We start from the raw sequence: 111,766 nt of genomic DNA, 5'->3' as shown, positions 1-111,766 counted from the left end.
TCGGCCTCCTTGCGGTCGCCCAGCTGCGAGTTCGCGGTCGGCGACGGGTCGTCGATCGGGTGGTGCGCCATCACGACGACGTTGCGGATCGCCGGGTTCTTCGCCGCGTCGTCGAGCTGCTTGCGCAGGTCGAGGATCTGCGCGAAGCCACCGGCCCGCAGCGACCCGAGCGAGGAGTCCCGCAGCACGAACCGGGTGCCCTTGTGGTCGAAGGTGCTGCTCGGCGCGCCGAAGACCTTGCTCCACTCGGACAGGTCACCCGGCCCGTAGCTCTCGTGGTTGCCCGGCACGTAGTGCACCGGGACCTTGCCGGCCACCTCCTCGTCGATGATCCGCTGCGCCAGCGCGATGTCGTGCGCGAAGCCCCGGTCGACGAAGTCGCCGTTGATCACCAGGAACTCGGGCCGCTGGGCCAGCGCCTCGCGGATCGTCCGGCGGGCCTGCTTGACCAGGTCCGACTCCGGCGCATCCGCGGTGAACTGCGCGTCGGACAGCACGGCGAACTTCCAGCGCCGACCGTCGAGCTTGCCGTCGGCAACAACCATCGGGTCGACCACCTTGGCCGCCGGCGCGACCGTCACCGGCGGGGCGCCGCGCACGGTCAGGTCGTCGACGACGATCCGGCCGGAGTACTGCCTGCTCGGCACGGTCTCGACCACGTAGATCCGCCAGAACCGCAGCGGCATCGTGAGCCCCGGCGGGATGTCCGCCTCGACGTACTTCCAGCCGGTCCAGTCGACCGCCGCCGCGAGGTTGAGCGTCTGCGCGGAACCGCCGGCCCCGTCGTAGGCGTTGGCGCGCAGCCAGGCGCCCTTGCCGTCGCCGTGGATCCAGGCGCCCAGCTTCTGCGGCTGGCCGGGCAGGGTCTGCTGCGGCGTCGCCGCCAGGTAGGCCGCGCGGGTGGCGGTGCTGCCGGTGAGCGAGTAGTCGAGCGCGATCGCCTGACCGCCGTCGTGCCCCGCGGCGACCGACCGGGACGCCGTCGCGGCACCGGCCGGTACGGCGTTCGCCTGCCAGCGGGTGAGCTCGTCGACCTCGTCGACCACCACGCTGCTCAGCCCGGCGGTGACACTGAGCTGGGTGGTGAGGGCACCCACCTTCGCGGTGATCACGGTGGAGACCGCGTCGGTGCCGAGCGCGTTCACCTCGAACCCATTGCCCTTGGCAACGACCGCGACCAGCGTCTTGTCGTAGCTCAGCTGGACGTCGCGCGGCTCGACCCAGGTGGAGAACCCGTCGGCGTCGTAGCCGTTGACACCGAACAACCCCTTGCTCCCGGCGTTCGGCAGCGAGACCTGCTTGGTCGTCGGCGCGAGCCGGACCGGCGCTCCGAGCACCGTCAGCGGGAACCGGCCGTACGCCGCCCCCTGCGCTGCGGTGACCACGACGTCCCCGGCGCGGCGGCCGGTGACGATGCCCTCGTTGCTGATCCGGGCCTTGCCACCGACCGACCAGTGCGGCGTACCGGCGACGGGCGCGAAGGTCTCGTCGTGGCCGCGGGCGGTGAGCACGCGGCTCAGACCGGTCAGCACCCGGGCGCTGCGGGTGAGATCGGCGTCGGCCGGCTCGTTCGCCGTACCGGCGGCCTCGACCCGGAAGCCCTTCAACCGGCCGGTGCCCTTGACCGGAAGCAGGCCGAGGCCGTTCGGGGTGAGCCGCTCGGCGCCGTCGGACGGCTTGTTCACCACCTCGGGCGTGGCCTCGCCGGGCGAGCGCTTGAGCATCGTCGAGGAGCCGCCGCCGTCCAGGTTGAGCACGTCGTCGGAGCCCAGGTCCAGCATCAGCCGGGCCAGCTCCTTCTCGGTCAGGCCGCGGGAGTCGACCATCCGGCCGTCGACGGTGAGCAGCACCATCCGGCGGCCGTCGGCGGAGAAGCCGATCGAGGTCCGCGGGTGCAGGGCGGTGTCGTCGACGGTCAGGATCTGGCCGTCGCGGGCGAGCTGCTTGTTGCCGCTGAGCGCGACCGCGGCGTCGGCGGCGTCGGCCCGCGGGCCGTACTTCACCTCGACCTTGTCGCCGGGCTCGAAGGCGCCGAGCGCGGTGGCGCCGGCCTCCCGGCCGATCAGGGCCTGCTCGTTCGCGGCGAGCGGGGTGGTCGCGGGCGTGGCCGACGAGGAGACCACGACGCCGTCGCGCAGGATCACCTCGCGGACCATCGGCAGGCCGTCGACCGTGCGGGTACGAGCCGCCTCACCCCACTGCGGGGTGTAGAGGCCGATGCCGCCGGCGTTGACCGACGGGGAGTTGAGGTTGGTCAGCTCGACCTTGCTCGCGTCGTCGTCGGTCGCCGAGCCCGCCAGGAAGACCTGGGCGATCCGGCCGAGGCCGTCGGTGCCGATCACGGCCGTCTCGTTGTGGCCGGCGGCCGGTCCGTTGACGAACCGGCCCGCGCCGCCGTCGGCGTCCCGCTCGATGCCGACGCCCAGCGGGGCGCCGGTGTCGTTGATGTCGAAGAAGTCGCCGTTCACGCCGGCGATCGCCCCCTTGCGGGCGGCCTGCTGGCTGAGCACCTCCCGGCCGGAGACGGTGCCCGGGTTGAGGTAGTCGACGGTCACGCCGCCGGCGTCCAGGTCGGCGACCAGGATGTCGCCCCGCAGCCAGCCACGCGCGTCGAGACGGTCGAAGCTGGTGTAGGTGACACCCGGCGCGACCGGGCTGTCGGACCGCCGGGTGACGATGCCCTCGCCGGGCGGCGCGAGCGCGACGTCCGGGACGTCGGAGACCGCGGAGGAGCCGCGGTGCGCCTCGACCGGCTGCTGCAGGGTGGTCAGGTCGGGCGACGGCTGAGCGGCCGCCGGCTGGACGGTCGCCACCAGCAGACCGCCGACCGCCAAACCGGCGGCGAGCACCCCGGCGCGGTACGGGAGGCGGGCTGGTTCTCGGGTGGGTTCGGGACCGGGCGGGGCTGGCGTGGACACGGGGCCTCCTGGGCGTGGACGGACGCGGCCATCCGACGCCGTGAGCCCTACCGCCGTGTGAGGCGCAGGTGTACGCCGATCGACCGACCGGTGACAAAGTAACGTCTCCGTCGGCCTACCGGAAGATTTCTGCCTACTTTGGCCGGCTCCGGCCCGGTGTCAGTCCGTCGTGACCGGGCGACCGAACGCCTGCCAGGCGTGCATGCCGCCGTCGAGGTTGATCGCTTCCCGGCCCTCGGAGACCAGGTACTGGGTGGCCACGCCGGAGCGCCCGCCGACCGCGCACACGCAGAGCACCTTCTGTCCCAGCGGGACCTCGCCGACCCGCTCCTGCAGCTGCCCGAGCGGGATGTGGGTGGCGCCCGCGATGTGACCGCTCGCCCACTCGTCGGGCTCGCGCACGTCGAGCACGAAGGCCTCGGCCAGCAGGTCGTCGTCCACGTCGTTGACGACGACGGAGGGGACGGACGGGAGCATCGGGTTCTGCGTCATGCTCCGATCATGGCAGCTTCCCGGTCACGGCCCGGACCCGCCTCGGCGAACAGCCGGCGCTTTTCGCCCGGGGTTACTTGAGCAGCTTGGACAGCCGGCGGTCGGCCAGCGGCTTGCCGCCGGTCTGGCAGGTCGCGCAGTACTGCAGGGAGGAGTCGGCGAAGCTGACCTCGCGGACCACGTCACCGCAGACCGGGCACTTCTCGCCCTTGCGGCCGTGCACCCGCAGGCCGCTCTTCTTCTCCGACTTCAGGTCCTGCGCGGCCAGACCCTTCGAGCGGTCCACCGCGTCGCGCAGGGTCTCCTGCATCGCGGTGTACAACACGTGCAGCTCGTCGTCGGACAGGTTCGACGCCGGTTTGAACGGGCTCATCCTCGCCACGTGCAGGATCTCGTCGGAGTAGGCGTTGCCGATCCCGGCGATCACCGACTGGTTGCGCAGCACACCCTTCAGCTGGACCCGGCCGGCCTCGTGCAGGATCGCGCCGAAGTCCTCGGCCGACAGCGTGAACGGGTCGGGGCCGAGCCGCGCGATGCCGGGCACCTCGGCGACGTCGCGAACGACGTACACGGCGAGCTTCTTCTGGGTGCCGGCCTCGGTCAGGTCGAAGCCGGACTCGTCGTCCAGCACCACCCGGCAGGCGATCGGTCCCTTGCCCGGCCGGACCGGCGTGGTGGACTGCTGCTCGCGCCAGCGCAACCAGCCCGCGCGGGCCAGGTGGATCACCAGGTGCACACCCTGCGCCTCGATGTCGAGGAACTTGCCGTGCCGGCGAACGTCGTCGATCAGCAGGCCCACCAGCGCGGAGATCGGCGGGTCGTAGGTCTTCAGCGCGCTGATCGCGGTGATGTCCGCGCGCACGACCGCCCGCCCGACGGCACGCTCCCGCAGGAACCCCGCCAGCGATTCCACTTCCGGCAATTCGGGCACCCCCACAGTGTGCCGCACCCGGCCGGCAGATCCCATCCACTTCCGGGCACCGACACGCGGTGACGGTTTTGAGGGACGCGTGGCGGGAAACCAGGGGCAGGTCAGAGGGTTCCCCAGGGGGAATTCTTGGTTCCAGCCGCTACCTTCGAAGGAAGTAGAGAAGGAGGCCCCCGATGGGTTTCGTGAAGTCACTGTTCAAGGGCGCCGTGGTCGCCAAGCTGGCGCAGGTGGCCCAGCGCGAGCTGAGCAAGCCGGAGAACCAGCGCAAGGCCAAAGAGATGTTCCAGAAGGTCCAGCAGCGCCGTAACTCCCGCTGACCCAAGACTCCCGCCCGGCCCGGCGCGCTGAGCGTCGCCGGGCCTGCGGCGTGCGGTCAGCTCTTCAGCGCTTCAGCGCCTGCAGGGTGTAGCTGCAGGCGAGCCGTTCCGGGCGGTCGGTCAGACGCCACTCGCCGAAGTCCTCGTCCTGGGTCATCTGCCCGGGCAGTGCAGGCCACGGAACGCTGTCGTGCTCCTCCAGCGCGGTGAGCTCCAGACCGTGCGAGAGCAACGCGGTCACGATCTCGCCGAGGCCGTGGTTCCACTCGTGCGTGACGTTGTGCTGGAACTCGACCTCGGTCTGCACGTACGTTCCGCCCTCGTCCCAGACCATCGGTTCCTCGGTCTCGAAGTACGGGTGGTCGACCGTGAGCAGGTCGGGCCCGCGGTCGCCGGAGACCGCCCAGAGCATCGGGTGACCCTCCCGGAGGAACAACCGCCCACCGGGCTTGAGCAGGCCGGACACCGTCCGGGCCCACCGGTCGATGCTGGGCAGCCAGCCGAGCGCCCCGATCCCGGTGAAGACCAGGTCGTACGCCGCCGCGCCGAGCACCTCGACCGCGTCGTACACGTCGGCCTGGTGGAAGTCGATCTCGAGGCCGAGGGTGTCCGCGAAGGACCGCGCCTGGGCGATCGCCGGGCCGGAGAAGTCGAGCCCGCTCATCCGCGCCCCGAGCCGGGCCAGTGACACCGTGTCGGTGCCGATGTGGCACTGCAGGTGCACCCCGCGCAGCCCGCTGACGTCGCCGAGCCGCGGGACGTCGAACCGGACCACGTCCGAGATGAACGCCGGATCCCGCTCGAACCACTCCAGCTTGTAGTCCGGGGACGCCGCGTGGGCCGGTACCCGCTCGTCCCAGCTCCTGCGGTTCAGCTCGCGGTAGTCGCTCATGCGAGCGACTGTGGCACAACCGCCGTCGCCACCGCGCCGGAATTTCCGTTCGCGGTGGCAGGGACGATCAGGCGGCGGGCCGGCTCTGCGGGGTGTGCAGGCGGGCGCGGCGCAGGTGAACGACGCTGTCGGTGGTGCTGACGGGCTTGTGGGTGAAGGGTTCGGCCGTGCCGCCGAGGGCGAGCAGGTCGAGCTTGGACCTGGCCAGGTCGCGGTCGCCGGCGGCCGACGAGCCGTTCGGGCCGGGCCGGAGGCCGGTGGAGTGGCGCCGGTGGCTGCTTTCCAGCACCGCGACGACGGCCAGCACGAGAACTGCGAGAACAACGATTCCGGTCATGGCAGTAATCATTCTACCGTTGAGATACCGCCACAATTGGCACTACTGACCACCTTGCACAAATTCCTGCCATACTCGGGGACATGGTCCGCAAGGTCGCCGTGGTGCTGATGGAGGACGTCGCCGTCTTCGAGTTCGGGGTGCTGTCGGAGGTGTTCGGCATCGACCGCACCGACGACGGCGTGCCCGCGTTCGACTTCAAGGTCTGCTCGACCCGGCCGGGCGAGCCACTGCGGACCAGCAGTCACTCCGCCGTCATCGCGCCGTACGGGCTGGAGGAGCTGGCCGACGCCGACCTGGTGGCACTGCCGGCGACCACCTGGCGCGACGAGTACGACGAGCGCGTCCTGACCGCGCTGCGCCAGGCGGCCGACCGCGGGGCGATCCTGCTGACGGTCTGCTCCGGCGCCTTCGTGCTCGCTGCGGCCGGACTGCTCGACGGCCGCAACTGCGCGACCCACTGGCGCTACGCCGACCTCTTCCGCAAGCGCTACCCGGACGCCAAGCTCGATCCGGACGTGCTGTTCGTCGACGACGGCAACATCATCACCAGCGCCGGCACCGCCGCCGGGATCGACGCCTGCCTGCACCTGGTCCGTCGTGAGCTCGGCAGCGCCGTCGCCACCCGGATCGCCCGCCGGATGGTCGTCCCGCCCCAGCGCGACGGCGGCCAGCGCCAGTACGTCGAGGTGCCGGTGCCCGAGTCGTCCGGGGAGAGCCTGCAGCCGGTGCTCGACTGGATGGTCGACAACCTCACCGTCGAGCACACCGTGCCGGACCTGGCCCGGCGAGCCCGGATGTCGGACCGCACCTTCGCCCGCCGCTTCGTCGCCGAGACCGGGACGACCCCGCTCAAGTGGCTCACCACCCAGCGCGTGCTGCACGCCCGCACCCTGCTGGAGCAGACCTCGCTGGGCATCGAGCAGATCGCCGCCGAGTCCGGCTTCGGCACCGCGGCCCTGCTCCGCCACCACTTCCGGCGCGTGGTCGGCATCCCGCCGCAGAACTACCGCCGTACCTTCCAGACCACGGCCTGACCGGCCGCGGGCTCGCTGACGGCACCGCGGCATCAGATCGGCGCGCAGCCCCGGGCGCGGCAGGGGTCGGCGCGGTAGAGGCCGGCGTTGACGACCACGGAGGACACCGCGCCGAAGCGGCTGGGGACGCCCACCGCCAGGACGGCCTGCGCGTCGTCCGGCCAACTCTCCGGTACCTGCAACTGGGTCAAGGTCGCGTGTGCGGTGCACGCGATCGCCTGCTGGGCGACCGGCGCGGCGGAGCGCGACTCCCGGTGCACCGCCAGCGTGATCTCGGCGGGTGCGCCGGAGCAGGCGGCGAGCAGCCAGATCGAGTCCTTCGCCATCGCGGGCCCGATCGTCGTCCAGCGTTGCTGCGCCGGGTTGTCGCCGAAGCGGACGTTCATCGAGGTGCGGTCCACCTGGTACCGCAAGGCCGTCCGGGACGGGAGCTCGGTCAGGCCCGGGCTCACCCCGTCCGGGCAGCATTCGACCGGACCGGCGGCGACCGTGCCGCCGCCGGTCGCGAGCCGGCTCGTGGGCAGTGGCCAGCTGCCGGGCCGGTTCGAGGTGAGCAGCGCGGTCGAGGCGATGGTGAGGACCAGGGCGCAGGTGGTCGCCGTCGCGCGCCGGCGCACGATGCCGTCGGCGCGGTGCTGGATCGCGGGCGCGGGGTCGCCTTCTCCGGAGACCGACGCTGCCGCCTGGTGCAGGCGGCGCCGCAGCTCGTCCGGGTTCATCGCCAGTCCTCCTTGGTCAGCGCGGGATCGAGCCGCAGCTTGGCGAGCGCGCGGCTGGTCTGGCTCTTCACGGTGCCGACCGAGCAGCCCATCACGGCCGCGGTGTCCGCCTCGGACAGGTCCTCGAGGTAGCGCAGCACCACCACGACGCACATCTTGCGCGGCAGCCGGGCGAGCGCGGCCAGCAGCACGGTGTTCTCGTGCAGCACGTCGTACCCGCCGTCGGCGGCGTCCGCCGGTACGGCGTCGGTCGGGATCTCCAGCTTGGTGCGTTTCACCCGCCACCACGCCCGGTGGGCGTTGACCAGCGCCCGCCGGACGTAGTGGTGCGGGTTGTCGGCCTTGATCTTCGGCCACGACAGCCAGCACCGCGCCAGCGTCGTCTGCAGCAGATCCTCGGCCAGCCCGCGATCCTGGGTCAGCAGGTACGACATCCGCAGCAGGCCGTCGTACCGGGTCGCGACGTACTCGCTGAACTCGGCGGCGGCGTCAGCCCGGCGTACGGGCGCGACCGCCCACCCCGGCTGCCCCTCCGAGACCTCTGCCTGCATACCGAACAAGAGTCCGGCCGGGCCCCGGAGGTTGCATGCTCAGGCCAGGTCCTGGTTCGCGGCGTACCAGGGCTTGATGACGTCGTCGATGATGGCGAGGCGTTCGTCGAAGGGCAGGAAGGCGGACTTCATCGCGTTGATCGCGAACCAGCGGAAGTCGGTCAGGTCGTAGCCGAAGGCGTCCGCGAGCAGGGCCAGTTCGCGGCTCATCGAGGTGCCGCTCATCAGCCGGTTGTCGGTGTTCACCGTGACCCGGAAGCGCAGCTTGGCGAGCAGGCCGATCGGGTGCTCGGCGATCGAGCTGGCCGCGCCGGTCTGCAGGTTGCTGCTCGGGCACATCTCCAGCGGGATCCGGTTGTCCCGCACGTACGCCGCCAGCCGGCCGAGCTCGACCTTGCCGTCCGGTCCGTCGGTGCTGATGTCGTCGATGATGCGCACGCCGTGCCCGAGCCGGTCCGCGCCGCACCACTGGATCGCCTGCCAGATCGACGGCAGCCCGAACGCCTCGCCGGCGTGAATGGTGAAGTGCGCGTTCTCCCGCTGCAGGTACTCGAACGCGTCCAGGTGCCGGGTGGGCGGGTAGCCCGCCTCGGCCCCGGCGATGTCGAAGCCGACCACCCCGGCGTCGCGGTAGGCGACGGCCAGCTCGGCGATCTCCATCGACCGGGCCTGGTGCCGCATCGCGGTCAGCAACTGGCGGGCGACGATCGGCCGCTCGGCGTGCGCCATCCCGTGCTCGAACCCGGCCCCGACCGCGTCGACCACCTGCTCCAGGCTGAGCCCTGCGGTCAGGTGCTGCTCCGGCGCGTACCGGATCTCGGCGTACACCACGCCGTCGGCGGCCAGGTCCTGCACGCACTCGCTCGCGACCCGGGTGATCGCCTCGGCGTGCTGCATCACCGCGACCGTGTGGTCGAACGTCTCCAGGTACCGCTCCAGCGATCCCGAGTCCGCCGACTCCACGAACCACTCGCCCAGCTCGGCCGGATCGGTCCGCGGCAGCCGGTGCCCGATCTCCTGGGCCAGCTCGACGATCGTCGCGGGTCGCAGCCCGCCGTCCAGGTGATCGTGCAGCAGCACCTTCGGCGCCGCGGTCAACTGCTCGGGACTGATCATGCCGCCATCTTGGCACTCGGTTCGCGGTCGGCGGTCACGGCGTAGGTCCGTCGCTGATCCGGCCAGGACTGTAGCTGAGCGACGGACGGATCACGCCGGGGTGAGGCGGAAGACCGGGACGCCGGGGGCGACCTCGAGCAGGCGCTCGGTCGGGGAGTCCTTGCGCACGTCCTTGTCGAAGAACGCGCCGACCTCCCAGGCCCACTTCTTCAGGTAGAGCCGCAGGATCTCGGGCTTGTCGGCGTCGGCCAGCTCGACGGCGTGAAAGGTCTCGGTCGTCCGGCCGAGACGGAGCCGGGCCTCGGGGTGCGCGCGCAGGTTGCGGACCCACTGGGTGTGGCCGCGCGGCGCGACCAGGTAGGTCTGGCCGTCCAGCGTGAGCAGGTTGACCGGCGTACTGCGCCACTCGCCGGACTTGCGGCCGCGGACCGACAGGACCCGGCTGCCCATCAAGCTGATGCCGCGCTTGGTGAGGCCCGCCACGATCTTGTTGAACACCAGCATGCTGCGGCTTCCGGCGGTGATCAGGCGGTTCGAGTCGTAGTTCTGCATGGCGGCCTCCCTGTCCGAGAGCGGCGCTCTCTGTTGTGATCAGTGAACAGGGCAAGCCGATCCTTGTCAAGAGCACTGCTCTCGCTTCAGTGCGGTGTTCATGGCAGACTGCTGGACATGAACGCCGGCCGCACCGCACGTGACAGGGCCCGGGCCGAGCTGACCCGGGAGATCAAGGACGCTGCCCGCCGCCAGCTCGCCGCCGAGGGGGCCGAGCGGCTGTCGCTGCGCGCGGTCTCCCGCGAGCTCGGCATGGTCTCGTCCGCCCTGTACCGGTACTTCCCCAGCCGCGACGACCTGCTGACCGCGCTGATCATCGACGCGTACGACGCGCTCGGCGCCGCGGCCGAGGACGCCGCCCGGGCCGAGCAGGACCCGCGCGCGGCCTGGCTCGCGATCTCCCGCGCGGTGCGGTCCTGGGCGAAGGCGAACCCGCACGAGTACGCGCTGATCTACGGCTCACCCGTGCCCGGCTACACCGCGCCGCAGACGACGATCCAGCCCGCGACCCGGGTGGCGGCTGCCCTGCTCGGGGTGCTCTCCCGCGCTCAGGAGGCCGGCGTCCTGGTGGTACCGGCGGACGCGGTGGAGCCCCACGACGTACTGGTGGAGCAGCTGGCCCAGCTGATCGAGGTGGCGCCCGGCGTACCGGAGAGCCTGCTGCTGCGGATGGCCATGGTGTGGACGCAGCTTTTCGGGCTGATCAGCTTCGAGCTCTTCGGTCAGCTGGTCGGCACGTTCGACCCGGCCGACACCTTCTTCGAACTCGCGATCGCCGAGCACGCCGCCTTTGTCGGGTTAGGCGAAGGCGTCGGGTAAAGGCAGTTCCAGGGCGCGCTGGACGCGGCGGACGTACTGGTCGCGGGGGATGGAGACCGCGCCCAGGGTGGCCAGGTGGTCGGTGACCCACTGGATGTCGAACACCCGCTCGGCGGCGTACTTGTCGTCGAGCAGTTCGACCAGACCGGCGACGGCCGCCTTCGAGCCGTCGGTCTTGTGGTGGAACATCGACTCGCCGGCGAACAGGCCGCCGATCGCCACGCCGTACAGGCCGCCGGCCAGCTCGTCGCCGTCCCACGCCTCGACCGAGTGCACCCAGCCCATCCGGTGCAGCCGGGTGTAGGACTCGATGATGTCGCGATCGATCCACGACCCGGGCCGGCGCGGGTCGGCGCAGGCGCGGATGACCTGGTCGAACGCGGTGTTGACGCGAATCTCGTACCGGTTCCGCGCGCGGCGCAGCGAGCGGGACGGGGCGAAACCGGCCACCTCGATCACCCCCCGCTCCAGCGGCGACCACCACAGCAACGGGCCGTGGCTGTCCGGCATCGGGAACAGCCCCCGCCGGTACGCCGCCAGCACGGTCCCCGGCTCCAGATCCGCACCGGCCGCCACCACGTCCCCGGCCCCGGCCACGGCGACCGGCGGGAACTCCCAGACGGAGGCGGGTGGTTCGACAGGCACGCCACCATCCTTCACCCCTCGTCCCGGCAGCCGCACGCCGGGCAGGGTGTCAGAGCGCGACGCGCAGCCCCGGGGTGGCCAGGATCACCGGGCACCCGGCGAGCTGGGCCGCCTCGTCGAGCAGCCGCAGGTGGTCCTGCCAGGCGCGGAGATGGGTCAGCACCAGCAGTCTGGCCCCGGCCCGAGCCGCCAACCGCCCGGCGTCCCCGGCCGTCAGATGCCCGCGCAGCGGCCCGTCCGCGTCGAACCCCGACGCTTCCGCCAGCAGTACGCCGCAGCCGTCCGCGAGCTCGTCCAGCGCGGCGCACGGCTCGGTGTCGGCGGTGTAGCAGAGCACGTCGTCGACCCTGCTCGCCCAGCACTCCAGGTCACCGTGGCGGACCTGGGCCAGCCGGACCTGGAGCGGTCCCAGCTCGAGGTCACCCGCCTGGACGAAGGTGCTGGTGAAGTCGTCGGGATTGCTGGTCAGGACCTCGTTCATGGTCGAGGGCCCGTAGATCCGCAGCGGGCCGCACGCCGAACCCTCCCGGACTGCCTTGGACCGGTAGTACGACAGCTGCGTGACATCGGCCCAGTGGTCGGAGTGCGCGTGAGACAGGATTACCGCGTCGATGTCCTCCGCGGTGGCGTAGCGCTGCAGCGGGCCGGCCGATCCCGCGCCGAGGTCGAGCAGCAGCCGAAAGCCGTCCTTGTCCACCAGGTAGCTGGACGCGCCCGAGTCCGGTCCGGGAGCGGATCCCGCGCAGCCGACCACTGTCATCCTCATCCCGCCAACCTAGCGGCTGCATGGAGCGTGGTGGGGTGCTCAGGGCGCGGTCGGGGTTCGTCCCGGGTGGCGTGGCCGGGGGCGGCACGTAGAGTTGGCAGTGCGCCGCCCGCGAGGCCGGGTGGACGCGCCCCACCGAAGCCTCGAGGAGCACCGTGGCCGGAGTAGCAAGGTTCGTCGCCAGCAGTCTCGCGCCTGCCGCCCAGCGATTCGCGCCGCAGGCCGCCGCGGGCATCCTGCGCCAGGTGCTCGAGATCGCGATCGACGGGTACCAGCGGTTTCCCGGCGCGGAGAAGCTGGCCGAGCAGAAGCTGGCCAAGGCCGACGGCGACGTCGCGGTCGCGATCGAGGCGGTGATCGACCAGCACATCCGGCTGGCCGGCGTCCAGGGCTTCGTGACCAGCGTCGGCGGGCTGGTCACCCTGCCGGTGTCGCTGCCCGCGAACCTCACCGGCCTGGCCGTTGTGCAGGCCCGGATGGTCGCCGCGATCGCGCACCTGCGCGGCTACGACCTCGGCGACCCGCGCGTCCGGACCGCCGTGATCACCTGCCTGCTCGGCGAGGACGGCGTCACCGACCGGCTGAAGAAGGCCAGCCTGCCGACGTCGCCGCTGGCGATCGCCACCGCGCCGGTGTTCGACCCGGAGCTGGACCGGCTGGTCGCGGGCGAGGTGGTCGGCGAGCTGATCGCCCGGGTCAGCGGCAAGCGGATGGCGTTGACGGTGACCCGGCGGGTGCCCCTGCTGGGTGGCGCGGTCGGCGCCGGGGTGGACGGCTGGTCGACGTACCGGATCGGCGAGTACGCCGACAAGAGCCTGGTCCGGCGGATCCCGCGGCCGATCGAGCAGTAGGTGGCCGTGGTCGCGCCGTTGTGGGGACCGACGCTGGACTGCCCGGAACCGCTGGAGCTGGCGACGTTCTACCAGCGGATCTGCGGTGGTTCGATCGCCGCGGCCGACGAGACCTTCGTCGAGTTGCGCCTCGACGGCGTCAGCCTCGGCTTCCAGCGGGACCTGAACCACCGCGCCCCGACCTGGCCCGATCCGCGGGTTCCGCAGCAGTGCCACCTGGACTTCAAGACCGCCGACCTGGACGCGACGGAGGCCGAGGTCATCGCGGCCGGTGCCACCAAGACCGTGCTGCAACCGTCGCCCGCGGTCTTCCGGGTCTACCTCGACCCGGCCGGGCACGCGTTCTGCCTGACCACCTGGGGCACGCCCGCCGGCCCGCCGGAATCCCGGTGACACTGCCGGACGGAGCGTCGGCGTGACCTTGTCCACCTGCGACGGTGCAGCTGGTCAGACGGCGATCAGCAAGGTCAATCTCGCGACGTTGGCGAGGCTCGTGCAGAGCTCGGCCTCCTTCGGCTTCTTCGCCGCGAAACAGCCGAGAGTCCTCATCGTGCGGTAGGTCTTCTGGAACAGCCGCAGATTGCTTGCGGCATCCTGGTACGGCTTCGTCGCCGGCATGCCCTTCAACGCAGCTTCGACCGTTCCCACCACCTTGGACGTCGCCGCGTACACCCGTCCACACTCCACCCGCAGACCATCCGCCGGCACACACAACGAGGTCGGCCCCAGCAAAGTCCGCAGGAGCTGCTTGTCCGCAGCACTCATCTCCGTGACCGACGACGGCGTGACCTTGCTCGGCGTGATCTCGCTCGGCGTGGCCTTGCTGAGCGTGGTCGAGGGCGAGGTGGACGAGGGCGCGGCTGAAGCTGCGACATCGCTCCGGGGCTCAGCACTGGAACCGCATCCGCTCGACACCACACCCACCGCCACGGCGGCGTACGCCACCACCCTGAAGCCAGACGAAGAAGCTCGCATCCCCCGAAGCTATTGGCCTCCCATCGCCCGCTGACCCCGCTGTCACCTTGCGGCCACTGTCCGCCACCCGTCGTCGTCCATTGGACCGGCGACACGGCAGCACGGGTGCGAGGCCACGGCCCAGCGGGTTCGCGCGGGGTCGGTCTAGCCGGCGAGGGCCTGGACTACTCGGCTGGGGGAGGGTTTGCCGAGGTGGGTGGACATCCAGGTGCTGGTGGTGACCAGCTTTTCCAGGTCGACGCCGGTGCGGATGCCGAGGCCGTCGAGCTGCCAGACCAGGTCCTCGGTGGCGAGGTTGCCGGTGGCGGATTCGGCGTACGGGCAGCCGCCGAGGCCGCCGGCTGAGCTGTCGACGGTGGTGACGCCTTCGCGCAGGGCGGTGAGGGTGTTGGCGAGGGCCTGGCCGTAGGTGTCGTGGAAGTGCACGGCGAGCCGGTCGACGCCGACACCGGCCTGGCCGAGCGCGCCGATCAGGTCGATCACCTGGCCCGGGGTCGCCACGCCGATGGTGTCGCCGAGCGAGAGCTCGTGGCAGCCGAGCTCGGCCAGTCGCGCGGTGACCTGGACGACCTGCTCGACCGGTACGTCGCCCTCCCACGGATCGCCGTAACACATCGAGACGTAGCCGCGGACCGCCAGCCCGGCGTCCAGCGCCCGCTCGACCGTCGGCGTGAACATCGCGAACTGCTCGTCCAGGGTGGAGTTCAGGTTCTTCCGCGCGAACGTCTCGGTGGCGCTGGCGAAGATCGCGATCTCCCGCACCCCGGCGGCCAGCGCGCGGTCCAGCCCTCGCTCGTTCGGTACCAGCACCGGCGCCCGTACGCCGCTCGGCAGGTCGAGCGCGGTGAGCAGCTCGGCCGCGTCGGCGAGCTGGGGGACCCACTTCGGGTGCACGAAGCTGGTCGTCTCGATCGTCGTCAGCCCCGCGTCGACGAGCCGCCGGACGAACTCCGCCTTGACCGCGACGTCGACGATCGCGTCCTCGTTCTGCAGCCCGTCCCGGGCGCCGACCTCGTAGATCGTGACCCGCTCCGGCAGTCCCTCGGCTCTGGTCAGCTGCGGTTTCCGCACCCTGTCTCCGTCCCGGCCCGCCGGTCGGCAGGCCTGCTCGGCACCCCGTGCACGCCGGTCCGGTCGTTCGGCGTCGTCGCGGTGGCACCACTGGCAGGACCCGCCGGGAAGCCGGTCCTGGGTCCGGGCCGTGGCGGGGTCTCCACCAGAATGGCCCGTGATGACAACTCTGGCGGACATTCTGCGCGGGATCGAACGCGGCGTCTTCCCGGCCGCCGACCTGACCACCTCGCTGGTGCCGGCGCCGTCGGCCCGCGACACCTGCGTGCTCGGCCTGACCGGCCATCTGGTCGTCGCCGCGGACGTCGCCGGAGAGTGGTTCGCGCAGCACCTCGACGCCGACGACCTGGCCGCGCCGCTCAACCCGCCGTTCCTGTACGCGCTCGAGCAGCTCACCGGCCGCGAGGTCAACGGCATCGACGCGCTGCTGCTCGCGCCGGCCATCACCGATCCCGCCGAACGCGCGCCCCTGACCGCCGACCTCGAACCCTTCACCGACGAGAGCCACCCGCGGATCCGCCGCGCCCGCCGCTACCGCGACCAGGTCCGCGCCTTCACCGACCCGCGCGGCGGCCTCGTGCTCACCGGCCTCGGCGTCGCCGGCCGCCAGGAAGTCGCCATCGAGATCCCCGAGTCCTCCCGCGGCCGGGGTCTCGGACGCCACCTGGCCCGTACCGCCCGCGCCCTCGTCCCACCCGGCACCCACCTCTGGGCCCAGGTCACCCCCGGCAACGCCGCCTCCCTGCGAACCTTCCTGGCCGCCGGCTACACCCCCGTCGGCTCCGAGGCCCTGCTGGTCCGCTGAGCACAGCGTTCCGACCACGAAACGCTTGCGGCTGACAACTCACGGCAGGGCACGAACCGCCGATCAGCTCGGCCGTCGTAGGACCAGGTAGCCACCGTCGTCGGTGGCGGCCACACGGACCAGTTCGGAATCCGCCGCGTGGCCTTCTGCGTCATCTTCTCGGCGGTCCGACCGAACGGTACGGCTCCACCGTGGTGAATCAGCGGTGTATGGCGTAGCCAGGGTCGCTTGACGACGGCTCAGGTCGCTTTCCTGCATGAACAGCAGTCCGCCCGCCGGGCGTGAGCGCGCGTCGGATCACCACCAGCGTCTGCCTATAGGTCGCTTCGGGGAAGAACAGCTGAGCCACGGAGGCGCAGCCGAACGCGTCGGTCTCCTTCAGGTCGCGGACGTTGCAGGAAGCTGTAGACCCCTGAATTCCCGCCAGGGAACGGACCCCGCCCACTTGTACGGTGCGGCGCATGCGGACGTTGATGGCGGGGCCCGCGGGTGTTGCCTATGGGCAGATCTACGTGGTGAGTTCTGCTGAACATTCGGACCTGCCCGAAAGCTTCGCCGGCCAGCAGAACGGATTGTGCGGCGCCGTGCAGGCGGGGGTGTTGTTCCTGAGGACCGGATTGCACACCGGTGAGGTCGACTTCACCGTCGAGCTCCACGACGAGGCGCCGCCGATCGACGAGACCTGGGAGGAGATCGTCGAGGCGTCGTACCGGCCCAGCGGGGAGGCCGCCCTGACAAGCTGGGGCGGCGGAGGCCGCTGGCCGTTGGCGCTGGACGAGGTCGACTACCGCGTCCGCTACTGCGGCTGGGGCATGGACGCCGGTCACCAAGCAGGGCCACCGATGGATGGCGAGCCTCTGGTCGACCGGTACCTCCTCCAGTTCTGGCCTGCACCACCGCAGCCGGACCGGGTCGTGAAACAGACCAGCGCGCAGGCGGCGTACTGGCATGGCGTGGCTCGCGAGACCCCGCCGCCGCCGACTCCGGAGCAGCGTGCGGAGATGGAGCGCGAGCGGGAACGAAAGGCGGCCGAGGAGAGAGCCGCCGAGAAGCTTCGCGGGTGGGGAGGGACGCCGCCCAGTGAGCGCCTCGAGGGAATCTGGAAGGCCTACCACCTGGCGCTCGACTACCGCCCGATCATGGATGCCGCGGAGCGTGCCGATCCGCAGACGCAGTGGGCGGTGACCAAGTGGCTCGTCCACCGGATGTGCGTCGAGGCCGATCTGATCCAGTTCGCGTGGATCACCGACGCGTTGGAGCGAGTGGACCACGAAGAGCACGCCTGGCAAGCACTCCGGATCCCGGTCGACGCCTATGACCCGCCGCTGCCCGCAGGCGGCAGCCTGTTCGCCCTCGCCGGCTGGAACCACAACCTCGACGTTCCGTCGAAGGCGATGACGATCTTCGGGCCGTTCATGTACGACGACCGGCTGGAAGCGGTGGTCGACGCGCTGTGGATTGCCCGCGACGTGTTCGGACGAGACCGGGCGCGGGCTTTTGTGCCGGACCTCTGGGACTCGTTTCCCCCCTTGCGCGCCGCCCAGGGCTGATCGTCCGTCACCCCGAGTGGGACGCGCAGCACCTCGACGCCTACGACCTGGCGCGCCGCTCAACCCGCCGTTCCTGTGCGCGCTGGAGCAGTTCACCGACGAGAGCCACTCCCGGATCCGCCGCGCCGCCGCTACCGCGACGAGGTCCGCGACTTCACCGACCCGTGCGGCCGCTGGGGCCGGCTCGGTGCTGGTGCTCAGGACCCCGCGGCCGGGACGGACCGGCGGTGGTACGTCGGGGCGGTGCCGGCGTAGAGGTCGCCGCGGTAGATGCCGTGGATGATCTCGGACTGGTAGCCGTTGAGCTCGGGCATGCCGAGGGTGCGAGCGATCTCGAGCTCGGCGGGGGCGTCGTACGGGACGCGGACGAACTGGATCGAGAAGGGCGCCTCGTCGAGGGTGTCGGGCACGCCTTCGAGAATGACGTAGACGGGGGTGGGGTCGCCCATGCTGTTGCCGACGCTGCCGGCGTTGAACACGGTGCGGCGGTCGAGGTCGACCTCGTAGAAGGGGTCGTGGGTGTCGCCGTAGCCGACGACGGTGGGCACCGGGCCGTCGCCGGTGGCAGGGGTGTTCTCGAACAGGCCGAGGAACTCCTGCTCGTCGTGGTCGAAGCGGACCCGCCGGTGCACGCTGGTCGCGGAGGCGTGGAACAGGCGGATCCGGCGGCCGCTGAGCACGAAGTCGTGGCAGAACGGCAGGCTGCGCAGCCACTTCCACTGGTCCTCGCGCAGCTCGTTCTTCCACCAGCGCAGGCCCTCGCTGTCGTAGCCGCGGTCGGGGTCGGGCAGGAAGTCGTCCCAGTTGCCGAGGATGTTCACCTCGCACACCTCCTGGCACCGGTCGACGACGGCCTGACCGCGCGGTCCCTTGCCGACGTAGTCGCCGAGGTTGAAGATGCGCCGGATCCCCCGGGACTCGATGTCGGCGAGCACAGCCTCCAGCGCGCTCAGATTGCCGTGCACGTCGGAGATCAGGGCGATACGTTGCAAAGGCATGCGCCTATCCTCCGCCGTCCCGTACGCACCCCGCGCGACCGCCCCCGAGCGGGGATCCGCTCGGCGGCGCGGTCGGGCGGTGCGCCGGAGGCGGCCGGGGGCAGGGTGTGGGGCGCGGGCGGGGAGCAGGGCGGTGGCCCGGAGGCGCGGCAAGGGCGGCGGGGCGCCGGAGGCGCGGGTGGGCCGGAGGCGCGGGTGGGTCGGGCGGTGTACTGCGAGCGGGTGGCAGGGTCAGCGGCTGCCGGTGGGGCCGGTGGGTTGTTCGGTTGGCTGGGCGGCGGTCTTGGTGGTGCGGGGTGGGCGGCGGGAGGTCCAGCCTTGACTCCCGCCGCCCGTGCTGGAAGAACCGCCTCCGCCGGGCTCGCCGGCCGAGTGCGCGGCGGCGCCCGCCAGCGCGCCGCCCGCCTTCTTGGTGGCGTTGAGGGCGGCGCCCGCCGCGGCTGAGCCTGCTGTCACGGCGCCGGCCGCCGCTGAGCCCGCTGTCACGGCGCCGGTCGCGCCGCCTCCTCCGCCTCCGCCTCCGCCACCGGCCCGACCGGCGGAGGCCGAGCCGAACACGGACCGCCCGGTGCTGATGGCGCCGGAAGCGAAGCCACCGGGGTCGGCCAGACCGGCGCCCGAGCCGGCCGCGCCGCCCGCGACGGCCGACGTGACCGGTACGGCGAAGCGGAGCAGGGCGGGCAGGGCGAAGAGCGCGAGCAGCATCATCATCAAGCCGGTGAGGGCACTGACGAGCCGGTTGCCCGGGCCCGGGTTCACCCCGGCGTCCCCCAGTTCCAGTGCGGCGGCGTACACCAGCGCGGCAGCGGGTTTGTAGGCGATGAACGCCAGCGCCCAGGCGCAGTACTTGCGGAACCAGGCGCGGCCGACCTCGGTGTTCGTCGCCGCGGCGGCGAGGGGGAAGGTGCCGGCCAGCAGCACCAGCATCGCGGAGCGGATCAGCAGCAGCACCACCTGGACGACCGACGCCATGAAGACGGCGACCCCGACGAACATCATCGCGATCAGCGGCATCGCGTTCACCGGCGCGGACCCGGCGCCGGCGAGCACGAGCGCGCCGACCGCCTTGTCGAAGGTCTGGCCGGGCTCCAGCGTCCTGTCCATCACGTCCTGCGCGAACCAGTCCGAGACAGAGATCAGCAGCTGCAGGAACGCGGCGCCGGCGCCGGTGACCAGCACCAGCGTCAAGGTTGCCTTGAGCAACTGCCGGAGCGGCTCGGCGCGCTGCTCCCAGGCGAGCCGGACGCCGGTGATCAGCACGGCGATGCAGAAGATCGTGCCGGTCACCCAGAGCACGTTGTCGTGCAGGGTCTGGACCGGTCCGTTGAGCGTCCAGTCCGAGCCCTGCTGGGTCGCCAGCGTCGGGCTGTCGATCCGCACCCAGAACGTGGCGACCGCCTCCAGCCCGGTGGTCGCGGTCTCACCGACCTTGGCGGCGAGGCTCTCGAACTGGTTGGTCACCAAGGTGGCGAAGCCTTCGCGGATGCTGCAGGACAGTTCCATCGGGCCGCACATCAGATCCCCCTCCAGGTGACGAAGTCGTCGAGATCGCGGTGCTGGGCGAACGGGGCGCCGAACGGCCGGCCGGGACGGGGCGGAACCACGCGCCAGTCCCCGCGGTGCCAGACCAGCGTGAGGTTGGCGCTCATGTACTCCGACTGAACCGGCAGCGCGAGCAGGACGGTGACGCGGTCCCGGGTGGCGTCGAGGATGCGGAAGCCGGCCAGTTGGGTGGCTTCGTCGCGGGAGCTGGACGGGCGCTGCTTGCGCAGCTCGCGCAGCAGGCTGTCGGTGTCCGGGCCGGGCAGCATCAGCTTGCCGGCGGTGGGCACGGCCTGCCGCTGGTCGCCGACCGCGGCGACCGCGTTGTACGCCGCGAACAACGCACCGGTCGGCGAGTGCGCGAAGCAGCGGCGGAAGCCGTCTGGATCGACCTCGGCCGGCCCGTGGGCGGCGGAGCGCGGCACGACAACGCGGCGGCTCACCTCCCACCCGTCCACGGCCGGCGCCTCCGTCGGCACCACTTGATCGCCGTCGGCCAGCCCACACGCGCTCCGCCCGGGATCGCCCGCACCGGAAGAATTCGCGGACGCTGGATCGGACGCCGCCGGGTCCGGGCTTGCCGGCCGGGCGGCGTTCACGCCGGTCGAGCCGGGGTCCGCGGTGCCGGAGTCGCCTTGCGCAGCCGGATCATCGGCGCGGCCGTCGGCCGGATCGGCCGGCCAGCCGGTGGCATCGGCCCTCCCGTCGCCAGGCTCGGCGCCGGCCGCGTCGCTTCCCGCAGCCGGCGTACCGGGCGAGGTGGCGAGGTCGGTGACGACGAGGGCGCCGCCGCAGAGCAGGATCGCGCCGAGCACGAGGCAGGCGGCGACGAAGCCTCGGCCGTACGGTGAGGTGGCTTCCGGGCTGGTTTCCTGGTCGGTCATGGGACCCCCGATCGATGCCGGTAGAACGAAGTTCTAGGCTGGCAAAGATCGATCGACCGCCGCGGAAGTTATCCACAGGCGACGGACGCTACGCCGCAGGGTCTCGAAGGTCACGCTCGGTTTTCCATCGATCGTGTCTCGACCTGTAGCCGATAAGTCACCCCGTGTAGCGAAGTGATCGGGTCAGCTAATAGAGTCCGCGCATGACCATCGCGCCTACGCTTAGCTCGCCCCTAGCGCTCGCCGATGCAGAACCCACTCACGTCACCGAACCCTGGGACAACGACGTGATCACCGCGTACGGCCTGCTGCGCGAAGCGGCAGCCGAACTCGATCACCTGATGCGCCATTCCCTGAAGCGCAGTGGTCTGCAAATGGCAATGTTCGAACTGTTGCTGCGGCTTGCCCGCAGCCACGGGGAGAAGCAGCGTCTCACCTCACTCGCCCGGGAGCTGACCGTCACCACCGGCGGCATCACCCGGCTGGTCGACCGTGCCGAGAACCTCGGCCTGGTGCGTCGGGAGCCCTGTCCCGACGACGCCCGCGGGTCGTTCGCGGTTCTCACGGAGGAGGGCAAGCGGCGGCTGCGCGAAGCGCTGCCCGACCACCTCCTGGAGATCGACAGCCTGTGGACGTCCCAGCTGGCCGACGAGCGCGACCTCGTGCTCGGCAAGCTCCGCCGGGTCCGGGACAACGCCCGTCGCTGGCCGAACGGCCGGCCCGGCCTCGGCCCCATCACCTCCGACCGGATCTGACCCTCGTGGCCGGGTCCGCCCGTGGGGTGGGCACCGGCCGCACGACCCGTATTACCCGCTCCTAACGGATGTGGCGCCCGGCTGGTGCCGGGCGCCACCGAGCGGGATGGTTGAGCTGTGAACCAGCCCCACGCCCCGACCGATCGCCCCCTCGACGCCCCGGGCGCAGGTTCCACCGACAGCTCCCCGCGGCGACGGACCGGGCTGGTGCTCCGGGCCGCCCTCGGCGGGGTGCTCGCCGCGCTGGCCGGACTGGCCGCGGGCAGCGTCGCCGCGGCACTTCTCGGCACCCGGCAGACGCCGGTGGTCGCGATCGGCTCCGCCTTCATCGACCGGGTGCCGCCGTGGCTCAAGGACCTGGCGATCTCGCTGTTCGGCGTGCACGACAAGACCGCGCTCCGGGCCGGCATTCTGATCGTGCTGCTCGCGCTCGCCGCGGTCGGCGGCCTGCTCGCCGTCCGCCGCTACTGGGCCGGCGCCGCCGTGGTCGTCGTACTCGCCGGCATCGCCGTCCTTGCGGCCGCGACTCGGCCCGACTCCGGTCAGACCGGCTTCGTACCCTCGCTGGTGGCCGGGCTCGCGGCGCTTCTGCTGCTCCGCCTGTTCTCCCGGCGGCTGGCCGGCCTGCGCACCGATCCCGACGACGGCGTCAGCCGGCGCGGGTTTCTCCAGCTGTCCGCGGGGGTCACCCTCGGCACGATCGCGATAGGTGCCCTCGGCAAGGTTGTCGGTGGCCGCCGGGCCGCCGTCGCCGAGGCCCGCGAGGGCCTGAGCCTGCCGTTGCCGCCGAGCACGGACCCGCCGGCCGGCGTACAGGCTCCGGGTGCGGCGCCGTGGGTGACGCCGAACGACGAGTTCTACCGGATCGACACCGCGCTGTCGGTGCCGTTGATCATGCCGTCGGACTGGCGGTTGCGGATCCACGGCCTGGTCGGCCGCGAGCTCGAGCTGACCTTCGACGACCTGCTCGAGCGGCCGGTCGTGCACCAGTGGGTGACGCTGACCTGCGTGAGCAACGAGGTCGGCGGCGACCTGGTCGGCAACGCGCTCTGGTCCGGCGTGCTGCTCAAGGACCTGCTGGCGGAGGCCCGACCGGCCGGGAACGCCGACGCGATCCTGTCCACCTCGAAGGACGGCTTCACCGCCGGTACGCCGCTGAGCACGCTGCTGGACGACCGGCAGTCGATGCTCGCGTTCGCGATGAACGGCCAGCCGTTGCCGCTGGAGCACGGCTTCCCGGTCCGGATCGTCGTACCGGGTCTGTACGGCTACGTGTCGGCGACGAAGTGGCTGACCGACATCGAGGTCAGCCGGTTCGACCGGTTCGAGGCGTACTGGACGCCGCGCGGCTGGTCCGAGCTCGGACCGATCAAGCTGTCCTCGCGGATCGACGTACCGCGGTCCAAGGCGCCGGCCGGCCAGGTCACGGTCGCCGGCGTCGCCTGGGACCAGCACGTCGGCGTCTCGAGGGTCGAGGTACGGGTGGACGGCGGCGCCTGGCAGGAGGCGACGCTGGCCGCTGACCCGTCGACCGACACCTGGCGGCAGTGGCACTGGAGCTGGAACGCGACCCGCGGCAACCACGTGCTGCAGGTCCGCGCGTTCGATGCTCAGGGCAATCCCCAGGTCGAGGCCCAGGCCCCGCCCGCGCCGAACGGCTCGACCGGCCTGCACAGCGTGGACGTCAACGTCGGCTGATCGCGTCCAGCACCATCGGGAGGAAGGTGTGCTCCAGCGAGCCCGCCGGGACCTCCTCGGGCTCCAGCAGCGTCTGCGCCCGCGCGCCCTCGTGCAACGCCGTCACCAGTCGGACGAACTGCTCGGCCGGCACGCTCAGCCGTAGCCCGCTGGTCCGGCTGATCTCCTCGACCAGCTCGGTCAGCCGCTGACGGAACACCGTCCGCTGCCGCACCAGCGCCTCGGCGGCTGCGGGGTTGCGCAGGGCGTGCAGCGTGAACTCGGTGGAGATCAGGTGCCACTGCCGCTGGTCCGGCGCGGCGTCGTCGAGCAGGCCGAGCACAGCGTCCAGCAGGGTGCCGGGCTGGTTCGCCAGGTCGGGCAGCAGCGCGGCGATCTGCTCCAGCAGGCGGTCGGTGGTCGCCTCGAAGAGTGCCAGTACCAGCTCGTCCTTGGAGCCGAAGTTCGAGTAGAAGGCGCCGCGGGTGAAGCCGGCCCGGTCGCAGATGTCCTCCACCGAGGCACCGTGGAAGCCGCGTTCGGCGAAGACCTCCAGAGCACCTTCCAGCAGACGGGCCCGCGTGGCGGAGCGGCGGCGCTTGGGCAGTGGCATGGCCTTAGGATACAGTTCTGTATTGGATACACAACTGTATTGAGTCCGGAACGCTCCACCTGCGGAACGCTCCAGATCGGAATCGGGGAACTGTCATGCAGCTGAGGGCCTACGCGATCGGCGTGCGCGGTCCGCACGCGCCGCTGCTGGACGCCACGTCGGTCGACGTGCGCGACCACGAACTCGTCCTGCTGACCGGTTATCCCGGCCCGGGCCACGTCGCGGCCTCGCTGGCCCTCTCCGGCCGGCTGATGCCGGACGGAGGTGAGGTGAAGCTCGACGGCAGGAACGACCCCGCCGTACTGCGCCGCCGGGTGGCCGTCGTCGACGCACAGGGCGTCACCGAGCCGGACGACGCGCTGCCCGTGCGGTCGGTGGTCGGCGAGGAGCTGGCGATCGCCGGGCGCAAGGCCGGGGCGAAGGCGGTGCAGGCCTGGCTCGACAAGCACGGCGCCGCCGAGCACGCCGGCAAGCGGTTCGAGCACCTGCCGGTCGACGTACGGACGCGGTTGCTGGCCGAGTTGACGGCCGCGCGGCCGGACGTGGCCGTCGTGATCCTGACGATGCCCGACCGGTTCGGCGGGGATCCGCAGGGCTGGTACGGCGTCGGACGCGAGCTGGCTGCGCGCGGTCACGGCGTGATCGTGACGTGCGCGGAGGCGTCGGCGCGGCTGCTCGGCGTACCGGCGGCGCGGATGGGCGCGGTCGACCAGCCCGAGCCGGTGAAGGTCGAGGCTGCGCCCGCCGACGGCGGCAATGACTCCGAGGAAGCAGAGGACGACGCATGACCTCCATCCGGATGGCGCTGAGCGAGCTGCGCCGGCTGACCTCCGGCCGGTTGCCGAGGCTCGCGGTGGTCGCGCTGCTCTGCGTCCCGATGCTGTACGGCGGGCTCTACCTCTACGCCAACCACGACCCGTACGGGCGGCTCGGCAAGGTGCCGACGGCCGTTGTCGTCGAGGACACCGGCACCACCTTGTCCACCGGCGAGAAGCTGGCGGTCGGGCCGCAGGTCGCCGACGAGTTGGTCAGGTCGAAGAGCTTCGACTGGCACCGGGTCGACCGGGCCGACGCGAACGCGGGAGTGGCCGACGGGCGGTACGAGTTCGCGCTGGTGCTGCCGAAGACGTTCTCGGCGGACCTGGCGTCGAGTGCGGAGTTCGAGCCGCGGCAGGCGACACTCGAGCTGACCACGAACGACGCGAACAACTACCTCGCCCACACGATCGCGAACCAGGTGGTCGCGCAGGTCACCAAGACGGTCGCGGCGCAGGTGAGCGAGACGGCGGCGAGCAAGCTGCTGGCCGGCTTCAGCACGATCCACGGGCAGGTCGCCAAAGCCGCGACCGGCGCCGGGCAGCTCCAGAGCGGGCTGACCTCGGCAAACAAGGGTGTCGGCCAGCTGCAAAGCGGCGCGAACCAGCTCTACACCGCGCAGAAGCAGCTGTCCGCGGGGGCCACGAAGTTGTCGAGCGGCGTGAGCCAGGCCGGCAAGGGGGCCGCTGAGCTCGCGACGGGCGCCGGCCGGCTGAGCAGTGGACTCGGGACCTTGAAGGCGAAGACGGCCGGACTGCCCGCGCAGACCAAGGCGCTCGCGAACGGCGCGGATCAAGTTGCTGACGGCAACGAGAAGATCGCCGGGGTGGGCCAGCAGGTGGCGACCGCGTCCAGCACGCTGCTGACCGACCTGACCAAGCTGGACGCAGGCCTGGCGGACCGGTTGAGGCAGCAGGGCTTCACGCAGGCGCAGATCAACCAGGTGCTCGCCGAGACCGCGAAGCTGCGGACTCCGGTCGTCACCGCCAACACGAAGATCCAGGCGACCTCCAAGCAGCTCAACGAGCTGGCGACGGGGGCGCGCAAGGTGTCCAACGGCGCCGCCGCCCTGTCGAAGGCAACGCCCGCTCTCACGTCCGGGATCAGCACCGCCGCGAACGGCGCTGCGCAGCTGAACACCGGCGCGAAGCAGCTGAAGACCGGGCTGGGCACGCTGCAGACCGGCGCGTCCCAGTTGGCGACCGGCGAGCGGCAGGCCGTCACCGGCCAGGGGCAACTGCTCACCGGGGTGAACAGCCTCGCCGGGGGCGTCGGCAAGTTGAAGACCGGCGCGACCGAGCTGAACACGGCGCTCACCAACGGCGCCAAGCAGATCCCGGACCCGTCGCCGGAGGCCCGCAAGGCCGTCGCGGAGACGCTCGGCGCGCCAGTCGACCTGCAGAACACCTCGCAGGCCACGGCCGACAGCTACGGAGCCGGGCTGGCGCCGTTCTTCCTCAGCCTCTCCTGCTGGATCGGTGCGTACGTGCTGTTCCTGCTGGTCCGGCCGCTGTCCCCGCGCGGTCTGGCGGCGCTGCAGTCGCCGTTCCGGGTGGCTCTCGGTGGCTGGCTGCCGCCGGCGCTCTTCGGCGCGATCCAGGCCGCGCTGGTCTTCACCGTGGTGATCTTCGGCCTCGGCATCGACACCACGCATCCCTGGCTGACGGCCGGTTTCCTGATGCTGACCTCGCTGACCTTCGTCGCGATCCTGCACGCGCTGTCCGCGTGGCTCGGGGCCGTCGGCAAGTTCCTCGGCCTGGTCCTGATGGTGATCCAGCTGGTCAGCGCCGGCGGCACGTTCCCGTGGCAGACGATCCCGGCCCCGCTGTACTTCTTCCACCACGTCCTGCCGATGAGCTACGCCATCGACGGCGTCCGCCACCTGATGTACGGCGGCCCCGGTCTCTCCCTCGGCACGGACCTGCTCGTCCTGCTCAGCTGGCTCGCCGCCGCCCTGCTCGCCTCCACCCTCGCCGCCCGCAACCAACGCGTCTGGCCCGCCAAGAAACTCCAGCCCGAACTGGCCTTGTAGTACTCCGGACTGATTCACGGCAGGCTGACTGGGTACCTCCGGCCATCACAGTGGCGAGGACCAGGAGCTCACCATGGACAGCATCACGTTCGGGGGGACGGCGACGACCTTGATCAGGTTGGGGGCGTTCACCGTGCTGACGGATCCCAACTTTCTGCACAAGGGGCAGCGGGCTTACCTGGGCAAAGGGCTGTGGAGCCGGCGGTTGACCGAGCCGGCGGTGGTGCCGGCCAATCTGCCGGTGCTGGACGCAGTAGTTCTATCGCACCTGCACGGGGACCACTTCGACCGGGTGGCTCGGCGTGAGCTGGATCGAGCGGTGCCGCTGGTGACGACGGAGCCGGCGGCGAAGCGGCTGCGGAAGTACGGGTTCGCGACGACCGGGTTGCCGGTGTGGAGCAGCTTCGAGCTCACCCGGGACGACGAGTCGCTGACGGTCGAGGCGTTGCCGGGCACGCACGCCCGCGGGTTCATGCGCGCGCTGCTGCCGCCGGTGATGGGGTCGATGCTGGTGCACCGGCGGCAGGGCGAGGTCCAGCGGCGGCTGTACATCTCGGGTGACACGCTGAGCGGCGACCACCTGGACGAGATCGGGAGCCGGTACCCGGACATCGACGCGGCGATCGTGCACCTCGGCGGCACCCGGGTGCTGTTCTCCACGGTGACGATGGACGGGCGCGAGGGGCTCGACTGTCTGCGCCGGGTGCGGCCGAAGCTCACCGTACCGGTGCACTACGACGACTACGGGGTGATGAAGTCGCCGCTGTCGGAGTTCCTCGACGAGGTCAACCGGGACACCGAGGACTGGCAGATCGAGGCGCCCGCCCGCGGCGAGACCGTCGAGCTCGGGACCAGGGACGGCCGGGCCGAGGGCGATTCGGTCGCGGGTCGGCTGACCGGCGCGTCCGTCGACGAAGCGGGGCTCGGGCTGACCTGGTGGTTCGGGTGTGAACCGGCGACCGTCTGGGCGGCGCTCAGCCGGCCGGAGCTGCTGGGCGAGTGGTTGGGCCCGACGGTGCTCAGCGACACCGACTTCGGCGTGTTCAGCACCCGCTGCCTGGACGACGACGTGGAGCGGTCCGGCACGGTGGTCACCTGCAACCCGGAGGTCTCGCTGCACGTCGAGTGGTCCGAGCCCGGCGGCCACCCGGACCGGATCGGCGCGAAGCTGGCTCCGGACCAGCGGGGGACCTTGCTCACGCTGACCCTCCAGGACAAGTCGCGTGCCGATGCGGCGGCGTACCGGGCGGTGTGGGAGCAGCGGCTCGAGCGGCTGGGCCGGGTGGTGGGCACAGAGGCCCTTCGCCGGTGACCGGTGGGCGCATAGCGCGTGAGCCACGGGGTACCGATCCCTGCCCGGACGTACGCCGGGTGCTCAGTGCGGGTTGACGATGGCGGTGATCGGATGAACTACGACGAGGCACTCACCAAGGTCCAGCGTGCCACCGGAGTCTCCAGCCGCGAGGAAGCCCAGCAGCTCGCCCTGGCGTTCCTGCGCACGCTGGGCGAACGGCTGTCGGGCGGCGAGACCTTCGACCTCGCCTCCCAGCTACCGCTGCACCTGGCCGAGGCGCTGCCGCCGCTCGGCTCCGGCGAACCGTTCGGCGTGCAGGAGTTCTACCGCCGGCTGGCGCACCGCACCGGCACGGACGAGCAGACCGCCGCGCTGCACACCCGCGCGCTGATGTCGCTGCTCCGCGAGGCGGTCACCGGTACGGCGTACGCGCACGTGCTGGCGCAGCTCCCGCAGGAGTACGCCGATCTGGCGACCGGCCCGGCAGCTCGGGAGTGAGACTGCCGGGCCGCTCCCTCAAGCCCTAAGGGCGGAAGTGCCAGTTCGTGGCGGTGCGGACGCCGGGGCGGATCTCGCCGGTGAGCACGGCCAGACCGTTGGCGTGCGGGACCGCGGGCGTGGTGACCTGGGGCGGGCCGGGGAAGTGGCCGACCACCTTCCAGCGGCCGGCGGTGTACTGGAGGATCTCCGGGTTGAAGCCGGTGTGGTGGTCGTAGGTCCAGGTGATGACGTTGTTGTGCTCGGTCCACGTCGGCGAGCCGGGCGGCGCCGCGTCGCGGAGGGCGGTGTGGTGCTGGATGAGGTTCCAGCGGGCGAGGTCCTTGTCGCCGCCGAGCACCAGGAAGCCGCCCCGGGTGGGGTGGGCCAGTCCCGCGGTGACGCAGAACGGGAGATCGGGCAGGCGGCTCCAGCGTGCGCGGCGCGGGTCGTAGGCGTAGACGTCGGTGTAGAAGCGCCAGGACTTGTCGGGGAGCTGGGCCCGGCCGCTGAGCAGGTGGAACCGGCCGTCGGCCGCGACGCCGACAGCGACGCTGCGGGGCGGACCCGGCCACGGAGGCAGGGCGGTCCAGCCCCGGTCGGGCCGGGCGAGGTCGAGACTGAAGAAATCAGGGCCTTCGGCAACAAAAACGGTGCTGCCGAGCAGCCCGGCGACGGCGTACGACATCGGGCGCGGCAGGTCCGGAAGGGCGCTGCGGGTGCCGTCGGCGCGGAGCAGGAAGACGTCGGCGAACTTCTGCGCCGGGGCGAGTCCGGTGCCACTCGGGCCGCCGCGGAATCCCTCGCCGCCGATCACCAGCACCCCGTACGGCGTACTCACGCACGCCGGGTACGCGATCGCGTCGGGCAGCCGGATCGGGTCGGACCAGCGGGTGGCGCCGGGGCGGAGGACGAAGAGCTCGTTCCAGTACACCTTGCCCAGCGTGGTCGGGCGGTTCGACGTGAGCGCCGGCTCGGGGAAGTTGGCGCCGCCGCCGACCAGCAGGTGCCCGCGGTGCGAGCCGGCGATCGGGCCGGCCAGCCCGAGCTGAGTCCAGTAGGACTTGCCGACGGGCGCGGCCGGATGCCAGTCGACCCGGTTCGGCGGAAGGTCGGGCAGCCGGCTCCAGGTGCCGGCTGCGCCGGCCGGCGAGGGACGGCCGGCCGGTCCAGCCGCCTCCGCGGTTGAGTGGCCGACGACGAACGGTGCCGCGCTGACGGCGATGCCGCCGGCCAGCAGTCCCCGGCGCCCGGGCGTCGGCGCGGACGGCCGGCGGGCGGCAGCCGATGCGCTCACCGGGCCGCTCATCGGACGACGTCCTTCAGGGGGATCCGGCGGAAGGTGATGGTCTCGTTGGCGCTGAAGTCGCCGGTTTCGTAGAGCAGACCGAGCGTGGAGCGGTCGACGGAGACCAGGTCGGAGTACGCGGCGGGAAGGCCGGAGACGGCCAGGGCCGGTTGCCACGTGACGCCCTGGTCGGTGCTGGTCCGTAGCGTCATCGCTGCGCGGGCCGCGGGATCGGCCGGGCCGGAGTAGACCAGCGTGGACCCGACGGACAGCACGCTCGCCTGGACGACCGGGCCGATCAGCGTCGCCTGCGGGCGGAAGGGCTTGACCAGCGTCTCGCCGCCGTCCGCGGAGTAGGCGTCGGCGCGGGTACCCGGCGCGGTGCCGTTGTGCTCGCGGGTGTTGAAGTAGACGCGCCCGTCCGGCAACTGCGCCGCAGTCGTCTCGTTCACGTTGAGGTAGCCGTTGGGGTTGTCGTCGACGTAGCCGATCTGCCAGCTGCGGCCGCCGTCGTCGGAGTACAGGCTGTGGCCGCCGTAGTACTTCGCCTCGGCGCCGGTGTCGGCCGATCCGGCCGGCGGCGCGATCGAGTGGTTCGCGGGCACCAGCAGCCGGCCGGAGCGCAGCGCGATCGCGTGCCCCGGCGTCGTGGCGTACCAGCGCCAGTTCGGCAGCTTCGTCGCCGCGGTGATCTCGGTCGGCGCGGAGAACGTCCGCCCGTCGTCAGTACTGCGCTGGACGAACACCCGGCGGGTGTCCTCCGCGCTCGCCTCGCCGCGCAGGATCTGGGTTTCGGTCACCGGGCCGTTGCGCACGCTGAGCAGGACCAGGTCGCCGGAGGCGGGATCGACCACCGGAGCCGGGTTGCCGATGGTGTTCGGGCCCTGGTCGGTGACCACTTGCTGCGGGCTCCAGGTGCAGCCGCCGTCACCGGAGCGGCGCAGCACGATGTCGATGTCGCCGGTGTCGGACGAACCGCCGCGCCGGCCCTCGGCGAAGGCGAGCAGCGCGCCGTCGGCGGCCTTCACCACCGCTGGGATCCGGTACGACGCGTAGCCGTCGGTGCCGGACCGGAACGGCACGGACTCGACGCACTTGCCCTTCGCGGAATCGGGCGGGCCGGAGGCGCCGGCGGTCACGGTACCGGCGACGCTCAGCGTCAGGGCGAGGGTGAGCAGGGTGCGGGTCAGCTGCATGATCAGCTCCTTCGAAGGGCGGTTGGACAGGAGTTCAGATATCTGACCTCTCCAGCGGTCCAGCCGGCAGCGTTGAGCCGGCCGAGGAGAGGGGAAAGCCTGGATCAGGTCTCGCGCAGCATCGCGGCGCGCACGCGGACGTCGTCGAAGTGCTCCTGCATCCGCTGCACGGCGTCCAGTGCCTCACCGGACTGCAGTGCCTCGACGATGCGGAGGTGGACTGCTCCGCGGCCACCTTCGACCGGCGCCGGGATCGCGTCGCCGAGCCGGACGAAGATCTCCCAGAACAGCTCGATCAGGTTGTCGACCAGCGGGTTGCCCAGACCCTTGTAGAGCAGCAGGTGGAACGCCCGGTCGACCGCGGTGATCTGCTCACCGGCCGCCTCGAGCTCGGTCATCCGGTGGGCCAGCCGGGCGCACTCGGCCAGCTCGTCGCTGCCCGCGCGGCGGGCGACGGCCGGCATCAGGCCGACCTCCATCGCCTCGCGCGCGGTCAGGATCTCCTCCAGCGCCATGCCCGGCGCGGCCAGCCCGTACGGCAGCTGCTCGATCAGCGGCCGGAAGGAGAAGGTGGAGACGAACAGGCCGTTGCCGTGCTGGGCCTCGATCACGCCCAGCGTCTGCAGACTTCTCGTTGCCTCACGCAACGACAAGCGGCTGACCCCGAGCTCCGCGGCGAGCACCGCCTCGGCCGGGAGCCGGTCGCCGGGGCCCAGACCGCGGGCCTTGATGAAGTCCCGTAGCTTCACCTGGGCCTCGCGGTAGATCGGGCTCCTGCTCACGGCTCATCCCTCCGGGGTCACGGCTCGCCAGGAGGCGGCGAGCCGCTCAATCGTGTCATGCGCGGCCGTGGGCAGCGGCCCCCACGGGGTCCGGGCGACGCCGGTGTCCGGACCGCAGGCGTTCAGCCACTCCTTCACGAACCCGACCCCGCCGTACCGGCCGGCCTCGACGGCGACCTGCCGGAACGGCTCGTGCAGCACCAGCGCGTCGGCCAGCCGGCCGGTCGCCATCGCCGCCGCGATCTGGTGGGCCTGCGGAGTGAGCGCGTTGTACAGACTGCCGATCACCGCGTCCGCGCCGAAGGCCAGCGCCGCCGGCAGCAGCTCGTCGCGGCCGAAGTACACCCGGATCCGGTCCGACACCGCGCGGGTCCGGTCGAACTCGAGCAGGTCCTCGTGGGTGAACTTCACCCCGGCGAAGTTCGGGATCCGCTCGACCGCCGCCGCGACCAGCTCGCTCGGCCGGTACGGCGAACCGGTCATCGCCGGGAAGTGGTAGTACAGGAACGGCACCGACGGCGCCTCGGCGGCGACCGCGGCCAGGTAGTCGACGGCCGTGTCCACGGTGTTCGCGACGCCGAAGTACGGCGTGACCGAGGCGATCAGGTCGACCCCCGCGGCGGCCGCGTGCGCGGCGAGGGCCTTGGCCTCGGCGAGCGTGCTGTGGCCGACGTGCGTGCCGAGCGCGAGCCCGGCCGGCTTGGTCCGCGCCCACTCGTCGACCAGCGCCTTGCGTTCGGCGGTGGTCAGGGCGGGGAACTCCCCGGAGGTGCCGCCGACGAAGGCGCCGTGCGCGCCGTGCGCCAGCAGGTGCTTGCCCTGGTCGGCGACCACCGGCAGGTTCAGCTCGCCGTCCGGGCCGAACGGGGTCGGCGTCGCCGCCCAGATCTCCAGTGTGCTGGTCAACTCTTGGTCGCTCCTTCGGTGAGTCCGGCCACGATGTAACGCTGCAGGAAGACGAATGCGGCGATCACCGGCAGCGCGACCACGGCGGAGACCGCCATCAGGTCGTTCCACCGGGTGCCGAAGGCATTGGTGAGACCGGCCAGCACGACGGTGATCGGCTGCAGGTTCTCGTCGCTGGCCAGCGCCAGCCCGAAGACGAACTCGCCCCAGGCGCCGAGAAAGCTGATCACCGCCAGCGTGATCAGGCCGGGCCGGCTGATCGGTACGGCGATCCGCACGAACGCCGTGAACGTGCTGCACCCGTCGACCCGGGCCGCCTCCAGGATCTCTCCGGGCACGGACAGGAAGTACGGCCGCAGCAGCACGATGCCGAGCGGGATCGCGAGCGAGGCGTTCGCCAAAATCAGGCCGGCGTAGCTGTTCACCAGCCCGAGGTCGCTGAAGATCGCGAACATCGGCAGGGCCAGGTTCACCGCCGGCACCATCTGGACCACCAGGAACAGCATCAGCACCACCGAGACGCCGCGCAGCCGCAGCCGGGCCAGCGCGTACGCCGCGGGCACCGCGACCAGGACCGTCACCAGAGTGGTGCCGATCGCGATCACCGCCGAGTTCGCCAGGCCCTTGGCGATCGCCGGGTTGCCGAACGCCGCGTCGGCGTACGAGCGCAGCGTCGGGGCCAGCGGCACGAGCTGCGGCGGGGTGGCGAAGATGTCGGCCGGCTTCTTGAACGACGTGTTGAGCATCCAGTAGACCGGCAGCAGGTAGACGAAGGTGATCAGCACCCCCGCGACAGTTTTCGGCCAGCGGCGCCTCACGCGAGCTCCTCCTTGCGCAGCGAGCGGAAGTAGAACACCGACAGCACCACCGGGACGACCAGCAGCATCGTGGTGGCCACCGCCGCGACGTCGAACTTGTAGAAGCTGAACGCCAGCTTGTACGCGTACACCGGCAGCACCTCGGTCGCGCCGCCCGGACCGCCCTGCGTCATCAGGAAGACGGTGTCGAAGGTCTTGAAGGTGGAGATGAAGCAGAGCAGCACGGTGGTCAGGCTGACCGGCTTCAGCAGCGGCAGCGTGATCCGCCGGAACTGCGCCCACGCCCCGGCGCCGTCGATCCGCGCCGCCTCGTACAAGCTGCCCGAGATGCCTTGCAGCCCGGCCAGCAGCAGGATCATCGCGAACGGCGCGAAGCTCCACGCCGAGGCCAGCACGACCGCGATCATCGCCGTACTCGGTGCGCCGAGCCAGAAGATCTCGGTGCCGAGCACGGTGTTGAGCAGGCCGTAGGTGCCGTCGAGCAGCCAGCGCCAGACGTTCGCGCTGACCACGGTCGGCAGCACCCAGGCCAGCAGGAGGAGCGCGCGCAGCACGTTCCGCCCCGGGAAGTCCCGGTGGAAGAACAGCGCCAGCGCGAGCCCGGCCACGAACGTCACCAGCACCGTGCCGCCGGTGTAGACCAGCGAGATCCCGAACGACTCCCAGAACTCCGGCCGGCCGAACTGGTCGGCGTAGTTGTCCAGCCCGACGTACTTCGCCTGCCCGCTGACGATCTGCGCGATGCCGACGTCCTGGAAGCTCTGCACGACGTTGTAGGCGAGCGGGTAGAGCACGGTGAAGCCGACGAACAGCACGGCCGGCACCAGGAACAGGTACTCCGCGGCGTTGTTGCGCCGGAGCGTGGTCCGCGACGTCAGCAGCCGCTCCTGCGGGACGGTGATCGCCATCACTTGGCCAGCGAGTCGTCGATCGCCTTCTGCGCGGCCTTCAGGGCGTCCTCGGTGCTCGCCGACCCGCTGGCCGACGCCTGCAGCGCGGCCTGCAGGTGCGTCATCACCTCGGAAGCCTTCGGCGCCAGCTTCTCGTCCGGCGCCCACGCCTCCTCCAGTTGCTGGGCGAACACCTTGCGCACCGGGTCGTTCGAGCTGTCCGGTACGTCGTTGCGCGCGGCCAGCTTGTTCCGGACCGGGAGGTAGCTCTGCAGCTCGGCCGGCTGCTGCAGCCAGGTGATCAGGTCCCAGGCGCCGTCCGGGTTGGTGCTGGTGGCGCCGATCGCCAGGTTCTCGGCGGACAGGAAGGTCTGGCCGGTCCGGTCCTTCGGCAGCAGCGCGACGTCCCACTGGAGCTTGGGGTTCTCCTTGCGCAGGATGTTCACGTAGGTCGCGGAGTTGATCATCATCGCGGCCTTGCCGTTGGCGAACTGGTTCTTCGCGTCCTCCTCGTTCCAGGTCAGCGCGCCCTTGGAGATCGAGCCGGCCTTGATCATCCGGGCCAGCTGGTCCAGCCCGGCCCGGCCCTCGGCGCTGTCGACCTTGTCGATCGAGGCGCCGGCGGCGAGCATCCGGATGATCGGCACGGTGGCACCCTCGGGACCCTCGATGCCGCTGATCGCGAGACCGGTCCGGCCCTGGGCGGTCAGCTTCTTCGCCGCGGTCTCCATCTCGGCCCAGGTGGTGGGTGGCTGGACGCCGGCCTGCTGCAGCAACTGCTTGTTGTAGTAGACGGCGTACGCGTCGGCGACGTGCGGGATGCCGTAGGTTTTGCCCTCGACCTGCGTGGTGGCCCAGCTGGTCTTGAAGTACTTGTCCTGCTGGCCCCATTCACCGACCCGCTCGCCGAGGTCCTGGACGATGCCGGCCGAGGCCATCGTGGCGGTGTCGAACGCGCCGATCAGCGCGACATCGGGCAGCTCCTTGGCCGCGGCCGACTGGAGCAGGGTGCGGTTGAAGTCGTCGTACGGGATGAACCGCACGTCGACGGTGACGTCCGGGCGGGCGTCGTCGTACTTCTTGACCAGGTCGTACAGCGGTTTGCCGGTCGGGCTGCTCGGGTCGCCGTAGTACTGCCAGAGGGTGAGCTTGCCGCTCGCCCCCTCGGGCTCGTCGCCACCACCGCAGGCCGCCACGCCTGCCAGCAGTCCGAGCCCGCCGATCGCGGCCACCAGTCGCCTGCGAACACCCATCACGCGCCTCCTCACCAGGGGAATGACCGAGAAATTAGTCAGATATCTGATATCTGTCAACTGTTCGGCTCGCACCGGTCCGGGCAGACGGAAGGGGCGCCGCGGTGTGTGCGGCGCCCCTTCCGGCGGAGTCAGACGGTGATCTGCCGGGTGACCGTGGCCGCCTTGCCCCACCCGTCGGTGGTGGTCAGGCTGACGGTGTAGGTGCCCGCGGCCGGGAACACGTGGGACATGGCCGACGCGGTGCTGGTCGGGGTCCCGTCACCGAAGTCCCACAGATAGGTGAAGGTGTCCCCGGTGTTCGGGTCGGCCGACCCGACGCCGGAGATGTTGCAGCTCAGCCCGGAGCAGGCCGGCTGGTTGATCACCGGCACGGGCGCGGCGTTGCCGGCCGGTTCGGTGATCGTCACCGTCTGCGTGGCGGTCGCTGTCGCGCCCCACTCGTCCTTCGCGGTGAGCACCACCGTGTAGGTGTTGGCGCTGGTGTAGGTCCTGGTCGGCAGCGGGCCGGACCCGGTGCCGTTGCCGAAGTTCCAGGAGTACGTGAGGGTCGTGGGGCTCTCGTCCGTCGAGCCACGAGCGTCGTAGGTGCAGACGTTCTGGTTGCACGAGATCGTGAAGCTCGGCACCGGCGGCAGGTTGCCCGGCGGGTGGACCACGGTGACGTGCCGCTCGGACGGCACCGGCGTGACCTGGTCGTGCTGGTCGATCGCCCGGACCCGCACGGTGTAGGCCCCCGGCGGGATCACCGGGCTGGTGTAGGAGAAGTTCGACCCCGGTGTGCCCGGGCTGGTGAGGAACGCCGTGCGCCAGCTGGCCGTCGTGCTGGTGAAGGCGCCCGACGAGCTCAGGTACTGGCCGGCTGCGTTGACGATGCCGATCTCGACCCGTTGCATCGCCTGGTCGTCCTCGGCCCGGCCGGTCACGAAGATCTTGCCGTCGGTGAACTCGTTGCCCTCGTTCGGGGTCAGCAGCGCCTCGTTCAGCGTGGGCGGGTTGTCGCCGGGATAGATCCGGTACCGCGCGGTCGCGCCGCTGGTCGAGGTGTCCTGCTGGCCCGCCGTGTCGTACGCGAACGCCGTCACCGCCCAGTCCCCCTGCGTGGGCAGGTCGACCGGCAGGGTCCAGGTCGTACTGGTGCCGTTCGGCGTCGCCAAGGTGACCGGCAGCGTCGCGAAGTTGGCCGCCATCGACCCGTTCGGCTGCAGGTAGCGGTTGGTGTCCTGGTCCTCCAGCGACACCCGGATCTCGGCCACGCCGACGTCGTCGGTCGCGGTGCCGGTCAGGTCGAGGTGCAGGACCTGGCCGCCGGTGACCGTGCCGGTGACGGCCAGCCGGCCGTCCGGCGGCGCGTCACCCGGGATCTGCGCGCTCAGGGTCAGCCGGCCCTGGTTCGAGCTCGAGGTGGTCAGGCCGAGCTGGTCGGTGGCACGGACCGAGAAGCTGTACGTTCCCGGCTTGAGGTTGAACGGTGTCGTGTAGGACCAGTTGTAGCCGGCCTGGTTGAGGTTCTGCGGCGCGACCCGGTACCAGCCGGCGATCGCGTCCACGCCCCAGGTCCCGTCGGCGGCCAGGTTCTCGCGGGTGGTGCTGTTGCGGAGCGAGATCTCGACGTTCTGCAGGGCCTGCTCGTCGTTCGCCGAGCCGGCGAAGGTGATCGGCTGTCCCGGCGTGACCACCACGGGCTGCACCGTCGTCGGCGGGACCATCGTCACCGGCGAGCTGATCGAGACCGTCGGCGGTAGCCCGCTCTCCGTCACGATCCAGGTCCGGTCGGCGGTGTCCAGGTCCGACTGCCCGGACGTGTCGGTGGCCCGGGCCTGCGCCTGCCACTCACCCTCGTACGGGACCGTCACCTCGTGCGACCAGGTGGTGCTGGTCGCACCGACGACGTCCGGCGTGATGCGGAACGTGTTGCCGGTCGCCGAGACCGTGCCGTCGTTCTGCAGGTAGCGGTTGTTGCTCAGGTCCCGCAGCGTGAGCCCGACCGAGTTCACGCCGAGGTCGTCGGTGGCCGATCCGGTGATCGTGTAGGTGAACGAGTTGACCACGCTCTGGGCCGGCCCGGTGACGCTGGTGTTCGGCGTCTCGTCCGCGAGCCCGAACGTCTCGAACTTCTTGGTCGCCTTGGTCGGGTCCTGCGTGCTGTTGCCGGCGACCGTCCGGGCCGTCGCGGTCAGCACCCGGTTCTGCGTCATCGTCAGCGGCAGCGACCAGGTGGTCGAGGTCGCGTTCGGCGACGCCAGGGTGGCGTTGATCGTGTTCGGCGTGGTGGTTCCCCAGGTGGTCAGGTCGTCGTTGAGGTACCGGCGGCTGCTGCGGTCCATGATCTCCACCTGCACCCGCTGCACCCCGCTGGCGGCCGAGGCGGTGCCGGAGACCTGGAACTGCTCGTCCACCGGCTTGATCCGGCCCTCGATCGGGTCGGTGATCGCCGTCTCCACCCCGTTCGGTGCCGCGACCGAGGTGAAGTCGAAGAACGCGACCCGGCCGACGTTGTACTCGCCCTTGGTCTGCCCGTCGCCGCCGACGAACAGGCCGCGCGGCGTCAGCTCGAGGTGCTTGTCGCCCTCGAACGAGTTCGAGCCCGGGTTGAACCCGTCGATCGCCGTTCCGTCGGCCGGGTTCAGCGCGCCGAGGTGCTCACGCCGTACGACGGCGTCGCCGAGGCCGTAGCCGGACAGGCCCTGGCCGGTGCCGTAGCCCTGGTCGGTCAGACCCGGCCAGGGTTGCGGTGAGGTCGGGGACTCCTGCCAGGCGAAGTGGCCGCCGACGTAGACGGCCTTCTCGGCGATGGCGATCGAGTAGACGCTGTCGAAGAGCCGGGAGATCCACAGCGGCTGGACGTGGTCGCCGCCCTCCATCGGGTAGGCGACGACGGTGTCGTTGATCGGCGGGCGGTCGCCACCGGAGCCGCTGGTGACCGCGAAGTACGTGCCGTCGGGCGAGATGTCGCCGCCGTAGATCCGCTGGATGCCGCCGACGAACTGCAGGTTGTCGTCCCACAGCCGGGTCCGCCAGGGCAGCAGCTTCTGGGTCCGGGCGTTGATCAGCGCCACGCCGTACCGGTCCTGGCCGTTGATCTGCCGGCCGGTGTGCACGACGAGCAGGCGGCCCAGGTCCGGGCTGAGCTTGAGGCGCTGCACGGTGAAGTCGCCGTTGGCGCCGATGCCGCCACTGACGTCGTTGACGAAGTCGGTCCGGACCGCGCCGGTGGTGCCGTCGAGCGCGGCGAGCGCGCCGCGCGGGGCGCCGTTGATCGCGGTGAACCGGCCGCCGACGTACACGGTGGAGTTGGTCACCGCGAGCTCCTGCGGCTTGGCGTTCGCGTCGGCGACGAAGCCGCTGACCGGCGCGCCGGTGACCGGATCGATGCGCGCGATGCCCTTGCGGGTCAGGCCGTTCACGGTGCCGAAGTTGCCGGCGATGTACAGCTTCGTGCCGTCCGGAGAGGCCTCGACCGCCTCCACGCCGCCGTTGCCGATCACCGGCCGGAAGGTGGTGTCGATCAGGCCGGTGCTCAGGCTGAACGCCGCGAGCTGGGACTGGTTGACGGTGGTGGTGTTGCCGCTGGCGTTGTTGCGCAGCGAGGTGAAGCCGCCCGCGACGTACACGCGGTTGCCGACGACCTCGATGTCCCAGATCTCACCGGTGCTGATCAACGGGAAATTGGTCCGCGGGACGTCCGGCACGATCCGGTCGCCGTGGCCCGGGCCCGGCGGCTGGGCGGCCGCCACCGCGACGCCCGTCTTCTGGGCGCTGTGCGTGCCGTCGCTGACGGTCAGCGTCACCGTGCGGCTGCCGGTGGTGCCGTAGGTGTGGCTCGGGTTGTCGCCGGTGCCCGTTCGGCCGTCGCCGAAGTCCCAGGTGTAGGTCAGCGGGTCGCCGTCGGGATCGAACGAGCGGTTCGCGTCGAACTCGCAGGTCATCGAGGCACACCCGGTGGTGAAGTCCGGGATCGGCGCTTCGTTCGTCGCGCCGGCGTCCGGGCCCGGGTCCAGAACCACCGAGAACATCACCGACCGGGACGCGGCCGAGCTGGTCGTCGCCGTCCTGGCCGTCGCGGTCCCGATCGGGATGCCGGCGCCCGAGTCGGCGACCACGGCACTCACCTTGCCGGTCCCGGTACTGGCGGCGGTCGTCCGGGAGGTCGCCGTGCCGGGCAGCGTCCAGCTCTGCACGACCGAGGACTTCTCGCCCCAGACGTTCACCAGCCAGGAGTTGCCCTTGGCAACTGGTACGGCCGGCGTCGCGTGACTCGACGCGGAGGTGTCGACGCCCCGGACAGCCGACGCCGACACCGCGGCGACGCCGGTACTGCGGTAGGCCGCGACGCTGAGGACCGACTTCGACAGCTCGCTGCCGCTGACGGTCACGTCGCTGCCGGCGTCGGAGGCGGTCGCGGTCTTCGTCCAGGCGCGGCCGCGAACGCCGTTGCCGTCACGGGTCTGGATCAGCGTCCAGCCCGGCACGGCGTCGGTGACGGTGCCGGTGGTCGAGTTCGTCACCAGGAACAGCAGCAGCCGGTCCTGGACGCGCACGCCGGCCGGGACCCGGACCGTGTGCGAGGAGCGGTTGCCGGCGGTGCTGGCCGCACCGACGGCGGAGATCTCGCCCTGGCTGACCGTGCCGACCGGGCTGACCTGGCTGGTCTCGGTGTCGGTCAGCGTGCCGTCGCCGACGGTCAGCGTCACGGTCCGCGGGCCGTCGCCGGCGTAGGTGTGGTTCGGGTTGACCCCGGTGCCGGTCTGGCCGTCGCCGAAGTTCCAGGCGTACGAGAGCGTGTCGCCGTCCGGATCGGTCGACGACGAGGCGTCGAACCCGCAGACCAGCCCGTTGCAGCTGGAGACGAAAGCCGCCACCGGCGGCTGGTTCACCGGTGCCGCGACCTCGCCCGGGCTCAGCACGAGCGAGAACAGCATCGAGCGGGACGTGGCCGCACTGGTGGTCGCCGTCCGGCCCGCCGCGGTACCGGTCGGCACGGCGCCGGCCGAGTCGGCGAGCACCGCGCTGACCTTGCCGGTGCCGATCGCGGCCGCGTTCGAGCGCGCGGTGGAACCGGCCGGCAGCGTCCAGGTCAGGTCGACCGAGGACTTCTCGGACCAGATGTTCACCAGCCAGGAGCCCGCGAGGGCCACCGGTACGGACGGGGTGGTGTGGCTGCTGCCGGAGAGGTCGCTGCCGCCGACCGCCGAGGCGGACACCGCCGCATTGCCCGTACTGCGGTACGCCGCGACGCCGATCACCGACTTCAGCGTGTCACTGGTGCTCACGGCAACGTTCGCGTTGACGTCGGCCGCGGTGGCCGTCTTGGTCCACAACCGGCCCCGGACACCGTTGCCGTCCCGCGACCGCAGCAACGTCCAGCCGGCCAACGAGTCGGTGAGCGTGCCGACGGTCGCGTTGACGGTGAGGTGCAGCACCAGCAGGTCGCCCGCCTGGGCGTTCGCGGGCACCCGGACGACGTGACTGGTCCGGGCACCGCTGGTACTGGTGCCACCGACGAACGAAATCTCCCCCGGTGCCGCGGACGCCGACGGGGCGAGAACCACCGTCGCCCCCAGCGCCGGCACCAGGGCCACCAGCACGACGAGCAGGGCGTGCAGCGCACGGCTCCGGCCGCGGACGTTTCGATCGAAGAGCTCGGACACAGTCACTCACCAACCAGTGTTCGAAGAGACGGACGCGATCCGGCGAAGGCCGGCCCCGCGATGGAGTCCGTGGAGGTGAGGCGTGATGGGATCCCTGCTGCCGCGGACCGCGACAGGCCGAGCCTGTCCCACCCTCCGCGTGACGTTCGTCAACGACGTCGTCGACCACGACAAAGCCCGTCACCCCCCAGTGACCGAGAACCCACCCCACAAGATCCGCCCCCCGGATCCTCAGGCCGACTGTGGCAGTCGACCACGCTCTGTGCAAGGGCTCCGGGCCGGATCCCGCGTATAAACCCCGCGACGACTACGCAGCGTGCCCGGACGCCCCCCGCCTGCTAGCCGCAAGGACCGGTCAGTTGTTTGATTCGTTGCTGAAGACAACCACTCGCCGGCCAGGTCAGCCGGCGGTGGTGCAGAGCAGCTCGCGGGTCGCGTGCACCCGGCTGAGCAACGTGGTCAGGTCCGGGCCGTGCACGCCGACGGCTTCGTCGCGCCACTGGCCGACGATCGGCTCGCCCGTGGTCACGTGCAGGGCGAGCTCGGCCAGGTCGAGCTCGTGGAACTGGGCCGGGTTGCCGGTCATGTCGACAACCGTCTGCAGCAGGTCCGCGGCCTGGCGCTCCCAGAGCGGGTCGTCGACGGCCACGTGATCGGGCCGGATCAGCAGCAGGTCGACGTCGCTGCCCAGATCGCCGTCACCGCGCACCGCCGCGCCGTACAGGCTGGCGTGCACGGGCGGCAGGGTCCAGGTGGAGAGCTCGGCGCGCAGCGCGGCCACGAAGGTCGTGCGCAGGTCGGCGAGCAGCTCGACGGCCTGTGCGGCGAGGTGCTGACGGTTGAGCGTGTACAGCAGCGAGTTGCCCGCCTCGGTCACCTGCACCAGGCCGGTCGACGTCAGTCGCTGCAGCACCAGCCGAACGCCCGCCACGCTGCCGACGCCGGCGAGTCCGTGCACCTGCCGCCCGGACAGCCCGCGGTCGGCGCCGGCGAGGACCTGCAGAACGGCCCCGTCCAGCGACGGCACGACGGTCCCGATCGGCCTCCCGAAATCCATGCCGCTCACGATAGGCAGTCGGGTCACCGATCACCTACTTTCCGTGACCATTCAACTTCCGGCCTGCCTCGGGATCAGGGCTGGGACCGGAGGATCTTGTCCACAGCAACTGTCAGCGCTTCGACCAGCTCCGCACCGATGGAGATCGCATCCCGAACATCGGCCTGGCCGACCGCCTCGGCCCGGTACTCGGCGCCATGCCGGACGAATCGCAGGTCCGCAGCCTCGATGACAACGCGCTGAGCACCAAAGGTGGCGGCGACCGCCGCAGCCGCCTCGAAAGTGATGACATGCGCCGACTGCCCCTTCGGACGAAGACCAGTGGCCATCACCAGCGCCAGGCACGCCTTGCGGCAGGCATCGTAGGCGAGCTGAAAAGCGCCTTCGGGATCATCAGCCTCCAGTCCCGCACCAGCAGTTCGCAGATGGTTTCCTGCTTGACGGAGAAGGTTGCCGACCACGTCTCGATCGACTGGCATCCGCTCGAGCGAGTCCTCGCCGATCAAGGTGGCGAGCGATGCTCTCGCGGCCGCAGCATTCACTGGTCGTCACTCCCCCAGAGTGTTGTCGATGACCGTCAAGTGTGGGCGCGTCCGCACCTCCTGAAGAAATCCAGAGGACTGGCTGTCCCACTCCTCGGACGTGACGACAGTGACTTGCACCGGAGTTCCCAAGCGTTCCTCCAGTCGAGCATTGGCTCGGCGGAGCCGCCTGCGGTCCGGTTCGCCGACCACCACGACGTCGACATCGTTCGGCGGCGGTCCCGGCTCCCCATGGAAGCGTCGCGCCCAGGAGCCTGCGATCACTGCCCGCTCGACGCCGGGGACTTGTTCCAGTTCCTCCGGGACGAGGCTCGCCGGACCGAAGGCCCGGCCGAGAAGCTGCACCAACGGCTCGAAGTACGGGCTGCTCCGATTGGCGGAGACCAGCCGGGTAGGGCCTGCCCGACGCTCTGTGAGCAAGCCGGCGGAAACCAAGCGGTTGACCTCGCGCAGGACGTTCGACTGCGCGACACCCGCAACCGGAACGAGGGTGGCGATCGGCTGCTCGCGCTCAGGGACGAGCAGCAACCAGCTCAGGATCCGGGCCTGCGCATCTGACCGGAAAATCGGCAACAGCGGTGGCGCAGCGCTAACCATATCGTAGATATTTCTATGCGTTAAACAGATAGTCAAGCTCAGGCATGATAAAAACAAGCGCTCTTGATTCTTTTTCGTGCGGATGGGACGCTCGGACGCACTGAGCTGCTGATCGCAGGGAGTCCGCGCGTGCAACTGGACGAAGTACTGGCTGATCTGTGGGCCGAGAGCACTGAGCTGGACATGCTGGTCGGAGGGCTGGCGGCCGACGGGTGGGCGACGCCGACACCGGCCGAGGGCTGGACCGTCGCGCACCAGATCGCCCATCTGGCATGGACCGACGAGGCCGCGTTGCGGGCGGTGACCGATCCGGACGCATTCCAGGCGGTCCTGGACCACGCCGCGGCCGATCCGGCCGGGCACGTCGATCGAGGCGCGGCTGAGGGTGCCGCGTTGCCGGCCGAGGAGTTGCTGCCGTACTGGCGGGAGACCCGGGCCGAGCTGGCCGAGGCGTTGAAGCAGGTGCCGGCCGGGCAGAAGGTGCCGTGGTTCGGGCCGCCGATGAGTCCGGTGTCGATGGCGACCGCCCGGTTGATGGAGACCTGGGCGCACGGTCAGGACGTCGTCGACGGGCTGGGCGTCACACGGCAGCCGTCCACCCGGCTGCGGCACGTCGCGCACTTGGCGGTGCGGGCGCGGGACTTCTCGTACCTGCTGCACGACCGGAAGCCGCCGGCGGCGCCGTTCCACGTGGAACTGACCGGACCGGACGGCCAGATCTGGAGCTACGGCGACGAGAGCGCCGAGCAGCGGGTCACCGGACCGGCGCTCGACTTCTGTCTGCTGGCGACCCAGCGACGGCACCGCGACGACCTGGCCGTCGAGGCGGTCGGCGCCGACGCGGAGGAGTGGCTGGGCATCATCCAGGCGTTCGCGGGCCTGCCGGGCAAGGGGCGGACCGCGGGGCAGTTCGGCTGAGCGGGACGACGGCGCGGCGAAGGGAAGAGCTGCAGTGACGGCACCGGTACGGATCGGGAACGCGTCGGGGTTCTACGGCGACCGGTTCAGCGCGTTCCACGAGATGGTGACCGGCGGTCCGCTCGACTACGTCACCGGCGACTACCTGGCCGAGCTGACCATGCTGATTCTCGGCCGCGACCGCTTGAAGGACTCCTCGCTCGGCTACGCCCGGACCTTTCTCAAGCAGCTGGAGACCGGCCTCGGCGAAGCGCTCGACCGCGGCGTCAAGGTGGTCAGCAACGCCGGCGGCCTCAACCCCGCCGGCCTCGCCGAGGCGATTCAGCAGCTCGCCGGCACCCTCGGGCTGCACCCCCGCATCGCGTACGTCGAAGGCGACGACCTGCTGGATCGCGCCGCGGAGCTCGGTTTCGGCAGCCCACTCACCGCGAACGCCTACCTCGGCGCCTGGGGCATCGCCGAGGCACTGCGCGAAGGCGCCGACGTCGTCGTCACCGGCCGGGTCACCGACGCGTCGGTGATCGTCGGGCCCGCCGCCGCCCACCACGGCTGGCAACGCGACCAGTACGACGAACTGGCGGGCGCGGTCGTCGCCGGTCACGTGATCGAGTGCGGCTGCCAGGCGACCGGCGGCAACTACGCGTTCTTCCGCGAGCTGCGCAACCTCGACCGGCCTGGCTTCCCGATCGCGGAGGTCCACGCCGACGGCTCCAGCGTGATCACCAAGCACGACGGCACCGGCGGCGCGGTCACCGTCGACACCGTCAAGGCGCAATTGCTGTACGAGATCACCGGCGCCCGGTACGCCGGTCCGGACGTGACCACCCGGCTGGACACGGTCGAGCTGGCCGACGACGGCCCGGACCGGGTCCGGATCACCGGCGCACTCGGGGAGCCGCCGCCACCGACGTACAAGGTGTCGCTGAACACCCTCGGCGGTTTCCGGAACGAAGTGCAGTTCGTGCTGACGGGACTGGACCTGGAAGCCAAGGCCGAACTCGTCCAGCGGCAGCTCGAGCACGGGCTGACCAGCAAGCCGGCCGAGCTGAAGTGGTCGCTCACCTGGACCGAGCAGCCGAACGCGGAGACCGAGGAACTGGCGAGCGTGCTGCTCCGGTGCACGGTGAAGGACCCGGACCCCAAGACCGTCGGCCGGGCGTTCTCCAGCGCCGCGGTCGAGCTGGCCCTGGCGAGCTACCCGGGCTTCCACGTGACCAAGCCGCCGGAGGACGCCGCGCCGTACGGGGTGTTCACGGCCGGGTTCGTCGAGGTCGGCGAGGTGGAGCACGCCGTGGTGCTGCCGGACGGGACCCGCCGGGGGATCGACGCCGCGGCCGAGACCCGGCCGCTGGAGCCGGTGGAGGACGCCGACCTGCCGATGCCGTTGCCGCAGCTGGTCGCGGCCGGACGGCCGGCCCGGTCGCTGACGCGGGAGGTGCCGCTCGGCCGGGTCGTCGGGGCCCGGAGCGGCGACAAGGGCGGCGACGCGAACGTCGGTGTCTGGGTGCGTAACGAGACCGCCTGGCGCTGGCTGGCCCACACGCTGACGATCGGGCTGTTCAAGGAGTTGCTGCCGGAGACGGAGGACCTCCGGGTGACGCGGTACGTGCTGCCGAACCTGTGGGCGCTGAATTTCGTGGTGGAAGGCCTGCTGGGCGAGGGCGTGGCGGCGCAGGCGCGGTTCGACCCGCAGGCGAAGGCGGTCGGCGAGTGGCTGCGCTCCCGCTACGTCGACGTGCCGGAGGTGTTGCTGTGACCGACTTCCGGGAGAGCGTCCGGCGGTTCATGGCGACCGAGGTGCTGCCCGAGCTCGCCGACTGGGAGCGCGCCGGGGAGCTGCCGCGGGAGCTGCATCGCAAGGCGGGCAAGGTCGGGCTGCTCGGCGTGGGCTTCCCGGAGTCGGTCGGCGGAGGCGGTGGCTCCCTGGCGGACGCGGTCGCGGTGGTCGAGGAGATGCACTACAGCGGTGGGTCCGGCGGGCTGGTCGCGTCGCTGCTGACCGGCGGCATCGCCGTGCCCCACATTGTTGTCGGAGGCAATGAGCAGCAGCTCGACCGGTGGGTGCGGCCGACGCTCGAAGGTGAGCTGATCGGAGCGCTGGCGATCACCGAGCCGGACGGTGGGTCGGACGTGGCGTCGCTGCGCACGACGGCCCGACGGGACGGCGACCACTTCGTCGTCAACGGTGCGAAGACCTACATCACGTCCGGGTGCCGCGCGGACTTCGTCACGACCGCGGTGCGCACCGGCGGGCCGGGAGCGCACGGGATCTCGCTGCTGGTGATCGAGCGCGGGATGCCCGGCTTCGTGGTGTCGCGCAAGCTCGAGAAGCTGGGCTGGCTGTGCTCGGACACCGCTGAGCTGTCGTTCGCCGAGGTCCGCGTGCCGGTGGAGAACCTGGTCGGCGCCGAGGGCTCGGGCTTCGTGCAACTCGCGCAGAACTTCGTCGCCGAGCGGCTGACGCCGGCGGTTCAGGCGTACGCCGGCGCGCAGCGAGCGCTGGACCTGACCGTCGAGTGGTGCCGGGCTCGGGAGACCTTCGGGCGGCCGCTGATCTCCCGGCAGACCGTGCAGCACACGCTGACCGAGATGGCCCGGCGGATCGACGTCGCCCGGGTCTACGTGCACGACGTCGTACGCCGGGCCGAGGCAGGGGACGACGTGATCGCGGAGGTCTGCTTCGCCAAGAACACCGCGGTGGAAGCCGGCCAGTGGGTCTGCGACCAGGCGCTGCAACTGCACGGCGGTTTCGGCTACCTGCGGGAGGCCGAGGTCGAGCGGCAGTACCGCGACCAGAAGATCCTCGCCCTCGGCGGCGGCACGACGGAGATCCTGACCGGCCTTGCCGCCAAGAGACTGGGGTTCACCGGATGAGCAATCGTGAGGCGATGCTGGAGAAGCTGGCCGCGCTGGACGTCGAGCACGCCAAGGCGCTGGCGGGTGGCGGCGAGAAGTACGTCGCGCGTCACCACCAACGCGGCAAGCTGCTGGCGCGGGAGCGGATCGAGCTGCTGCTCGACCCGGACTCGGCATTCCTCGAGCTGTCGCCGCTGGCCGGCTGGGGCTCCGACTTCACGGTCGGGGCGAGCCTGGTCACCGGGATCGGCGTGGTGGAGGGCGTCGAGTGCCTGATCACCGCGAACGACCCGACCGTCAAGGGCGGCGCGAGCAACCCGTGGACGCTGAAGAAGGCGTTGCGGGCCGACGAGATCGCCCGGGCGAACCGGTTGCCGGTGATCAGCCTGGTCGAGTCCGGCGGCGCCGATCTGCCCACCCAGAAGGAGATCTTCATCCCGGGCGGCGCGATGTTCCGCAACCTGACCCGGTTTTCGGCCGAGGGGATCCCGACGATCGCGCTGGTGTTCGGCAACTCGACCGCCGGGGGCGCGTACATCCCCGGCCTGAGCGACCACGTGGTGATGGTCGACGGCGGCGCGAAGGTGTTTCTGGCCGGCCCGCCGCTGGTGAAGATGGCGACCGGCGAGGACGCCGACGACGAGTCGCTCGGCGGGGCCGGCATGCACGCGCGGGTGTCGGGGCTGGCCGACTACTTCGCCGTCGACGAGCCCGACGCGATCCGGCTCGGCCGGCAGATCGTCTCCCGGCTGAACTGGAAGAAGCTCGGCCCGCCGCCGGCCGCGCGGTACGACGAGCCGCTGTACGACGCGGACGAGTTGCTCGGCATCGTGCCGGCGGACCTGAAGATCCCGTTCGACCCGCGGGACGTGATCGCCCGGGTGGTGGACGGGTCGGTGTTCGACGAGTTCAAGCCGCTGTACGGGTCGTCGCTGGCGACGGGCTGGGCCTCGCTGCACGGCTACCCGGTCGGCATCCTGGCGAACGCGCGGGGCGTGCTGTTCAGCGAGGAGTCGCAGAAGGCCGCGCAGTTCATCCAGCTGGCCAACCAGTCGAGCACGCCGCTGATCTTCCTGCACAACACGACCGGCTACATGGTCGGCCAGGAGTACGAGCAGGGCGGCATCATCAAGCACGGCGCGCAGATGATCAACGCCGTCTCCAACTCCCGGGTGCCGCACCTCTCGATCCTGATGGGTGCCTCCTACGGCGCCGGCCACTACGGCATGTGCGGCCGGGCCTTCGACCCACGCTTCCTGTTCGCCTGGCCGTCGGCGAAGTCCGCGGTGATGGGGCCGCAGCAGCTCGCCGGCGTGCTGTCGATCGTCGCCCGGGCCGCCGCGGCCGCCAAGAACCAGCCGTACGACGAAGACGCCGACGCAGCGATGCAGGCCTACGTGCAAGGCCAGATCGAGGCCGAGTCGCTGCCACTGTTCCTGTCCGGCCGGCTCTACGACGACGGCGTCATCGACCCGCGCGACACCCGCACCGTGCTGGGCCTGTGCCTGTCCGCCATCCACTCGGCCCCGGTCGAGGGAACCCGCTTCGACGGCGCCAACTTCGGCGTCTTCCGGATTTGACGTCCCCTTCAGCGATGAGAAGGTTCCGACACAGCGACCAGGGAGGCCGAATGCCGAGGTTCGCGGTTCACCGGCGGACCTGTCGGTCCGCCTCCCCGCGCAGTCACGACCCGTCCGGCCGCGATGTTCCGTGCAGCGTTGACGTCTGCATTTGCCCGGTGGCCACATCGCCCGCAGAGGAAGACCGCTTGGCTCTTGCGGTTTTCCGAACTGCGGTAGCTGCACACCGAGCAACGCTGCGAAGTGAAAGCAGGATGGACCCGCTCGACCCTGCCCGCTGCCTTGTCCTCCAGGCGGCGGACCAGGAGACCCCAGCCGTTGCTGAGGATCCTTCCGTCGAGACGTGCCTTGCACCGGGATCCGCGCGAAGGATGATCGATCGTCCCGCGAGCAGACCTGACCATGTTTCCGATCCTCAGATCTTCCACCCGAATCAGATCGAAGCGCCGAGCAAGCTCCGTACTCAGCTTCTCGATCCAGTCCCGGCGGCGGTCGACCTCCCGTACGGTGAGCCGACCCAGCGCTCGTTTCGTCCGTTGACGACGGTTCGATCCACGCTCAGCCCGAGCCAGGCGCCGCTGCAACCGGCGCCTGCGCGTGATGTCGGCCGACCTGGGCATCGGGCACCGGTACATCTCGCCGGTGGACAACGTAACGGAGCTGACCACGCCGCGGTCCAGGCCGACAACGGCGCCGTTCCCGGGACCCGGGACCGACGCTGGCACAGTGGCGAACGCTACGTACCACCGGCCGTCGCTCTCCTGCTTGATGCGAAACGACTTGGCAACTCGGACCGGACGGCTCCATCGGAATCGGACGTGGCCCACCTTCGGCACAAAGACACTGCCGAACCTCCGACTCGTCCTCCGGACGTGATCAGGGCGCACAGCAACGATACGGAAGCTTTCGTGCCTGCCTCGCTTGCGCCAGCTCGGACGGCCGCTGCGGCCCGACCGCCACGCTGCTGTACAGACGGCGAAGTCTTTGAGCGCCTGCTGCTGCACGGTGCACGAGCCGGAGGCCAACCAGGCGGACTCCGCTCTGGCTTCAGTGAGCTGCCGACAGTGCTCACCGAAACCTTGCGTGCGGCGTTGCCCTTCTGTCGAACGGCGATGTTGTTCCACCGCAAGATTCCAGACGAAGCGCGCATGCGCGCAGTGCTCCAGCAGCGCGTGCTCTTCTGCGCTCGTCGGATACAGCCGGTACCTCGCCATACCGTTCACGATCCATCACCTCACCGACATTTCTTGAGGGGACGAAGGCCTTGACGAACTCACTCCCCATCAGCTCGGTTCTGGTGGCCAACCGCGGGGAGATCGCGCGGCGGGTGTTCGCGACCGCGCGGGCGCTCGGGGTGTCGACGGTGGCGGTGTACTCGACGGCCGACGCGGGGCTGCCGTACGTCGGGGAGGCGGACGCGGCGGTGGAGCTGCCCGGGGCGGCGCCGGGTGAGACGTACCTGCGCGGCGAGCTGGTGATCGAGGCGGCGCGGCGGGCGGGGGCCGACGCGGTGCATCCGGGGTACGGGTTCCTGTCCGAGAACGCGGGGTTCGCGCAGGCGGTGCTCGACGCGGGGCTGACCTGGATCGGGCCGCCGGTCGCGGCGATCGCGGCGATGGGGTCGAAGATCGAGGCGAAGAAGCTGATGGCGGCGGCCGGCGTACCGGTGCTGGCGGAGCTGACGCCGGAGTCGGTGACGGCCGAGGACCTGCCGGTGCTGGTGAAGGCGTCGGCGGGCGGTGGCGGGCGCGGGATGCGGGTGGTGCACCGGCTGGAGAAGCTGGCCGGGGAGATCGAGGCGGCGTCCGCGGAGGCGGAGTCGGCGTTCGGGGACGGCACGGTGTTCTGCGAGCGGTACCTGGCCACCGGACGACACATCGAGGTGCAGGTGCTGGCCGATCGGCACGGGACGGTGTGGGCGGTCGGGGAGCGCGAGTGCTCGATCCAGCGCCGGCACCAGAAGGTGGTCGAGGAGTCGCCGTCGCCACTGGTCGAGCGGGTGCCGGGGATGCGGGAGTCGCTGTTCACCGCGGCCCGCGCGGCGGCCGAGGCGATCGGGTACGTCGGCGCGGGCACCGTCGAGTTCCTGGCCGACCAGAACGGCAACTTCTTCTTCCTGGAGATGAACACGCGGCTGCAGGTCGAGCATCCGGTGACGGAGTCGGTGACCGGGCTGGATCTGGTCGCGTTGCAGTTCGCCATCGCCGACGGAGCTGCGCTGCCGCCCGAGCCACCCGTTGCCGTCGGCCACTCCATCGAAGTGCGGCTGTACGCCGAGGACCCGGCGCAGGACTGGTTACCCCAGACCGGCCGGCTGCACCGCTTCGCGGTAGGGCGAGTTCGCTCCGAGTTCGCCCCGGGAGGTCCTCGGCAGAATTCGCCGTGGCTGCGGGTGGATTCCGGGGTGGTGGACGGGTCGGAGGTCTCGCCCTTCTACGACGCGATGCTGGCGAAGGTGATCGTGTGGGGGCCGTCTCGCCGAGCGGCCGCCGGGCGGTTGGCGCGGGAGCTGACGGCGGCCCGGATTCACGGGGTGCGGACCAACCGGGACCTGCTGGTGTGGGTGCTGCGGCATCCGGCGTTCCTGGCCGGAGACACCGACACCGGGTTCTTCGAGCGGTACGGCGTGGGTGAGCCGCTGGCGGACAAGCAGGCGCAGGAGTTGTCGGCCCTGGCGGCGGCACTCGGCGACGCGGCGCTGAACCGGCAGCGCGCGAAGGTGCAGGGACGGTTGCCCAGCGGGTGGCGGAACGTGCCGTCCCAGCCGCAGCGCAAGGCGTACCTGGCCGGCGACGCGACGTACGAGGTCGCGTACCGGTTGACCCGCGACGGGCTGGAGACGGACGGCGGCGTACGGCTGGTCTCGGCGAGGACCACCTCCGGGCCAGGCGCCGAGGTCGTGCTCGAGGCCGACGGAGTACGACGGTCCTTCGCGGTCTCGGTCCACCCCGGTCTGGTGTGTGTCGACTCGTCGCTCGGGCCGGTCGCGCTGACCCCGGTGGCGCGCTTCCCGGATCCGTCCCGGCAGGTGGCGGCGGGCTCGTTGCTCGCGCCGATGCCGGGCTCGGTGATCCGGGTCGCCGTCGCGGTCGGCGACGAGGTGAGCCAAGGGCAGCCGCTGCTCTGGCTGGAGGCGATGAAGATGGAGCACACGATCGCCGCTCCGGCCGACGGAGTCGTCGAGAAGCTCGCGGTGGAAGCGGGACAGCAGGTCGAGGTGGGGGCCGTTCTGGCCGTGGTCCGAGCAGGGGAGGATGCATGAGCTTCGTCGAGACCGAGGAACGCCGGGCGTTGCGGGCGGCGGTCAGCGAACTGGGCAGCAAGTACGGCTACGCCTGGTTCACCGAGCGGGCGCGGTCGGGCGGGCAGACCACCGAGCTGTGGCAGGAGGCCGGCAAGCTCGGCTACCTCGGCGTGAACCTGCCCGAGCAGTACGGCGGAGGCGGCGGCGGGATGGCCGACCTGTCGATCGTGCTGGAGGAGCTCGGCGCGGCCGGCTGCCCGTTGCTGATGATGGTCGTCTCGCCGGCCATCTGCGGCACGGTGATCAGCCGGTTCGGTACCGACGAGCAGAAGCGGCGCTGGCTGCCGGGGCTCGCGGACGGCTCGGTCACGATGGCGTTCGCGATCACCGAGCCGGACGCCGGGTCGAACGCGCACAACCTCACCACCACCGCCCGGCGGGCCGGCGACGGCTGGTCGCTGTCCGGCCGCAAGGTCTACATCTCCGGCCTCGACGTGGCCCACGCCGTGCTGGTCGTCGGCCGGACCGAGGACGCCCGCACCGGCCGGCTCCGACCCGCGCTGTTCGTCGTGCCGACCGCCGCGCCCGGGGTCGAGTTCCGGCAGATCGAGATGGATCTGATCAGCCCGGACAAGCAGTTCGCGCTGTTCCTGGACGACGTCACGCTGCCCGACGACGCGCTCGTCGGGTCCGCGGACGCAGGCCTGCTGCAGCTGTTCGCCGGGCTCAACCCCGAGCGCATCATGGCGGCCGCCTTCGCGATCGGGATCGGGCGGCACGCACTCGGCAAGGCCGTCGCCTACGTCCGGGACCGGCAGGTCTGGACGGGCCCGATCGGCGCGCACCAGGGCATCGCGCACCCGCTCGCGCAGGTCAAGATCGAGCTGGAGCTGGCCCGGCTGATGATGCAGAAGGCGGCCGCGCTGTACGACGCCGGCGACGACCTGGCCGCCGGCGAGGCCGCGAACATGGCCAAGTACGCCGCCGGCGAGGCCTGCGTCCGCTCCACCGACCAGGCGGTCCAGTCGCTCGGCGGCAACGGCATGACGGTCGAGTACGGCGTGGCGTCGCTGGTCGCCGCCGCCCGGGCGACCCGGATCGCCCCGGTCAGCCGGGAGATGATATTGAACTTCGTCGCCCAGCACAGCCTCGGTCTACCCAAGTCGTACTGAGTTCGCCACAGTCGTGCTCTCAGCCTTCTGAAAGGACCGCCCATGGTGATGTACAGCGAGTTCCCGCCGGTCGAAGTGCTCGACGTCCCGATCCACGACGCGGTGCTCGGCCGGGCCCAGGAGTACGGCGACCGCCCGGCGATGGTCGACGGTGTGACCGGCAAGGAGATCAGCTACGCCCAGCTCGACGGCATGAGCCGCCGGGTGGCGGCGGGGTTCGCCGAGCTCGGCATCCGCAAGGGCGACGTGATCGCGCTCTACAGCCCGAACACGATCCTCTACCCGGTGGTCTTCTACGGCGCGACCCGGGCCGGCGCGACGGTGACCACGGTCAACGCGCTCTACAACGCCTCCGAGCTGCACAAGCAGCTGCTGGACTCGAAGGCGAAGTTGCTGGTGACGATCTCGCTGTTCCTGCCGGTGGCGACCGAGGCGGCCGCAGGCACCGACGTGCAGGAGATCTTCGTCTGCGACCAGGCCGAGGGGTACCGCTCGGTGCTGGAGCTGGTGGCGTCGACCGGACCGGAGCCGGTGGTCGAGTTCGACCCGGCCGAGGACGTCGCGGTGCTGCCGTACTCCAGCGGCACGACCGGCGCGGCCAAGGGCGTGATGCTGACCCATCGCAACATCGCCACCAACATCGCCCAGGCCGAGGTGACGATCAACGTCGCCGAGAACGAGCGCATCATCGCGATCCTGCCGTTCTTCCACATCTACGGGCTGACCGTGCTGATGAACCTGCCGTTGCGGCTCGGCGCGACCGTGGTGGTGCTGCCGAAGTTCGACCTGGAGCAGTTCCTGACCACGCTGGACCAGCAGCGGATCACCCGGGCGTTCGTCGCGCCGCCGGTGGTGCTGGCGCTGGCCAAGCACCCGGCGGTGGACGGCGTGGACCTGTCCGGGCTGAAGTACGTGACCAGTGCGGCGGCGCCGCTCGACGCGGAACTGGCCGAGGCCTGCGCGAAGCGGCTCGGGCTGCACGCGGTCCTGCAGGCGTACGGGATGACCGAGCTGTCGCCGGGCACGCACGCCGTACCGCAGGACGACCAGGATCCGCCGCCCGGGGCGGTCGGCAAGCTGTTCCCGTCCACCGAGATGCGGCTGGTCGGGGCCGACGGCAACGATGTCGGCGACGGCGAGACCGGTGAGATCTGGATCCGCGGGCCGCAGGTGATGAAGGGCTACCTGGGCCGCCAGGCCGAGACCGACGCGACGATCGACCCGGACGGCTGGCTGCACACCGGCGACATCGGGCGGGTCGACGAGCGCGGCTACCTGTACGTCGTGGACCGGGTGAAGGAGTTGATCAAGTACCACGGGTACCAGGTGCCGCCGGCCGAGCTGGAGGCGGTGCTGCTGACCGACGAGCGGGTCGCCGACGCGGCGGTGATCGGGATCCAGGCCGACGGCAACGAGGTGCCGAAGGCGTTCGTGGTGCCGATGCCGGGGGTGGAGCTGACCGAGCAGGACGTGATGGACTACGTCGCCGCCCGGGTGGCGCCGTACAAGAAGATCCGGCAGGTCGAGTTCATCGAGGCGGTGCCGAAGGCGGCGTCGGGCAAGATCCTGCGCCGCGAACTGCGGGCCCGGGAGGCCGGCGCGTGAGTGAGGCCCGGTGAGAGTTCTCCAGGTGGTGTCACCGTGAGCGAGGCGCTGCGCGGGATCCGGACGGGCGAGCCGCTGCGGGAGCCGCAGCAGGACCGCAGCCGGGTGACGCGGCAGAAGCTGCTCGAGGCCGCGGTGGAGTCGCTGGCGCAGGTCGGGTACGCCGCGACGACGGTCGCCGTCGTCGCGGCCCGGGCCGGGGTGTCGCGGGGCGCGGCGCAGCACCACTTCCCGACCCGGGCGGACCTGTTCGAGGCGGCGGTCGAGTACATGACCGAGGTACGGCTGGCGGAGATCCGGTCGCAGGCCGCGGCGCTGCCGGTCGGGGCGGGCCGGACCGAGGCGATCGTGTCGATGCTCGCCGACGTGTACACCGGGCCGCTGTTCCGGGCCGCGCTGCACCTGTGGGTGGCGGCGTCGACGGAGGAGCCGCTGCGCCGGCAGATCCTCCGGCTGGAGGCGCACGTCGGGCGGCAGGCGCACCGGGCGTTGCTGGAAGTGCTCGAGGTGAGCGAGCGGACGCCCGGGGTGCGGGAGACGGTGCAGGGAGTGCTGGACATGGCGCGCGGTCTGGGGCTGGCGGACCTGCTCAGCGACGACAGCGCGCGGCGCACGGGGATCGTGCGGCAGTGGTCGAAAATCCTCGACCAGGCACTCAGCGCCGGCTGACAGACGGGTCAGCGGGGGCGGCGACGGCTCGCGATGCGGCGCTCGACCTTGGCGGCGAGGGTGTCGGGGTGGCACTCGGCCAGGTGGTCGCGGACCAGCAGGTGGATGAACGCGTACTCGTCGCGGCCGGTCCTGGTCAGCACGTACCGGTCGGCGGCGTACCGGAGGAAGGCGCGACGGCGCCACGGCAGGTAGCCGGTCCAGCGCAGCAGCAGGCCGTGCATCAGCCGGGAGATCGGCCCGGCGAACAGCGGCGGCCGGCGACGCCACGCCTTCGCGGTGACCACCCCGGCCACGATGCCGAGCACCGCCTCCACCCGGCTGCCGACCGGATCCGCGCCGAGCGCCAGCGCGACCAGCACGGCCGCCGCGAGGCCACCGACCACCCACAGGTCCATCCGGTCCCGGGCGCGCGGCTCGTCGTTCACCTGGTGCACCAGGTGGTCCATCGGCAGCGCCTTCACCAGTCGGATGCCCTGAGCAACGATCATGCCGACGGCGGCGCAGGCCAGGAACGTGCTGGGGTGATCGAACAGGGTCAGCACCAGCCAGCTGCCCACGACGACCACGAGCAACCGCAGACCGAGCAGCAGCCGGCGGCGGTGTCCCTCCGACAGGATCAGCTCGACCCCGTACGACGCGGCGACGGTCGCTCCCAGGACGGCAAGCGCGAGCCAGCCCGGCAGCGCGGCGAACACCAGCGCCCCGGCGAGCGCCCAGCCGAAGCCCGCAACGGCGCCCGTCGCCACCATCGCGACGGCGACCAGCAGCCGCGGCTGCCCTGAACCGTCCCGGAAGACCCGCCACGGCCGCGGCCGGATGTGCACCAGCAGCAGGCTCATCGCGCCGACCGCGACGCCCGCCAGTACGCCGTACAGGGCGGCGACGGCGAGCGCGGCTCCACCGACCAGACCGGCGAAGAGTGCCGGCAGGCACACCATGTGGGCCAGGTAGCCGACTGCGGGCAGCGGCAGGCCGTACCAGCCGTTGGGCGTCAGCCAGCGCGGTACGGCGGTGCGGTCGCCGGCGCGGGTACGGGTCCACCAGGCCAGGCACCACAGGGATCGCACGGCGGTGCGCGAGTCGTACTGGCGACTGGCCGGGCGGGGACGCGCCAGCACCTCGGAGAGGTACGTGTCGAACAGGTCGCGGCGGTGGTCGGCGACGGCGCCCGCGGCGATCTCGTCGGCGTCGCGGCCCTGGTAGGCCAGCGCCATCACGTTCAGCATCAGCGGGGACGTGATCAGGTCCCACAGCTCGTCGTCCTGCTCGATCGCCGCCCGGGCGCCGGCCAGCTCGCGGCCGGCGCTGGCGAAGTAGTCGAGCACCTGGGCGCGGCTCAGCGGGCGGATCCGGACCGCGCCGTACAGCTTGAGCGGTTGGGGGAGCAGCTCGTAGTCGTGGATGCGGCAGGTGACCGCCAGTTGGCCGACCAGGTAGCGCTGCTGGAGCTCCTCCAGCACAGGGGTGAGCTTGACCCGGTGGGCGGGGGCGATCTCGTCGACGCCGTCGAGCAGCAGGGCCAGCGAGCCGTTGCGCAGCCATACCCGGCCGACGGGAGGCGGGATCTGGTAGCGGCTGTGGAGGTCGTCCAGCAGCCAGCGCACGAAGCCGGCCAGGAGCGGGCTGTCGCCGGGATCGTCGTCCTCCCGCCGCGTGGCGATGGGGCCGTTCCAGCCGGACAGGTCGAGCAGTAGGGGGATCGGCTGGTCGGCTTGCTGGTGTGCTGTGGCGGCAAGGGCTCGGGCCAGCTCGAGCAGGAGCGTGGTCTTGCCGGCTCCCGGGGCGCCGAGGATCAGCATCGAGTCCTGCAGGTCGTCGAACACCTCGGCGATGTCGGCGTTCTGCCGGACCTCGTGGACTTCACCGTGCAGCGGCTGGACCAGCAGGTCGTACGGCCGGACGACCGCCTCGGGGGACTCCTCGACAGCCAGCGCCAGCCGGGTTCGGGCCGCGAGCGAGCCGGCGACCCGTTCGGCGTAGTACCGGTCGACGCGGGCGAGGGCGTTCGGGCGGTTGCGGGGCTGGTCGGCGGAGCGCGCGGTGAGCGTGACGCCCAGCCGGCGGCTACGCAGCTCCCAGAGACCGGTGACGATCGCGACCAGCCAGAGCACCCCGATCGCCGGCCAGGTCCAGCCGACGTACGGCGCGAGGAAGTCCGGGGCGGTGCCACCGGTGCCGACGTTGATCGCGATCGGCAGCAGCACCAGCGTGAGCGACAGGGTCAGCACCACCAGCGCGACCCTCAGCACCCCGCGCATCCTCACCCACGGAGCGTATCCATCACCCGGTCCCACCGCCCCACCGCCAGCGTTTCCCCGGCCGACTGCGGACGCGGTCCACGGCCCTGGCCGCCCCGCCGGTCCCCGTCGCGGGTTCCCCTTGCTCTTCTCTGCTGTTTCACGGGGTGGTTCGGGGATCGTGGAATGGTTGTGTGTTCAGCTAGGTTGCGATTTGTCATGACTACCGAGCAGACCGACCCCACCGGTGTGGGGCTGCGCTCCGCGCGCGGGCCCATCCTGCTGTCGGTGATGCTGAGTATCGGCCTGGTCGCGATCGACGCCACCATTCTCGCCACGGCGGTGCCGGCCGTGGTCGAGGACCTCGGCGGGTTCACCCAGTTCCCCTGGCTGTTCTCGATCTACCTGCTGGCCCAGGCGATCTCGGTACCGATCTTCGGCAAGCTCGCCGACCTGCGCGGCCGCAAGCCGGTGATGCTGCTCGGCGTCGGCCTGTTCGTGCTCGGCTCGGTCCTGTGCGGGTTCGCCTGGAGCATGCCCGCGCTGATCGCCTTCCGGCTGATCCAGGGCCTCGGCGCCGGCGCGATCCAGCCGATCGGCATGACGATCATCGGCGACATCTACTCGGTCGCCGAGCGGGCCCGGGTGCAGGGCTACATCGCCAGCGTCTGGGGCATCTCGTCGTTCGTCGGCCCGGCGCTCGGCGGGGTGTTCGCCGACTACGTGTCCTGGCGCTGGATCTTCTTCGTGAACATCCCGCTCGGCCTGGCCGCCGCCTGGGTGCTGGTCCGCCGGTTCCAGGAGAACGTCGACCGCGGGACCCGGCACCAGATCGACTACTGGGGCACGATCCTGCTCGCGGTCGGTGGCTCGCTGCTGCTGCTCGGGCTGCTCGAAGGCGGCGTGATCTGGGCCTGGGACTCGGTCGCCAGCGTCACGATCCTGGCCGTCTCCGTCCTGCTGCTGACCGCGTTCGTGCTGGTCGAGCGGCGTGCGCCCGAGCCGGTGCTGCCGCTGTGGGTGCTCGGTCACCGGGTGCTGAACTCGGCGAACTCCTCGGCGCTGCTGGTCGGCGTACTGATGGTCGGCCTGTCCACGTACGTGCCGCTGTACGCCCAGGGCGTGCTGGGCACGAGCGCGCTCGTCGCCGGCTTCGCACTCGCCGCGATGACGCTGGGCTGGCCGATCGCGGCCTCGCTGGCGGGCCGGCTCTACCTGCGGCTCGGCTTCCGTACGACGATGCTGTTCGGCGCCGTGATTGTCGTGATCGGCTCGATCCTGCTGCTCACGGTCAGCGCGGACAGTTCGGTGCTCTCGCTCGCGCTGGCCTGCTTCGTGATCGGCCTCGGACTCGGTTTCTCCGCCTCACCAGGCGTCGTCGCGGCCCAGTCCTCGGTCGACTGGACCAGCCGCGGCGTCGTCACCGGCGCCAACATGTTCGCCCGGTCGGTCGGCAGCGCGGTCGGCGTCGCCGTCTTCGGCGCGGTCGCGAACGCCGTCGTCGCCGCCCGCCTCGGCTCGAACCACGGAGACCTCGAGCACCTGTCCGGCGACGTGCTCGCGGCGGCCATCCACGACGTGTACCTCGGCGCGGCCGCCGCCGCGGTCCTGCTCGTCGCCGCCGTCGTCTTCATGCCGAACCGCGTCGCCGAACAACCCCGCGGCCCGGCCTGATCGAACGCCGCCTCGGCTGCTCAGCCCATGGTCACGCGCCGCGGGACTCGGCGATGCGGCGCAGCCAGTAACGGAACCAGTCGGGACCGTACGGCAGGTAGACGCGGGTGGGGACGCCGCGCGAGCGAAGGTCGTCGAGGACCTCGGGCCGTACGCCGAGCAGCTGCTCGACGGGGACCGGGCCGAGCGCCAGCAGGACCGCTTCCCGGAGGCGGCCGTCGTGGGTGGCCAGGGACCACGGCGTGCCGGCGGCGGCGAGTTGGTGGGCCAGCTGGAGGTAGGCGATGTCGGTGGGTTCGCCGTACGGGTGGACGCCGCGCGGTTCGACGTACGCGCCCTTGACCAGGCGGACGTGCACGCCGGCCTCCGTCAGGGCCTCGACATCGCTGGGGGAGCGCAGCAGATTCGCCTGGATCGTCGCGCCGAGGCGGTCGGCGAGACCGCGGCCGGCGGCGTCGAGCACGCAGGTCAGGATCTCCTCCGCGCGGCGGAGGTCCTCGGCGCCGACCTGGATCCGCCGGCCGGGCGGCAGGGCGCCGGCGATCTGCGCGAGCAGGTCCGCGGTCCGGCGGGGGTCCACGTCGAGCGCGAGGTGTGACAGGTCGACCGAGAGCCAGGCGTCCGCGGGGACGCTACCGGCCTGGTCGCCGGTCGGGGCTTGCGCCGGGGAGTCGGGTGATGCCTGCGCCGGGGAGTCGGTCGATCCCTGCGTCGCGGAGTCGGGTGATGCCTTCGGCAGGGAGTCGGCCAGCGCGAGGTAGTCGTCGGCGACGCGGCGGGCGTCCGTCGTACTGGTGGAGAGCTCACCGAAGAGGTCGAGGCTGACGCCGTGGCCCTGCCCGAGCAGCTCCGTCGCCTTGGCCAGCGCCTCCTCGCGGGTCCGGCCCGCGACGTACCGGGAGGCCGCGCGGTAGGCGTTCGCCTCGCCGCCGGGCAGAGCTTTCACCACGTGCTCGAGTCGCTCGTTGGTCGCCAGCTTGAACAGAATCGCCCGGTCCGCACGCATGCCCGAAGTCTGCCAGTGATTCAGAACACCGGTGCCACCAACGCGGCAGCGAGCCCGGCGCCGATCACAGCCGCGCCCACCACCCCGATGAACCACGCGAACGCGGTCCCACCGCGAGCGCCGAACACCTTCTGCACCACCAGCACTCCCACCACGAGCGCCGCCCCCACCAGCACCACCGACAGAAACCCAGCGGCCCAGCCGAACCCGATCAGCCGCGCCTCCGGGTACGCCGACTCGAACCGCCCCTCCAGATCGCTGCCCCGCCCGGGAATGAGCAGGGCGCCACTGGCCGCCCACACCACCAGCACGGTCGTCACCACCGGCTTCGCCCGCGCCGCGATCCGTCGCTGGGCCAGCAGCGCGACCATCGCCAGCACGAACGGCAGACCACCCCAGCACCAACCGAGACCGCGCAGTACGAGCTCGCGGTGCCCGACGACCCGCGCGATGGTGCCGACGACCTCCTCACCCACGAAGGCGCCACCGAGTCCACAGGTCACGGCGACCAGGAACCCCGTCGCGACGCCCCGGCGTACGTGGGGCGGTGGACGCTGCTCGGTAGCCACAACCCCAACCCTGTCACCTGAGCGGTTCTCCCTCACGTCGCTTGGCGCGGGCGGGTACAGCACGGACTGCAGCGAGCCGCGGCAGGCGTCGCGCGGGTCAGCCTGGGAGCGAGTGGCGCGGCGACGCATCCTTGCCCGAGGCGCAGGCCTCCGGGCCGATGCCGGTGATGGTCAGACCGAGCAGCCGCTCCGCGTCGAGGTGCGTGCAGCCCGGCTGCTCAGCCAGGAGTGCGATCGCGTTGACCAGCGACAGTACGTCGGCCGCGGTGACGTCGGCGCGGATGTCGCCAGTAGCGCGGGCCGCCTCGATCAGGCCCTCCGCAACGTCCGTCAACCTGCTGTGACAGCTCGAGTCCGTCGGAGTGCCCTCGGGAAGAGGCAGGAGAGCGACGGCCAGACCACGGTTCTCGACGGTGACCCGGAGGACGGAGCGCAGCCAGTAGTACAGGGCAGGCCCCGGTGGATTGGTCGTCGCGAGCTGGGTCGCTTCGCCGATGACTGCTTCGGTGCGCTCGTGGAAGACCGCTTCGACCAGTTGCCGCCGGGAGCGGAAGTGACGGTGCAGAGTCGCCGATCCGACGCCGGCGTCCTTGGCGATCGCTTCCAGAGACGCCTCGAATCCGTCCCGGGCGAAGGCCACCTCGGCGGCCCGCAGAATCTGCTCCCGGCTGCGCCGGGCGTCCGCGCGCAGCCGCCTGTCCGGCGTCATCAGCTCTCCCGATTGCTATCTGGGGTGGTCCCCCATATCGTAGCAAGCAGATAACTGGGGGCACCCCCCAGTTACTGGCGATCGGAGCTTCGGATGAGTGACGTAGTGGTGGTGACCGGCGCGACCGGGCAGCAGGGTGGGGCGGTGGCGCGGCGGTTGCTGGCGGCCGGCGTACCGGTACGGGCGTTGGTGCGGCGACCGGAAACCGCGGCGGCGAAGGCGATCGCGCAGGCGGGAGCTGAGCTGGTCACGGCGGACCTGACCGATCCCACGTCGTTGGGATCGGCGCTCCGCGGTGCCCGAGCGGTCTTCTCGGTGCAGACCCCCGACCTCGCCGATCTCGGCTCCGACAGCGAGCGGAGCCAGGGCGAGAACCTGGTCGCGGCCGCGCGGGAAGCCGGCGTCGCGCAGTACGTGCACACGTCGGTGGCAGGTGTCGGTGACTACGTCCGGCAGGCAGCGGTGGGTCGCACGGAAGGGTGGAGCACGCACTACTGGGGCAGCAAGGCGCGGGTCGGGCAGCTTCTCCCGGAGAGTGGGTTCGAGTCGTGGACCGAGCTGCGTCCGGCGTTTTTCATGGAGAACCTGCTCCGGCCGTCGATCTGGTTCGAGGGGATGACCGGTGAGGCGATCGTGACGGTCGTCAGCCCGCAGACCCGGCTGCCAGTGGTCGCGGTTCAGGACATCGGTACGGCGGCGGCCGCGGCGTTCGCGGACCCGGTCCGCTTCAACGGAGTCGCGCTCGATCTCGCCGGCGACATCCGCACGCTGCCGGAGTTGGCGGCGAGGCTGACCGCAGTGGGAGCGCCCGCGCGCGTGGAGGTCGTCGCAGCGGAGGAGGCGAAGGCGCGAGGCATGGTGCCGGAGCTCATCGACAATCAGCAGTGGCTGAACACGTACCAGAATCCCGCGCGCCCGGCGCTCGCCGCGGCCCTCGGCATCCCGACCACGACCTTCGAGACGTGGGCCTCGGAGAAGTTCACCGCGCCGGAGTAGACGAGGCGCAACCCTGAAGCAGCGCGGGCCGGATCAGGTCGGTGGGGACGACTTCGAACAACGCGTCTAGGTTGGCGGGATGCGTGAGGTGGATTGTGTCGGGGCGTTGATCCGGGACGCGCGGCAGCGGGTCTACGTGCACCGGCGTACGGCGGAGCGGCGGTTGCTGCCGGGAATCTGGGACATCGTCGGCGGGCATCTGGAGGCTGGTGAGACGCCGGAGCAGGCGCTGGCGCGGGAGGTGGAGGAGGAGACCGGCTGGACCGTGCGCGAGGTGCTGGCGCCGGTGGCGGACTGGGAGTGGGAGTACGCGGGGCGGGTCCGCCGGGAGCTGGACTTCCTGGTCGCGGTCGACGGGGACCTGGAGCGGCCGCGGCTGGAGCAGGGCAAGCACGACGCCGGGGCCTGGGTCGGGCCGGACGACGTCGAGCTGCTGATGGTCGGGCGGACCGACGGCGACCGGCGGCTGCTGGACATCGTGGCGCACGCGGTGCGGATCCGGCTGACCGAGCGGTTGCGGCTGGAGCCGGTCCGGGGCCCGGGTGAGGTCCTGGCCGGACATGCGGCGGACCTGGAGCGGCTGTTCGCGGATCCCTGGGTCGCCGAGTGGTACGCCGGGACGTGGTCCGCGGAGCAGTCCGTACGGCGCGCAACCGAGATGCAAGCGGCGTGGGAGCGCGACGGGGTGAGCAAGTGGATGGCGTACGAGCGGTCGGGCGGGGCGCTCGTCGGGCGGGGCGGTTTGTCGCGGCTGGGCGCGAACGCCGCCGTGACCGAGCAGCTCGCCGCTCTGGCCGGCCCGGACTGGGTGGCTGACCGGCTGGAACTGGGCTGGGCCTTGGTGGCGTCCGCCCGCGGCCGGGGGTACGCGACGGAGATCGGCGCGGCGGGACTGGACTTCGCGTTCGAGCAGCTGGGAGCCCGTGCGGTCGTCGCGTTCACCGAGCGGCACAACCACGCCTCGCGGGCGGTGATGGAACGGCTCGGCATGACCTACGCGGGCGAGCTCACCGCCGAGGGCCTGGTCGACGGCGCTGCCGGCGTACGCCCGGACGCTCCGTTCGCGGTCTACCAGGCCCGCCGAGGCGGCTGAGGAACGGCGGCCGACGCTCCGGCCGACCTCGACCGCCGACCGGCCGACGCGAACGGACCACCCCGGCCCGACACCAGACCAGAAGCGGACCTGCGCCGCGCTGACCTGCGGTTTCTCCGGCGGAGCACCTCAGGGCCGGACCTCCCCGCCGGCGGGCCGCTGATCGAGCGCGGACACGAAACGGGTCAGCAACGTCGCGAAGGTGGCGCGCTCCACGTCGGACCAGTCGCGCATCGCCGCAGCGAACCGCTGCCGCCGAAAGGCGTGGACCTCGGTCAGCCGGTCCCGCCCCGCCGCGGTCAGGACCAGGTGGGTCCGCCGGCCGTCCTGCTGGTCCGCTTCCCGCCGGACCAGCCCGGCCGACACCACGGCCGCGACCAGCTTGCTCGCCCGTGGCTGGTCCACGCCGAGCGCCTCGGCGATGCCGTTCACGCCGATCGGCGTGCGACCCGCCGCCTCGATCGCGTCGAGGACCTGCTGGCTCGCGTCACCACCGGTCTCCGCCGCGAAGGCCCGCCGGGTCTGCCGCCGGCGCACGGCGACCATCGCGGTCTCCACCGCCGCGGCCGGATCGGCACTGGGCACGCCGCCCCCTCAGGTATATGCTCGTTGACATGTATATGTCGGACGACAACAAGCCTATCGGCTGGTGGCTGAAGGAGCTGGACCGCCTCATCGAGGCGTCCCTCGACTCCGTTCTGGCCACCGAAGGCCTGAGTCGGCGGCAGTGGCAGGCGCTCAACGCCGCCTCCGAGGAGCAGCCGATCGCAGTGGCGCTGGCGCCGTTCCTCGCCGGCGACCCGGCGGAGCTCGCGGCTGTGACCGATCCGCTGGCCGGCCGCGGCTGGCTGGACGGCGAGCAGCTCACGCCGGCGGGCAGGGCGGCACTCGACCGGCTGACCGAGCGGATGACCGCGCAGCGGCGACGGTTGACGGCCGGAATCGACGCGACGGAGTACGCCATGGCGGTGGACGTGCTGCGGCGGATGGCGGTCAACGCGCGCTCGTGAAGCACAAAAGCTCCGTTGTGTGACCGCCCAGGCGCGGCGGTCACACAACGGAGCCGGCCACCTCAGGGGATGGCTCGTGGTGAGGTGTCACGAGCCATCACGTGTCCCGCCGTACGATCCGCCCGATCTCCGGCGTGGGGCACTGACCCCGCCCGGCCCGAGGTGTCGGCCAGGAGGTGGGTTGGAACGGCTGGGCGGCGGCGACACAGGGATCCAGCCGCCAGCCCAGCCGGGCTGTGGGCGGTGTGGTCCGAAGCTGAGGAGTGCTTCGGACCACACCTGGGTGGTGTCCGGGGACTGAGGAGGGTCCCGGACCTTTCCGGATGCTGCTCCTGGACGTGAGGAGACTCCAGGCGCAGCCGCTCGGGTCTGAGGAGGACCCGGGCGAGCTCAGTTGTCCGTGCTGTCCTGCGGCCCGAGGAGGTCGTTGGTGACCCGGAGACCGGCGAACCGCCTCCGCATCGCCTGCTCGTACCGCGCCGCCAGCGGTGCCTCCGCGACGTACTGCGCGATCACGTGCTCGCCGAACCAGACCCGCACCCGGCGGCGGTGCTGCCTCGACGTCATCTCCGCGATAGTCACTACTCGCTCACCCCGTAACTCTCAGGCCTTGCAACCAGTTGGACTTACTGGTTGTCATGGCAGTAATGGTGCACAAGCCGACCGTGACCGCTCTAGGACCTGAGGCGGACCTTTGCCGGACCTCTTCAGGACCTCTGGCGGACATCAGGGGGTCTGCACCTTGTCGTGGGGCACGAGTCGAGACAACGTCTGATCTGACGTGAACGGGAGGAACGATGGCGGGTAGGTATGCGCCGAGAACGGTCCTGGCGCACCTGATCCAGCGCCGGAACCAGACCTACTCCGAAATCGTCGCCGAGTTCGTCGAGCTGGGTGGAACCATCACCGAGCGGCACCTGCGGCGCCTCGCATCGGGCGAGCGCGCAGGGACCACTCCTCAGACCCGGCGCACCCTGCAACGCATGTTCGGCAAGCCGGTCGAGGAGCTCCTCGCCCCGTACGTCCCCGAACAGGCTGCCCAGGTGGTGCCGGTACCTGCCGCGAGTGGACGGATCACGACAGGTAATGAGATGGAGGTACTCGACATGGCTGCCAGCCGTGCGCGGGCATTCGCCCTCGCGGCCCAGACCGGTCTCGGGAGCGAGGCCATGGAACAGGTGTACGACGACGTCAAGCACGTCGCGAAGGCCTACCCGCAGCGCCCGCTGCCGGAGATCCTCGGCCAGCTGGTCGAGACGCAGGACCTGGTCTTCGCACTGCTGGAGAGCCGGCAGCGTCCGGAACACCTGCGGCAGCTGTACTTCCTGGGCGGCGTCACCGGCGGTCTGCTGGCCAAGGCGTCGCACGACCTCGGCAACCCGCACGCCGCGCTGACCCAGGCGCGGACGGCGTTCCTCTGCGCCGACAACGCCGACCACCACGGCCTGCGCGCCTGGGTCCGCGGCCTGCAGTCCCTGGTCTCGTACTGGGCCGGCAACCCGCACGACTCCGTCCGGTACGCCCAGCTGGGCGCCGGCTACGCCGAGCAGGCCAACAGCACCACCAGCGTCTGGCTGCCGGTCAGCGAGGCCCGCGCCTGGGCCGCCCTCGGCAACCCCGACGCCACCCGCGCCGCGCTCGAGCGCGCCGAGAACGCGTGGAACTCGGTCCGCAACGACGAGCTGGACGAGATGGGCGGCCTGTGCACCTTCGGCCGCAACCGGCAGCTGTACTACGCGGCCGACGCGCTCGCCTGGCTGCCCGGTGAGATGGAGACCGCCGAGCGCTACTCCAACCAGGCAGTCGACGCCTACACCGACCAGTCGCACCCCGAGTGGGCCTTCGGTGACGCCGCCGGCAGCCACGCCGCGATGGCGATCACCCGGATCGCCAGCGGCGAGCTGGACGGCGCCGCGGACGCCATCGCCCCGGTTCTGGGCCTGCCGGCCGAGCGCCGGATCAACGGCGTGGTGCACTCGGCCCGCCGGGTCCACCAGGCGCTGCGGCAGTCCGGCCACGCCGACGACGCCCGCGAGCTGCAGGAGGAGATCGAGGCCTTCACCCGGACCCCGATGCAGTCGTTCCCGCACTGATGGACCCACTCACCGGTGAGCGCTGCAGGCTGCGCGAGGTCCGGCTCGACGACCTCGACGACTACCTGGCGATCACCGGTGACAACCGGGTGACCAGCTGGCTGTCCTTCGACAGCCACACCCGGGACGGCGCCCAGCGCTCGCTGCGTGCCGCCGTCGACCGCTCGGCCCGCGCCGACCGGCCCGACTACCTGCTCGCGGTCACCCGCCTGGACGACGACCGGATGATCGGCTTCGCGCGGCTCGGCCCGACCGGCGTCCAGGCCGCCCACCTCGGCTACGCGATCGCCCACCGGTACTGGGGGCACGGCTACGCCACCGACGCCGCCCGGACAATGCTCCGGCTGGCCTTCACCGACCTGACCCTGCACCGGGTCAGCGCCGCGATCGGCCCGGACAACCAGGCCTCGATCGCCGTCGTCGACCGCCTCGGCTTCAGCTACGAGGGCCGCATCCGCCACCACGTCTTCACCAACAACGCCTGGCGCGACTCACTGCTCTACTCGCTGCTCACCGACGAGTGGACGCCGACCGGCCCGCACAGCTGATCCAGCCGCCAGCGCTCCGGCCAGCAAGGCCACCGTCGCGGGCCAGGACGCCATGGACCGCCAGGTCCAGCAGATCACGCGGATCAGCCCGGTAGCGGCCGGCAGCCTCAGCGCTGTCCAGCAGTACGCCGAGGGCCTCCTCGCCGCGGGCCTCCCGCCACCAGCGCGGGTAGCAGAGCAGGGCGGTGCGGTAGTCGCGCTCCAGTTTGCTCACGCCGCGCCACCCGCCGGGCGCAGCCGCAACCGGCGGAACGCCTGTTCCGCGTTCGCCTGCAGCCGTGCCGCCTCGGCGGCCAACGTGTCCGCGCCGGCCGGCGTCATCTCGTAGTACCGGCGGTGCCGGCCGTCGACGACCTCCTCTCCCGCGGCCCGGACCAGGCCCTGCTCGCTCAGTCGGTCGAGCGCGGCGTACAACGTGCCCGGCCGCAGCCGGAGGCGGCCGTCGGACAACGTTTTCACTTCGGCGATCACCGCGTAGCCGTGCTTGCGGCCGTCGGCCAGCGCGGCCAGCACGAAGAACGTCGGCTCACGCATCTCGGAGGAGGACATCGGCGCACCATAGTCATTTCATCGTCATATAACAACGGTCGGCTTATCCAATCGTCGTTCACCTGGTGCACATGTCCGCGTCACCGCGGTCCCTGAGAGTGGCTTGTCAGCACAAGGAGGGTGGCACGGATGACGAGTGGGCAGCAGTTGCCGGAGTGGGCGGATCCGGGAGTGCCTGAGCAGGCACTGGATGCGCAGGGAGTGTCGCGGCGAGGGATGCTGCGGGGCGCGGGGCTGCTGGGAGCCGGATTGGCGGCGGGGGCGGTCGCGGGCGGCACGTCCGAGGCGGCAGCGACCGGTACGGCGTCCTCGGGTGATCCGGAGTTGGTGTGGCTGGTGGGCGACCACCATGTGCACAGCCGCTACAGCCACGACGCGAAGTACGGGTTCGGGCAGTTGGCGCAGCGGGGCGCACAGTTCGGGCTGGACTGGATGGCGTTCACCGAGCACAGCAACGTCGGTCACGCCGACAAGGGAGCCGTGGCCGAGCACGCCGAGGTGGTCAATGCCCGGGCCGAGAACCCGCGGATGCTGATCTTCCAGGGCCTGGAGTGGTACATCCCGGCGGCCGAGCACGGCACGGTGCTGGTCGCGCCAGGCCCCAACGACGTCGCGCTGCTGCAGGCCTTCGAGCGCCAGTACGACGGCAAGCTCACCAACCGCTCCGGCAACACCGCGGAGAACGAGCAGTACGCCGTGCAAGCGCTGCGCTGGCTCGCGGAGCAGAAGCGCAGCGGCTACGTCGACGACGTGCTGGTCCTCGCGAACCACCCACTGCGCCTCGGCATCGACTCGCCGCACGAGCTGCGCGCCTGGCGGGACACCGGGATCTGCATCGGCATGGAAGGCGCTCCCGGTGCGCAGGGCGACGCCGAGCCGGCCTGGGTCGCACACCGCGGCGCCACCAACGCGCAGCGCGGCGAGTACGTGAATGCACCGGGCGCTGGCAGCCATCCGGGCTACCCTGCGGACGCCTACCGCACGTACGGCGGCTTCGACTGGGCCACCGCGACCGTCGGCGGGCTCTGGGACTCCCTGCTCGCCGAGGGCCGGCTGTTCTCGATCACCTCCAACAGCGACAACCACCGGACCATCTGGGACACCTGGAAGGACGGCGAGTTCCCGCCCGGCCAGAACTTCGACTCACTGGGCTGGAAGCCCGCGCCGACCGACAGCGGCGTACCGCAGGCCGGCAGCGACTTCTGGCCGGGTCAGTTCAGCCGTACGCATGTCGGCGTGACGCGCTACTCCTACCTGGACGTGATGGCCGGACTGCGCGCCGGGCGCGTCTGGGTGGACCACGGCCAACTGGTCGACGGCCTGGACGTCCGGCTCACGACGGCCGGATCGCGGCAGCGCGGCGTCACGCTGGGCGGGCGGCTGAAGGTGCGGCGCGGCGAGCGGCTGGAGCTGCGCGTCACCGTCACCAGCGCGACCCGGCCGAACTTCCACGGGATCCTGCCGCGACTGGCCCACCTGGATGTCATCCGCGGCCTGGTGACCGGCCCTGCCGCGGACCGGGACAGCTGGAAGGCTCCGGACACCCGAGTGGTCGAGCAGCTCGACGTACGGCGGAAGACCGGCACCTACACGCTGCGGATTCCGCTCGGCCGGGCGGAGCGGAGCCACTACCTGCGCCTGCGCGGCAGCGACGGCCGGCGCAACGGTCCGGGCTACCTGGGCCGCGCCATCGACCCGGCCGGACCGATCCAGCACCCGGTGAACGACGGCGACCCGTGGCTGGACACCTGGCTCTACACCAACCCGGTTTTCGTGGACGTGCAGCGGTGACGATCATCGAGGGCTTGGAGTGGTGGGGAGACTGGTCGTATGACCGCGATCCCCGCCCAGAACGCGCTGCTGGACCCCGTGAGGGACGGCCTCGCCAAGATGATCATGACCAAGGTGGCCGGTCCGGATCCACGGGCCGAGCGCAACCGGGTCCACAACACGCCTGGGCCTAGGTGGTTTGCCCCGGACCGGCCGATTCGACGGGTGCACGGGGACGCGTCGATGTTCGCCGGCGGGCTGCGCGCGCTGCTGCTGCAGTCGCTGCACCCGCTGGCGATGGCGGCGGTGTCCGCGCACTCGGGCTACCGCGGCGACCCGTGGGGCCGGCTGCAGCGGACGAGCTTCTTCCTCGCCATCACGACGTACGGCGCGGAGGCGGACGCGGAGGCGGCGATCGCCCGGGTGAAGGCGGTGCACGAGCGCGTCCGCGGCACCAGTCCTGACGGCCGGCCGTACCGGGCGGGCGACCCGCACCTGCTCGAGTGGGTGCACTTGGCCGAGGTGGACAGCTTCCTGGTCGCCCACCAGCGGTACGGCGAGACTCCGCTCGACGCGGCCGAGCAGGACGGCTACGTGGAGGACACCGCGCGGGTCGCTCGCGCGCTGGGCGTGCTGGATCCGCCGACGACCGTGGCCGAGCTGCACGAGATGCTGCAGGCGTACCGGCCGGAACTGCGCGGCACCACCGAGGCGCGGCAGGCGGCGCGATTCATCCTGGTGCACCCGCCGGTCCCGTTCGCCGCGCGGCCCGCGTACGGCGTACTGACGGCGGCGGCGGTCGGCCTGCTTCCCTGGTGGACACGCTGGCCGCTCCGGCTGCCCTACCTGCCGCTGGCCGAGGGCACGGTCGTCCGGGCGGCCGGCGAAGGCCTGACCCGGACGATTCGCTGGGCGCTGACCTCGCCGATTCTGGTCGATGTCGACAAATCCACCGGCTGACGCCGGCCACCGCGGTTTTGTGCGCACCTGCCTGCTGCCGGCCCGCTCGATCGGCCGGTATCGCCGGTAGTTTGCTGTCATGCCGCTGCGCCCGAACCGACCGCTGCCGCTGGCGACGCCGGCCGGGGTCGAGGTGCTGACCAGGATCCTCACCCAGGGCCCGATTCCGCGGGTGCAGATCGCCCGGCGGACCGGGCTGTCCCAGGCGGCCGTGACGAAGGCGGTCGCGCCGCTGATCGAGGCCGGATTCGTCACCGACGAGCCGGTCGCGCCGACCGAGGGAAGCGGCGAGAGCCAGCTCGGCATCGGACGGCCGGTCAGCCCGCTGACGGTCCTGGCCGACAGCGTCTCGGTGATCGGGGTGAAGGTGACGCCGACCGGCCTGATCGGCGTGACCACGGACCTCACCGCCGGGATCCGGACCGTTCGGCACAGCCCGCTGCGGGACAGCTCGACCGAGACGGTGATCCCGCGGATCGTGGAGCTGGCTCGGGAGCTGATGGACTTCCTGGACGACCAGGCGAACGGGGCCGGTCCGCTGATCGGGATCGGCGTCGCGGTGTCCGGCGACGTCGACGCCGCGCACGGCGTGGTGCGGGACTCGCCGTTCATGGGGTGGCGGGAGGTGCCGCTGGCCGCGACGCTGACCGAGGAGCTCGGGGCGCCGGTGGTGGTGACGAACGACGTCCGGGCGCTGACGGTGGCCGAGCACTGGTTCGGGGTCGGCGTGGACGCCGACTCGTTCGCGGTGGTGACGATCGGGTCGGGCGTCGGCTGCGGCCTGTACCTGAACGGCGAGGTCGTGTCGGGCGCGTACGGCGTCTCCGGCGAGCTGGGGCATCTGCCGCTGGCGCCCGGCGAGCTGATCTGTACCTGTGGACGACGGGGGTGCGTGGAGACCGTCGCATCGTCGGACGCGATCTTGGCCCGGACCCGGGAGACCACCGGCCGGCCGGAGCTGGACCTGGCCGGGGCGATTGAGCTCGCGCACGCCGGCGACGAGCATGCCCGGGAGGCGTTCGACCAGGCCGGTGAGGTGATCGGGTCGGCGCTGGCCGCGATGGTGAACCTGGTCGGACCGGAGCTGGTCGTCATCGCCGGTGAGGGCGTGGCCGACTACGACCTGTACGAGCAGCGGATGCGGCGGGCCTTCTCCGCCCACGCCTTCGGAGCGGCCGGCGACTGCCGCCTGATGCTGCGCTCGCACACCTTCGACGACTGGGCCCGCGGCGCCGCCGCCACCGTGATCCGCTCGTACGTCCGGGGTGAACCACCGCTGCAGCGCTGACCCGCGAGCCGGCGCCGACCAGGGCCGGCGCCGGCGGGCGAGAATCAGCTGCGGGCGGCCGCGAGGATCTTGCGCCAGACCTTGCGGTAGGCCTCCAGGCCGTCCTCGGCGAGCGGACCGGTGGGGCCGGCGGTGATCGAGACGCGCTCGGGGATCGAACCCCAGACCGGGATGTTCTCGTCGGCGTACTGCTGCATCGTCTCCTGGTAGGAGCGGGTGTAGGTGCGCGCCGAGCAGATCACCAGGCCGACCGGGGTGTCGTCCGGGACCAGGTCGAGCACCGCCTTCACCCGCGGGGTCTCGACGCCGCCGACCCGGGTCGGGATGATCACGATCCGGGCCCGTTCGAGCGCCTTGTTCAGCAGCCGCTCGTGCGACGGTGGCATGTCGACCACGCCGATGCCCTCCGGCGGCACCTTGTCCAGCGCCTTGGTGAGCAACCGCTCGGTCGGCGCCTCGGTGATCTCGATCCGGGCCAGGTGGTCGTCGTCGGACGTCTCGATCCAGTCGGCGGCGCTGCCTTGCGGATCGGCGTCGATCAGGGTGGACGTACGGCGGTTGGACGATGCCAGCGCGGCGAGGTACACCGACGTGGTTGTCTTGCCGACCCCGCCCTTCAGTGCAGCTGTCACGATGATCATGGAACCGACGCTACCCGGTCCTGTCCGATTTCCGGCGTGTCGTCGGCGTTGCCCGGACGCGTCGTGATAGTTGCCGAGGGCGTGTTGATCGATTCCGTGCAGTCGCGAGCAGGTGCCGGGTGCCGCGCAGCGCGCAGGGAATTGATCAACACGCCCCGGGGCCTCGGACGTCGTCCGAGGCCCTGGCGGGACGCTACTTGCCGAGCCAGCCGTCGACCTTGGCGCGGTTGTCGTTGACCCACTTCTCGGCCGCCGCGTCCGGGGACAGCTTGTCCTCGGCGATGTACTTCGCGACCTGGTTCTGGTCGTCGTTGGTCCAGCTGAAGTTCTTCACCAGGTCGTACGCCGGGCTGCCGGAGTCGGCGAACTTCTTCGACACGATCTTGTCCAGCGCGTACGCCGGGTAGTCGCAGGCGACCTTCGCCGGGTCGGCGTCGCAGCCGGGCGTGTGCTTCGGCAGGTCGACCTTGACCAGCTTCAGCTCGTTGAAGAACCACTGCGGCTCGTAGAAGTAGCCGATCACCGGCTTCTTGTTCTTCTCCGCGTCCCGGAACGCCTGGATCAACGCGGTCTCGCTGCCGGCGTAGACCACCTTGAAGTTCAGCTTCAGGTTCTTCACCAGCGCCTCGTCGTTGGTGACGAACGACGGGTCCCCGTCGAGCAGCTGGCCCTTGCCGCCGGACTCCGAGGTCTTGAACAGCGACGCGTACTTGTTCAGGTTCTTCCAGTCCTTGAGCTCCGGGTGCTGCGCGGCCAGCCACGGCGGCAGGTACCAGCCGATCACGCCCTGGTTGCCGGACGGGCCGACCACGACCGCGACCTTCTGCTGCTCGACGTACTTCTTCTTCAGGTCCTCGTGGCCCCAGTTCTCCAGCACGGCGTCCACCTCACCGGTGGCGAAGCCCTGCCAGGAGATCTCCTCCTTGAGGTTCTTCTTGTTCACCGTGCAGCCGAGGTCCTTGGTCGCCACGTACGCCACCACCGCGGCGTTCGCCTCGTACCCGACCCACGGGCTGACGGCCAGGTTGAAGGTGCCGCACTCCTTGCCGCCGGCCGCCGGCTGGTCCGCTTCGCCGACCTTCGCGCCGCCGCAGGCGGTCAGGGCCAGGGCCACAGCGGCCAGCACTCCGGCGGAGCGGAGCTTGTTCGTCACCACAGGTTGTCTCCTCTGACTGTTCCTCGGAACTTCCTCGTACGCCGGGCCGCGGCCTGGGTGATCCGGTCGAGCATCACCCCGAGCAGCACGATCGCCAGCCCGGCTGCCAGGCCCTTGCCGTACAGCTCGCTCTGCGCGAAGCCCGCGGCCACGTCGTAGCCGAGCGCCCCGGCGCCGACCAGACCACCGACGACGACCATCGACAGCACGTAGATCAGGCCCTGGTTCACCGCCAGCGTGATCGCCCGGCGGGCGACCGGCAGCTGGACCTTGCTGATCACCTGCCAGGTGCTGGAGCCGACCGAGTTCGCCGCCTCGACGGTGGCCACCGGGACCGCCCGGATGCCGTCGGCCACGATCTTGGTGGTGACCGGCACGGCGAACACGACGGCCGCCGCGATCGCGGTGAACCGGCTGGTCCCGAACAGCGCCAGGAACGGCACCAGGTACACGAACGGCGGCATCGTCTGGCCGGCGTCCAGCACCGGCCGGACCCACTGGTCGACCCGCCGGTTCCGGCCGGTCCACACCCCGAGCACGATGCCGACGGCAACGACCACGACGGTGGCCAGCAGGGTCGAGGCGAGCGTCACCATCGCGTCGCGCCAGACCCCGGTGCCGACCAGCAGGAGCAGGCAGACGGCGGCGGGCAGGGCGCCCCGCCAGCCGCCGAGCACCGCCCCGAGCGCGACCACGACCGCGGTCACCAGCCACCACGGCGACTCGGTGAGCAACGCCTCCAGCGGGTTGAGCACGCCGACCGTGACCGCGTCGCGGACGCCGTAGGTGAAACCGCCGAACACGTCCTGGACCCAGGTGGTCACGTCGGCCGCGGCGACCGCGATCCGGGAGCCGATGGCCGGCTCGGAGGGGAACTCCGCCGCCCACAGGTAGGTGCGGGAGAACCAGACCGCGACCAGCGCCGCGACGGCTCCCAGGCCGAGCAGCACCTTGCGCCGCCGGCTCGCCGTCCGCCACGGCCGGTCCCCGGCGGCGGTGGTCACCCGGTCGAGCACGATCGCCAGCACGACGATCGCCAGGCCGGCGTTGAACGCGACCCCGACGTCGAGTGTCTGCAGCGCCTTCAGCACGGTCTGGCCGAGGCCGGGCGCGTCGATCAGCGCGGCGACCGTGACCATCGACAGCGCGGCCATGATGGTCTGGTTGATGCCGACCACGACCGTGCTGCGCGACATCGGCAGCAGCACCTTGGTGAGCGTCTGGCCGCGGGTGGAGCCGAGCGACCTGGCCGCTTCGACGCTCTCCGACGGCACCGACCGGATCGCGTGCGCGGTCAGCCGGATCACCGGCGGGGCGGCGTAGACCAGGGTCGCGATCGTGGCCGCGGCCGGGCCGATCGCGAAGAACAGCGTGAGCGGTGCCAGGTAGACGAAGGTCGGCAGCGTCTGCATCAGGTCGAGCACCAGCGTCGCGACCTTGAAGCACCGGTCCGACAGGCCGGCCCAGATCCCGAGCGGGATGCCGGCCAGCAGCGCGAGCAGCACCGCCGCGAGGGTGAGCGAGAGCGTGTCCATGCTCTCCTGCCACAACCCCTGCAGACCGATGAAGGTCAGCCCGGCCGCGGTCAGCAGCGCGACCTTCCAGTTGCCGAAGGCCCAGGCCAGGAACGCCGCCACCGCGACCACGCCGAGCCACCCGACCACCGGCACCGGCCGCCCGTACGACGGCTGGGCGATCACGTTCTGCAGCAGCACGACGAGCTGGTCGACGGTGACCCGAATGGCGTCCGAGATCGCGTTGCCGCTGCCGACCACGCCGGCCTGCTCGGTCAGCCACCGGTGGAACGGCGTGGTCTCCTGGCCGCCCAGCGCCAACGTGTGCACACCGCGGAGCACGAACCAGAGCGCGAGCCAGACGACCAGCAGGCCGCCGACGAGCACGATCCGCCGGGGCTTGCGCACGTTCAGCTCGATCGAGCCGGTGATGGAGGCCATGGCTCAGGCATCCGCGACGACGGCGAGGATTTCCTCGTCGCCGATGACGCCGAGCAGCTGGCCTTCGGCGACGACCTTCACCGGGCGGTCCGACTCGAGCACCAGCCGGGTCGCCTCCCGGACCAGCACGTCGGGGCCGAGCTCCGGCCCGTCCAGCTGCTCGTCGGGCCGGGGCTGCCGGGCGATCCAGCGCAGCGTCAGCACGTCGGCCCGCGGGATGTCCCGGACGAACTCGCGCACGTAGTCGTCGGCCGGTGCCCCGACCAGCTCGTCACCGGTGCCGAGCTGCACGGCGGCGCCGTCGCGCATCAGCAGGATCCGGTCGCCGAGCTTGAGCGCCTCGGACAGGTCGTGGGTGACGAAGACCATCGTCTTGCCGACCTCGCGGTGCAGCCGGACCACCTCGGTCTGCATCTCGCGCCGGATCAGCGGGTCGAGCGCGGAGAACGGCTCGTCGAAGAGCAGCACGTCGGGGTCGTTCGCCAGCGCCCGGGCCAGGCCGACGCGCTGCTGCATGCCGCCGGACAGCTGCTCGGGATACATGTTCTCGTGGCCCTTCAGGCCGACCAGGTCGATCACTTCCTGGGCCCGGCGCCGGCGGCCGGGCTTGCTCTCGCCGCGCACCTCCAGGCCGTACGAGACGTTGTCGATCACCTTGCGGTGCGGCAGCAGGCCGAAGTGCTGGAAGACCATCGAGAACTTGCTCCGGCGCAGCGCGCGCAGCCGCTTCTCGTCGGCGGCGCGCAGGTCCTCGCCCTCGAAGTACAGCCCGCCCGCGGTCGGCTCGACCAGCCGGGTCAAGCAGCGGACCAGGGTGGACTTGCCGGAGCCCGACAGACCCATCACCACGAAGACCTCGCCGGGCGCGACGTCGAAGCTGAGGTCGTGCACCGCCGCGGTGCAGCCGGTGCGGTCGTAGAGGGCGGCGGGGTTGAGCTCCGCCAGCTCGGGGCGGCGGGGAACCCGGGAGGCTTTGGGTCCGAAGACCTTCCACAGCCCCTGAACGGACAGCAGAGCCTCGGACTCCTGCGGATCGGGGTACTCGAGCTGAGCGGTCACAATGGTTCACCCTCGCATCCCCGGCCACCGGGGTTCGTCGTGAACCGTGACTTTATCGAATGGCCGGGCCCGCAGCGGTGGTCCGGGTGTCTGAGCGCTCAAACATTGACCCGATCCTGACCAAAGCAGGGCCCGGCTCACGGCGCCTGCGGTCAGCCCGGCAGGTACGGCGGCGCCTCGCCCCAGCCCCAGCGCGGGACGGGCGCCCGGGGTGGTGGGGTGGCGCCGGGCTGGGAGTTGGCCAGCGCGAGACGGGTGCCCCACTCGACGTACGCGACGAAGGCCGAGCGGAACTCGGGATCGTCCGGCAGCCCGGCCGGGTCGGCGCTGGCGGCGATCAGCGCGGCCCAGCGGGCCCGCTGCGGCTCGGTCAGCCCGAGGTTCACGTGATGGCCGAGCATCGCCGGGTAGCCGCCGAGCTCGTCGGTGTAGCGCGACGGCCCGCCGAAGACCTCACCGAGCCAGAGCGCGACGTGCTCGCGGTGGTGCGGGCTCATTCCGGCGAAGACCGGAGCCAGCAGCTCGTCGGACCGGACCTTGTCGTAGAAGACCTCGGTCAGCCGGCGGAACGCCTCGGCGCCGCCGGCCCACTCGTAGACGGTCGGTGTGCTCATCTCACCCTCCTCGGCTGGAGGTAATCATGTAATCATCCGAGGGTCGGGGACAAGGCCCTGGCGATCGCGAGTTGGTGCCGGTCGATCCGGCGCTCGCCGTCCTCGACGTCCCAGAGCACGTTCTGCAGGATGCGGCCGAGCGTCCAGCCGACCGCGCGGTCGCGGTCGAGGTCCACGACGTCGACCATCAGGTCGAACCGGTACCTGATCGCCCCGGACAGGTCGCCGGTCGCGATCAGGTCGTCCCAGCGGTTGCCGAGCGCCGGCAGCAACTCGAAGGCGGGGTCGCCGGCCAGCGGCTTGGGGTCGATCACCAGCCAGGGCGCCCGCTCGGAGCCCAGCACGTTGTCGTAGTGCAGGTCCCAGTGCAGCAGCCGGTCGCCCGGTTCCGCCAGCAACTCGGTCACCCGCGCGACGCACCGGCGGACCAGGGCTCGCTCGGCCGGGTCGCTCAGTTCGGGGATCAGCTCGGGGGCGTCGGCCACCATCTCCCCGGCGACCTCCGCGAGCGTCCGCACCTGCGCAGGAGCCGGTACGACGCTCAGCCGGGCGAGTAGTTCGGCCAGGATGCGGGTGGCCTCCACGTCGTCCGGGACATCGCTGAGCGACCGCGGCTGGAGCCGCTCGAGCAGGAGCGTGGCGGTGCTGTCGTCAGCGCGCAGGACCTGGACCACGTCGTTGCTGTCCCACGTGCGCAGCCCCAGTGCCTCCGCCGCGTTCTCTTCGTTGAGCGGCTGGAGCTTGAGCATCGCGGGGACGCCGTCGGACCGGCGTACGGGAAGGACCAGCGAGGCGCCGCCGTGCAGGGGAGGCCCGTCGACGGTGAGCTGCCAGCGGTCCAAGTAGCTGTTCGCCGTCTCCGGCAGGGACTTCAGCCACCGCAGCGCGTCCTCGTCCTCGGCGTGGGCGTGCCACAGGGCCGGCGGGATCACGAAGTCGGTCATCGGTCAGCACAGTAGGTCGTCGCGGCGGGATGTGCTTGGGTTTTCCCGTGAGCAGCGAACTGGCACGACGGCATCGCAAGGTCCAACTGGTCGTGGGAACCATCTACCTCGGCATCCCGGTGGTGCTGCTCGGCGTCGGCCTGTGGCTCGGCTCGGGCGCCTGGACGGCCGCCGTACTGCCGGTCGCCCTGCTGGCCGTGGGCGCGTTCCTGCTGCCGCGGCACCGGTACCGGCCGCAGCGCTGGGGCGTGACGGCCGCGGCGTTCGGCGCGGTCGCGGGGTTGTTCGTGGCGCTCTATCCGCTCGCGCAGGGCCACTACTGGCCCGCGTTCCTCTTCCTGCCCGCGCTGTGGGCCGGCGTGGTGCTGTGCGTCGCCCTCGCCCGGTACGCCGAACGCACGCTGCTGGTCCCGGCCGTTCCCGAACTGGCCGACACGCCGTACGAGCTGGCCTTCCGGCTGCGCGGGTTGCGGCTGACGACCCTGGTGCTCGGCAAGGACTCGGTCACCATCCAGAGCATCCCGCTCGGCCGCCGCGGCCCGAAGCCGGCGGACCTGGCGCGGACCTATCCGCTGAGCAAGGTGACCGGCGTCTACGACGTCTCACTCACCGGTGCCGAACGGCTGCGGTTCCCGGTCGCGTTGCCGATTCCCGCTGTCGGGACCGCCGGTCCGGCCGTCATTCTCCAGGCCGCCGGCGACGACTGGGTGCTGCCCACCGATCTGGCTCCGACTCTCGCCCAGCTCCTGACCCATCGCGTCAACAGCACGACCGACCAGGAGCTGGGCGACGAAGCCTGATCAGCCGCGCAGCTCCGCGGGGCGCTCCGGGGAGGCGGCGCTGAGGGCCGCACGCAGCCCGTCGACGTCCAGGTCGGTGCCGTACGCCGGTGTGCCGGGCTGCTGACGCCACGACTCGGCGAGCGGGCCGGCATCGATCGCGTCGAAGCCGAGTTGCTCGATCAATGCGAGCACCTTCGCCTTGCCGGCCTCGTCGTCACCGGCGACCGGCAGCGCGATGCGGCCCGGCGTACCGGCCGGGCGGCCGTTCTGCAGCAGGTGCCGGGCCTGGATGTTGTTGAACGCCTTGACCACCGGTCGGCCGAGCTGCTGCGCGACCCAGCCGCTCTCGGTCAGGCCGTCGTCCTCGATCCCGGCGATCCGGCCGTCGCGCTGTGGGTAGTAGTTGCCTGTGTCAACGACCACGAGCCCGGGGGCCGCGCCGTCGAACACCTGGGCCGGCAGCGCCGGGACCGCCTTCTGCGGGATCGTCACCACCACGAGCTCCGCGTCGTGGGCAACGTCCTTCACCTCGGCCGCGGTCGCGCCGGTCTCCTGCTCGAGCTCCCGCAGGGTCTGCGGGCCGCGCGAGTTGGCGACCTTCACCTCGTGCCCGAGCGCGGTCAGCCGCCGGGTGAGCGTGCCGCCGATGTTGCCTGTTCCGATGATGCCGATCTTCATGGGTGGAATCTCCTCTCCACCGCCACAACAACGGCCCGGTCGCGAATCATCCAGGCCGCAGGGGCGAGGATCAGGCCCCGGCGGCCTCGCGTTCCTTGCGGGCGGTCTCGGCCTTCTCGGCCTGCCAGCCGTCCTCGTTCTTGCCCAGGCGCCAGTAGCCGGACAGGGAGACGCGGTCACGCGGCAGGCCGCGGGTGGCGAACAGGTTGCGGCGGATCCGGAGCACGAAGCCCGCTTCGCCGTGCACGAACGCCTGCACGTCCCCGGCCGGGAACTCGAGTGCCTCGACCGCCTCGACGAGGCGGTCGCCGCGGGCGCGGTCCGCCCCGGCGCGGTGGAACCAGGTCAGGTCCACGTCGCCCGGCCCGTCGAACTTCTGCTGCTCCGACTCGTCCTCGACCTCGAGCAGGACCGTCGCCCGGGCACCGGCGGGCAGCGCCTCGATCGTCGCGCCGATGGCCGGCAGCGCGCTCTCGTCACCGACCAGCAGGTGCCAGTCCGCCGCCTCGTCCGGCGCGTACGCACCGCCCGGCCCGTTGAACCAGAGCTTGTCGCCGGGCTGCGCGTTCGCGGCCCACGGCCCGGCGACGCCCTCGTCCCCGTGGTGCACGAAGTCGATGGTCAGTTCCTGGGCCGCCTCGTCCCAGTTCCGCACGGTGTAGGTCCGCATCGTCGGCCACTGCTCGGACGGGTACTGCTCGCGCACGAGCCCCAGGTCCAGCGGGTCCGGGTACTCGACGCCGGGCTGGGGGAAGAGCAGCTTCACGTACATGTCGGTGTTCCCGTTGCCGGTGAACTCGTCGCAGCTCAGCACCACCCGGATCATGTGCGGCGTGAGACGCTCGGTCCGGCGCACCACGCCCAGTTTGGCGCGGCGGGTACGGGGTGCGGGCTTGCTCACGCGACCACGGGTCCTCTCGAGACGATCAGGCGGAAGCGCCGGTCCGGCGCGGGACGTACGTCGATCACCCGCTACTTAGGCTTACCTAACTCACCATAACCCAGGGCCGCAACCAGCCGGCCGGACGCCGGGCGCGCCGCCGGGTTCAGCGAAGGCTGGATCGCTGTTCACCTGGTGGTCGCCACTGGCACGCTTGGCGGACCGTTCGGGCGCCGAGGCTGCTGCGATGAGCCCGATCTTCGGTACGCCGCGGCGACCGGCGTACACGGTGACCAGGACCGACCCGTCGGGGCAGCCGATCTCGCTGGATCTGCGCGGACCCAGTGGGCACTCGGTGCTGTTCACCGGTGCGCCCGGAATGGGCAAGACCGTGGAGCTCGACCGGGCGCAGCAGCTGGCGCGGCAGAACGGCTGGACCTGTCTGCGGGTCGACGCCTCGCCGCGGGAGCCGCTGGAGAACCGGTTCGTGCGGGCGGCCACCCAGGATCTCGGTGGAATGCGCAAGCGGTACGGGTTTTTCGCGCTGCGCAAGCTGAAGAAGACACTGAAGGACCTGACCCAGCGGTCCCGCAGCCAGCAGAACGGCGCGGAGGTCCGGTTCGGGGTCGCGCCGGTACAGCTGGTCGCCAAGAAGCAGTGGGACGCCCCGGGCAAGGACGGCGTCGGTACGACGCTCGACCAGCTCGCGTCGGACCTGGGCGAGCTGGCCGCCAAGAAGGGGCAGCCGGTGATGCTGATGGTCGACAACCTCGACGTCGCCTCGGACCGGGACCTGGCGGCGCTGACCGAGCTGTCGGCGCACCTGGAGCGCAGCGGCCAGCCGGTCTACCTGATCGGCGCCGGCGGCGAGATGGCGGCGACGCGGCTGATGACCGCCTCCGGCGGGGTGTCCGGCATCGCGACCGGGGTGACGCACCGGTTCGACGTCCGCGAGTGCGGTCCGTTGTCGACCGAGGAGCTCCGGCCGGCCCTCACCGAGCCGTTGCGGCAGGCCGGGGTGCCGTTCCGGTCCGAGGCGGTGGACCAGCTGCTGCACGCGGCCGGCGGAAACCCCGGCCGGTTGCGCGACCTGGCCGACGAAGCGGTACAGCTCGCCCGGCCGCCGGAGGGCATCACCCCCGAGGTCGCGGAGGTGGCGACAGCGCAGGTCAACGCGCGGTCGCGGGTCGTCTACCAGGCCGCGTGGAACACCTGCTCCGACGCCGAGAAGGAGCTGCTGGCCAAGACAGCCGCTCGTGGTGCGCGCGGGTTGTCGATGCCGGCCGAGACGCAGGCGGCCGGCCCCGGCAAGTGGCAGGAGGTCGACAAGGCACGGCAGGGCCTGGTCGCCCGTGGCCTGGTGCGGGAGAGCGCGAGCGGTCAGCGGATCAGCATCGCCGACCCCGGTCTGCGCGACTGGGTCGAGATGCGGATCGGCAAGTCGGCGGCGCACGCGGGCGTCGCGCTCGCGGGCTCTCCGGCGCCGGCGATCACGCCCCAGACACCCGGCCGCCACGCCCAAGGCCCGAGTACGGCGACCCGGCAGGCCGGCAACACGACCTTCACCGTCAACCGGTGACTGTCTAGCAACAGCCGTCGTCGCAGCCGGCCTGGCTGGGGGCGCAGCAGCCCATGCCCTGCCACGCCTCGACGCCTTCGCGAACGGCGACCGCGGCGATCACCAGCGCGGCGACCGGGTCGAGCCAGAACCAGCCGAGCGTGGCGTTCAGCAGCAGGCCGGCGAGCAGCACCGCCGACAGGTAGGTGCAGAGCAGCGTTTGGGTGCCGTCGGCAACTACCGAGCCGGAACCGAGCGCCCGGCCGGTACGCCGCTGCAGGGTGGACAGCACCGGCATCACGATCAGCGACGCGATCGCCAGACCGATGCCGATGCTCGAGTTGTCCGGGCTCGACCGGTCCGTCAGCGCCCGCACGGACTCGAAGGTGACGTACGCGGCGAGCGCGAAGAAGGAGACCGCGATCAGCCGCAACGCCCGCCGTTCCCGGGTCTCGGGCAGCGGGTGGCGGAACTGCCACAGGATGATCAGCCCGCTCGCCACCTCGACGATCGAGTCCAGCCCGAAGCCGATCAGCGCGACCGATCCGGCCACCGCGCCCGCCGAGATCGCCACCACGGCCTCGACCAGGTTGTAGGCGACGCTCGCGCCCGCCAGCCACTGCGCGCGCCGGCCGAGCTTCCGCCGGTCCGGGGCCGGTCCGACCGAGAGCAGGGGCAGCTCGGGCGACGAACTCATCGGCACTCGCCGCTCTGGTCCGGGCGGCAGCACGCCGGATCGACCGCGAGTACGACGTTCAGCAACTCGGTCAGCGCCGTCCCCAGCTGCGGGTCGGCCAGCTCGTACCGCGTCCGGCGGCCCTCCGGCTCGGCGACCACGAGACCGCACCCGCGCAGACAGGCCAGGTGGTTCGACAGCGACTGCCGGCTCACCCCGATCCGCTCGGCCAGGTCGGCCGGGTAGCCCGGGCCGTCCTGCAGGGCGAGCAGCACCCTGGTCCGGGTCGGGTCCGACAGCGCGTGCCCGAACCGGGCCAGCACCTCACTCCGGCTGATGGTGTCCACAGCCGGAACGATACAGCCTCCGATGTATTCACCGGAAGCTGTACTCAGGTCGCGAAGATCTGCGCCTCGTCGGCGAACGCCTTGAACTCCAGCGCGTTGCCGGCCGGATCGTGCAGGAACATCGTCCACTGCTCGCCCGGCTGGCCCTCGAAGCGCAGGTACGGCTCGATCGCGAACGGCGTACCGGCGGCCCGGAAGCGGTCGGCGAGCGCGTGGAAGTCCGCGACCTCGAGGATCAGGCCGAAGTGCGGGACCGGGACGTCGTGGCCGTCGACCGGGTTGTGCATGCCCACCGAGCGCCCGGGCGCGAGGTGGGTGACGAACTGGTGACCACGCAGGTTCCAGTCGATCCAGGTGTCGGACGACCGGCCGCGCTCGCAGCCGACGACGGAGCCGTAGAACTCCGCCGCCGCGGCGAGGTCGTCGACCGGCATGGCGAGATGGAAGCGGGGCAGTGAGGAGGTCATGGTTCGAACCTAACCGTCACGGCCAGATCGCGCCGACCCACTCGGGGTGGTCGATGAACGGGTTGCGGTTGTGCTGCCAGGTGTCGAAGATGACCTGGTTGCGGCGCTTCTCGAAGGCGTCCGGCGGGTCCGCCTGGTTCCAGGCCTTCAGCACCGACAGCCGGCCGTGGTACGGCGCGGAGCCGTTGGTCACCGCGTCGTTCGGTTCCAGGTTCGCGAAGCCGTCGCCGCCCTCGTAGCGGATCGCCAGGTAGAAGATCATCCGGGCGACGTCGCCGCGGACCGCCGCGCGCGGCGCGAACGAGTCGCCGTCGGCCGCGCAGCCCGCGCACTCCGCGACGGCGCCGCCGCCGTTGTCGAAGTCGAGATTGCCGCGGGCCGCGTTCACCGACACGTCCTCCGGCCGCAGGTGGTGCACGTCGGTGCCGGGGCCGGTCGCGGTGCCGAAGTCCCCGTGCGACTTGGCCCAGACGTGCTCGCGGTTCCAGTCGTTCGCGCCGCCGCCGTTACCGGCCTTGCTCTGCGACCGGCCGGAGTACAGCAGGATCACGTTGTTCGGGTTGGCCGGGTCCTGGTCGGTGTCCTTCAGCGCGTTCCAGACCTGGTCGTAGCTCAGCTTGGTCTGGTTCGCGATGATCGAGTGCAGCGCGGACCGCAGCGCCGGGCCGGTCTTGCCGACCGCGGTCGCGTAGTAGTCGCCCGGCGTACCGGGATCGCCCGGGTCCGCGCCGCCGCCGGCGCCGCTGAACGCGGTCGCGTCCTTCAGGCCGGGATGCGTGAAGTACGCCGTCAGCGTGCCGGTGACCGAGATCTTGCGGCCGAGCAGGCCCGGGTTCGACCGCAACCCGTACGACGCCCGGAAGGCGGTCGGGATCTGCACGTAGAGCATGCTCGAGGTGCTGGTCTGGGTGGCCGAGTCGGCGAGCGCCAGCGCGTAGTCGCTCGGGAAGTTGCTGCGGACAACCGTGCTGGTGGCGGTCGGTTGCCCGACCACGTAGCCCTCGACGGTGCCGACGCCGCCGTTCTGCTGCTGCAACGCGGCCGCGACGGTGAGCGGGGCGCTGACCGCCGCCGGCGCCGGCGTGACGCCGAAGCCGAGCAGGGCGAGCAGCACGCCGACGATCAGGACGGGGCGGCCGGCGCGAAGGGCACGGCGAGAACGGGGCACGGTCACGGCGGTCTCCCACGGGGCGGTGTGGACACGTCGAGAGCCAGTCTGCCCCGCCGGCGCTGCGCCCGAACCCGCCGCGGGGCCAACACTGCCCGACATTCGGGCGAACGACACGGCAGGTTCCTGCCTCGGTTCGGCAGCGGGCCCGAAGTTCGGCAGACTGCAGGTTCAGCACCTTGCCCGAAGACCTCTGGGGAGTGGGATGCATGCGTATGACTAGGAGATCGCTCTCGCTGGCGATCGCCGCGGTGTCGGTCGGTGCCGGTGGCCTCGTCGTGGCCGGCCAGCCGTCACTGGCCCAGCCGCTCGGCGAGACCGCCGTCGCGGCACCGGCTGCGGCCGACCCCGCGCTGGCCGCCGCCCGAGCAGACAAGCAACGAGCCGCCGCGACCGCGCCCGACGGGCCGCAGACGGCGCAGGAGAAGAAGTTCGGCCAGGTCGACGACTACGCCACCAAGGCCGGCGGTCTGGGCGTGTACCTCGACAGCACCACCGGCAAGTACGTCGTCCGGATGCCGCGGAACGCGATGGCGTCGAAGGCCGCCCGGTCGGTCCGCATCGCCGGTGCGGAGACCGTGGTCCAGCCGAGCCGCACCACCCAGGCCGAGCTGACCGCGATCCGCTCCACGCTGGAGAGCCGGCAGTGGACGGCCGGCGCGAAGAAGTACAGCTACGGCTTCCACTACGACGCGCAGGGCGACGTGATGTCGGTGACGACGAACGCGCCGGCCGCCGTGATGAAGCCGCTGCTGGCCAAGTACCCGTCGCTGGTGCAGGCGAAGTACGGCGACGTGGGCCGCGCCAGCCGGCGCAGCGACCCGGCTCCGCACCGCGGCGGCGCGTCGATCACCAACGGCACGGGGGTCTGCACCAGCGGATTCACGATCACCTCGACGGCTCGCTACATGGTCACCGCCGGGCACTGCTTCACGATCAACCAGCGGGTCTACTCGACCGGCGGCGGCCAGCTGTGGGGCACCGTCCGGAACCGCCCCCGCTTCCCGTACTACGACTTCGAGGCGGTCGGCGGCGGCAGCTACGGCTCGGTCATCTACGTCGGCAACGCGACCGGCCGGACGATCCTGGTCAGCGGCGCCTCCGACCCCGCCGTCGGCGCGGCGTACTGCCGGAGCGGCCAGACCACCTTCGAGCGGTGCTCGCAGGTGGTGACCAGCCTGCACGCCCAGTTCTGCGACGAGTCCGGCTGCACGGTCGAGCTGATCGCCTACCGGGGTCCGGCCAGTTCCGGCGGCGACTCCGGCGCCCCGCTGTACCAGTACGTGAACGGCACGGTCCAGATCCGCGGCATGCACATCGCGCACGCCGACGACACGATGTACGCCGAGCGGTGGACCACGATCAGGTCCGTCTTCAAGGCGAACATCGCAATCAGGTAGTCCTCACTTCAGCTCGACGGTCCAGGGTCCGCCCTGGGCCTCGAGCACCTCGCCGCCCTCGGTGGGGTTGAACTTCTGGGTCGCGTAGAGCTGGTAGCCACCCGCTGCCAGCCGGCCACCGGTCTGCGTCGTCGCCCCGTCGCAACGGCGCAGACCGACCGTCGACGTGACGGTCTTCTTCTCGCCCGGCAGCAGGGTCAGCTGGACCGCCGCGTCCCGGGCCGGGGCCGGCGTCGCCACCACCTTGCCGCCCTGCGCGACCGTGATCGCCGCGCTGCGGCCGGTCGACAGGTGAAGGGTCTGCTGCGTGGTGTTGGTGACCACCAGGTCGATCGTCGCGTAGTCCGTCGTCCCGCTGACCGGCTTCACGCCCGTCACCGCGCTCATCGTCAGCGGCGCGTCGGCCCGCGGCTCACCGCTGACCGTTTCTCCGCAGCCGCCGATGGCCACTCCGGTCGCCGCCTGGCGGGGGCCGGCGACAGGGGCCTGCTCCGTGCCCAAGTTCGGCACGATCGCGACCGCCGCCGCGGCGATCACCGCGGCCGTGCCCACGCTCGCGGCCGCCACCACCACGCTCTGCCGCCGGCGACGGCTCTTGATCCGGCCGGCCACCTGCTGCTCGTCCACGGCCACGGTCTCGCGGCCCTCGTCCGCCACCGCGCCGAGAAGATCCTTCAGGTCCTTCGACGTCATTGCACACTCTCCTCTGTCACGCCGAGCTGCGCTGCCAACCTGCTTCTCGCATCGGCTAGATGGCGTTTCACGGTGCCTTCGGCGCAGCCGAGCTGGTCCGCGATCTCCGGGACGGTGAGGTCCTCGTAGTACCGCAGCACCACGCAGGCGCGCTGCTTGGGTGACAGGTCGGACAGTGCCTGGCGGACCGCGTTCGTGGTGACGAGGTCCTCACCGGGCGGGTCTGGGTCCACCAGGAGGTGGCGGGTCTCGCGCCACCGCTTCTCCCGCCGCCGGTCGTCGACGTACAGGTTCAGGATGGCGCGCCGGACGTAGCCTTCGAGCTGCTGGACGTCGCTGCCGACGCGGAGCCGGCCGAACACCCGGACCAGCGCCTCCTGGACCAGGTCGGCGGCCGTCGGCGCGTCCCCGGCCAGCAGGTACGCGTAGCCGCGCAGTGCCGGGCCGCGCACCGCGACCAGCTCGTCGAACGCGCTCTTCCAGTCAGCCACCGGCACCGTCCCTCGGTTTTCCCTGTCGCCAAGCTAGACGACCGGGCAGCCGGGACCGTTGGGGCCGGTGCGGAAGAAAGTTGAGTCGGTGGGGCGGGGAGCGCGATGGTCGGATGACCGCGCTGCGCCCGCCCCACCTAGGTGTCCGGGCCCCCATCAAACCCCGGCTGCTACCGGGGTCTGCTCGCCCAGCCACCAGTGAGGCGCTACTGGCGGGCAGCACCTCACCGACCGGTGGAAGGAAGGTCTCCACCTTCCTCGGTGATGGCGTGGTGCGGACGCCGTAACGGACCGTACTCAGTCCGGGACGGAATGTCCATGGGTTCGCGGGGGCCGTCTCACGCTACTGACCGTTAACTGTGTCAGCAGCTGATCGTGTCGGCGTGCGTCCTGCCCGCCGACCGGTACGACGACACCCGGGCGACCGCCGCGGACGGGCTCAGCACCTCGTTCTTCGCGTAGTACACCCAGTCGGCCGACTGGGCCCAGACGCTGGTGCCGCCGGTGTGCCCGGTCAGGTCGATGAACCACTGGTTGTAGTTCAGCGTCATGGCCTGCCGGGGGTAGACCGTGCGGCCCGCGCTGTCGGTGGTGTGGTCGGCGACCAGCGTGCCGTCGACGTAGTACTTCACGTGCCCGCCGCTCACGGTCGCGACGAGCGTGTGCCAGCCGGCGTGGCTCTGGCGCCGCGCGGTGGTCGCCCGCCAGCCGTCGAAGGGGTCGGCCTGGTAGGTGTTCCAGCTGGTGAAGAAGTTGGTCGCGCTCGTCTCGCCCCAGCCGCCGTTCGGCAGGTACTCGGAGATGTCGAGCTCGCTGTAAATCGGGTCCCAGTCGTAGCGCAGCGGCGAGATCGTGTAGAAGGTCTGGTTGATCGTGTCGCCGTCGGCGCCGCTGACCGGGGTGTCGCTGAACTTGAACCGGGTCGCGTAGGTGCCCTCGAAGAACCGCTGCCGGTTCTGCTGAACCTGGGCGTGCGTGGTGCCGGCGGCCGTACCGTTCGTAGTCGCTCGCAGCTGCAGGGACTTCTGGCCGTCCACGACCGGGAAGCTGATGTTGCTCGCCGACCAGGTCGCGCCGCCGACGCCGGGACCGCCGGCCGAGGTCCGGATGCTCCAGTCGCGCGCGGTGAACGCCGGGTCGGTCCGGGAGCTGTAGTTGAAGTCGTCGAAGAACGCGCCGCAGGCGGCCGCCTGCTGCGGGGACCGGTCCGGCGACGGCCGCGCGGACGCCGGGACGCCGGAGCCGGCCGCGGCGCCGACGGCGGCCAGGACGGCAACGGCCGAGGTGAGCCGGAAAACACGGGATCGAGCCATGGTGAACACCTTTCTCGGGGCGGAGAGGGTGTGACCACTGGGTCACTCCTGGCAATCTTGCGGGTTCGAGTGGTTAAGTCAAGACCCTAGCTAAACCGTGGGATCGCTCTCACTGGTCGGACCACTGGTAAAGTCCACCGCATGCGACGGAAGGAAACCCGGGATCGGCTGCTGGCCCTGATCGAGGACAGCGGGCCGGGGCAGGTGCTGCCGTCCGAGCGCAGCCTGAGCGAGACGCTCGGGGTCTCCCGGCCGACGTTGCGAGCGGCGCTGGACGACCTCGCCCGCGACGGGCTGGTGGTTCGCGAGCACGGCCGCGGCACCTTCATCAGTGCCCGGAAGATCCACCAGGAGCTGGAGCCGACCGAGGCCGGCGACTTCGCCGTACCGCCCGCCGAGGGCAGTCCGTGGCACAGCCGGCTGGTCAGCTTCGGCCTGGAGCCGGCCGGCGCCCGGATGGGGCGGCGGCTGGAGGTCTCGCCGGGTACGGAGCTGGTGTCAGTGGTCCGGCTCCGGCTGGTCGACGGCCTGCCGATGTGCATCGAGCGGATCCTGGTCCCGGCCGCCGCGGTGCCCGGCATCACCGGCCGGGACTTCGAGCTCGGCTCGTTCTACGGCCTGCTGCGCGGCCGGTACGGGGTCGCGCCGAAGGACGCCGTCCAGGTCACCGAGCCGACCGTGACCGACGCGCAGGAGTCGGCGCTGCTCGACGTCCCGCTGCACTCGCCGGCGCTGCTGATCGAGCGGACCACCCGCACCGCCGACCGCGCCGTGATCGAGTACACCCGCTCCGTCTACCGCGGAGACCGGTACCGGATCACGACGCGGCTCACGTTCGCCGACTGATCAGCCTTTCACCGCACCCGCGGCCACGCCCGAGGTGACCCGGCCCTGCAGGACCAGGAAGATCAGCAGGACGGGCAGCATGAACAGGGTCGCCGCGGCCATCGTGGCGCCCCAGTCGGTGCCGAAGGTGTTGCTGAACGACGAGAGCCAGACCGGCAGCGTGCGCTGGTCCTGGTTCTTGATGATCAGCAGGTTGGCGAAGGCGAACTCGTTCCACGCGGTGATGAAGCCGAACAGCGAGGTGGACAGCAGCCCGGGCGCCAGCAGCGGGAAGACGATCCGCCGGAACGCCTGGAACTGGTTACAGCCGTCGACCTGCGCCGCCTCCTCCAGCTCGATCGGGATCGCCTTCAGGAACCCGCGCAGCGTCACGATCGTGAACGGCAGCGTGACCATGAAGTAGATCAGTGTCAGCATGGTCAGCTTGTCCAGCATGTCGGTGTCGCGGGCGATCACGTACATCGGGATCAGCAGCGCCTCCCACGGCGTCATCTGGGCGATGAACACCATCAGGATGAACTGCTTGCGGCCGCGCCACTTCATCCGCGCGACCGCGTACGCCGCCAGGCAGGCGACCACCAGCGCGAGCAGCACCGCCGTCACCGCCACCAGCGCGCTGTTGCGCCAGAACAGCCAGAAGCCGTCCGCGTTCACCGCGGTGCCGAAATGCGTGAAGGTGACATTCGTCGGGAGGAACGAGGGCGTCTCGGCCTGGATGTCCTTGGTCGGCTTGAACGCCGTCAGCACCATCCAGTAGACCGGGAACACCGAGCAGGCGACCACGATCAGCGCCAGGACGTTCAGCGAGATCCTGCGTCCGATCCGGGGCCTCACAGCTCACCTTCTTCCTTGAACATCTGCCGGAAGTAGGCCAGCAGCACGACGGCCAGGATCAGCACGGTCACCATCGAGATCGCCGCGCCCAGGTCGTACCGGTTCAGCGACTGGGCCACCTGGTAGGCGTAGACCGGCAGGGTCAGTGTCGCGTTGCCCGGGCCGCCCTGGCTGATCGCCCAGATCTGCACGAAGCACTTGAACACCCAGATGATCTCCAGGCAGAGGATCAGCCCGAACATCGGCCGCAGGATCGGAAAGGTGATCAGCGTGAACGTCCGCACCCCGCCGGCGCCGTCGATCTGGGCCGACTCGTGCAGTTCCCGGGGCACCGTGGTCATCGCGGCGTACAGGGTCAGTGCCGCGAACGGCACCGACTGCCAGACGATCAGCACCACGATGATGGCGAACGTCGAGGTGCCGTTGGCGAACCAGGCGTAGCCCTCGAACCGCTCGAAGCCGAGCGCGACCAGGACCCAGTTCACCACCCCGAGCTGGGACTGGAACAGCCACTGGAACACCGTCGTCGCGGCGATCACCGGGATCGCCCAGGCGACCACCAGGCCGCCCATCACGGCCAGTCGCAGACCCTTGCCCAGAGCACCGATCAGCAGGGCGACCGCGGTGGCCAGGCCCATGATCAGCGCGACGTTGATCGCGGTGAAGACGAAGGTCCGGGCCACCACCGACCAGAACATGCCGTCGGACAGGATCTGCCGGTAGTTGTCCAGCCCGACGAAGTCGGCACCGCCCCGGATCAGCTGGGCGATGCCGAACTTCTGGAACGAGATGACCAGGTTCCGGATCAACGGGTAGACCAGCAGGTACGCCGTACCGAGCACGGTCGGTACGACCAGCAGGTACGGCAGCAGACGCACCGGCAGCGAGCGCCCCCGTCGCCCCGGGGCCGGCGAACCGGTCGGGGCGACGGGGGCCGGTGCCGCCGGGCTCTCGGCGTGCGTTACGGCCACGGTGCTACTTGGCGTTCAGGGCCTGGGTGATGATCTCGTCGGCCGCCTTCGCTGCGGCCACCGGGTCACCACCGGTCAGCACCTTGGTCTGGTACTCCTTGATCGGGTTCTTCGCCTCCACCGCGGCCCAGTTCGGCGAGTTCGGGGTGGCCTTGCCGTTCGCGGCACCGGCCGCCATCGCCGCGACGCCCTCGTCGGAGCCGACCGAGGTCGCCAGCGCCTTGCGGTTCGGCACGTACTTCATCGTCTTGGCCAGGTCGGTCTGCCACTGCTCACCGGCCAGCTCCTTGATGAACGTGTACGCCGCGTCCTGGCCGTCCGAGGCCTCCGGGATGATCAGGTCCGAGCCGCCGGTGAAGACCGCGCCCGGCTTGTCGGCGGTCTTGCCCGGGATCGGGAAGAAGCCCAGCTTGTCCTTCAGCGCCGGGTTGGCCTGGGCGATCAGCTCGGCCGCCCCCGGGACGGCGATCATCTGCGCGACCTTGCCCTGCGCGAACACGTCGGTCTGGGTCGGCTTGGCCTCGTCGGAGTCCTTCGGGCCCTTGCCGAGCGCCTGGATCTGCCGGTAGAACTCCATGCCCTTCAGCGCCTCCGGCGTGGACAGCGCACCCTTCCAGGAGTCGCCCTCCTTGACCGCCAGGTCGCCGCCCTCGTCCCAGATGAAGCCCGACAGCACGTAGAAGTTCTGGCCCGGCAGGTAGATGCCCTGGTTGCCGCCGGTGTTCAGCTTGGCGGACGCGGCCAGCCACTCCGCGCGGGTCTTCGGCGGGGTCACGCCGGCCGCCTGGAACAGGTCCTTGCGGTAGATCACAACCCGGTTCGCGGCGTAGTACGGGATGCCGTACTGCTTGCCCTCGTAGTTGCCGGGTCCGGCCAGGCCCTCGATCCAGTCGTCGCCCTTGAGGTCGGCCTTCTTGTCGGTCAGGTCCTTGACGCCGCCGGAGGCCGAGTACTGCGCCACCTGGGTGTTGCCGACCTCGATCACGTCCGGCGCGTCCTTGCTGGCCAGCGCGCCGATGATCTTCGGGCCGATCCCGTTCCACTCCTGGATCTGGACGTTGGCCTTGATGTCCGGGTGCTTGGCGGCGAAGTCGGCGGTGAACCGCTGGAGGAAGTCGTCGGAGACGCTGCCCTTCATCAGCCAGACGTCGATGGTGGTCGGCCCGGCGGCGGCGTTGCTGTCGCCGTCGGAGGAGCCGCAGGCAGCGAGCGCGGTCAAGGAGAGAGCCGTGACGGCGGCCACGGCAAGGGAACGGAACTTCATCGGATCACCTCTGGCGGAGTAGCCGGACCGGCGGCCGGCTGACTGGTATGAACCTGTCGTTCAGTGGCGTCGACACTGGCCGACCCCGCTACTGGCGTCAATAGTTCAGGAGGTTCCGTTACTAAGTCGTGAGAGCGCACACAGCCGCATCATGGGTCATCACTGCTGGCATTTGCAGCACGTCTCGCAGCACTGATTGCAAACTACGCAACAGACCACGTCGCTTGGTGGTCTGCTCGAATCGGACCAGTCGGGGGCTCTAGGCAACCGTTGGGCGCTGGTCCAGCCACGCGCCCCACGCGGCCAGCGCCGGTTCCGGATCGAGCCGGCCGACGCCGAGGCGGAACCGGTCCTGCGGCGTCTCGGTCAGCTCCGACCGGTAGATGCTCGACGGCAGCAGCAGCACGCCGGCCTGCTCGACCAGGTCCGCGCACATCGCCTCGACCCCGTCCGCCCCGGCGTACCGGGGGTAGCAGACGCACCCACCCTGTGGGGGTGCCCACTCGAACAGGTCCGGGTAGCCCCGGAAGAACTCGTCGAAGACCGGCAGGTTGCGCGCGACGATCTCCCGGTTGCGGGACAGCAGCCGGTCGCGCGCCCGCAGCGCGATCAGCGCCAGCACCTCGCTCGGCGCGGAGTTGCAGATCGTGGTGTAGTGCTTCGCCCGTTCCAGCCGGTCGAGCACCGACCGGTCGCGGCAGGCGATCCACCCGATCCGCAGGCCCGGCAGGCCGTACGCCTTCGACATCACGTTCAGCGACAGCGCCGACGGCGAAAGGTCGGTTGCCTGGGGCAATGAAGCACGGTCCAGCTCGAGGCCGCGGTACACCTCGTCGCTGAACAACGTGATGCCACGCGCGTCGCACAACCGGACCAGCCGGTGCCACGCTTCCGGCGACGGCAGCGCGCCGGTCGGGTTGTTCGGGAAGTTCACCGACACCATCCGGGTCGCGGGGCGCAACGCCTGCTCGATCGCGTCGACGTCGAGCGCCCAGTCGTCCTCAGCCCGCAACGCGACTCCGGTGACGTCGCAGATCTCGAGCGGGACCGTCTCGGCCGCCTGGTAGTTCGGCGTCAGCACCACCACGTGGTCGCCCGGCGCGAGCAGCGTCCGCATCGCCAGGTAGAGCGCCTCTTCGGCTCCCGCGAAGCACAGCACGTCCTCCGGTACGACGTGCTCGTAGGTGCGGGCGATCTCCTCCCGCAGCGCCGGCAGTCCCCGGGTCTCGGTGTAGCCCAGCGCGAGCGACTCCCACCGCTCCCGGCCGTCGTCGTCGGCGAGCGCGAGCAGCTCGGACAGCGGCAGGGTCTGCGCGTCCGACGCGGTCAGGTGGAAGCGCGCACCGAACTCCCAGCGCGAGAAGTAGGTCTCCAGCCGGAACTCAGGAAGGCTCGGCATCGCGGTCAGGACAACTGTGCGGAGGACGCCGGGGACGGCGCCGGGTCTTGGGTCTCCGCCTCGACGACGTTCTTGAAGCGGTACATGTCGGCGACCACCATGCGGTGCAGGATGCCGGTCTTCTCGGCGAAGTTCTCCGCCAGGCCGTGCGGTTCCAGCTCGAGCTGCACGGTGATCCGGGTCCGGCGGTCGGTCACCGGGGCGAACGTGACGGATCCGGCGCGCAGCGGGCCGGACGAGCACACCCATGCGATCCGCTCACCGGGTTCCTGGTCGGTGATCGTCGCGTCGAACTCGCGGACGACACCGCCGAACGAGGTCACCCAGTGCGAGTGGATCTCATCGGACCCGCGGACGTCGTCGACGCCCTCCATGTACTCCGGAAACGACGCAAACTCGTTCCACCGCCGGTACGCGACGCTGACCGGCGTCTCGACGTCGATCGACTCCGCGATGCTCTCCGCCACCACGACCTCCTCCATGAATCGCGCCGGCCAACGACGCAACCACCGCTGCCAGCACCGTCCGCGAGCCCATCACGTCGCGAGCAGTATCCCGCCCGCAGCAGCTTCAAACGGTAGGAGTTCGCCGGGCGGGCGGCAGCACGCGCGCGCCCGCACCGCTCATCCGGCGTACGCGTTCCGTCAACGCTGCGTTACCGGCCCGGTGGCGTGCATGCGTCATGTCACAGGAACGGCAGTGCTGGACAGGGCGTGGAGGTGGTGTCCGCCCGCAGACTCCCAGTCAAGAGGTGCTTGCCCCTTTACCTCTCGAAGGAGTCCGCCCATGTCCACCCCCGTGCAGAAAGCTGCCCTTTTCGCGGCTGGTCTCGCCCTGGCCGCCACGTCGAGCCTGACCGCCACCGCGGCCCCACCCGGTCCGGCCGCGCAGGCCGCGTCACCCGTTGCCGCCGGCAAGGCCCAGAAGGTCACCCTGATCACCGGTGACGTCGTCGAGATCGCCGACGCCGGTGCCGGCAAGAAGTCCGCCACCGTGCTGCCCGCCCCGGGCCGCGAGCGGGTCGCGTTCCACACCGTCGAGGTCGACGGCGGACTGCGCGTCCTGCCCAGCGACGCCGTCCCGTACATCTCGTCCGGCCTGGTCGACTCCGACCTGTTCGACGTCGAGGAGCTGCTGGCCGACGGCTACGGCGACGCGGCCACCGGCACCCTGCCGCTGATCGTGCGCTACGCCGACGGCGCCCGGATCCAGTCGCTGGCCGGTACGACGAACAACCGCCCGCTGGCGTCGATCGGCGGCGCGGCGGTGTCCGCCACCAAGGCCGAACTGCCCGGCCTGTGGGAGTCGCTCAAGCCGGCCGCCCCGACGGCCCGGTCGCTCGACCAGGGCGTGTCCAAGGTCTGGCTCGACGGCAAGGTCAAGCCGGTGCTCGACCGCAGCGTGGCGCAGATCGGCGCCCCGGCGGCCTGGCAGGCCGGGCTCGAGGGCAGCGGCATCGAGGTCGCCGTACTGGACACCGGCGTGGACGCGCACCACCCGGACCTGGCCGGCAAGGTGCAGAAGGCCGAGGACTTCTCCGGCAGCCCGACCGGCGCCGAGGACCACTTCGGCCACGGCACGCACGTCGCCGCGACCATCGCCGGCACCGGCGCGGGTGCGGGCGGGACCCGCAAGGGCGTCGCCCCGAAGGCCGACCTGCTGGTCGGCAAGGTGCTCGGCGACGACGGCAGCGGCTACGAGTCCTGGATCATCGCCGGGATGGAGTGGGCCGCCGCCGAGGGCGCGAAGGTGGTCAACATGAGCCTCGGGGGCGGCGCCACCGACGGCACCGACCCGCTCAGCCAGGCCGTGAACGACATCACCGCCGACTCGGGCACCCTGTTCGTCGTGGCCGCCGGCAACGAGGGCCAGGACCAGTCCGTCGGTACGCCCGGCGCCGCCGCCGCGGCCCTGACCGTCGGCGCCGTCGACCGCAACGACGCGCTGGCGGACTTCTCCAGCCGCGGCCCGCGGGTCGGCGACTCCGGCCTCAAGCCGGAGATCACCGCGCCGGGCGTGGACATCGTCGCCGCCCGGGCCACCGGGACCGCGATGGGCACCCCGCTGGACAACCTCTACACCGCGGCGTCCGGCACCTCGATGGCCACGCCGCACGTGGCGGGCGCCGCCGTCCTGCTGGCCCAGGCCCACCCGGACTGGACGGCGGACCGGATCAAGAACGCGCTCACCAGCACGGCCAAGACCACGCCGGACCTGAGTGTCTACGCGCAGGGCACCGGCCGGGTGGACCTCGCCCGCGCGGTCGCGCAGAAGGTCTACGCGACCGGCGTCGCCGACTTCGGCCTGACCGGTGTCGGCAGCAGCCCGACCACGCGCCCGATCACCTACCGCAACGACACCCCCGCGCCGGTCACGCTGAACCTCGCCGTCGACGTGGACAACCTGGACAGCCACCAGCCGGAGACCGACGCGTTCGGCGTGCCGGCGACCGTGACGGTTCCGGCCGGCGGCAGCGTCGACGTACCGCTGGCGCTCGACCCGGCGAAGCTGGAGCGCGGCCTGTTCAGCGGCTGGCTCGTGGCCACCGGTCCGAACGGTGTCAGCGTTCGGACCGCGGTCGGCAGCCTCAAGGCCGGCCCGACCCACCAGGTCAGGCTGCGCGCGGTCGGCCTGGACGGTCAGCCGACCGGCGTCCCGGTGATCTCGCTGTACGGCGACAACCCGCGCTCCGACACGCTCGCCTGGCTCGACGACGGCCAGACGCTCACCGCGCAGGTCGAGGAAGGGACCTACCTGCTGCACTCGCTGGTCGAGAACAACGACCCGCAGGACGAGAAGGTCAGCCTGTTCACCGACCCGAACATCGTCGTGGACCGCGACCGGGAGATCGTCATCGACGCCCGGAAGGCGGCGCCGATCACCATCCACACCCCGAAGCCGTCCGAGCAGCGGGCGGTGCTCAGCTACTACGTGCACCGCGAGTACCCGAACGGCCGCAAGGTCAGCCACGGCGTTATGCACTTCAGCACCGTCAGCCAGGTGCTGGTCACGCCGACGCGGCCGGTGAAGGGCGGCAGCTTCGAGTTCGCGTCGCGCTGGCAGTTGGTCGCGCCGCTGGTGCAGGCCTCCGTGCAGGGGGTGTCCGGCCCGCTGGACATCAATCTGCTGCACCGTTCGCCGTCGTACGAGGGCAGGAAGCGGTTCAGCCTCGTCGCCGCCGGTCCCGACCTGCGCGGGGTCAAGGGTGCGATCGCGGTGCTCGAGTCCAGCGAGGACGGCTGGGGCAACGGCAGTGAGCAGGACCAGATCGCCGAGGCGGCGAAGGCCGGCGCGGCCGGCGTCATCCTCGTCCGGCCAGCGGACTGGTCGGCCTGGACGGTCTGGGTCCCGACCGGTGAGCGTGAGCCGATCCCGGCCATGGTCACCACGCAGCGCGACGGCGCCAGGCTGGTCAACCGGGCCAAGGCGGGCCGGGCCACGATCGACCTGACCCTGACCACGTCCAGCCCGTACCTGTACGACGTGTTCCAGGTCTCGGCCGGCCACATCCCAGCGAAGATCGACCACCGGGTGACCACCGCGAACAGCGCGCGGATCAGCACCTCGTACGCCGACAACGGCGGCTTCGGCTGGGCCAAGGAGCAGCGGTTCGGCTGGCGTCCGTGGCAGGACTACAGCTGGAACGACTCCCAGCGATTCGTGCAGACGCCCAAGGTCCGTGAGGAGTGGGTGAGCGCGGGTGACTCGCTCTGGAAGCACCGGGTGCACCATCTGTACACCTGGGACACGCTGAACCCGCTGGCCGGTGGCATGACGAGCCTGCCGCGTTCGTACCGGACGGGGACGTCCAGCGAAACCTGGTTCGAGCCCGTGGTCCGTCCGGCGGCTGCACCGGGGTTGGTGTCGACGCGGACCGGCGACCGGTTCTCGCTGCGGGTCCCGTCGTTCGTGGACGCGGCCGGGCACTACACGCTCGGTGAGACCACCTCGTCGTCCGCGGTACTGAAGCGGAACGGCGCGGTCGTCGCGGACCTGCCGGACGCGTGGCAGGACGTGCTGACCAGCGGCGGCGACGCGGCGTACCGGCTGGAGGTGGCAACCGAGCGGGTCGACGAGGCGGGCGAGTGGAACTGGGGGACCAGGACCCAGACCGCCTGGGACTTCCGGTCGAAGACGGCCGCGGGTGAGCAAGCCGTCGCGCTGCCGCTGCTGCAGGTCGGGTACGACGTACCGGCTGATCTGACCGGGCGAGTTGCCGGCCGGGCGCATGTGATCGGCTTCAAGGTTCAGCAGCAGGCGGGTGCTCCGGCGCCGCGGTCGACCGCGCTGCAGGCCGAGGTGTCGTTCGACGAGGGCAAGAGCTGGCGGCGGATCGCCGCAGTCGGGGCCTTCGGCAAGTACATCGCCGTCGTACCGGCCGGCAAGGGCACGGTGTCGCTGCGGGTCTCGGCCGCCGACAACGCCGGCAACAAGGTCACCCAGACGGTGATCCGGGCCTACGGCCTGAGGTAGCACCAAACCGATCGGCCCGGGCGGGGAGCAGCCTGCCCGGGCCGATCCGTGCTCACAGCCACTTGCGCTTGGCGGCCTGGAAGGCGAGTCCGGTCCGGGTGTCGACGCCGGCCAGCGCCATCATCCGGTCGAGCCGGCGCTGCACCGTCCGCCGGCTGATGCCCAGCTGCGACGCGATCGACTTGTCCGGTACGCCGGCCACCATCAGCGACAGCAGGAACCGCTCCGAGCCGTCCAGTCCTTCGCCGACCTCGGCGTCGTCGGCCTGCAGCTTGACCGGCGTCGCCGCCTCCCAGTGGCTCTCGAACAGCGCCAGCAGCGCATCCAGCAACTGGCCGCGGCCGATCACCGCGGCGGTCGGCTCACCGATGCCGAGCTCGTTGTCACGGACCAGCGGGCAGACAGCAGTCGCCCGGTCGACGATGGCCAGCCGGACCGGAAGGCTGGGCAGCGTGCGGGCCTCTTCTCCCCAGCTGACTCCCTCGGCGATGGTGTCCAGCTCACCGGGCGTCTCCAGCAGCGCCCGCTCGTAGATGGCCCGGTAGCGGACGCCACGGCTCAGCGCGCCGTACTCCTCGGTGTTCTCGGCGCCCTGCATCGCCAGCGGGTTGGCCCGGCAGAACCAGAGGATCTCCTCCCGCGCCGACTCCTGCAGGTCGCGCAGGCGGTCCCGCAGCGCGGTCGCACCGACGATCACCTCGACCAGGTGGTGGGCGTCCCGGCGGCTCGCGCTGGCGCGGAACTCCTCGCTCAGCGACGCCACGGTCTTCCGTGCCGACTCCAGCGACTCCTGCTGCCGCAGCAGCGTCGTACCGAGAGCGACATCGGGCGGCAGCGGCCGGAACACCGGCTCGTCGCCCGGTGACACCGCGACCAGCCCCTTGGCCTGCAGCCGCTGCAGCAGCTCGTCGATCTCCTGCTGCGGAAGCTCGGCGACCTCGGCAAGGTCCTGGGCCCGCGCCACGGACAGCCCCACCAGCAGGCGGTAGGCCTGCTCCTCCCGAGCGTCCAGCAACGCGCCGTCCTGCATCGGACCCCACCTCCTGTGCTCGACGCTCAACCTAAGTCATGACCTAGGTACGCCGCCGAGCAGTTCTGGAGGTCGGCACTGCTGGGCCATCACCCGAGCCGGCACTGGTGGCACCGCCGTGCCATCACGTTCCGCCCGGCGGACCGTCCCTCCCCGGTAACCCCAGTCGCTCCCCGCCCGAGCCCGTTGTGAGAGAGATCGCCATGACCGTGACCGACTTCGCCGGAATCCTCGGCCTGGTTGCCGCTGCCCTGCTCGCCCTGTGGATGCTGCTGGGCGCCAGCACCACCCCGCACCGCGGTGATCCACGCCACTCCGCCCCGACCACCGACCCCCGCCCGGCCCGCCACCGGGCGGACCCGGGCCACCTGCTGCACCGGCTGCGCCGCTGAGGCGGGACCCCGGGCACAGCCTGGGCACAACAAAAAGTCCCGGTCGTGAGACCGGGACTTTGTGCTGTGCGCGAGGGGGGAGTTGAACCCCCACGCCCTTTCGGGCACACGGACCTGAACCGTGCGCGTCTGCCTATTCCGCCACCCGCGCGCTGGCTGTTTCCGGCCTCTTGAAGCGCCATCCCCAACCGAGGGGAAACATTAGCACGGGTTCTCCGGGAGTCGTGCATTGCGGGTTGGGTCGAACCTCCCGATACGATCGATCGTCGTACCCAGTGCGGCCACCGCAGCCCGGTGGTCGCGGCGTACGGCGAGCCTGCCGAGGGCACCGGACGGCAAGCACGATCGTTGGTGCCGACCCCGGCAGCCGACGACCGACCGTGGAGGAGGACGCGTGCGACCGCTGCAGCGCTTCGAACGACGCCTGGAGGGCATCGTGAGTGGTGTCTTCGCGCGCGCGTTCAAGGGTGACGTGGAGCCGATCGAACTGGCCGCCGCCCTCAAGCGTGAGATCGACAACACCGCGCGGATCCTGTCCAGGGACCGCCGGCTGGTGCCGAACCACTTCACGATCGAGCTCGGCCCGGAGGACTTCGAGCGGCTGAACGCCTACGGCCGCACCCTGAACCACGAGCTCGCCAACGAGCTCCGCGACCACGCCGACATCCAGCGCTACACCTTCTCCGGACCGATCGAGATCGAGTTGACCCAGCAGGACGACCTGCCGACCGGCAAGTTCCGTGTCGTCAGCGCCACCGTCGGGACGCCCGCGCGGCCCCGCCCCCAGACGCCGCCCCCGCCGCTCGACCCGTACGACGACGGCCGGACCCAGCCGCAGAGCGCGCCGGTGCCCCCGCCGCCACCGCCGCCGGCCCGTCGCGGTCACCCGCAGGTGATGCTCGAGGTGAACGGCCGCCGCCGGCCGGTCAACCCGCCGGGCGTCGTGCTCGGCCGCGGCACCGACGCCGACATCCAGATCAACGACCCGGGGGTGTCCCGGCGGCACGCCGAGATCCGGCTGATGCCGGAGGGCCCCGGCGGTGTCCGGGTGGTGCTGGTCGATCTCGGGTCCACCAACGGCACGCTGGTGAACGGCCGCCGGGCGGCCGAGGCCGAGCTGACCGACGGATCGACCGTGCGGATCGGGAACACCACGATGACGCTGCGCCTGGCGGACGAGCCGATCGCCCAGCCACCCAGCAGCGGGTGGTGACTGGCCTTCCATGTCGGAACTGACGCTGACCCTGATCAAACTGGGGTTCCTCGCCCTGCTCTGGATGTTCGTCCTGGCGGTGCTGTCCGTGATCCGCTCGGACCTGTTCGGGGCGAAGGTGGACAGCCGGGCGCTGGCCGGCGCCGTCCCGGCCGCGGGCCGGACCCCGAAACCGGCGAAACCGGTCAAGAAGAAGAAGGGCCTGCCCGGCTCGGTGACCATCGCCGACGGCCCGCAGGCCGGCGTGGGCGCCGCCCTGGGCGACGAGCCGGTGGTGATCGGCCGTGGCTCGGACTGCCAGATCCGGCTCGACGACGACTACTCCTCCACCCGGCACGCCCGGGTGTTCCAGTCCGAGGGGCAGTGGTGGGTCGAGGACCTCGGTTCCACCAACGGCACCTATCTCGACGGCCAGCGGGTGACCCGGCCGGTGCCGGCCGAGATCGGCGGATCGATCCGGATCGGCCGCACGACGCTGAACATCGCGAAGTAGGCGTGCGTCCATGACCCTGTCGCTCGACTACGCCGCACTGTCCGACGTCGGACGCGTCCGGCGCAACAACGAGGACTCCGCGTACGCCGGTCCGCACCTGCTGCTGCTCGCCGACGGCATGGGCGGCGCCGCGGCGGGCGAGGTGGCCAGCGCGGCCGCCGTCCAGGTGCTGCGCCGGCTGGACACCGCGACGATCACCGGCGAGGACATGATCGAGGCGCTCGCCGGCGCCGTGCACCGCGCCAACGAGCGGCTCTCCGAACTGGTCGAGGAGGACCCCGAGCGCGAGGGCATGGGCTCCACGGTGACCGCGCTGATGTTCGACGGCGAGCAGCTCGGGCTGGCCCACCTCGGCGACTCCCGGGCCTACCGGATGCGCGACGGCCGGTTGCAGCAGCTCAGCCACGACCACACGTTCGTCCAGTCGCTGGTCGACGAGGGCCGGATCTCCCAGGAGGAGGCCTTCACCCACCCGCACCGCAACCTGATCCTGCGGGTGCTGGACGGCCGGCCCGACTCCGACCCGGACCTGCAGATGCTCGACGTCCAGGCCGGCGACCGGCTGCTGCTGTGCAGTGACGGCCTGCCGGACTACGTCAACGACGACGTGATCGCCGCCGCGATGGCCGACGGTACGCCGGACTCGGTGGTCGTCGACCTGATCACGCACGCACTCGAGGCCGGCTCGAACGACAACGTCACCTGCATCGTCGCCGACGTGGTGGAGACCGCCCAGACCGGCGCGGGCGCGCCTCAGCTCGTCGGAGCCGCCGCGGAGCTCGCCCAGGGCGGGACCGGCGGGGCGGAGCCGACGATCGCCGTCCGCGGTGGTGGCGGCGAGGGGGCCGGGGCCAGCGAGTCCGGCGAGCACCTCGACCCCGAGGAGCTCCGGTACGCGCCGCGCCCGCCGAAGCGGTTCATCTGGCTGCGCCGGCTCGGCGCGCTCGCGGTCGTGCTGGCCCTGGTCGCCGGCGGCGGCTGGTTCGCGTACAGCTGGTCCCAGCAGCAGTACTACGTCGGGACCGACGGCGACTACGTGGCGATCTACCGCGGCGTCGACGAGCAGGTCCCTGGGCTCACGCTGTCCAGGGTGCACGAGCAGAAGACGCTCGAGGTCGACAAGCTGCCGACGTACAACCGTGAGCAGGTGGAGGGCACGATCCAGGCCGACGACCTGGCCGCGGCCCGCGAGATCGTCGAGGAGCTGCAGCGCGCCGCCGACGCGTGCGCCGGGCAGCAGGCGAAGACGACGCCGTCACCGCGGCCCGGGACCCCGGCGCCGTCCACGCCGCCGGCCAGCGGCAAGCCGGTGGTGTCGAAGCCGCCGGTCAGCGTCCCGGTCGCACCGCCCAGCTCGACGCCGACCAACGGCGCGGTCGGACCCGACGACTGCGACGGGGTCCGATGAGCATCGCGCCCACCTCGACCATCCAGATCATCCCGCGCAGCCGCCGCGGGGTGGAGCTGATGCTGCTGGTCATCGCCACCGCTGTCTCGGTCGCCGCCTACGTGAGCATCGGCCTGGCGGTCCAGGGCAACGTCCCGGCCAGCACCGGGTACTACGCCGCCGGGATCGGCCTGCTCGCCCTGATCGCGCATCTCGCGCTGCGCTACCGCGCGCCGTACGCCGACCCGGTGATCCTGCCGTGCGCGGTGCTGCTGAACGGGCTCGGCGTGGCGATGATCCACCGGGTCGATCTCGGCCTCAAGGCGGCGGCCGAGGCGGCCGGCCGGGAGCCCCGCGGCCCGGCGGCGCCGCAGCAGATCACCTGGACCGCGGTCGGCATCATCTTGTTCCTGGTGGTGATCCTGGTGGTCCGGGACCATCGCCGCCTGCAGGCGCTCACCTACACCGCCGGCCTGGCCGGTCTGGTGCTGCTGGTGCTGCCGCTGGTCCCGGGGCTGGGCGTCGACATCAACGGCGCCCGGATCTGGATCCGGGCGCTCGGCATGTCGTTCCAGCCCGGTGAGTTCGCGAAGCTGTGCCTGGTGGTCTTCTTCGCCGGCTACCTGGTGGTCAAGCGCGACGTGCTGACGCTGGCCGGGCACCGGTTCCTCGGCCTGGATCTGCCCCGCGCCCGCGACCTCGGACCGATCCTGATCGCCTGGGGCGTCAGCCTCGGCGTACTGATCTTCGAGAAGGACCTCGGCTCCTCACTGCTGTTCTTCGGCCTGTTCCTGTTCCTGCTGTACGTCGCGACCGAGCGGGCCGGCTGGCTGATCATCGGTGGCCTGCTCTTCGCCGGCGGCGCGTACGTCGCCTCCCAGCTGTTCGGCCACGTGCAGAAACGGGTGGCGGACTGGCTGAACCCGTTCAACGAGGTCGGCGGCCAGGTCGCCAACGGCCTGTTCGGCCAGGCCTGGGGCGGGGTGCTCGGCCGCGGTCTGGGTCAGGGCCGGCCGGAACTGCTCCAGTTCTACGCGCAGAGCGACTTCATCATCTCCTCGTTCGGTGAGGAGCTCGGCCTGACCGGGCTCATCGCGATCATCCTGATCTACACGCTGATCGTGGAGCGCGGCCTGCGCACCGCCCTCGGCTGCCGGGACGTCTTCGGCAAGCTGCTCGCGACCGGTCTGGCGATGTCGTTCGCGCTCCAGGTGTTCGTGATCGTCGGCGGAGTGACCGGGCTGATTCCGCTGACCGGTCTGGCCACGCCGTTCATGGCGCTCGGCGGGACCTCGCTGGTGGCGAACTGGGCGATCATCGCCCTACTGCTGCGGATCAGCGACCAGGCCCGCCGGCCGCAGACCCCCGCGGCGCCGGTCTCCGACGACACGATCGCCATGGCGGTGCAGAAGCAGTGAACTCAGCAATCCGACGACTGGCCGTGGCGGCGATCATCCTGATGCTCGCGCTGATGGCCAACTCCACCTACCTGCAGGCGTTCCGGGCGGACGAGCTGAACGGACGCAACGACAACCGCCGGGTGCGGGACGCGCAGTTCTCGGTCAACCGCGGCCCGATCCTGATCGGCAGTACGCCGATCGCGCAGAGCAAGCCCTCCAAGGACCGGTTCGAGTACCAGCGCAGCTACCAGCTCGGGCCGGAGTACGCGCCGGTGACCGGCTACTACTCCTACCTGTACGGCCGGTCCGGCATCGAGCTCAACCAGAACTCGCAGCTGAACGGCTCCGACCCGTCGCTGGCCTTCCGCCGCGTCGTCGACGTGATCACGAACCGCCGCCAGCAGGGGGCGAGCGTCGGGCTCACGCTGAACGCGAAGGCCCAACTGGCGGCGTACCGGGGGCTGGCCGGCAAGAAGGGCGCCGTGGTCGCGATCGAGCCGAAGACCGGCAAGATCCTCGCGCTGGTGTCCCGGCCGTCGTACAACCCGAACGAGCTGGCCTCGCACGACCTGGAGAAGACCGGCGCCGCCTGGAAGAAGCTGAACGCGGACAAGAACAAGCCGCTGACGAACCGGGCGATCAAGGAGCTGTACCCGCCGGGGTCGACGTTCAAGCTGGTCACCGCGGCCGCGGCGCTGTCCAGCGGCCGGTACACGCCGGAGACCAAGGTGCGCAGCCCTGCCGTGCTGGAGCTGCCGCAGACCACGGTCGGCCTGCCGAACCAGAACGGCCGCAACTGCGGCGGTAGCGACAACGCCACCCTGACGGTCGCGCTGCGCGAGTCGTGCAACTCCGCGTTCGGCTCGGTCGGTCTCGACCTCGGCGCCGAGGCGCTGCGGGAGCAGGCGGAGAAGTTCGGCTTCGGCGAGCGTCAGCTGCCCGACCTGGGGGCCGTCGCCAGCCGGTTCCCGGCTGATCCGAACGCGCCGCAGGTCGCGCAGTCCGCGATCGGCCAGTTCGACGTCCAGGCCACCCCCTTGCAGATGGCGATGGTGGCGGCCGGGATCGCCAACGGCGGTGACGTGATGAAGCCGTACCTGGTGCAGACCGTACGGACCGCGGACCTGAAAACGATCTCCGAGACCAAGCCGGAGTCGCTGCACCAGGCGGTCTCGTCCGAGGTCGCCACGCAGCTGACCCAGATGATGGTCGACGTCGTCGAGAACGGCACCGGCAGGCCGGCCCGGATCAACGGCGTACAGGTGGCCGGCAAGACCGGGACGGCGCAGACGGCGCCGGACCGCCCGCCGTTCGCCTGGTTCACCTCGTTCGCACCGGCCAATGATCCGCAGGTCGCGGTCGCGGTGATGATCGAGGACGCGAACGTGCCGCGCACCGACATCGCCGGCGGCACGCTGGCCGCGCCGATCGCGAAAGACGTGATGGAGGCGGTGATGGGCCGGTGAGCCCGGTACGGAAGGATCCCGTGACAGCAGGCAGATCGATTCGCGCAGGGCGGAAGGCAGAGCAATGACATCGCAGGCACGTCTCGTCGGCGGGCGCTACGAGGAAGGCGAACCGCTGGGGCGAGGGGGCATGGCCGACGTCCGCAGGGGCGTCGACAACCGGCTCGGCCGGGCCGTCGCGATCAAGCGGCTGCGGGTGGACCTGGCCAGTGACTCCACCTTCCAGGCCAGATTCCGGCGTGAAGCGCAGTCGGCGGCCTCGCTGAACCACCCCACGATCGTGTCGGTCTACGACACCGGCGAGGAACCGGACCCGAACGGCTCCGGCATCACCATTCCGTACATCGTGATGGAACTGGTGACCGGCAAGACGCTGCGCGACCTGATCCGCGAAGGCCGCAAGATCATGCCGGAGCGGGCGCTGGAGATCACCTCCGGCGTGCTGGAGGCGCTCGACTACAGCCACCGGGCCGGCATCGTGCACCGCGACATCAAGCCCGGCAACGTGATGCTGACCCCGCAGGGCCAGGTCAAGGTGATGGACTTCGGCATCGCCCGCGCGGTCGCCGACACCACCTCGGACATGACCCAGACCGCGGCCGTGATCGGCACCGCGCAGTACCTGTCGCCGGAGCAGGCCCGCGGCGAGACCGTCGACGCCCGCTCCGACCTGTACTCCACCGGCTGCCTGCTGTACGAACTGCTCACCGGCCGGCCGCCGTTCGTCGGCGAGTCGCCGGTCTCGGTGGCCTACCAGCACGTCCGGGAGCAGCCGGTCCCGCCGTCGTCGTTCGACCCCGAGATCCCGCCGGAGGTCGACGCGGTCGTGCTCAAGGCGCTGGCCAAGAGCCGCGAGGAGCGCTATCAGAGCGCGGCCGAGATGCGCCAGGACATCCACCGGGTGCTGGCCGGTCAGCAGGTGACCGCGCCGATGACCGCGGTCGGCGAGACCCGCGCGATGGCCGGTGCGGCGATCGCGCCGGCGGCTGCCACCCAGGCGTACGGGCAGACCCAGGCCCACGATCTGCTGCCGCCGGACGACGGGATGACCGAGGCGCAGGCAGCGCGGGCCCGGCGCAACCGGGGGCTGGCGTACTTCCTGCTCGGGCTGGCGATCGTCGCGGTCGCGGTCGGCGCGTACGCGATCATCACGAACCTGGGCGAGGACAACGACGGCGCCACCCCGCCGGCCCAGGTCGCCGTTCCGAACGTGGTGAACCGGTCGCTGGAAGACGCGACCGCGCTGCTGACCGCGCAGGGGCTGCAGGTGAAGTCCACCGGTGCGGCGAACCCGACCGTGCCGAAGGGCAACGTCGCCAGCCAGAACCCAGGCGCCACCACGATGGTGGACAAGGGCGCGGTCGTCACCGTGGTGGTGTCCAGCGGGCCCACGTCGTACCCGGTGCCGGACGTGGTGGGCAAGACCGAGCGGCAGGCGCGCGAGCTGCTGGAGGCGCCACCGGCGAACTTCAAGGTCGCCGACAAGGTGAACACGGTGGACGACGAGCAGCCGGAAGGCACCGTGCTCGGTGTTTCGCCCGACCCCAGCGGCCGGTACGCGAGCGGCCAGCGCTTCACGCTGACGGTCTCCAGCGGCTCGGTCAAGGTCGAGGTTCCGGACGTCACCAACCAGGGCCAGGCCGACGCCGCCAACACGCTGAAGAGCGCCGGGTTCGCCGTCGCCTACAAGGCCGCGCCGCCGGACCCGAACGCGATCCCCGGCACGGTGGTCTCCCAGGACCCGAAGGGTGGCACCAAGGCCGACAAGGGCGACAAGGTGACGCTGTTCCTCGCCAACCGGCCGACCGAGCCGTCGACGCCGCCGCCCAGCTCTCCGCCGACGACGAGTCCGTCAGAGGATCCCGAGTCGCCGCCCACCGACACCGACACGCCGCCGACCATCAATCTGCCCGGCGGCGGCGGCCCGCGCCAGAACACCGAGGACGACGAGTAGCCCGTCCCACAACGCGAAGACCGCGGCCCCCTGTCGGGGTGCCGCGGTCTTCGCGTTGTGGACGAGCTCGGGGTCAGCTGACAACCGGCGCCATGCCGGTGGACCGCGCCACCGCTCCCGGGTCGCCGCAGACAGCGAGCCAGTTGGCCAGCATCCGGTGACCGCCCTCGGTGAGCACCGACTCGGGGTGGAACTGGACGCCTTCGACCGGCAGGTCCCGGTGCCGCGCCGCCATGATCACGCCGGCCTCGGTCCGCGCCGTCACCTGCAGGTCGGCCGGCACGCTGTGCTCGGCGATCGCGAGCGAGTGGTACCGGGTCGCGGTGAACGGCGACGGCAGTCCTGCCAGCACGCCCGCGCCCTCGTGCAGCACCTGGCTGGTCTTGCCGTGCAGCAGCTCGTCGGCGCGGCCGACCACTCCGCCGTACGCGACGCCGATCGCCTGCAGCCCCAGGCAGACCCCGAAGATCGGGACCCGGCCGGCGGCCTGCTGAACGATGTCCACGCAGCTGCCGGCCTCCTCGGGCGTGCCCGGACCGGGCGACAGCAGCACTCCGTCGTACTCGGCGGCCTGCTCAGGGGTCACCTCGTCGTTGCGCAGCACCGTGGTGTCGGCCTGCAACTGCTGCAGGTACTGCACCAGGTTGTAGACGAAGGAGTCGTAGTTGTCGACGACGAGGATGCGCGGCATGCGCTCCATTGTCCCAGACGCCCGGGCCCCGGCCGGTCCGGTGTCAGCGACCGGAAGCCGAAGGGCTGACCGACGGGGTCGTCTCGAAGCCCGGCACGGTCGCGCTCTGCAGGTCCAGGGTGCCCTCGTACGCCGGCATCGCCACGTTCGACTCGTTCTTCACCTCGTAGCCGAGCTGGAACCTGACCACGTAGTCCTGCAGGTTCTCGATGTACTGCGAGTCGTCCAGCGCCTGCTGCAGCTTGCGCCGGTCGCCGATCGCGGTGATCTTGTACGGCGGCAGGTAGGGCACGCCGTGCAGGACGACGGAGTTGCCGACGCACTTGATCCCAGTGGTGGAGATGACCCGGTGGTTCTGGATCGAGATCGCGTCGGCGCCACCGGCCCACAACGCGTTCACCACGGCCTGGATGTCCTGCTGATGGATCACCAGCCAGTCGGCGTCGATGTCCGGGTTGTCCTTGACCACCTCGCGCGGCGCGTCCTTCAGCGTCACGGTCAGCCCGGGCCCGGTGACCGGCGTGGTGCCGACCTGCACGGACAGGTCCTTGAGCTGCTTGGCCAGCTTCGGCTCGATGGCGCCCTGCTGGGTCTGCAGCTTCTCGATGTCACCGCTGAGCGCCGCGTGCTGCCGGGTCAGGGTGGCGCTGCGGCGGCTCTGTTCCTCGACAAGGCCGGCCAGCGTAGTGTTGCGACTGGGACGGAGATCGGTACCGCGGGCGTTGGTGGCGCTGGTCGCGAACAGCAGGCCGGCGCAGAGCAACGCGACCGGCGCGGCCGCGCGCCAGAGCGAGAAACGCCGCAGCCTGCTCACCCGTGACTCCCTTGCATCCGTCTGCACTACGCTAACCGAGGCCAGACCCGTCGGTGTGGCTGGTGGCAGCCCCGCGAACCGGGGACCACCACTCACCTTAGTGTCCGCTACAAGGAGCCCACGTCGTGCCCGAGTCGAGCAGTCGCGAACAGAAGAAGAAGCCGGCCGCGGAGAAGCCGCAGAAGACTCCGAAGAAGCCCCGCACCACCAGCCGTCCGTGGGTGGCGCCGCTGATGCTGGGCTGCTGGCTGCTCGGGCTGATCTGGCTGGTGGTCTTCTACGTGGCCGGGCAGGACATCCCGTTCATGAACGACCTGGGCAACTGGAACCTGCTGATCGGCATGGGCCTGATCGCGGTCGGCTTCGTCGTCTCCACCCAGTGGATCTGACGCACTGATCCACCGAGACCGCGCTGACCAGCGGGGGCGATTCCTGCTGCAGCAGCCAGGTTATCCACACCCGTATCCCCAGCTGTGCACAGCTTTCCTGCGACTTTTCCCCAGGTTGTCCCCGGGTTGTGCACCGTTTTCGGCCGAACTTCGGCCAAATCTGTGGATTGTGGAGGTTTGATCACCATGTTGTCCACAATTGGGGAAGACGGCTTCCCGGCTACGTCCCCAGCGTCTGCGCCAGCAGGTCGGCGAAGTCACTGGGCACCTGGTGGCCTTGCCCGGGCAACGTGGTGATCCGCAGACCGAAGCCCTCCAGCTGATCGGCCGCCTCGAGCACGACCTCCAGAAGGTCGTCGTCCGTACCGATGAGAACGCTCGCCGGGGCCAGTGAAGTGGCCGCCTCGGTCGGCAGCTCGCGGAGCGCTGGAGCCAGCGCGATGACGCCGGCGACCGGCTGCGGTGTGGCTGTGAGCGCCCAGGAGATCGCCACCCGACCGCCTGCGGAGAATCCGGCCGCGACCAGCGGCAGCCCGTCGAGCTCGGCCGGCAGCTCGGCCAGCGCCCGGGCGATGTCGTCCGCGGCCGCGGCGGGATCCGGCCAGGTCCGGTACCTCGGTGACATCAGCTGAGAAGACTCGACGCAGACCAACGCGCACCCGAGGTCCAGCACGCTCGCCCAGTCCCGCGCCGCATGCCGCGCCGTCTGGCCGGCACCGTGCAACGCCACCACCACCCGTACGACGGTCCGCCCGTCCGGGGGAAGCCGGATCAGCGGCGGCGTGATCCCCGGCGTACGCCGGGCCCGGCTGTTCGCCACCAGGGCATCGAAACCGGGCAGCGTCCGCAGGCCGGCCAAGTCGTCGTCCTCGGTGAGAATCGATTCCTCCCACCAGCCGCCCGCGTCACTCGCCCGCACCAGCACCTCGAGGGCGGCTTCCGCGTTACCCAGTGAGCCGAGCAGACAGGCTCGGAGATGGGCCAACTCCGCTGCCCACGGTGTCAGCTGGTCGCCCAGCTCGGCGGCGGTGGCGTCCATCAGAGCGAGGGCGTCCGCCTGGCGCCCGAGCTCGTAGAGGGCGGCGACCTCGTCGGTGAGGGCGTCGTAGCGATCTTCGGCAGTGTGCACGCGCCGATCGTGCCAGCATCTCCCACCATCTACGCAGACATATACGTAGACATCTACGGACAGCATATGTATAGTTCTACGTAGAAGGAGAGGCCGATGCCGAACAAGACGATCTACGTGTCCGACGACGACCTGGCGCTGTACAAGCGGGCCCAGGAGATCGCCGGCAACCTGTCCTCCGCGATCTCGACCGCGCTCCGGCGCTACGTCGAGATGGAGGAAGGCCGGCTCGAGGGCTACGACGAGATCACCGTGCGGGTGGGCCGGGGCACCGGCCGCAAGCAGCGGTTCTCGGGTGTCCTGCTGGCCGAGGGCGGCCGGTCGAGCAAGGACGGCTACGAGGCGTTCAAGGTCTACCGCAGCCGGACCGGCAAGTTCGTGCTGCACGCCGACCGGCGCCATCAGTACAAGCAGAAGCAGAGCGACCCGGCGTACGAGAACGGCTGGCGGAGCTGGGTCGGCAACTGGAGCGCCGACCAGTCCTGGAGTCTCGCCCAGGGCGAAGCGACGCTGCACGTGGTGGAGACGATCGAGCAGCTGCGCGAGCTGATCCCCGTCGAGCTCTACGCCCTGGTGGAGGAGGCGGCGAACCAGCCCGCCGTCGAGGACCTCGACATCTGACCGGTCCTCCACCGGCCAACTGAACAACCGGCATCCCTGACCGGCGGCTCCGAGCCGTCCGGGTGGATCCGCACACCCTCCTTCACCCCGTACTCCGTACCCCGGTCGGCGTGAGCCTGCCCGAAAACAGTCCCCATCCCCCGAGGCGGCGCGAGCCTGCCCGAAACCGAGCGAGGAACCATGACATCAGCGATCGAGGTCCGTGGACTGCACAAGT

The 111,766-nt window shown here is 71.1% G+C and carries 107 protein-coding genes and 1 tRNA gene (2 of these 108 cut by a window edge); 46 read left to right on the top strand and 62 right to left on the bottom strand.

Annotated elements, in window-relative coordinates; all coding sequences use genetic code 11:
• The 3 genes from KFLA_RS00795 to KFLA_RS00785 all read right to left on the bottom strand — a co-directional run.
• Positions 1-2,918: the 5' portion of a phosphodiester glycosidase family protein gene (locus KFLA_RS00795; RefSeq protein WP_012917845.1), read on the bottom strand. 574 nt of this gene lie to the left of the window's left edge; the window shows 2,918 of its 3,492 coding nt (coding positions 1-2,918); it begins with the start codon at positions 2,916-2,918; its stop codon lies beyond the left edge, outside the window.
• 159 nt (positions 2,919-3,077) lie between these two features.
• Positions 3,078-3,410, bottom strand: coding sequence for a rhodanese-like domain-containing protein (locus KFLA_RS00790; protein WP_012917844.1), 333 nt, complete (start codon positions 3,408-3,410; stop codon positions 3,078-3,080).
• A gap of 73 nt (positions 3,411-3,483) precedes the next feature.
• A complete protein-coding gene (locus KFLA_RS00785; protein ID WP_041289085.1) occupies positions 3,484-4,341 on the bottom strand; it encodes an Fpg/Nei family DNA glycosylase in 858 nt (285 codons plus the stop codon).
• Between the two features lie 173 nt (positions 4,342-4,514).
• Here KFLA_RS00785 and KFLA_RS38120 point away from each other — a divergent pair, with 173 nt between their 5' ends.
• Complete coding sequence (locus KFLA_RS38120; protein WP_012917842.1) at positions 4,515-4,658, top strand: hypothetical protein; 144 nt, start codon at positions 4,515-4,517, stop codon at positions 4,656-4,658.
• Between the two features lie 64 nt (positions 4,659-4,722).
• On the opposite strand, the gene KFLA_RS00780 is transcribed toward KFLA_RS38120, so the two are convergent.
• Positions 4,723-5,550: a class I SAM-dependent methyltransferase gene (locus KFLA_RS00780; protein WP_012917841.1), complete on the bottom strand. Its 828-nt coding sequence runs from the start codon at positions 5,548-5,550 to the stop codon at positions 4,723-4,725.
• Between the two features lie 67 nt (positions 5,551-5,617).
• Positions 5,618-5,887 (bottom strand): hypothetical protein, encoded by a 270-nt coding sequence (locus KFLA_RS00775; RefSeq protein ID WP_148256521.1) that lies wholly within the window; start codon positions 5,885-5,887, stop codon positions 5,618-5,620.
• A gap of 83 nt (positions 5,888-5,970) precedes the next feature.
• Here KFLA_RS00775 and KFLA_RS00770 point away from each other — a divergent pair, with 83 nt between their 5' ends.
• The gene (locus KFLA_RS00770; RefSeq protein WP_012917839.1) at positions 5,971-6,924 is read left to right on the top strand and encodes a helix-turn-helix domain-containing protein; all 954 of its coding nucleotides are present in this window, start codon (positions 5,971-5,973) and stop codon (positions 6,922-6,924) included.
• Positions 6,925-6,956: 32 nt separating this feature from the next.
• Here KFLA_RS00770 and KFLA_RS00765 read toward each other — a convergent pair whose 3' ends face one another.
• The 4 genes from KFLA_RS00765 to KFLA_RS00750 form a co-directional block, all read right to left on the bottom strand.
• Positions 6,957-7,643 carry a hypothetical protein gene (locus tag KFLA_RS00765; protein WP_012917838.1) on the bottom strand — a complete coding sequence of 229 codons (687 nt, stop codon included), beginning with the start codon at positions 7,641-7,643 and terminating at the stop codon, positions 6,957-6,959.
• Positions 7,640-8,194 carry a SigE family RNA polymerase sigma factor gene (locus tag KFLA_RS00760; RefSeq protein ID WP_012917837.1) on the bottom strand — a complete coding sequence of 185 codons (555 nt, stop codon included), beginning with the start codon at positions 8,192-8,194 and terminating at the stop codon, positions 7,640-7,642. The genes KFLA_RS00765 and KFLA_RS00760 overlap by 4 nt, the downstream gene beginning before the upstream one ends.
• A gap of 39 nt (positions 8,195-8,233) precedes the next feature.
• Positions 8,234-9,310, bottom strand: a complete 1,077-nt coding sequence (locus KFLA_RS00755; protein ID WP_012917836.1) for an adenosine deaminase — start codon at positions 9,308-9,310, stop codon at positions 8,234-8,236.
• Between the two features lie 90 nt (positions 9,311-9,400).
• Positions 9,401-9,862, bottom strand: coding sequence for a nitroreductase family deazaflavin-dependent oxidoreductase (locus KFLA_RS00750; protein ID WP_012917835.1), 462 nt, complete (start codon positions 9,860-9,862; stop codon positions 9,401-9,403).
• A 117-nt stretch (positions 9,863-9,979) separates the two neighbouring features.
• On the opposite strand from KFLA_RS00750, the gene KFLA_RS00745 reads away from it, so the two are divergent.
• Positions 9,980-10,681, top strand: coding sequence for a TetR/AcrR family transcriptional regulator (locus tag KFLA_RS00745; protein ID WP_012917834.1), 702 nt, complete (start codon positions 9,980-9,982; stop codon positions 10,679-10,681).
• Here the strand turns inward: KFLA_RS00745 and aat are convergent.
• Together aat and KFLA_RS00735 are read right to left on the bottom strand one after the other, a co-directional pair.
• Complete coding sequence (aat, locus tag KFLA_RS00740) at positions 10,661-11,326, bottom strand: leucyl/phenylalanyl-tRNA--protein transferase (RefSeq protein ID WP_012917833.1); 666 nt, start codon at positions 11,324-11,326, stop codon at positions 10,661-10,663. The two genes, KFLA_RS00745 and aat, sit on opposite strands and share 21 nt — an antisense overlap.
• Before the next feature lie 49 nt (positions 11,327-11,375).
• Complete coding sequence (locus KFLA_RS00735) at positions 11,376-12,092, bottom strand: MBL fold metallo-hydrolase (RefSeq protein ID WP_041289084.1); 717 nt, start codon at positions 12,090-12,092, stop codon at positions 11,376-11,378.
• A gap of 155 nt (positions 12,093-12,247) precedes the next feature.
• On the opposite strand from KFLA_RS00735, the gene KFLA_RS00730 reads away from it, so the two are divergent.
• Entirely contained in the window at positions 12,248-12,943 is a 696-nt protein-coding gene (locus tag KFLA_RS00730; RefSeq protein ID WP_012917831.1) for an EcsC family protein, read from the top strand.
• Positions 12,944-13,336 (top strand): VOC family protein, encoded by a 393-nt coding sequence (locus KFLA_RS00725; protein ID WP_237706678.1) that lies wholly within the window; start codon positions 12,944-12,946, stop codon positions 13,334-13,336.
• 54 nt (positions 13,337-13,390) lie between these two features.
• On the opposite strand, the gene KFLA_RS00720 is transcribed toward KFLA_RS00725, so the two are convergent.
• Positions 13,391-13,708 carry a hypothetical protein gene (locus KFLA_RS00720; RefSeq protein ID WP_148256520.1) on the bottom strand — a complete coding sequence of 106 codons (318 nt, stop codon included), beginning with the start codon at positions 13,706-13,708 and terminating at the stop codon, positions 13,391-13,393.
• A gap of 4 nt (positions 13,709-13,712) precedes the next feature.
• Here KFLA_RS00720 and KFLA_RS00715 point away from each other — a divergent pair, with 4 nt between their 5' ends.
• Positions 13,713-13,952 (top strand): hypothetical protein, encoded by a 240-nt coding sequence (locus tag KFLA_RS00715; RefSeq protein WP_041289083.1) that lies wholly within the window; start codon positions 13,713-13,715, stop codon positions 13,950-13,952.
• A gap of 110 nt (positions 13,953-14,062) precedes the next feature.
• Here KFLA_RS00715 and KFLA_RS00710 read toward each other — a convergent pair whose 3' ends face one another.
• Complete coding sequence (locus tag KFLA_RS00710; protein ID WP_012917827.1) at positions 14,063-14,989, bottom strand: hydroxymethylglutaryl-CoA lyase; 927 nt, start codon at positions 14,987-14,989, stop codon at positions 14,063-14,065.
• 160 nt (positions 14,990-15,149) lie between these two features.
• Between KFLA_RS00710 and KFLA_RS00705 the strand changes: the two genes are divergently transcribed.
• Together KFLA_RS00705 and KFLA_RS38115 are read left to right on the top strand one after the other, a co-directional pair.
• On the top strand, positions 15,150-15,794 hold the full coding sequence (locus KFLA_RS00705) for a GNAT family N-acetyltransferase (RefSeq protein ID WP_012917826.1): 645 nt from the start codon (positions 15,150-15,152) through the stop codon (positions 15,792-15,794).
• A gap of 461 nt (positions 15,795-16,255) precedes the next feature.
• Complete coding sequence (locus KFLA_RS38115) at positions 16,256-17,344, top strand: hypothetical protein (RefSeq protein ID WP_202797062.1); 1,089 nt, start codon at positions 16,256-16,258, stop codon at positions 17,342-17,344.
• 197 nt (positions 17,345-17,541) lie between these two features.
• Here the strand turns inward: KFLA_RS38115 and KFLA_RS00695 are convergent, their stop codons facing one another.
• The 3 genes from KFLA_RS00695 to KFLA_RS00685 form a co-directional block, all read right to left on the bottom strand.
• Entirely contained in the window at positions 17,542-18,342 is an 801-nt protein-coding gene (locus tag KFLA_RS00695; RefSeq protein WP_012917824.1) for a metallophosphoesterase family protein, read from the bottom strand.
• Between the two features lie 231 nt (positions 18,343-18,573).
• Complete coding sequence (locus tag KFLA_RS00690) at positions 18,574-19,845, bottom strand: TrbL/VirB6 family protein (protein ID WP_158307253.1); 1,272 nt, start codon at positions 19,843-19,845, stop codon at positions 18,574-18,576.
• An 11-nt stretch (positions 19,846-19,856) separates the two neighbouring features.
• Complete coding sequence (locus KFLA_RS00685) at positions 19,857-20,768, bottom strand: DUF8175 domain-containg protein (RefSeq protein WP_012917822.1); 912 nt, start codon at positions 20,766-20,768, stop codon at positions 19,857-19,859.
• A gap of 203 nt (positions 20,769-20,971) precedes the next feature.
• Here KFLA_RS00685 and KFLA_RS00680 point away from each other — a divergent pair, with 203 nt between their 5' ends.
• Positions 20,972-21,523 carry a MarR family winged helix-turn-helix transcriptional regulator gene (locus tag KFLA_RS00680; RefSeq protein WP_012917821.1) on the top strand — a complete coding sequence of 184 codons (552 nt, stop codon included), beginning with the start codon at positions 20,972-20,974 and terminating at the stop codon, positions 21,521-21,523.
• A gap of 117 nt (positions 21,524-21,640) precedes the next feature.
• Entirely contained in the window at positions 21,641-23,221 is a 1,581-nt protein-coding gene (locus KFLA_RS00675) for a molybdopterin-dependent oxidoreductase (protein WP_012917820.1), read from the top strand.
• Here KFLA_RS00675 and KFLA_RS00670 read toward each other — a convergent pair.
• Positions 23,208-23,813 carry a TetR/AcrR family transcriptional regulator gene (locus KFLA_RS00670; RefSeq protein WP_012917819.1) on the bottom strand — a complete coding sequence of 202 codons (606 nt, stop codon included), beginning with the start codon at positions 23,811-23,813 and terminating at the stop codon, positions 23,208-23,210. The two genes, KFLA_RS00675 and KFLA_RS00670, sit on opposite strands and share 14 nt — an antisense overlap.
• Positions 23,814-23,908: 95 nt before the next feature.
• On the opposite strand from KFLA_RS00670, the gene KFLA_RS00665 reads away from it, so the two are divergent.
• The 4 genes from KFLA_RS00665 to KFLA_RS00650 all read left to right on the top strand — a co-directional run bounded on the left by KFLA_RS00665 (position 23,909) and on the right by KFLA_RS00650 (position 28,453).
• Positions 23,909-24,601: an ATP-binding cassette domain-containing protein gene (locus KFLA_RS00665; RefSeq protein ID WP_012917818.1), complete on the top strand. Its 693-nt coding sequence runs from the start codon at positions 23,909-23,911 to the stop codon at positions 24,599-24,601.
• Positions 24,598-26,661 carry a YhgE/Pip domain-containing protein gene (locus KFLA_RS00660; protein WP_012917817.1) on the top strand — a complete coding sequence of 688 codons (2,064 nt, stop codon included), beginning with the start codon at positions 24,598-24,600 and terminating at the stop codon, positions 26,659-26,661. The genes KFLA_RS00665 and KFLA_RS00660 overlap by 4 nt, the downstream gene beginning before the upstream one ends.
• A gap of 73 nt (positions 26,662-26,734) precedes the next feature.
• Entirely contained in the window at positions 26,735-27,973 is a 1,239-nt protein-coding gene (locus KFLA_RS36150) for an MBL fold metallo-hydrolase (RefSeq protein ID WP_012917816.1), read from the top strand.
• Between the two features lie 93 nt (positions 27,974-28,066).
• Positions 28,067-28,453: a DUF2267 domain-containing protein gene (locus KFLA_RS00650; RefSeq protein WP_012917815.1), complete on the top strand. Its 387-nt coding sequence runs from the start codon at positions 28,067-28,069 to the stop codon at positions 28,451-28,453.
• Positions 28,454-28,478: 25 nt separating this feature from the next.
• Here KFLA_RS00650 and KFLA_RS00645 read toward each other — a convergent pair whose 3' ends face one another.
• The 11 genes from KFLA_RS00645 to KFLA_RS00590 form a co-directional block, all read right to left on the bottom strand.
• Complete coding sequence (locus tag KFLA_RS00645; RefSeq protein WP_012917814.1) at positions 28,479-29,741, bottom strand: Kelch repeat-containing protein; 1,263 nt, start codon at positions 29,739-29,741, stop codon at positions 28,479-28,481.
• Positions 29,738-30,916, bottom strand: coding sequence for a sialidase family protein (locus KFLA_RS00640; RefSeq protein WP_012917813.1), 1,179 nt, complete (start codon positions 30,914-30,916; stop codon positions 29,738-29,740). The genes KFLA_RS00645 and KFLA_RS00640 overlap by 4 nt, the downstream gene beginning before the upstream one ends.
• A gap of 104 nt (positions 30,917-31,020) precedes the next feature.
• Complete coding sequence (locus tag KFLA_RS00635; RefSeq protein WP_012917812.1) at positions 31,021-31,698, bottom strand: FadR/GntR family transcriptional regulator; 678 nt, start codon at positions 31,696-31,698, stop codon at positions 31,021-31,023.
• A gap of 3 nt (positions 31,699-31,701) precedes the next feature.
• Entirely contained in the window at positions 31,702-32,604 is a 903-nt protein-coding gene (locus KFLA_RS00630; protein ID WP_012917811.1) for a dihydrodipicolinate synthase family protein, read from the bottom strand.
• Positions 32,601-33,422: a carbohydrate ABC transporter permease gene (locus KFLA_RS00625; RefSeq protein ID WP_012917810.1), complete on the bottom strand. Its 822-nt coding sequence runs from the start codon at positions 33,420-33,422 to the stop codon at positions 32,601-32,603. Before KFLA_RS00625 ends, KFLA_RS00630 begins: the two co-directional genes overlap by 4 nt.
• Positions 33,419-34,330 carry a carbohydrate ABC transporter permease gene (locus KFLA_RS00620; RefSeq protein WP_012917809.1) on the bottom strand — a complete coding sequence of 304 codons (912 nt, stop codon included), beginning with the start codon at positions 34,328-34,330 and terminating at the stop codon, positions 33,419-33,421. The genes KFLA_RS00625 and KFLA_RS00620 overlap by 4 nt, the downstream gene beginning before the upstream one ends.
• Positions 34,330-35,565 (bottom strand): ABC transporter substrate-binding protein, encoded by a 1,236-nt coding sequence (locus tag KFLA_RS00615; protein WP_012917808.1) that lies wholly within the window; start codon positions 35,563-35,565, stop codon positions 34,330-34,332. Before KFLA_RS00615 ends, KFLA_RS00620 begins: the two co-directional genes overlap by 1 nt.
• A gap of 131 nt (positions 35,566-35,696) precedes the next feature.
• Positions 35,697-41,222 carry a PKD domain-containing protein gene (locus tag KFLA_RS35215; RefSeq protein ID WP_148256519.1) on the bottom strand — a complete coding sequence of 1,842 codons (5,526 nt, stop codon included), beginning with the start codon at positions 41,220-41,222 and terminating at the stop codon, positions 35,697-35,699.
• A gap of 394 nt (positions 41,223-41,616) precedes the next feature.
• Positions 41,617-42,273, bottom strand: coding sequence for a nucleotidyltransferase family protein (locus KFLA_RS00600; protein WP_041289080.1), 657 nt, complete (start codon positions 42,271-42,273; stop codon positions 41,617-41,619).
• Between the two features lie 74 nt (positions 42,274-42,347).
• Complete coding sequence (locus KFLA_RS37190; RefSeq protein WP_012917805.1) at positions 42,348-42,815, bottom strand: hypothetical protein; 468 nt, start codon at positions 42,813-42,815, stop codon at positions 42,348-42,350.
• Between the two features lie 6 nt (positions 42,816-42,821).
• Positions 42,822-43,412 (bottom strand): helix-turn-helix domain-containing protein, encoded by a 591-nt coding sequence (locus tag KFLA_RS00590; protein WP_012917804.1) that lies wholly within the window; start codon positions 43,410-43,412, stop codon positions 42,822-42,824.
• 129 nt (positions 43,413-43,541) lie between these two features.
• Here KFLA_RS00590 and KFLA_RS00585 point away from each other — a divergent pair, with 129 nt between their 5' ends.
• From KFLA_RS00585 to KFLA_RS00570, 4 genes are read left to right on the top strand one after another with little or no spacing between them, the layout of a single operon-like run.
• Positions 43,542-44,330 (top strand): TIGR03084 family metal-binding protein, encoded by a 789-nt coding sequence (locus KFLA_RS00585; RefSeq protein WP_012917803.1) that lies wholly within the window; start codon positions 43,542-43,544, stop codon positions 44,328-44,330.
• Between the two features lie 34 nt (positions 44,331-44,364).
• The gene (locus tag KFLA_RS00580) at positions 44,365-46,086 is read left to right on the top strand and encodes an acyclic terpene utilization AtuA family protein (RefSeq protein ID WP_012917802.1); all 1,722 of its coding nucleotides are present in this window, start codon (positions 44,365-44,367) and stop codon (positions 46,084-46,086) included.
• Positions 46,083-47,204, top strand: coding sequence for an acyl-CoA dehydrogenase family protein (locus KFLA_RS00575; RefSeq protein WP_012917801.1), 1,122 nt, complete (start codon positions 46,083-46,085; stop codon positions 47,202-47,204). The genes KFLA_RS00580 and KFLA_RS00575 overlap by 4 nt, the downstream gene beginning before the upstream one ends.
• Positions 47,201-48,766: an acyl-CoA carboxylase subunit beta gene (locus tag KFLA_RS00570; RefSeq protein WP_012917800.1), complete on the top strand. Its 1,566-nt coding sequence runs from the start codon at positions 47,201-47,203 to the stop codon at positions 48,764-48,766. Before KFLA_RS00575 ends, KFLA_RS00570 begins: the two co-directional genes overlap by 4 nt.
• 8 nt (positions 48,767-48,774) lie before the next feature.
• Here KFLA_RS00570 and KFLA_RS36320 read toward each other — a convergent pair whose 3' ends face one another.
• Complete coding sequence (locus tag KFLA_RS36320) at positions 48,775-49,980, bottom strand: RNA-guided endonuclease InsQ/TnpB family protein (RefSeq protein WP_012917799.1); 1,206 nt, start codon at positions 49,978-49,980, stop codon at positions 48,775-48,777.
• A 50-nt stretch (positions 49,981-50,030) separates the two neighbouring features.
• Between KFLA_RS36320 and KFLA_RS00565 the strand changes: the two genes are divergently transcribed.
• The 4 genes from KFLA_RS00565 to KFLA_RS39230 are packed head-to-tail and all read left to right on the top strand — an operon-like array spanning position 50,031 to position 55,456.
• A complete protein-coding gene (locus tag KFLA_RS00565) occupies positions 50,031-52,028 on the top strand; it encodes an acetyl/propionyl/methylcrotonyl-CoA carboxylase subunit alpha (RefSeq protein WP_012917798.1) in 1,998 nt (665 codons plus the stop codon).
• Positions 52,025-53,182: an acyl-CoA dehydrogenase family protein gene (locus tag KFLA_RS00560; protein WP_012917797.1), complete on the top strand. Its 1,158-nt coding sequence runs from the start codon at positions 52,025-52,027 to the stop codon at positions 53,180-53,182. Before KFLA_RS00565 ends, KFLA_RS00560 begins: the two co-directional genes overlap by 4 nt.
• A gap of 42 nt (positions 53,183-53,224) precedes the next feature.
• Complete coding sequence (locus tag KFLA_RS00555) at positions 53,225-54,787, top strand: 4-coumarate--CoA ligase family protein (RefSeq protein WP_012917796.1); 1,563 nt, start codon at positions 53,225-53,227, stop codon at positions 54,785-54,787.
• Between the two features lie 36 nt (positions 54,788-54,823).
• Positions 54,824-55,456 (top strand): TetR family transcriptional regulator, encoded by a 633-nt coding sequence (locus tag KFLA_RS39230; protein ID WP_012917795.1) that lies wholly within the window; start codon positions 54,824-54,826, stop codon positions 55,454-55,456.
• An 8-nt stretch (positions 55,457-55,464) separates the two neighbouring features.
• Here the strand turns inward: KFLA_RS39230 and KFLA_RS00545 are convergent, their stop codons facing one another.
• On the bottom strand, positions 55,465-57,717 hold the full coding sequence (locus KFLA_RS00545; RefSeq protein ID WP_148256824.1) for an NACHT domain-containing protein: 2,253 nt from the start codon (positions 57,715-57,717) through the stop codon (positions 55,465-55,467).
• A gap of 198 nt (positions 57,718-57,915) precedes the next feature.
• Between KFLA_RS00545 and KFLA_RS00540 the strand changes: the two genes are divergently transcribed.
• Positions 57,916-59,370, top strand: a complete 1,455-nt coding sequence (locus tag KFLA_RS00540) for an MDR family MFS transporter (protein WP_012917793.1) — start codon at positions 57,916-57,918, stop codon at positions 59,368-59,370.
• A 31-nt stretch (positions 59,371-59,401) separates the two neighbouring features.
• Here the strand turns inward: KFLA_RS00540 and KFLA_RS00535 are convergent, their stop codons facing one another.
• From KFLA_RS00535 to KFLA_RS00525, 3 genes are all read right to left on the bottom strand, one after another.
• Positions 59,402-60,376: a proline dehydrogenase family protein gene (locus tag KFLA_RS00535; RefSeq protein WP_012917792.1), complete on the bottom strand. Its 975-nt coding sequence runs from the start codon at positions 60,374-60,376 to the stop codon at positions 59,402-59,404.
• A 20-nt stretch (positions 60,377-60,396) separates the two neighbouring features.
• Positions 60,397-60,945 (bottom strand): hypothetical protein, encoded by a 549-nt coding sequence (locus KFLA_RS39225; RefSeq protein ID WP_041289078.1) that lies wholly within the window; start codon positions 60,943-60,945, stop codon positions 60,397-60,399.
• Positions 60,946-61,042: 97 nt separating this feature from the next.
• The gene (locus KFLA_RS00525) at positions 61,043-61,654 is read right to left on the bottom strand and encodes a TetR/AcrR family transcriptional regulator (protein WP_012917790.1); all 612 of its coding nucleotides are present in this window, start codon (positions 61,652-61,654) and stop codon (positions 61,043-61,045) included.
• Positions 61,655-61,747: 93 nt separating this feature from the next.
• On the opposite strand from KFLA_RS00525, the gene KFLA_RS00520 reads away from it, so the two are divergent.
• Both KFLA_RS00520 and KFLA_RS38110 read left to right on the top strand, forming a co-directional pair.
• The gene (locus KFLA_RS00520) at positions 61,748-62,650 is read left to right on the top strand and encodes an SDR family oxidoreductase (RefSeq protein WP_012917789.1); all 903 of its coding nucleotides are present in this window, start codon (positions 61,748-61,750) and stop codon (positions 62,648-62,650) included.
• A 79-nt stretch (positions 62,651-62,729) separates the two neighbouring features.
• Complete coding sequence (locus tag KFLA_RS38110) at positions 62,730-63,743, top strand: GNAT family N-acetyltransferase (protein ID WP_012917788.1); 1,014 nt, start codon at positions 62,730-62,732, stop codon at positions 63,741-63,743.
• 129 nt (positions 63,744-63,872) lie between these two features.
• On the opposite strand, the gene KFLA_RS00510 is transcribed toward KFLA_RS38110, so the two are convergent.
• Positions 63,873-64,328 carry a MarR family winged helix-turn-helix transcriptional regulator gene (locus KFLA_RS00510; RefSeq protein ID WP_012917787.1) on the bottom strand — a complete coding sequence of 152 codons (456 nt, stop codon included), beginning with the start codon at positions 64,326-64,328 and terminating at the stop codon, positions 63,873-63,875.
• A gap of 29 nt (positions 64,329-64,357) precedes the next feature.
• Here KFLA_RS00510 and KFLA_RS00505 point away from each other — a divergent pair, with 29 nt between their 5' ends.
• Entirely contained in the window at positions 64,358-64,753 is a 396-nt protein-coding gene (locus KFLA_RS00505; protein ID WP_012917786.1) for a MarR family winged helix-turn-helix transcriptional regulator, read from the top strand.
• 390 nt (positions 64,754-65,143) lie between these two features.
• Here KFLA_RS00505 and KFLA_RS38105 read toward each other — a convergent pair whose 3' ends face one another.
• Positions 65,144-65,320 (bottom strand): hypothetical protein, encoded by a 177-nt coding sequence (locus KFLA_RS38105; RefSeq protein WP_012917785.1) that lies wholly within the window; start codon positions 65,318-65,320, stop codon positions 65,144-65,146.
• 230 nt (positions 65,321-65,550) lie between these two features.
• Between KFLA_RS38105 and KFLA_RS00500 the strand changes: the two genes are divergently transcribed.
• Entirely contained in the window at positions 65,551-66,846 is a 1,296-nt protein-coding gene (locus tag KFLA_RS00500; RefSeq protein ID WP_012917784.1) for an NsdA family TPR-like regulatory protein, read from the top strand.
• Positions 66,846-67,394 carry a GNAT family N-acetyltransferase gene (locus KFLA_RS00495; RefSeq protein WP_012917783.1) on the top strand — a complete coding sequence of 183 codons (549 nt, stop codon included), beginning with the start codon at positions 66,846-66,848 and terminating at the stop codon, positions 67,392-67,394. The genes KFLA_RS00500 and KFLA_RS00495 overlap by 1 nt, the downstream gene beginning before the upstream one ends.
• On the opposite strand, the gene KFLA_RS00490 is transcribed toward KFLA_RS00495, so the two are convergent.
• Complete coding sequence (locus KFLA_RS00490; protein WP_049797234.1) at positions 67,357-67,608, bottom strand: hypothetical protein; 252 nt, start codon at positions 67,606-67,608, stop codon at positions 67,357-67,359. The genes KFLA_RS00495 and KFLA_RS00490 overlap by 38 nt on opposite strands.
• On the bottom strand, positions 67,605-67,943 hold the full coding sequence (locus tag KFLA_RS00485; RefSeq protein WP_012917782.1) for a PadR family transcriptional regulator: 339 nt from the start codon (positions 67,941-67,943) through the stop codon (positions 67,605-67,607). Before KFLA_RS00485 ends, KFLA_RS00490 begins: the two co-directional genes overlap by 4 nt.
• A gap of 129 nt (positions 67,944-68,072) precedes the next feature.
• Here KFLA_RS00485 and KFLA_RS00480 point away from each other — a divergent pair, with 129 nt between their 5' ends.
• The 3 genes from KFLA_RS00480 to KFLA_RS00470 all read left to right on the top strand — a co-directional run bounded on the left by KFLA_RS00480 (position 68,073) and on the right by KFLA_RS00470 (position 71,961).
• Entirely contained in the window at positions 68,073-69,734 is a 1,662-nt protein-coding gene (locus tag KFLA_RS00480) for a PHP domain-containing protein (RefSeq protein WP_012917781.1), read from the top strand.
• Between the two features lie 39 nt (positions 69,735-69,773).
• On the top strand, positions 69,774-70,673 hold the full coding sequence (locus tag KFLA_RS00475; RefSeq protein ID WP_012917780.1) for an oxygenase MpaB family protein: 900 nt from the start codon (positions 69,774-69,776) through the stop codon (positions 70,671-70,673).
• A 79-nt stretch (positions 70,674-70,752) separates the two neighbouring features.
• Positions 70,753-71,961, top strand: a complete 1,209-nt coding sequence (locus tag KFLA_RS00470) for an ROK family transcriptional regulator (RefSeq protein WP_012917779.1) — start codon at positions 70,753-70,755, stop codon at positions 71,959-71,961.
• Between the two features lie 44 nt (positions 71,962-72,005).
• Here KFLA_RS00470 and KFLA_RS00465 read toward each other — a convergent pair whose 3' ends face one another.
• From KFLA_RS00465 to KFLA_RS00440, 6 genes are all read right to left on the bottom strand, one after another.
• The gene (locus KFLA_RS00465) at positions 72,006-72,602 is read right to left on the bottom strand and encodes a ParA family protein (RefSeq protein WP_012917778.1); all 597 of its coding nucleotides are present in this window, start codon (positions 72,600-72,602) and stop codon (positions 72,006-72,008) included.
• A gap of 193 nt (positions 72,603-72,795) precedes the next feature.
• A complete protein-coding gene (locus tag KFLA_RS00460; protein ID WP_012917777.1) occupies positions 72,796-73,755 on the bottom strand; it encodes an ABC transporter substrate-binding protein in 960 nt (319 codons plus the stop codon).
• Positions 73,752-75,713 carry an ABC transporter permease gene (locus tag KFLA_RS00455; RefSeq protein ID WP_012917776.1) on the bottom strand — a complete coding sequence of 654 codons (1,962 nt, stop codon included), beginning with the start codon at positions 75,711-75,713 and terminating at the stop codon, positions 73,752-73,754. The genes KFLA_RS00460 and KFLA_RS00455 overlap by 4 nt, the downstream gene beginning before the upstream one ends.
• 3 nt (positions 75,714-75,716) lie before the next feature.
• Positions 75,717-76,772, bottom strand: coding sequence for a quaternary amine ABC transporter ATP-binding protein (locus KFLA_RS00450; protein ID WP_012917775.1), 1,056 nt, complete (start codon positions 76,770-76,772; stop codon positions 75,717-75,719).
• 152 nt (positions 76,773-76,924) lie between these two features.
• Complete coding sequence (locus KFLA_RS00445) at positions 76,925-77,386, bottom strand: group II truncated hemoglobin (protein ID WP_012917774.1); 462 nt, start codon at positions 77,384-77,386, stop codon at positions 76,925-76,927.
• A gap of 32 nt (positions 77,387-77,418) precedes the next feature.
• A complete protein-coding gene (locus KFLA_RS00440) occupies positions 77,419-78,330 on the bottom strand; it encodes an aminoglycoside phosphotransferase family protein (RefSeq protein WP_012917773.1) in 912 nt (303 codons plus the stop codon).
• Positions 78,331-78,377: 47 nt separating this feature from the next.
• Here KFLA_RS00440 and KFLA_RS00435 point away from each other — a divergent pair, with 47 nt between their 5' ends.
• A complete protein-coding gene (locus KFLA_RS00435; protein ID WP_041289074.1) occupies positions 78,378-79,130 on the top strand; it encodes a hypothetical protein in 753 nt (250 codons plus the stop codon).
• Here the strand turns inward: KFLA_RS00435 and KFLA_RS00430 are convergent, their stop codons facing one another.
• Both KFLA_RS00430 and KFLA_RS00425 read right to left on the bottom strand, forming a co-directional pair.
• On the bottom strand, positions 79,131-79,970 hold the full coding sequence (locus tag KFLA_RS00430) for an NADPH-dependent F420 reductase (protein ID WP_272941278.1): 840 nt from the start codon (positions 79,968-79,970) through the stop codon (positions 79,131-79,133).
• On the bottom strand, positions 79,861-80,691 hold the full coding sequence (locus tag KFLA_RS00425; RefSeq protein WP_012917770.1) for a siderophore-interacting protein: 831 nt from the start codon (positions 80,689-80,691) through the stop codon (positions 79,861-79,863). The genes KFLA_RS00430 and KFLA_RS00425 overlap by 110 nt, the downstream gene beginning before the upstream one ends.
• 226 nt (positions 80,692-80,917) lie before the next feature.
• Here KFLA_RS00425 and KFLA_RS00420 point away from each other — a divergent pair, with 226 nt between their 5' ends.
• On the top strand, positions 80,918-82,249 hold the full coding sequence (locus KFLA_RS00420) for an ATP-binding protein (protein ID WP_012917769.1): 1,332 nt from the start codon (positions 80,918-80,920) through the stop codon (positions 82,247-82,249).
• A 4-nt stretch (positions 82,250-82,253) separates the two neighbouring features.
• Here KFLA_RS00420 and KFLA_RS00415 read toward each other — a convergent pair whose 3' ends face one another.
• From KFLA_RS00415 to KFLA_RS00400, 4 genes are read right to left on the bottom strand one after another with little or no spacing between them, the layout of a single operon-like run.
• Entirely contained in the window at positions 82,254-82,925 is a 672-nt protein-coding gene (locus KFLA_RS00415; RefSeq protein WP_012917768.1) for a cation diffusion facilitator family transporter, read from the bottom strand.
• Complete coding sequence (locus KFLA_RS00410) at positions 82,922-83,251, bottom strand: ArsR/SmtB family transcription factor (protein ID WP_012917767.1); 330 nt, start codon at positions 83,249-83,251, stop codon at positions 82,922-82,924. The genes KFLA_RS00415 and KFLA_RS00410 overlap by 4 nt, the downstream gene beginning before the upstream one ends.
• Positions 83,252-83,295: 44 nt before the next feature.
• Entirely contained in the window at positions 83,296-83,718 is a 423-nt protein-coding gene (locus tag KFLA_RS00405) for a VOC family protein (protein ID WP_012917766.1), read from the bottom strand.
• Between the two features lie 16 nt (positions 83,719-83,734).
• Positions 83,735-84,892, bottom strand: a complete 1,158-nt coding sequence (locus KFLA_RS00400; RefSeq protein WP_012917765.1) for an endonuclease — start codon at positions 84,890-84,892, stop codon at positions 83,735-83,737.
• A 209-nt stretch (positions 84,893-85,101) separates the two neighbouring features.
• Between KFLA_RS00400 and KFLA_RS35210 the strand changes: the two genes are divergently transcribed.
• Positions 85,102-86,286 (top strand): chymotrypsin family serine protease, encoded by a 1,185-nt coding sequence (locus KFLA_RS35210; protein WP_148256518.1) that lies wholly within the window; start codon positions 85,102-85,104, stop codon positions 86,284-86,286.
• A gap of 3 nt (positions 86,287-86,289) precedes the next feature.
• Here KFLA_RS35210 and KFLA_RS00390 read toward each other — a convergent pair whose 3' ends face one another.
• The 3 genes from KFLA_RS00390 to KFLA_RS00380 all read right to left on the bottom strand — a co-directional run bounded on the left by KFLA_RS00390 (position 86,290) and on the right by KFLA_RS00380 (position 88,783).
• Positions 86,290-86,979 carry a hypothetical protein gene (locus KFLA_RS00390; protein ID WP_012917763.1) on the bottom strand — a complete coding sequence of 230 codons (690 nt, stop codon included), beginning with the start codon at positions 86,977-86,979 and terminating at the stop codon, positions 86,290-86,292.
• On the bottom strand, positions 86,976-87,470 hold the full coding sequence (locus KFLA_RS00385; protein ID WP_012917762.1) for an RNA polymerase sigma factor: 495 nt from the start codon (positions 87,468-87,470) through the stop codon (positions 86,976-86,978). The genes KFLA_RS00390 and KFLA_RS00385 overlap by 4 nt, the downstream gene beginning before the upstream one ends.
• 362 nt (positions 87,471-87,832) lie before the next feature.
• Positions 87,833-88,783, bottom strand: a complete 951-nt coding sequence (locus KFLA_RS00380) for a glycoside hydrolase family 16 protein (RefSeq protein WP_012917761.1) — start codon at positions 88,781-88,783, stop codon at positions 87,833-87,835.
• A gap of 141 nt (positions 88,784-88,924) precedes the next feature.
• Here KFLA_RS00380 and KFLA_RS39220 point away from each other — a divergent pair, with 141 nt between their 5' ends.
• Positions 88,925-89,629, top strand: a complete 705-nt coding sequence (locus tag KFLA_RS39220) for a GntR family transcriptional regulator (RefSeq protein ID WP_012917760.1) — start codon at positions 88,925-88,927, stop codon at positions 89,627-89,629.
• Here the strand turns inward: KFLA_RS39220 and KFLA_RS00370 are convergent, their stop codons facing one another.
• From KFLA_RS00370 to KFLA_RS00350, 5 genes are all read right to left on the bottom strand, one after another.
• Positions 89,630-90,463: a carbohydrate ABC transporter permease gene (locus tag KFLA_RS00370; RefSeq protein ID WP_012917759.1), complete on the bottom strand. Its 834-nt coding sequence runs from the start codon at positions 90,461-90,463 to the stop codon at positions 89,630-89,632.
• Positions 90,460-91,341: a carbohydrate ABC transporter permease gene (locus KFLA_RS00365; RefSeq protein WP_237706677.1), complete on the bottom strand. Its 882-nt coding sequence runs from the start codon at positions 91,339-91,341 to the stop codon at positions 90,460-90,462. Before KFLA_RS00365 ends, KFLA_RS00370 begins: the two co-directional genes overlap by 4 nt.
• Positions 91,342-91,438: 97 nt before the next feature.
• A complete protein-coding gene (locus KFLA_RS00360; protein WP_012917757.1) occupies positions 91,439-92,698 on the bottom strand; it encodes an extracellular solute-binding protein in 1,260 nt (419 codons plus the stop codon).
• A 259-nt stretch (positions 92,699-92,957) separates the two neighbouring features.
• Positions 92,958-94,097 (bottom strand): aminotransferase class I/II-fold pyridoxal phosphate-dependent enzyme, encoded by a 1,140-nt coding sequence (locus KFLA_RS00355; RefSeq protein ID WP_012917756.1) that lies wholly within the window; start codon positions 94,095-94,097, stop codon positions 92,958-92,960.
• Positions 94,098-94,102: 5 nt separating this feature from the next.
• The gene (locus KFLA_RS00350) at positions 94,103-94,564 is read right to left on the bottom strand and encodes an SRPBCC family protein (protein ID WP_012917755.1); all 462 of its coding nucleotides are present in this window, start codon (positions 94,562-94,564) and stop codon (positions 94,103-94,105) included.
• Positions 94,565-94,883: 319 nt separating this feature from the next.
• On the opposite strand from KFLA_RS00350, the gene KFLA_RS00345 reads away from it, so the two are divergent.
• On the top strand, positions 94,884-98,570 hold the full coding sequence (locus KFLA_RS00345; protein WP_012917754.1) for a S8 family peptidase: 3,687 nt from the start codon (positions 94,884-94,886) through the stop codon (positions 98,568-98,570).
• A gap of 52 nt (positions 98,571-98,622) precedes the next feature.
• Here KFLA_RS00345 and KFLA_RS00340 read toward each other — a convergent pair whose 3' ends face one another.
• A complete protein-coding gene (locus tag KFLA_RS00340; protein WP_012917753.1) occupies positions 98,623-99,600 on the bottom strand; it encodes a helix-turn-helix domain-containing protein in 978 nt (325 codons plus the stop codon).
• Positions 99,601-99,803: 203 nt separating this feature from the next.
• Here KFLA_RS00340 and KFLA_RS37765 point away from each other — a divergent pair, with 203 nt between their 5' ends.
• Positions 99,804-99,992 carry a hypothetical protein gene (locus tag KFLA_RS37765; RefSeq protein ID WP_012917752.1) on the top strand — a complete coding sequence of 63 codons (189 nt, stop codon included), beginning with the start codon at positions 99,804-99,806 and terminating at the stop codon, positions 99,990-99,992.
• A 67-nt stretch (positions 99,993-100,059) separates the two neighbouring features.
• On the opposite strand, the gene KFLA_RS00330 is transcribed toward KFLA_RS37765, so the two are convergent.
• Positions 100,060-100,143: transfer RNA gene (locus tag KFLA_RS00330), tRNA-Leu, on the bottom strand.
• 243 nt (positions 100,144-100,386) lie between these two features.
• Between KFLA_RS00330 and KFLA_RS00325 the strand changes: the two genes are divergently transcribed.
• The 6 genes from KFLA_RS00325 to pknB all read left to right on the top strand — a co-directional run bounded on the left by KFLA_RS00325 (position 100,387) and on the right by pknB (position 107,905).
• Positions 100,387-101,205, top strand: a complete 819-nt coding sequence (locus tag KFLA_RS00325) for an FhaA domain-containing protein (protein ID WP_012917751.1) — start codon at positions 100,387-100,389, stop codon at positions 101,203-101,205.
• 10 nt (positions 101,206-101,215) lie between these two features.
• On the top strand, positions 101,216-101,698 hold the full coding sequence (locus KFLA_RS00320) for an FHA domain-containing protein FhaB/FipA (RefSeq protein WP_012917750.1): 483 nt from the start codon (positions 101,216-101,218) through the stop codon (positions 101,696-101,698).
• A 10-nt stretch (positions 101,699-101,708) separates the two neighbouring features.
• Entirely contained in the window at positions 101,709-103,106 is a 1,398-nt protein-coding gene (locus KFLA_RS00315) for a PP2C family protein-serine/threonine phosphatase (protein ID WP_012917749.1), read from the top strand.
• Positions 103,103-104,503, top strand: coding sequence for an FtsW/RodA/SpoVE family cell cycle protein (locus KFLA_RS00310; RefSeq protein WP_012917748.1), 1,401 nt, complete (start codon positions 103,103-103,105; stop codon positions 104,501-104,503). The genes KFLA_RS00315 and KFLA_RS00310 overlap by 4 nt, the downstream gene beginning before the upstream one ends.
• Positions 104,500-105,951, top strand: a complete 1,452-nt coding sequence (locus KFLA_RS00305; protein WP_012917747.1) for a peptidoglycan D,D-transpeptidase FtsI family protein — start codon at positions 104,500-104,502, stop codon at positions 105,949-105,951. The genes KFLA_RS00310 and KFLA_RS00305 overlap by 4 nt, the downstream gene beginning before the upstream one ends.
• A gap of 64 nt (positions 105,952-106,015) precedes the next feature.
• Positions 106,016-107,905 (top strand): Stk1 family PASTA domain-containing Ser/Thr kinase, encoded by a 1,890-nt coding sequence (gene pknB, locus KFLA_RS00300; protein ID WP_012917746.1) that lies wholly within the window; start codon positions 106,016-106,018, stop codon positions 107,903-107,905.
• 73 nt (positions 107,906-107,978) lie between these two features.
• On the opposite strand, the gene KFLA_RS00295 is transcribed toward pknB, so the two are convergent.
• Positions 107,979-108,596, bottom strand: coding sequence for an aminodeoxychorismate/anthranilate synthase component II (locus tag KFLA_RS00295; RefSeq protein WP_012917745.1), 618 nt, complete (start codon positions 108,594-108,596; stop codon positions 107,979-107,981).
• 43 nt (positions 108,597-108,639) lie between these two features.
• Positions 108,640-109,410, bottom strand: a complete 771-nt coding sequence (locus KFLA_RS00290; RefSeq protein WP_012917744.1) for a DUF881 domain-containing protein — start codon at positions 109,408-109,410, stop codon at positions 108,640-108,642.
• A 125-nt stretch (positions 109,411-109,535) separates the two neighbouring features.
• On the opposite strand from KFLA_RS00290, the gene KFLA_RS00285 reads away from it, so the two are divergent.
• On the top strand, positions 109,536-109,799 hold the full coding sequence (locus KFLA_RS00285; RefSeq protein ID WP_012917743.1) for a cell division protein CrgA: 264 nt from the start codon (positions 109,536-109,538) through the stop codon (positions 109,797-109,799).
• 220 nt (positions 109,800-110,019) lie between these two features.
• On the opposite strand, the gene KFLA_RS00280 is transcribed toward KFLA_RS00285, so the two are convergent.
• Positions 110,020-110,928 carry an alpha/beta hydrolase gene (locus KFLA_RS00280; RefSeq protein WP_012917742.1) on the bottom strand — a complete coding sequence of 303 codons (909 nt, stop codon included), beginning with the start codon at positions 110,926-110,928 and terminating at the stop codon, positions 110,020-110,022.
• A gap of 96 nt (positions 110,929-111,024) precedes the next feature.
• Between KFLA_RS00280 and KFLA_RS00275 the strand changes: the two genes are divergently transcribed.
• Positions 111,025-111,549 (top strand): EXLDI protein, encoded by a 525-nt coding sequence (locus KFLA_RS00275; RefSeq protein WP_012917741.1) that lies wholly within the window; start codon positions 111,025-111,027, stop codon positions 111,547-111,549.
• Positions 111,550-111,729: 180 nt separating this feature from the next.
• On the top strand, positions 111,730-111,766 hold the start of the coding sequence (locus KFLA_RS00270; protein WP_012917740.1) for a daunorubicin resistance protein DrrA family ABC transporter ATP-binding protein. Its footprint extends 929 nt past the window's final position; only the first 37 of its 966 coding nucleotides appear in the window; its start codon is at positions 111,730-111,732; its stop codon lies beyond the right edge, outside the window.

It is taken from the genome of Kribbella flavida DSM 17836 (genome assembly GCF_000024345.1).
In the GTDB taxonomy this organism is placed as follows: Bacteria; Actinomycetota; Actinomycetes; order Propionibacteriales; family Kribbellaceae; genus Kribbella; species Kribbella flavida.
This window is presented reverse-complemented; position numbering and strand designations above follow the sequence as displayed.

Coding starts and splice junctions, on each gene's coding strand:
- KFLA_RS38115 (WP_202797062.1), top strand. CDS start 16,256: ATGCGGACGTTGATGGCGGGGCCCGCGGGTGTTGCCTATGGGCAGATC.
- KFLA_RS38110 (WP_012917788.1), top strand. CDS start 62,730: ATGCGTGAGGTGGATTGTGTCGGGGCGTTGATCCGGGACGCGCGGCAG.
- KFLA_RS00495 (WP_012917783.1), top strand. CDS start 66,846: ATGGACCCACTCACCGGTGAGCGCTGCAGGCTGCGCGAGGTCCGGCTC.
- KFLA_RS00660 (WP_012917817.1), top strand. CDS start 24,598: ATGACCTCCATCCGGATGGCGCTGAGCGAGCTGCGCCGGCTGACCTCC.
- KFLA_RS00405 (WP_012917766.1), bottom strand. CDS start 83,718: ATGACCTCCTCACTGCCCCGCTTCCATCTCGCCATGCCGGTCGACGAC.
- KFLA_RS00775 (WP_148256521.1), bottom strand. CDS start 5,887: ATGACCGGAATCGTTGTTCTCGCAGTTCTCGTGCTGGCCGTCGTCGCG.
- KFLA_RS00345 (WP_012917754.1), top strand. CDS start 94,884: ATGTCCACCCCCGTGCAGAAAGCTGCCCTTTTCGCGGCTGGTCTCGCC.
- KFLA_RS00760 (WP_012917837.1), bottom strand. CDS start 8,194: ATGCAGGCAGAGGTCTCGGAGGGGCAGCCGGGGTGGGCGGTCGCGCCC.
- KFLA_RS35210 (WP_148256518.1), top strand. CDS start 85,102: ATGACTAGGAGATCGCTCTCGCTGGCGATCGCCGCGGTGTCGGTCGGT.
- KFLA_RS00590 (WP_012917804.1), bottom strand. CDS start 43,412: ATGGTTAGCGCTGCGCCACCGCTGTTGCCGATTTTCCGGTCAGATGCG.
- KFLA_RS00340 (WP_012917753.1), bottom strand. CDS start 99,600: ATGCAGGACGGCGCGTTGCTGGACGCTCGGGAGGAGCAGGCCTACCGC.
- KFLA_RS38120 (WP_012917842.1), top strand. CDS start 4,515: ATGGGTTTCGTGAAGTCACTGTTCAAGGGCGCCGTGGTCGCCAAGCTG.
- KFLA_RS00735 (WP_041289084.1), bottom strand. CDS start 12,092: ATGAGGATGACAGTGGTCGGCTGCGCGGGATCCGCTCCCGGACCGGAC.
- KFLA_RS00790 (WP_012917844.1), bottom strand. CDS start 3,410: ATGACGCAGAACCCGATGCTCCCGTCCGTCCCCTCCGTCGTCGTCAAC.
- pknB (WP_012917746.1), top strand. CDS start 106,016: ATGACATCGCAGGCACGTCTCGTCGGCGGGCGCTACGAGGAAGGCGAA.
- KFLA_RS39220 (WP_012917760.1), top strand. CDS start 88,925: ATGCGACGGAAGGAAACCCGGGATCGGCTGCTGGCCCTGATCGAGGAC.
- KFLA_RS00615 (WP_012917808.1), bottom strand. CDS start 35,565: ATGGGTGTTCGCAGGCGACTGGTGGCCGCGATCGGCGGGCTCGGACTG.
- KFLA_RS00535 (WP_012917792.1), bottom strand. CDS start 60,376: ATGCGTGCGGACCGGGCGATTCTGTTCAAGCTGGCGACCAACGAGCGA.
- KFLA_RS00500 (WP_012917784.1), top strand. CDS start 65,551: ATGGCGGGTAGGTATGCGCCGAGAACGGTCCTGGCGCACCTGATCCAG.
- KFLA_RS36150 (WP_012917816.1), top strand. CDS start 26,735: ATGGACAGCATCACGTTCGGGGGGACGGCGACGACCTTGATCAGGTTG.
- KFLA_RS00525 (WP_012917790.1), bottom strand. CDS start 61,654: ATGACGCCGGACAGGCGGCTGCGCGCGGACGCCCGGCGCAGCCGGGAG.
- KFLA_RS00670 (WP_012917819.1), bottom strand. CDS start 23,813: ATGCCACTGCCCAAGCGCCGCCGCTCCGCCACGCGGGCCCGTCTGCTG.
- KFLA_RS00295 (WP_012917745.1), bottom strand. CDS start 108,596: ATGCCGCGCATCCTCGTCGTCGACAACTACGACTCCTTCGTCTACAAC.
- KFLA_RS00455 (WP_012917776.1), bottom strand. CDS start 75,713: ATGGCCTCCATCACCGGCTCGATCGAGCTGAACGTGCGCAAGCCCCGG.
- KFLA_RS00315 (WP_012917749.1), top strand. CDS start 101,709: ATGACCCTGTCGCTCGACTACGCCGCACTGTCCGACGTCGGACGCGTC.
- KFLA_RS00750 (WP_012917835.1), bottom strand. CDS start 9,862: ATGCAGAACTACGACTCGAACCGCCTGATCACCGCCGGAAGCCGCAGC.
- KFLA_RS00415 (WP_012917768.1), bottom strand. CDS start 82,925: ATGAGTTCGTCGCCCGAGCTGCCCCTGCTCTCGGTCGGACCGGCCCCG.
- KFLA_RS00475 (WP_012917780.1), top strand. CDS start 69,774: ATGACCGCGATCCCCGCCCAGAACGCGCTGCTGGACCCCGTGAGGGAC.
- KFLA_RS00690 (WP_158307253.1), bottom strand. CDS start 19,845: ATGGAACTGTCCTGCAGCATCCGCGAAGGCTTCGCCACCTTGGTGACC.
- KFLA_RS00745 (WP_012917834.1), top strand. CDS start 9,980: ATGAACGCCGGCCGCACCGCACGTGACAGGGCCCGGGCCGAGCTGACC.
- KFLA_RS00465 (WP_012917778.1), bottom strand. CDS start 72,602: ATGATCATCGTGACAGCTGCACTGAAGGGCGGGGTCGGCAAGACAACC.
- KFLA_RS00275 (WP_012917741.1), top strand. CDS start 111,025: ATGCCGAACAAGACGATCTACGTGTCCGACGACGACCTGGCGCTGTAC.
- KFLA_RS00780 (WP_012917841.1), bottom strand. CDS start 5,550: ATGAGCGACTACCGCGAGCTGAACCGCAGGAGCTGGGACGAGCGGGTA.
- KFLA_RS00520 (WP_012917789.1), top strand. CDS start 61,748: ATGAGTGACGTAGTGGTGGTGACCGGCGCGACCGGGCAGCAGGGTGGG.
- KFLA_RS00355 (WP_012917756.1), bottom strand. CDS start 94,097: ATGCCGAGCCTTCCTGAGTTCCGGCTGGAGACCTACTTCTCGCGCTGG.
- KFLA_RS00505 (WP_012917786.1), top strand. CDS start 64,358: ATGTATATGTCGGACGACAACAAGCCTATCGGCTGGTGGCTGAAGGAG.
- KFLA_RS00755 (WP_012917836.1), bottom strand. CDS start 9,310: ATGATCAGTCCCGAGCAGTTGACCGCGGCGCCGAAGGTGCTGCTGCAC.
- KFLA_RS00540 (WP_012917793.1), top strand. CDS start 57,916: ATGACTACCGAGCAGACCGACCCCACCGGTGTGGGGCTGCGCTCCGCG.
- KFLA_RS36320 (WP_012917799.1), bottom strand. CDS start 49,980: ATGGCGAGGTACCGGCTGTATCCGACGAGCGCAGAAGAGCACGCGCTG.
- KFLA_RS00360 (WP_012917757.1), bottom strand. CDS start 92,698: ATGAAGTTCCGTTCCCTTGCCGTGGCCGCCGTCACGGCTCTCTCCTTG.
- KFLA_RS00485 (WP_012917782.1), bottom strand. CDS start 67,943: ATGTCCTCCTCCGAGATGCGTGAGCCGACGTTCTTCGTGCTGGCCGCG.
- KFLA_RS00470 (WP_012917779.1), top strand. CDS start 70,753: ATGCCGCTGCGCCCGAACCGACCGCTGCCGCTGGCGACGCCGGCCGGG.
- KFLA_RS00650 (WP_012917815.1), top strand. CDS start 28,067: ATGAACTACGACGAGGCACTCACCAAGGTCCAGCGTGCCACCGGAGTC.
- KFLA_RS00440 (WP_012917773.1), bottom strand. CDS start 78,330: ATGACCGACTTCGTGATCCCGCCGGCCCTGTGGCACGCCCACGCCGAG.
- KFLA_RS00600 (WP_041289080.1), bottom strand. CDS start 42,273: ATGGATTTCGGGAGGCCGATCGGGACCGTCGTGCCGTCGCTGGACGGG.
- KFLA_RS00390 (WP_012917763.1), bottom strand. CDS start 86,979: ATGACGTCGAAGGACCTGAAGGATCTTCTCGGCGCGGTGGCGGACGAG.
- KFLA_RS00320 (WP_012917750.1), top strand. CDS start 101,216: ATGTCGGAACTGACGCTGACCCTGATCAAACTGGGGTTCCTCGCCCTG.
- KFLA_RS37765 (WP_012917752.1), top strand. CDS start 99,804: ATGACCGTGACCGACTTCGCCGGAATCCTCGGCCTGGTTGCCGCTGCC.
- KFLA_RS00665 (WP_012917818.1), top strand. CDS start 23,909: ATGCAGCTGAGGGCCTACGCGATCGGCGTGCGCGGTCCGCACGCGCCG.
- KFLA_RS00420 (WP_012917769.1), top strand. CDS start 80,918: ATGAGCCCGATCTTCGGTACGCCGCGGCGACCGGCGTACACGGTGACC.
- KFLA_RS00770 (WP_012917839.1), top strand. CDS start 5,971: ATGGTCCGCAAGGTCGCCGTGGTGCTGATGGAGGACGTCGCCGTCTTC.
- KFLA_RS00480 (WP_012917781.1), top strand. CDS start 68,073: ATGACGAGTGGGCAGCAGTTGCCGGAGTGGGCGGATCCGGGAGTGCCT.
- KFLA_RS00545 (WP_148256824.1), bottom strand. CDS start 57,717: ATGCGCGGGGTGCTGAGGGTCGCGCTGGTGGTGCTGACCCTGTCGCTC.
- KFLA_RS00380 (WP_012917761.1), bottom strand. CDS start 88,783: ATGGCTCGATCCCGTGTTTTCCGGCTCACCTCGGCCGTTGCCGTCCTG.
- KFLA_RS00695 (WP_012917824.1), bottom strand. CDS start 18,342: ATGCCTTTGCAACGTATCGCCCTGATCTCCGACGTGCACGGCAATCTG.
- KFLA_RS00555 (WP_012917796.1), top strand. CDS start 53,225: ATGGTGATGTACAGCGAGTTCCCGCCGGTCGAAGTGCTCGACGTCCCG.
- KFLA_RS00765 (WP_012917838.1), bottom strand. CDS start 7,643: ATGAACCCGGACGAGCTGCGGCGCCGCCTGCACCAGGCGGCAGCGTCG.
- KFLA_RS00640 (WP_012917813.1), bottom strand. CDS start 30,916: ATGCAGCTGACCCGCACCCTGCTCACCCTCGCCCTGACGCTGAGCGTC.
- KFLA_RS00705 (WP_012917826.1), top strand. CDS start 15,150: ATGACAACTCTGGCGGACATTCTGCGCGGGATCGAACGCGGCGTCTTC.
- KFLA_RS00445 (WP_012917774.1), bottom strand. CDS start 77,386: ATGAGCACACCGACCGTCTACGAGTGGGCCGGCGGCGCCGAGGCGTTC.
- KFLA_RS00560 (WP_012917797.1), top strand. CDS start 52,025: ATGAGCTTCGTCGAGACCGAGGAACGCCGGGCGTTGCGGGCGGCGGTC.
- KFLA_RS38105 (WP_012917785.1), bottom strand. CDS start 65,320: ATGACGTCGAGGCAGCACCGCCGCCGGGTGCGGGTCTGGTTCGGCGAG.
- KFLA_RS00680 (WP_012917821.1), top strand. CDS start 20,972: ATGACCATCGCGCCTACGCTTAGCTCGCCCCTAGCGCTCGCCGATGCA.
- KFLA_RS00310 (WP_012917748.1), top strand. CDS start 103,103: ATGAGCATCGCGCCCACCTCGACCATCCAGATCATCCCGCGCAGCCGC.
- KFLA_RS00720 (WP_148256520.1), bottom strand. CDS start 13,708: ATGAGTGCTGCGGACAAGCAGCTCCTGCGGACTTTGCTGGGGCCGACC.
- KFLA_RS00570 (WP_012917800.1), top strand. CDS start 47,201: ATGAGCAATCGTGAGGCGATGCTGGAGAAGCTGGCCGCGCTGGACGTC.
- KFLA_RS00620 (WP_012917809.1), bottom strand. CDS start 34,330: ATGGCGATCACCGTCCCGCAGGAGCGGCTGCTGACGTCGCGGACCACG.
- KFLA_RS00645 (WP_012917814.1), bottom strand. CDS start 29,741: ATGAGCGGCCCGGTGAGCGCATCGGCTGCCGCCCGCCGGCCGTCCGCG.
- KFLA_RS00685 (WP_012917822.1), bottom strand. CDS start 20,768: ATGACCGACCAGGAAACCAGCCCGGAAGCCACCTCACCGTACGGCCGA.